Raw genomic sequence first — 115,343 nt, forward strand, 5'->3', positions numbered from 1 at the left:
TTTCCGGATCGCCTGTACACGATCAAGGCACTGCCGTGGGTGAGCCCGACCATTACCTCAGTCAAAGGTGGTTCTGCCAGCGGCCCGGAGATTCCTCACGGCACCTCCACCCACCATACAACGCTTGTGTTGAAAGGCAGGGCGAGCGCCAACAAGAAGATCGATCTGTTCGACAAGGGCGCTTTCAAAGCCACGGTCAACATTGGCCCGACGCAAGAATGGACGCATACACTGACCAGCCTGGCGCAGGGGGATCATGGTTATTCGGTGACACCCAACTCTGCCAATCGGCCGGGATCGACAGCGAGAACGCTTAAGATCTTTGTTCCACTATCGGACGAGGTGACTCGGTTCAAGAACGGCCTGAACGGATGGGAAATCGGACCTGCCGCAAGAGATCCTAAAGATATTGCCCTTGGTACTTACCATGGGCGTACCGGGTTGACTAACAGCACGCATACCAATAATTGCGCTGGAGTGGTTTTACACAAGTCATTTTCAAACCTGATCATCGGCCGGACGTATGAATTCAGCATTCTGGCTGCCAATGGAGAAGGGCCTCACCTGGCTGTGTTTTCACTGCAGACAAATGCGGGGACGACAACCGGGCAATTTACGCCTCCCCGGCACACCTGGTCACCTTACTCAGTCAGGTTCACAGCTCAATCATTGCCGATAACATTGTCAGTGGTCAGTCATGTGGCGACGAGAGACGCAAATGACTATTTCTTGACTGAGCTGCGGATAAAGGCTGCGTGAAGAAGGACCGAGCTTCACCAGATCAATCAAAAGATCGCAGCCTTCGGCAGAGACTGACTGCTCTTCTTAAACCGTGCACTACCTGTCAGATCTGACAGTAGCCAGTCTTCCGAGCCTGATATGTGATACCCGCGTCCCGAGAGGACTCAGGACTTATCACTTTCCAGGAGAGCAGGATGGATATCCAATCCGCCGCGTTGAACGAATTATTTGTGTTGTATCCCGTAATCATCCCCGGTTGGGTGTCCCCGGTAAAACCTGCCGACATCGCTCACGGCGGCATTCCCAAAGCCCTTTACGACGGCCAGGCCCAGGGCCTTGAATGCCTGGTCGATCCCTGGACCGAGCTGCAGCTGCGCTCCTGGATCATGGCGGCCGATGATCGCGTGGATTTGTATGTCAACGGCGATCCCACCCCCGTGACCGGCAAGACTATCGCTTCGGGGGAGGAGCAACTGCGCGTGCGTCTGTACCTGCCGCACGGTTACCTGATGCAGGGCGTCAACCGGCTGCATTACAAAGTCACCCGACCCGGTGGCAACGTCGAACCGTCTCGGGATTTGAATGTGTTGTACCACCTGCGGCCTGCGGACCACCTGGATCTGGTGATCCCGGCCGACGTGCTCAAGGATGGCGTCAGCGCCACACGGGCGGCGCAAGGGGTAGAGTTCGGGTTCACCTATGCCAACCGGCGCAACCATGACCGCATCGAATTTCTGCTGGGCGACACCCAGGTCAGGTTCGACGTTCCCGACGGCACCGCGCCGATCACCCACACACTGTTCACCGACACGTTCCAGAAGGCGGGCGACAACCCGAGTGCTGTGGCCGAGTTCTATGTCGTCGACCAGTTGGGCAACCGGGTCAAATCCACGGAGAAGCGGCTGGACATTCATCTCGACCGACTGGACCTGTCGGCCCCGACCGTCAAGGGCCAGACCGGTACCAACTTCAGCCCGACCCAGCCGGAAGTCCGGGTGCTGGTGCCGCAGGGCTCATTGTTGCCCAGCGACAAGCTGAGCGTGATCTGGAAAGGTGCCACCGATGTACCAGCGGGGTCATACCCCAGCCCGCAACGTTTGGTCAGTGCCGGGCTGGAAATTGCAGTGCCCCGTTCGGTGCTGGCCTACAGCCTGACCAAAACCGTCACCGTCACCTATGTCATCGAACGCAACGGCAAACTCTCCCCTTCACTGCCCCTGAATCTGAACATTCTTGCGCTGCCGGCGACGGCGCTGACCCCGCCGAAGATCGTCGAGGCTGACGCCAACAACTTTCTGGACGTGATGGCGCTGGGCAGCAAAAACGCGACCATTCACGCTCTGCTCCACACGCTGATCGAAGCGGGCCAGCCATGCTGGTTGAGTCTGGAAGGCAAGAAGGCGGACGGCACGGCGCACAACCTGGCGCTGTGGAACGGCCTCCCGGCCCAGGTCAACACCACCTGGATCAACCAGGGATTCTGGCCCGCCGCGCTGGCCAACAGCTACCTCAAGCAACTCGGGCACGGCTCCACGCTGACGATCAAGTTCAAGGTGTCGCTGGACAAGAGCAACAACCCGGCCACGGCCACGGTGTTTCCGGATCGCACCTATACCATCAAGGCCGTGGAGCTGGTGGTGCCGACCCTCGACAACGTATTGGACGCCGGCAACAAGGAAGTGCTGGAGGGCGGGCTCACCGTGAGCACCACGCTGAAGCTGAAGGGCACCGCCGCCAAGGGTCAGCCCGTCGAGATTTTCGACGGCAGCGGCGCGAGCGCGGTATCCAAGGGCACGGTGAGCGCCAACCCGACGACAGGGATCTGGGAACACACGATCACCGTTCCGGTGGGCGGTCGCCGCTTGTATGCCCAGTCGCGGTATCACCCCACCCCCGTTTATTCCAACGTGCGCACCCTGACCGTGACGGCGGTGGTTGCACCGACTATTTCCTCAGTCAAAGGCTCCCCGAGCGGGGTCGAGATCCCCAATGGCGGCACCACCGTCGAAACCAGCGTGACCCTGACCGGCACCGCCAGCAAGGGGCAGTCCGTCGAGATCTTCGACGGCAGCGGCGCGAGCGCGGTGTCCAAGGGTACGGCGACTGCCCATCCGACGACGGGGGACTGGGAGCGCACGATCACCGTGCCGGTGGGTGGTCGCCGCTTGTATGCCAAATCGCTGTATCACAGCACCGCGACCTACTCCAATGTGCACCTGTTGACGGTGGTCGCCGTCGTGTCGCCGACCATCACCTCAGTGAAGGGCGGCTCCGCCAGCGGCCCCGAGATTCCCAATGGCACCTCCACCACCGAGACCACGTTCGTGTTCACTGGTAAGGCGAGCGCCAATCAGAAGATCGAACTGCGTGACAAGGGCGCAGAGAAAGCCACGATCCCCGTTGGCCCGACAGGCAATTACTCGCATACCCTCACCGACCAGGCGCAGGGGGATCACAGCTACACGGTTAAAGCGACTTACGGGGCGTTGCCGGAATCAGCGGCCCGGACGTTGAAGGTAGTGGCAGGACTGTCTGCCGGTAATGATAGAACGCTTGTTCTTTCCGGCTTCATTGTTGCCCAAGATCGCGCACCAAGAAACTTTCCAGCAGCCGCTATCTTTACGCAACAAGCAAGTGGCGGCCTGAGCCCTTACAAGAGTTACACGTCGAACAATCCGAGCGTCGCCAGTGTGACAAACCAAGGTACAGTCACCTGCAAAGCCAATGGAACTGTGACCATTACCGTTACGGATTCCGCCAATGCCACAGCAAGTTACATTGTGCAGGTCAGCGGAATCAAAACCATGCTTAGAAATGACGCTACCTGGCGCACATGGCCAGAAGCCTATAACTACTGCCAAGCCAGGGGCGGCCGCTTAGCCACACTGAGCCAAATGCAGGCGTTCTATAACCTCTATGCCCGAGAAGGAGGGAATGTCGCAGCGTTACTGGGGTGGCCGCTCATACAAAATCACCCCAGTGCGTTGTTTGGCGCTTGGGTGGCGGATGGGGGTGGAGGTTCACATTATTTTTTCAACCTTACCGGAACTCTGGCCCACGGCTATAACGCTCCATATGGTCCCCATGGTGACGGCTATAGACGACCGGCGTTGTGCCTGATTGGTTGAGTATCAGCCAACCACTCTATCGACTGGAAATCTATGTAACAGCCCATAAAAAACCCGCCCTTCCGTTTAATCGGGAGGGCGGGTTTTGTCTTTTCAGCTGTCAGTTCACACGGTATCCACCTTCAACGAATGGTCATTGAGCATGCCATTGATGATGGTCGCCGTGTCGTGGCCACCCGCAACCACGCCACCCGCCCCCGGCGTGACGCCGTAGTGACTGGCCAGGTTCACACCGGCCAGGTCGATGGTCTGGCTCGGCGTGGCGCCGGCCATGGCGCTGACGTCGATGCTGGTGACCAGTGAAGCGCCGCTGCCGGTGACTTTGAAGTGCAGGTAGTCATCCAGCGATGCCGCGGTGCCGTTTTCCCCTTGCAGCAGTTGCGACAAGTCGAGTTTATCCGCGCCTGGGGTGAAGTCGGTGATGACGTCGTGGCCGCTGTTGCCTTTGAGCCACTCGAACGTGTCGGCACCGCTGCCGCCGGTGAGGGTGTTGTTGCCCAGGCCACCGATCAGGACGTCGTCGCCGCCCCCGCCGTTGAGCGCATCGTTACCCAAACCGCCGTTGATGATGTTGCTGTTGTTATCACCCGTAAGGCTGTCGTTGAAGTTCGAACCGGTGAGGTTTTCGATGCCGGTCAGGGTGTCGGTGCCGGCACCAACAGTGTTTTGCGCGGCGAGCTGGCTCAGGTCGACGGTGACCCCGGCGGTGGCATGGGCATAGCTCGCGGTGTCGTTGCCGGTGCCGCCATCGAGCAAGTCGTTGCCCGCGCCACTGAACAGCAAGTCATTGCCGGCGCCACCGTGCATTTCGTTGTTGCCGGAACCTGCGGTGAGCACGTCGTTGCCGTCGCCGGCATTGATGACGTTGTTGCCGGTGCCCGCCACCAGCACGTCATCGCCCGAAGTACCGGTCAGCGTATGGCCGTCCTGGTAGGTGATGTTCACTGCCGCGCTGTCGCTGCCACCGTGGTTGTCGTTGGCGGTGTAGGTGCCGTGGAAGTCCGGGGTGCTGTCGTGGGCTCCGGCATAGTTGACGGTCATGGTCAGCTGGTAGTTTTCCGCTCCCTTCCCGCTGTTGCCCGGCCCGCCGTCGTCGATGTTGGTGATGTGGATCTGGTACGTGCCGTCCGCCGTGGCGGTGATGGTCTGGCCGTCGGCGAGAGCAGTGAAAGCACCGCCGTTGACCGAATACTCCATGGTGACGTGGCCGGCTGCCAGGTTGTGGTCCAGGTTGAGGGTTTCCCCCTGTTTGAGGTCGACGGTGATGCGGTCCTCATCGTTGGTATTGTTGGTGTTGACCGCCCCCAGTGCCCCGCTGACCACCAGCACCGCCGTCATGGCCGCGGTGTTGGCGACGAATGCACTGCGGGCGATGGTCACGGCCTGGACGTTGTTGCCGGTGAAGCTGAAGTTCGCGTTGGTGCCGGTAAAGTCCGCACCCTTGGCCGTCCAGCCGGTGTTGAAGGTGGTCGGCGACGCGGTGAGCGGGTCGCCATTGACGTCGGTGTCGTTGGCCAGCAGCAGCTCGCCCGGCAGCACGATATTGCCCGACAGCACGTTGGTGATGACGTGGTCATCGACTGCCACCGGTGGCGTGTTCGCAATCACGTTGACCGTCAGTGTCGAGCTGGTGAGGTCGCCGTCGTTGTCGCTGGCGGTGAAGCCGATGTTTTCGGTGATCGTCACGGCCGTGGTTTTCTGCGAGGTATAGGTGTACTCGCCAGTGTCGAGGTTCACCAACAACGTGCCGCTGTTATTGGTGGCGATGCTCAGGGTGTTGTCGGCGGTATTGAAGGTGCCATGGTTGGCGCCGCCGCTGAAGTTCAGCGAGCCCTGATTGCTGTTGCCTTTCGGGTCATAGGTGTAGGTGGTGCCGTCGATCGTGAGGGATTTGATGAATCCGCCATCGGCGCCGAACGTACCGCCCTCGCCCAGCAGCGAACCGGTGACCGGCGCGCCTTGCACGGTGCCCGAGAGCACCGAGTTGAGTTGATTGAGGTCGGTCACCACCACGGCGTTGGTGTCGGTGTGCGTGCTGCCGTCATAGGCCACGGGATCGAGGCTGACGTTATTGACGCCGCTGCCCAGGCCGATGGCGTAGTTCTTGATGCCATTGGCGTCGAGGAAGGCTTTGAGCGCGATCTCGTCCGCGCTGCCGATGTCGCCTTCGTTGGGTTTGCCATCGGAGAAGAAGTAGCCAACGTTCTGCGCCCCGGTGAGTTTGCCCGAGGTGTCGAACGCGGTTTGCATGGTTGCCACGGCCGCGTCGTAGTTGGTACCGCCGCCCGCCGTCAGCGTGGCGATGAGCGACTTGGCTGTCGCCACATCGACCCAGATCGACGTCTGGTCGGAGGCGCTGCTGCTGAAGGTGACGATTTGTACCTTCACGTCGCCGAGGTTGTCGTACTTGTCGAGCAATGCGCTGATCGCCTGCTTGGCCAGCTCCAGTCGCGACAGGCCCGATACGCCGGAGGAGTCGTCCATGCTGCCGGACACGTCGATCACCAGCAGCAGGTTGGAGTCGATCTGCACCGCAGACACCGAACGGTCCGAGGCGACGGCTTTGGGCACGTCATCGACAATGCTGACCACAAGGGTGCCGGTGGTGCTGTTGCCCACCGAATCGGTGGCTGCGTAGGTGAAGCTTTCGTTCAGGGTGTTCGCGCCGTCGTTGGCGTTCGGCGAGGTTTTCGGCGCCGAGGTCAGGGTGTAGGTGTAGGAGCCATCGGGGTTGAGCAGGATTTGCCCGTAGGTTCCGGTGGCGTTGCCGACCAGAGTGTAAGTGATCGCGCCAGTGGCACCGGTGACGGAGCCGACCAACGTCCCCGAGCCGGTCTCTCCCGTGTTGCCAGGCTCGCTGCCGATGACCGTGCCCGCCGCCAGATCCTGCCCATCCTTGGTCAAGTCCAGGGCTTTCTCGTAGACGGTTACGTCGGTATCGGTGGTCGCTACGAGGCAGCTGTTGGACACATCGATGGTGAGGGTGGTGGTGCTTTCATCGCCGTCGGCATCGCGTACGGTGTAGGTGAACACATCCGTGGCGCCCGACTCGCCGACCGAGTTCGGATTGCTGTGGTACACGGCGTTGCCGCTCGCATCCAGCGTGAGATAGCCGTAGGTGCCGTTGATTTGCGCGTTCAAGCCACCGATGGCCGAGGTCGAGGTGTCGCTGCCGGCACGCACGCCGACCACTGCACCACCCAAGGCCGGGCCGTCAGCACCGAGCACATCGTTGCCCAGCACATTCCCGCTGACCGTCCCGCCCTCCACCACCGAGACAACATCGACGTGAGCGGTGGGCACGTCATCGACGATGTTGATCTCGATGGTATTGGTGACACTGTTGCCCAACGAATCGGTGGCCTGATAGGTGAAGCTTTCACTCAGGGTGTTCGGCCCATCGTTGGCGTGAGGCGTGGTCGTGGGTGCCGAGGTCAAGGTGTAGGTGTAACTGCCGTCCGGATTGAGCAGGATCTGCCCGTAGGTTCCGGTCGCGCTGCCGACCAGGGTGTAAGTGATCGCGCCGGCGCCGCCGGTGACGGAACCGGCCAGCGTACCGGAGCCGGTTTCGCCGGCGTTACCGGGATCACTGCCGGTGACCGTGCCCGCTGCCAGGTCTTGGCCGTCCCTGGTCAAATCCAGGGCTTTTTCGAGTACCGTCACATCGCTATCCGTGGCTGCTACGAGGCAGCTGTTGGACACGTCGATGGTGAGGGTGGTGGTGCTTTCATCGCCGTCGGCATCGCGAACGGTGTAGGTGAACACATCCGTGGCGCCCGGATCGCCGACCGAGTTCGGGTTGCTGTGGTACACGGCGTTGCCGCTCGCATCCAGCGTGAGATAGCCGTAGGTGCCGTTGATTTGCGCGTTCAGGCCACCGATGGCCGAGGTCGAGGTGTCGCTGCCGGCACGCACGCCGACCACTGCACCACCCAAGGCCGGGCCGTCAGCACCGAGCACATCGTTGCCCAGCACATTCCCGCTGACCGTCCCGCCCTCCACCACCGAGACAACATCAACGTGAGCGGTGGGCACGTCATCGACGATGTTGATCACGATGGTGCTGGTGACACTGTTGCCCAGAGAATCGGTAGCTTGATAGGTGAAGCTTTCGCTCAGGGTGTTCGGCCCGTCGTTGGCATGGGGGGTGGTCGCGGGGGCCGAGGTCAGGGTGTAGGTATAGGAACCGTCCGGGTTGATCAGGATTTGTCCGTAGGTCCCGGTAGCACTGCCGACCAGGGTGTAGGTGATCCCGCCAGTGGCGCCGGTGACGGAGCCGACCAAGGTGCCGCTGGCGGTTTCACCGGTGTTGCCCGGTTCGCTGCCGGTGACAGTGCCCGCTGCCAGGTCCTGGCCGTCCTTGGTCAGATCCAGCGCGTTTTCGTGAACCGTCACGTCGTTATCGGTGGTCGCGACGAGGGTGCAGTTGGACACGTCGATGGTGATGGTGGTGGTGCTTTCATCGCCGTCGGCATCGCGCACGGTGTAGGTGAAAACGTCGGTAGCGCCAGGGTCGTTCACGGCATTTGGATTGCTGTGATAAACCGCGTTGCCGTTGGTTTCCAGGGTCAGGTAGCCGTAGGTGCCGTTGATTTGACTGTTCAAGCCACCGATGGCCGAAGTCGAGGTGTCGCTACCGGCACGCACACCGACCACCGCGCCCCCCAAGGCCGGGCCATCAGCACCGCCGATGTCGTTGCCCAGCACGTTGCCCGAGACCGTCGCGCCCTCGGCCACCGTGGCGTGGTCAGGGTTGGCGGTGGGCAAGTCGTCGACGATGTTGACGTTGATCTGGCCCAACGCCGTGCTGCCGTCGACGTCGGTGGCGACGACGTTAAGGTTCTCGGTGATGCTGTTGGTGCCATCGGCGTTCGGGTGGGTTTCGTTATCCACCAGGGTGTAGCTGTAGCTGACCACGCCGGTCGCACTGTCGTAACCGGTGATGGTCAGCGTACTGCCGAGGGGAGTGACAATCGATTGCGGGAAACCTGCGGCCACACCACCGGAGACCACCGCGATGCCACCCACGGTCAGGGTTTGCAAACCGTCGAGCGCGGTGACGCTGAAGGTGCCGCTCTGGGTCAGGGCCGGTGGGTTGGGGCTGGTGCCGTCGCTGAGGTTTTTTTCGTAAACGGTGAGTTCGCCGCCGTTGACGTTCAGGCCATCGAGGGTCACCGGGTCATCGTTGTTATGGATGTTCAGCACCAGCGTCGCGGTGCTGGTATCGCCATCGGAGTCGGTGAGGGTGTAGACGAAGTTCTCGGTGCCGTTGCCACCGCCATGCAAGGCTTCGAAATCGGCATCGCTGGTGTTCAGGGTGTAGGTGTACGTGCCGTTGGCGTTGAGCACCAAGGTGCCGTAAGTCCCATTGAACGTGCCACCAACGATCGGCCCGCTGTCGGGGCCGGTGGCAATGCGGTCGGCACCCTGGATGTCGTTGGGCAGCACGCTGCCGGTCAGGGTCAGCAGAGTTTCCGACGCGGTATGGGCGTTGCTGTCATCCACGGCCCGAGGCAGGTCATCGAAGATTTTCACATCAAGATTGCCATTGGCGGTGGTGCCGTTGTCGTCCACCACGGTTACCGTAAATTGTTCGGAGAGACTGTTGATGCCGCTGGCATTCGGATGGGTTTCGTTATCCACCAGGGTGTAGCTGTAGCTGACCACGCCGGACGCGCTGTCGTAACCGGTGATGGTCAACGTGTTGCCGAGGGGCGTGACGGTCGATTGCGGGAAGCCCGCCGATACACCGCCGACCACTACGTTGATTCCGCCGACGCTGAGGGTTTGCACGCCGTCCAGCGCAGTCATGCTGAACGTGCCGCTTTGGGTCAGCGCCGATGCATCGGGGTTGCTGCCGTCGCCAAGGTTTTTCTCGTGGACGATCAGCTCGCCACCTTCGGCATTCAGGCCACCGATGATCACCGGGTCGTCGTTGTTGTGAATCTGCAGCACCAGGTTCGCGGTGCTGGTATCGCCATCGGCGTCCGTCAGGGTGTAGGTGAAGGTTTCCGTGGCGCTGCCACCGCCATGCAAGGCCTTGAAGTCGGCATCGCTGGTGTTCAGGGTGTAGGTGTAAGAGCCGTTGGGATTGAGCACCAGAGTGCCATAAGCCCCGTTGAACGTGCCGCCAATGATCGGCCCGCTGTCGGGGCCGGTGGCAATGCGGTCGGCGCCCTGGATGTCGTTGGGCAGCACGCTGCCGGTCAGGGTCAGCAGGGTTTCCGAGGCGGTATTGGCATTGCTGTCATTGATGGCCTTGGGCACATCGTCGGTGATATTGACGTCCAGTGAACCGGTCGCGGTATCGCCGTTGCTGTCGTTCGCGACCACAGTGAACTGTTCACTGAGGCTGTTGGTGCCGTCGCCGGCGGGGTGGGTTTCGTTGCCGACCAAGGTGTAGCTGTAACTCACCACGCCGGTGGCCGGGTTGTAGCCGGTGATTGTCAGGGTGTTGCCCAGTTGAGTGGTGATCGACTGCGCAAAGCCTGCGGCCACCCCGCCACTGATCACGTTGATCCCGCCGATGCTCAGGCTGGTCAGCCCGTCGGGAGCAGACACGGTGAAGGTGCCGTTCTGGGTCAGCGCCCCGGGGTTGCTGGCCGAACCATCTGCCAGGTTGGCTTCATTGAGGGTCAGTTCGCCCCCCGCCACCGACAGGCCGGTGAGGGTGACCAGGTTATTCGGCGCCACGGGAGCAACGCCTGCCCCCCCCGCACCGCCTGCACCGCTGTCGCCGTTGTCCGGGTCCCGGCGCTCGAGGGGAAATTCGGGAATACCGTTGAAACCGGCCGTGGGGAAACCAATCGTGGGATCGACCCTGCCCGCCACTTCCTCCAGCAGCACAAAATTGTGGCCGCCGCCCAGTGCGCCTCCGGGTGCGCCCGTTGCGCCCGGCCCGGCGGCGGTAGCTTCACCGGCCTGGGTCGGGTCGGCCCCTGCGGCAATGGCTTTTTGCAGTTGCTCGACATCGGTCAATTGCGCCTGGCTCGGCGTCACCGCATCGGCGGTCTCCACATGCGGCACCTGATGGGCGAGTAACTGCCCGGTCATTTGCAGGCTGCTGTCCCGCCCCAGGGTCAGCTCCTGGCCGTTTTGCAAATGGACCGCCACCGCGCCTTCGGCCCCGGTGACCAGTTGCTCGCCAGCAAACAGCCGATCACCCTCGACCAGGGTACGACGGGTGCCATCACCCGCCACTGCGAACACCTGACCGATGACCTTACTGACGATACCGATGAGCGTTGCCATGTGCATTTCCTCCGCTGCCAACTGCTGTTGGCGTCCTGTGTGCGCGAAGAAGTGCTCATGGTTCAAGCAGGCTGCCTGGCTGCCGGGACGCGTTTACCTGAAAGTAAACCGCTGCCTCCCAACACCCTCGCCAGACGCGTCGCTCGCAAGGAATTGTCTGAAACAGGATAAAACCCTCCGCAATCAATCGCATCAGGATCCACGTTCAAAACAACCGCCCTGCGGACAATGCGTAACGGTTTTGAATCACCAATATGACAAAAAATTGTCACCCAAAAACCGTCTCGCCTCTCTCCCCTCCAGCACTTCTTTGCTCTGTGTCTAAAAGTAAATAGAACGTTCCTAAAACCCCTGGAAGCTCCGTAGAGCTTATAAAACAAAGGTTTTCTGATTGAACAATGTGCTGGATTTTTCAGAGCGCATAAGTTTTTTTCAGCATAAGCCTTATGAGAAATTCTTCTAAGCTTCCCGTCAGAATGTTCTTAGCTCTGTTGTAACAAACGTGAAACGGTTTCACTTAAAAATAACGCCAAATATTTGGCGACCAGCTAAGTACCATCAGGAATCAGGGAGAGGCATCCATGCGCGTTTTACCCCCCCTCTGCGGCGCGATTTTGCTGGCCATGGCCTGCACTTCTCAAGCTCAGGCGATGTCATTGACCGAGGCGATCCAGAGCACCATCGCGACTCACCCGGAACTGGCATCGCGGGTCGACGCCCGGCTCTCGGCCGACGAGCAGGTTAAGGTCGCCAAAGGAGGCTTTTATCCATCGGTGGATTTGAACGCCGCCTACGGGCGCGGCTACAGCGATAACACCACCACTCGGTCGCAGGGCAATCACCACACCGAAATCCTGACCTACACTCAGTCGGAACTGCGTCTGCGGCAGATGCTGTTCGACGGTTTCAATACCTCCAACGAGGTCGCGCGCACCAAAGGCGTGGTTAACTCGCGAGCCTATTACGCCCAGGGCACCGCCCAGGACCTGGCCCTGCGCACCATCGAGGTTTACCTCGAAGTGCTCAAGCGCCGAGAACTGGTAAGCCTGGCCAAGAACAACCTGCAAGCGCACATGCGGGTCAACGATCAGATCGGCCTGCGGACCCAGCGTGGGGTCGGCAGCAACGCCGACTCCGACCAGTCCACCGCTCGCCGGGCACTGGCGCAAAACAACCTCGACACCGCCGAAGTCGATCTGGCCGATGCCGAGGCGAACTTCTACAGTGTCGTGGGGCGCATGCCCGATGAACTCGAAACCCCACCGTCGACCCGTGGCGAATTGCCCACCACCCTGCCGGAAGCCCAGCAGAGCATGGTGGAAAACAACCCGTACCTGAAATCCGCCCAGGCCGACGTGCAATCGGCCGAGAGCCAGTATGAAGTCGCCAAGTCGCCGTTCTACCCGCGCTTCGACGCCGAAGCAGCGGTGGGCGCCAATAACAATGTGCAGGGCGATGAAGGCCACGACAACGAATGGCGAGTGGGTGTGGTGATGAACTACAACCTGTTCCGCGGCGGCAGCGACAAGGCCCGGCTGGCCTCCGATGCGCACCAGATCAACCAGGCGCTGGACATCCGCAACAACGCCCTGCGCCAGCTCAACGAAAACATCCACCTGGCCTGGAACGCCATGGTCAACGCCAAGAAACAAACCCCGACCGCCCGTGAATACGCCGAAACCACCACCCGTGTGCGGGCCGCGTATCAGGATCAGTTCGGCCTTGGTCAACGGACCTTGCTCGACGTGCTCGACAGTGAAAACGAGCTCTACAACGCCAATCGCCGCTACACCGAAGTGCGCTACACCGAGGAGTTCTCGATGTACCGCGTGCTGGCGAACATGGGCCAGTTGCTAAGCAAACAACGGGTGGTGCTGCCCGCCGATGCGATCGCCTCCACCGAAGTGAAAAACGAAGCGCGCTTGCCTGAACTCAAATGAAGTAACCCGACGTGACCAATTGTGGCGAGGGAGCTTGCTCCCGCTGGGTTGCGCAGCAACCCCGAACACCGATTGAAGATGAAGACAGTGTGAGTGCTGCGCACTCAAGCGGGAGCAAGCTCCCTCGCCACAGGCAGTCAATATGACCAGCATGGAAACCGGCAACACGGGTGTCGATCCGCGGCTGAGCTTCGATGATCCGTTACTCGACGGCCTGTTGATTCTCTGCAAACTCCATGGTGCGGCGGTCAGTCGCGCCAGCCTGAGTGCCGGGCTGCCAATGGCACACCAACGCTTGAGCCTGGACCTGCTGCCGCGCGCAGCGGCCCGGGCCAGCTTGCAGGCGCGTGTGTTGCGCCGTGAGCTGGGGCAAATCTCCGCGCTCAACCTGCCGGTGATGCTGATCCTCAACCATGGCCGCTGCGCGATATTGCGCCGCTTCGGCGATGACGGTCAGGCGCTGATTCTGCCAAGCGAAGCCGACGGCGGTGAACAATGGGTCAGCACGGAAGAGCTGGCCGCCAGCTACAGCGGTCAGGCCTTGTTCGCCCGGCCGCGACATGAACTCGAAGACTTGCGCGCGCCGCTGATACCGCGAGTCGAGGCTTGGTTTCGCGACACCTTGAAGTTGTCGAAGTGGCTGTACAGCGATGCGATTCTGGCGAGTTTTCTGATCAATCTGCTGGGCCTGATGGTGCCGCTGTTCGTGATGCAAACCTACGATCGGGTGGTGCCGAACCAGGCCACTTCGACCTTGTGGGTGCTGTCGATCGGCTTGCTGATCGGCACCGGTTTCGAACTGGTGCTGCGGGTGGTTCGCGCGCATTTGCTGGACACCGCCGGGAAGAAAACCGATGTGATTCTTTCGGCGACCCTGTTCGAACGCATCACCGGCATGGCGATGAAAGCGCGGCCTGCGACCATCGGTGGTTTCGCCCAGAGCATTCATGACTTTCAGGGCCTGCGGGAGTTTCTCACCGCCGTCACGCTGACCAGCCTGATCGACATGCCCTTCGCCGTGCTGATGCTGGTAGTCATCGGCCTGCTCGGCGGCTGGCTGGTGGTGATACCCCTGCTGGCATTCCCCATCACGATCCTCTTTGCCATGGTGATTCAGTCGCGCCTGCGCGACACCGTGCAGAAAAGTCTGAGCCTCGGTGCCGAGCGCCAGGCCCTGCTGATCGAGACCCTCGGTGGCCTGGAAACCCTCAAGGCCTGTAGCGCCGAAAGCGAACGCCAGCACAAATGGGAAAGCACCCACGGCGCCCTCACCCGCCTCGACAGCCATGCGCGCAACCTCTCGGCGCTGGCCACCAACGGCACCCTGTTCATTCAGCAGTTCTCTGGCATGGCGACCATCGTCGCCGGGGTCTATAGCATCATCGCCGGCAACCTCAGCGTCGGTGCGCTGGTGGCGAGCTACATGCTTGGCAGCCGCGTGCTCGCGCCGCTGGGGCAGATCGCCGGGCTGATCACCCGTTACCAGCAAGCGCAACTGACCATGAAAAGCACCGATGCGCTGATGTCGCTGCCACAAGAACGCGACGCCAAACAGCGACCGCTGGAGCGCACACAACTGCAAGGTGCACTGGACGTCAGCGGCGTGACTTTTCACTACAACGGCCAGAACGCTCCGGCCCTGGCCAACGTCAGCTTCAGCATGAAACCGGGCGAGCGGATCGGCATCATCGGCCGCAGCGGTTCGGGCAAAAGCACATTGGCGCGACTGGTGATGGGGTTCTATGCGCCGGAAGAAGGCCAGCTGCTGCTCGATGGCCTGGACCTGCGGCAACTGGACGTTGCCGACCTGCGTCAGCAAATCGGTTACGTCGCCCACGACCTGCCGTTGCTGGCCGGCAGCTTGCGCGACAACCTGACCCTCGGCGCCCGTTACATCAGCGATGCCCGGATGCTTGAAGTTGCCGAACTGACCGGCGTCACCGAGCTGGCTCGCCAACATCCCCAAGGTTTTGATCGGCCAGTGGGCGAACGTGGTCAGTTGCTGTCGGGCGGTCAACGCCAAGCGGTATTGCTGGCGCGGGCCTTGTTGCTCGATCCGCCGATCATGCTGCTCGACGAACCCACAAGCGCCATGGACAACAGCAGCGAAGATGTCCTGCGCCAGAAACTCCACGGCTGGGTCCAGGGCAAAACCGTGCTGCTGGTCACCCACCGCACCTCGATGCTCAGCCTGGTGGATCGCTTGGTGGTGCTGGACAACGGGCGGATCGTCGCCGACGGCCCGAAAGAAGCGGTCATCGATGCATTGCGCAAGGGCCGTGTCGGCTCTGCGACTGTCTAGGGGCGCCCACTCGATGCCAATACATCACCTGTGGCGAGGGGGCGGGAGCAAGCTCCCTCGCCACAGGTTTGTGTTCGCTTAATTTCTCTTAACTGACGGGTATCGCCCCATGTCTGCTCAAACACCGGATTCAGCGGCCCGAAGCTACTTCGGCAGTTTCAGCAAAAGCGCCGAAAGCGAGTTCATGCCGGAAACCGCCGGCGCCTCGTTGCAGGATTCACCGCGCTGGTCGCGGATCACCGTGTGGCTGGCAGCGGCGCTGCTGATCACCGCGCTGGTCTGGGCCAAATTCGCCGTGTTGCAGGAAGTCACCATGGGCGAAGGCAAGGCGATTCCGTCGAGCAAGATTCAGGTGATCCAGAACCTGGAAGGCGGCATCGTCACGGAGATCTTCGTGCGCGAAGGGCAAATGGTGAACAAGGGCGACACCTTGCTGCGCCTGGATGACACGCGATTCCTGTCGAACAAGGGTGAAAGCGAAGCGGACCGGTATGCGTTGATCGCGCAGGTCGAACGGCTGTCGGCCGAAGCGGAAGGCCGGCCGTTCAAGCTGTCCCCGGAAGTGATCGCCAAAGCCCCGCAAGTGGCCGAGGACGAACGCTCACTGTACGAACAACGTCAGCGCCGATTGGCCAGCGAGCAGCGCACGCTGACCGAACAACTTCGGCAGAAAACCCAGGAGCTGGCGGAGTTCCGCTCCAAACAGGGCCAATTCAGTTCCAGCCTGGCGCTGCTGCAACAAGAGATGAACATGTCGGCGCCACTGGTGGGCACCGGGGCGGTGTCACCGGTGGAAATCTTGCGGCTCAAACGCAGCGCGGTGGAAATCCGCGGCTCGCTGAACGCCACGACCCTGGCGATTCCCCGGGCGGAGTCGGCGATCAATGAGATCAAAAGCAAGATCGATGAGTCCGAGCAATCTTTCCGTTCGGACGCGGCGAAAGAGCTGAATGAGAAACGCACCGACCTGTCGAAAATCACCGCCACGAGCATTGCCATCGACGACCGGGTGACGCGCACCACCGTGGTGTCGCCGGTTCACGGCATCATCAAAGTGCTGAAGGTCAACACCATCGGTGGCGTGGTTCAGCCGGGCAGCGACATGGTGGAAATCGTGCCGCTGGAAGACAACCTGCTGATCGAAGCCAAGGTTCGCCCTCAGGACGTGGCGTTCCTGCACCCAGGCCAGAAAGCCATGGTCAAGTTCAGTGCTTATGACTACACGATTTATGGGGGGTTGAGCGCCAGGCTCGAGCTGATCGGGGCAGACACCATCACCGATGACAAGGGCAACAGCTTTTACCTGATTCAGGTCAGGACCGATAAAAATCACTTGGGCGGGGATGTGAAACCGTTGCTGATCATTCCGGGAATGGTGGCGACGGTGGACATTATTACCGGGGAGAAAAGCGTGCTCGATTATTTGCTTAAACCGGTGTTGAAAGCGCGGACTGAGGCGATGCGGGAGCGGTAGCCTGCGGCGGGAATTTTCTGTGATTGCTCCACCGCTATCGCGAGCAGGCTCGCTCCCACAGTTGATCTCCAGCGCACACAAAATTTGTGACCACTGCAGATCCCTGTGGGAGCGAGCCTGCTCGCGAAGAGGCCCTCAAAAACAACGACTATTTCGGCCCATGATTGCGCTGAAAAACCTCCTCCCCCATCGCCGCAATCTGCCCCTCGATCAACGCCTCGAACGGCTTTAGCAACGGCTCGAAAGTGCTCGGCGCTTCGAGGGTCTGCAACGCCTGCACAATCGCCTCCACCGTCGACAACGCCCCCGGCCCCGGCGCCTTGCGCAAGCGATAACGGGACACCCCGCCCTCGGCCAATGTCACTCTGGGCAACGCCGCCAGCAGCGGATTGAGGTGCAGCATCTTGCGCGCCTTGCGCCAGGTGCCGTCCGGGACTACCAGCAGCAGCGGCTCATCACTGGCGGTGTAGGCCTGCATCGGCTGCGCCTCCTCACCGGGAAACAGCAGCCGCGCCTGATAACCCGGTCGATTCAACAACGCCGGCAAATCCTCGAACACCTCGCCCACCATCAACTCGGCATTCTTCAACCCCAACGCCGCCAACCGCGCGGTATTCAGCGCATGGTTCACTTCGCTCGGATGCTGCAGCAGCAACACCCGAGTGCGGCTGTCGAGGCTCGGGATCAACGGGCACAGGCAGTGAGTTTGCGGACGCAGACAGCGCGGGCACTGGATTCTGGACATATTCTTAAGCCTGATTGAGCTGTGCTTTGAGCAAATCACGGAAAGTCTGGATCAACGGTTCGCGGCTACGGCCACGGCGCACGATCATCGAAAACGGGGCCTGATAACCAAACGTTGCCGGCAGCAGTACACGCAAATCCCCCTTGTCGGCCCAGGCCTGGGCGTAGTGCTCCGGCAGGTAACCGATGTAAGCGCCGGACAGCACCAGAATCAGTTGGGCCTCCATACTTTCCACGGTCGCCGCGCTGTGCTTGAAACCGTGCCGCGCCAGTTCGGCCTGGCTCCAATAGCCGCGGCCGACCATACGCTGCTGGGTGATGACCTGCTCGGGAATGCGCCGTTCGGCGAACAACGGGTGGCGACTGCTGCAATACAGCCAGTGTTGCTCGCGGTAGAGCGGCATGTAGACCAGACCGCTCATACGCGTGGAAAAGGCACCGATGGCCAGGTCGAGGCGGTTGTCCTGCACGCCGAGTTGCAGTTCGTAAGGGCTCATGACCGACAGATGCAAATGCACCGCCGGGTGTTCCTGGCTGTAGGCGCCGATGGCTTCGGCGAACGGCAAGGCCTTGTCGCTGACGGTGGAGTCGATCACCCCCAGGTTCAAAGTGCCGCGCAGCTCGCCTTTGAGGGCGGCGGCGTATTGTTCGAAACCTTCAAGTTCGGCCAATAGACGCAGGGTTTCCTGATGAAACAGCTCACCCTTGCTGGTCAGGCTGAAACCACCGCGACCGCGATGGCACAGCACCAGACCGAGGGCCGCTTCGAGCTGGCTCATGTAAGTGCTGATGGCCGAGGTCGACAGGTTGAGCTCGTGCTGGGCGTTGGCGAACCCCTGATGGCGGACCACGCTGACGAAGATGCGCAATAGTTTCAGGTCGGGTAAAGCGTTGGCCATGGGCGACTCCAAGCACCTAGATCGTTCCCACGCTCTGCGTGGGAATGCAGCCCGTGACGCTCTGCGTCACATGCAGGAAACAGCTGGACGCGGAGCGTCCGTGGATGCATTCCCACGCAGAGCGTGGGAACGATCACGCGTAAGAGTCTATCGCTGCCCTCGCCATTAGTTTAGAAAAATCTGAACTAAGTATTTACCCGTAGCGATTCTTCCCGGCCACTGCATTTCGCAGAATCGGCCCACAGCGGTGCCCGTCTCTCCCCGAACGTGCAACCGACATAAATAAAACAACGACGATGAGGCCTTACCCGTGGACAAGATTCTTCACCAACCACTGGGCGGCAACGAAATGCCGCGCTTCGGCGGCATCGCCACCATGCTGCGACTCCCCCACTTGCCATCTGCTGCCGGCCTGGACGCTGCCTTTATCGGCATCCCGCTGGACATCGGCACTTCCCTGCGTCCCGGCACCCGTTTCGGGCCACGTGAAATCCGCGCTGAATCGGTGATGATCCGCCCGTACAACATGGCCACCGGTGCTGCGCCGTTCGACTCGTTGTCGGTTGCCGACATCGGTGACGTGGCGATCAACACCTTCAACCTGCTCGACGCCGTACGGATCATCGAAGAAGCCTACGACAACATCCTCGAACACGATGTGATCCCCCTGACCCTGGGCGGCGACCACACCATCACCCTGCCAATCCTGCGTGCCATCCATAAAAAGCACGGCAAGGTCGGCCTAGTGCACATCGACGCTCACGCCGATGTGAACGATCACATGTTCGGCGAGAAAATCGCCCACGGCACCACCTTCCGTCGCGCAGTGGAAGAAGGCCTTCTGGATTGCGACCGCGTGGTGCAAATTGGCCTGCGCGCTCAGGGTTACACCGCTGATGACTTCAACTGGAGCCGCAATCAAGGCTTCCGTGTGGTTCAGGCCGAAGAATGCTGGCACAAATCCCTGGCGCCGCTGATGGCCGAAGTGCGCGAGAAAGTCGGCGGCGGTCCGGTGTACCTGAGTTTCGACATCGACGGTATCGACCCGGCCTGGGCACCAGGCACCGGCACCCCGGAAATCGGCGGTCTGACGACCATTCAGGCGATTGAAATCGTGCGCGGCTGCCAAGACCTCGACCTGGTCGGCTGCGATTTGGTAGAGGTCTCGCCAGCGTACGACACCACCGGCAACACCTCGCTGCTGGGCGCCAACCTGCTGTACGAAATGCTCTGCGTACTGCCAGGCGTGGTCCATCGCTGAGGATCGGTCATGAACGAACGTGATCAGGTACTCAACGCCGCCGCCGAGCTGGTGTCGGCCTTTGCCCGTAACGATCGCGAAGCTTACTTCGGCGCATTCAGCGTTGATGCCAGCTTCGTGTTCTACACCCTCGAGCAGCCCCTGCTGTCGCGCGATGCCTATCAGGCGCTGTGGGACAGCTGGCGTGCCGAGGACGGCTTCGAGGTGCTGTCGTGCACTTCGAGCAACGCCTTCGTCAGCCTGCAGGGTGACGTGGCGATTTTCATCCATGACGTGGCCACCGAGCTGCGCATGCAAGGGGAGCCACACTTCAGCCAGGAGCGCGAGACGATTGTTTTCAAGAAACAAGCGTCTGGCCAAGAACAACAAGGCCTATGGCTGGCCTGCCACGAACATTTGTCCGCCATGCCGGAAGGGCTGCCATCCCCTTAAAACAGGTGACGCTCACACACGATGAGCGCGCCTTTATGATCGGAGCAGATCATGAATAACAACAACAAAGACCAAAGCCTTACGCAAATTGAAACCTACGGGGTCGAACAGATCCCGGACAACGAACGCACCGCAGGCCCGACGGACTTGTTCCGGATGATCTTCGGCGGTTCCAACACCTTCGCCACCGCCGTGCTCGGCAGTTTCCCGGTACTGTTCGGCCTGTCTTTTCAAGCGGGCGTCTGGGCGATTGTGCTGGGTGTGTTGCTGGGCTCGCTGATCCTCGCACCGATGGGCCTGTTCGGCCCGATCAATGGCACCAACAACGCCGTGTCGTCCGGTGCGCACTTTGGTGTTCACGGGCGGATCGTTGGCTCATTTCTGTCATTGCTGACCGCCATCGCTTTCTTCTCGCTCTCGGTGTGGAGCTCGGGCGATGCATTGATCGGTGGCGCGAAACGCCTGATCGGCCTGCCGGAAACCGACCTGACTTTGGGTCTGGCCTACGGTCTGTTCGCGATCCTGGTGCTGACGGTGTGCATCTACGGCTTCCGCTTCCTGCTGTGGGTCAACAAGATCGCCGTGTGGAGCGCCAGCCTGTTGTTCCTGCTGGGCATCTTCGCCTTCGCCGGTCCCTTCGATGTGAACTACGCCGGCAGCGTCAGCCTCGGTCAACCGGGTTTCTGGGCGGCCTTCATCGGCGCCGCGCTGGTGGCCATGAGCAACCCGATTTCCTTCGGCGCGTTCCTCGGCGACTGGTCGCGCTACATCCCGCGTGACACCTCCAAGCGCCGGATCATGGCCGCCGTGGTGATCTCGCAGATCGCGACGTTCATCCCGTTCCTGTTCGGCCTCGCCACCGCCACCATCGTGGCGATCAAGGCACCGGACTACATCGCCGCCAACAACTACGTGGGCGGCCTGCTGGCGGTATCGCCGAGCTGGTTCTTCCTGCCGGTGTGCCTGATTGCGGTGATCGGCGGCATGTCCACCGGCACCACGTCGCTGTATGGCACCGGGCTGGACATGTCAAGCGTGTTCCCACGGGTGCTGTCGCGGGTCAAGGCAACGCTGTTGATCGGCGTGATGTCGATTGCCTTCATCTTCATCGGGCGCTTTGCGGCGAACCTGGTGCAGAGCGTGTCGACCTTCGCCGTTCTGATCATCACCTGCACCACTCCGTGGATGGTGATCATGATCATCGGCCTGTTGGTACGTCGTGGCTTCTACTGCCCGGATGACCTGCAAGTGTTCACACGTGGCGAAAAAGGTGGCCGTTACTGGTTCACCCACGGCTGGAACTGGCGCGGCCTGGGTGCCTGGATCCCGAGCGCGCTGGTGGGTTTGTGCTTCGTGAACCTGCCGGGGCAGTTTGTCGGGCCGCTCGGGAATCTGGCGGGGGGGATCGACATCAGTCTGCCAGTCACGCTGGGCCTGGCGTCGCTGGTGTACCTGACACTGCTGAGCCTGTTCCCGGAACCGGCCACGGTGTTCGGCCCCAACGATTCACGCAGCAAGGGCGCAAGCACCATGGCAAAACCTGAACTACGTCAGCCCGCCTGACACAGATCCACCTGTGGGAGTGAGCCTGCTCGCGATGACTGCGGCACATCCAACATTGATGTGACTGACAAATCGCAATCGCGAGCAGGCTCGCTCCCACAGAGACCTGGCCAGAACCATCTTTGCTTCACCATAAAAAAGACAATCGGAGACACGCCATCATGGCTTTGGATTTATTCGTCGTACTCATCTACGCCGCCGCGATGCTGATACTCGGCTACTACGGCATGCGCAAGGCCAAGACCAACGAAGACTTTTTGGTCGCCGGTCGTAACCTCGGCCCGAGCCTGTACATGGGCACCATGGCCGCGACCGTTCTGGGTGGCGCGTCCACTGTTGGCACCGTGCGCCTGGGCTACGTTCATGGCATCTCCGGTTTCTGGCTCTGCGCGGCCCTCGGTTGCGGGATCGTGGCGCTGAACCTGTTCCTCGCCAAACCGCTGCTGAAGCTGAAAATCTACACCGTTACCCAGGTGCTGGAAAAACGCTACAACCCGATGGCCCGCTCGGCGAGCGCGGTGATCATGCTGGCGTATGCGCTGATGATCGGCGTGGTCTCGATCCTGGCCATTGGCACCGTGCTGCAAGTGCTGTTCGGCCTGCCGTTCTGGCTGTCGGTACTGCTCGGCGGTGGCGTGGTGGTGATCTATTCGGCGATCGGCGGCATGTGGTCCCTGACCCTGACCGACATCGTCCAGTTCATCATCAAGACCGTCGGCCTGATGTTCATCCTGTTGCCAATCTGCCTGTACCGCGTCGGTGGTTGGGATGAGTTGGTGTTGAAACTGCCGGCATCCGCCTTCAGCTTCACCACCATTGGCTGGGACACCATCGTCACCTACTTCATGATCTACTTCTTCGGGATCCTGATCGGCCAAGACATCTGGCAGCGTGTGTTCACCGTCAGGAGCGCCAAAGTGGCTCAGGTCGCCGGTACATTCGCAGGCTTCTACTGCATCCTTTACGGACTGGCCTGCGCCCTGATCGGCATGGCCGCTCATGTGCTGATCCCGGACCTGGACAACGTCAACAACGCCTTCGCCGCCATCGTCAAACTGTCCCTGCCGGACGGTATCCGTGGCCTGGTGATCGCCGCGGCCCTGGCGGCCATGATGTCCACCGCCAGCGCCGGCCTGCTCGCCGCTGCTACCACCCTGACCGAAGACCTGCTGCCAAAACTGCGCGGCGGTAAACAGTCGAGCCTGGGCATCAACCGCCTGTTCACCCTGCTGACCGGCGTCGCCGTGCTGGGTATCGCGCTGGTGGTCAACGACGTGATCAGCGCCCTGACCCTGGCTTACAACCTGTTGGTGGGCGGCATGCTGATCCCGCTGATCGGTGCAATCTTCTGGAAACGCGCAACCACCGCCGGCGCTATCGCCAGCATGGGCCTGGGCTTTGCCACCGCGCTGCTGTTCATGATCAAGGACGGTATGGATTCCAACACCCCGATCTACTACAGCCTCGGCGTGGGCCTGGTGAGTTTCGTGCTGGTCAGCCTGCTGTCCCGTCGCCCGGCCGTGGTGACGAGCGTCGCCTAAGCTTAAACATGACGACTTGATGCTTTCTTCGACGGGTGTGGCGTCGGTTGCCACACCCGTTTTTTTCGTCTGGAGAAAATCGCTTATGAAGATCGTCAGCCGCGATCAGTGGTTTGAGGTCAAACAGCTCAGCGACGGCATCCGCCTGATTCACGAGCCTTACATTCGGCCCTTTTACCGCTGCAACCTCTGGCACATTCAGGGCCGCGACAAGGACTTGCTGCTGGACAGCGGTTCCGGGCTGGTCAGCCTGCGCGAGCAATTGCCGTGGCTCATCGAACGGCCCTTGGTGGCGGTGGCCAGCCATTGCCATTTCGACCACATCGCCGGCCATCACGAATTCCCCGAACGGCTGGTGCACCCGGCCGAAGCACAGATCCTCGCCGAACCCGACGGCGACAACACCCTGAGCAAGCTTTTCGTCGGTGATGGCATGTTCGAGGCTCACCCCGACTGCCCGTTGTGCTACGCCGAATACCGGGTCAGAGCCGCACCGGCCACGGGTTTTATCGAAGAAGGCGACGTGCTCGATCTCGGTAATCGGGTCCTGCAAGTGCTGCACACGCCGGGCCATTCACCGGGCGGCATCAGCCTGTTTGAGGCGGCGACCGAAACCCTGTTCAGCGGCGACATCATCTACGACGGGCCGCTGATCGAAAACGCCTACCACTCCAACCTCGACGACTACGCCCGCAGCCTGCAACGCTTGCGCACGCTGCCGATCCGCACGGTGCACGGCGGGCATTTCGGGAGTTTTTCCGGGGAGTATTTGCGCACGATGATTGACGAATGGCAGCGCCGGCACGCCTGAAGCCTGCTGTACTCAGCATCAGGGACCTCATAACGCCCTCGAAGAAGGATCTCATGACAAGAGCCGCCGTTCGTGCCGCCGTGCATCACTTCATTCGCCGCCTGCTGGAAAATCAGGATGACTTCGACGACAACACCAACCTGGTGCAGTTGGGGCTGGATAAAGAGGATATTGAAGAGCTGATCTTCCATCTGGAGGATCAGCTGGGATTGACGGCGTTTACCGCCGAAGAAGACCGCATGCTCAAGACTGCCAGGACGGCAAATGATTTGACGCGGTTTTTGATTGAGATCGGGCGGTATTGAAACGGATTGCTAAATACATCCGATGTGCCGAATAAACCTCTGTGGCGATGGAGCTTGCTCCCGCTCGATTGCACAGCAATCGCAAGCTGCACTCGCGCTCAACCTGCCCCACCTGAGTGGCGATGAATGGGGCCGCTGCGAGCCCCAGCGGGAGCAAGCTCCCTCGCCACAGGTGATTTACCAGACTTACCGGCGGCGCTGCTGGCGGCGACGTTGTTCGTCGTCCGTGCGAATAGGCACGGGTTGCAGAGGCGGTTCAATCAAACCGAGTGCGACACCCAGGTCATGCAGCCAGTTTTGGATTTTCTCTTTCATGATGCCCCCCTTCAGGGTCGTGCCGAGCGGCCGAAGTTCCGTAGCCCCTTCGCACTGATAATAGTCCTAAGTCCTACGCAATGCTCGCCCAAGATCGCAATGATCTGTTACTAAATTGATCCAAATCCTAGTACGCCCGTTCAAGCAAATGCCTGGGCCTGAATCGCTGCAGACGGATACACCGCCTGCTGCTGCTCGATCCATGCATTCAGGTTGGCCCCGACCATGCCTTTGCGCCACATCAGCCAGGTAGTGGCGCTGGCGAACGGCTCGACCAACGGGTGCACCGCCACGCTTTCGCGCCCCGGCAGGCTGGCGAGCATCGACTCCGACATCAGCGCCACGCCGGAACCGGCAATCACACAAGCCAGCATTCCCGGATACGACTCGATCTCCATGGCCCGGCCCATGGCCGCATGGTCATGGGCGAACCAGGCTTCCAGACGCATCCGGTAGGAACAGCCCTGGCGAAACGTAAACACCGAACGCCCTTCGACATCCAGCGCACTACGCACCGGCGGATGATCAGCCTCGCTGATCAGCACCAGCCGTTCGTCGCACAACGGCACGCCGTCGAGCCCGGCCAGTTCCAGCGGGCCGTCCACCAGCGCCGCGTCGAGGCGCCCGGTGAGCAGGCCTTCGAGCAATTCGCCGCTGGGCCCCGATTGCACTTGCAGGTTCACCGCCGGGTAGCGGCGGTGATAACGCGCCAACAGCTCTGGCAAGTGAATCGCGGCGGTGCTGTACATGGTGCCAAGAACAAAATCCCCGGCGGGTTGCCCGCCCTGCACCGCCGCGTGGGCTTCGTCGTGCAAGGCGAACAACTTGGCGGTGTAGTCCAACAGGACTTTTCCCGCAGGTGACAACTGCAAACGCTGACGCTCGCGCACGAACAGTTCGACGCCAAGTTGCTCTTCAAGCTGTTTGAGCCGGGTCGACAGGTTGGAGGGCACGCGATGCAGGCGTTCAGCGGCCCGGGTAATGGAGCCCTCTTGCGCCACCGCCTGGAAAATCCGCAATTGGCTGAATTCCATGCCATTCTCCAAATCAGAACAAGTTTCTCACTATTATTCATTTTTAAAGAAAGTCAATCAGTCCTAGCCTGACGGTCATTGATCCTCGAAACGGAACTCAGACCATGTCCCCTCTGATTCGCTTAACCGCCAGTTTCATCGCCCTGATGATGGCCATGGGCATCGGGCGTTTCGCCCTGACGCCGCAACTGCCGCACTTGCTCAGCGAGGGTCAGATCGACCTGACCGCCGCCGGTCTGATTGCCGCCGCCAACTACCTCGGCTACTTCGTCGGCGCAGTGGACGCGATGTTCGCCCGTCGTCCCGATCAGGTTCGTCGGCGCCTGCTCGGTGGTTTGTGGCTCTGTGTGCTGCTGACCCTGGCCTCGTTCTGGGCCAACGGGTTCTGGTCGCATCTGGCGCTGCGTTTCGGCACGGGTGTGGCCAGTGCCTGGGTGTTGGTGATGATTACCGCGTTGAGCCAGCCGCTGGCAGCGGCGGTTGGTCGCCCGCGGCTCGGTGCCCTGGTTTTTGCCGGACCGGGTCTGGGGATTTTTCTGACGGGCTTGCTGGCCTTGGGCTCGAACCTTCTGGGTCAGACGTCTGCAACGTTGTGGCTGGTGTATGCCGGTGTCGGGCTGGTCATGCTGCTGGGGATTCTGCCGCTCCTGCCGCTGTCGGCCGGCCCTTCTACGGCAACACCGCCTGCCACCACGTCGGGTGCGCAAGGTGTCGGACGTTTACCGGTGATCTATGGGTTGTACGGTTTGGGCTACATCATCCCGGCCACTTTCCTCTCGCAGATGGCCAGCGCGCAGTTTCATGGACAATGGCAAGCCGATCTGTTCTGGCCGTGCTTCGGCCTGGCGGCGGCGACCGGGGTCGTGTTGGTGAGCCTGCGTCGACACAACCCGAACACCACCCGTCATTGGCTGATGGCAACGTTGTGGTTGCAGGCGGCCGGAGTCTTCACCTGCCTGTTGGGCAGCGGTGCCGGCCTGGCGCTGGGGGTGATCCTGTGTGGCGGGCCGTTCCTGGCCTGCATGCAATTGGTGATGCAGCGCTCCCGGGAACTCGCGCCCCACGCCACCCAGCGCAACGCCGGGCTACTGACCGCGTGTTTCGCCGTGGGTCAGCTCAGCGGGCCGTTACTGGCGGCGCTGAGCAGCCATTTCAGCGGTGGTTTGCAACCCGCGCTGGTGATCGCCGGCAGCGGCTTGATCATCGCCGGCGGTTTACTGCTGCGCCCGGTCAGGGTTGCCCAAGTGCTTTGCGTAAACGACGGCGAACCCACTGCTCTGCGCTCACAAAAGTGATCCCCAGCAGAACCAGCACCGCGCCAACCACGAAGTTCAGGCTCAGTGCTTCGCCCAGCAGCACCACGCCGAACGTGACGCCGAACAACGGTGTCATGAACGAAAACACCGCCAGGTTCGCCGCCAGATAACGGCGCAGCAGCCAGAACCAGGTCAGGTAACTGAAGAACGACACCACCAGCCCCTGAAACAGCACGCTGGCCACCGCCACCGTGGTCAGGCTGACATGGGTGACCTGACCGCTGAGGATTGCGATCAACAGCAGGCCGACGAAGCCGACGATCAGTTGATAAAACAGCGTCAGGGTCACCGGCGCTTCCGACAGGCGCGAGGCGCGCACCACCACGGTGGTCGCGCCCCACGAAGCGCCGGCCAGCACGCCCAAGGCATCGCCCATCAGCATGCGGTGGTCGAGGTTGTCCCAGGACACGCCACCGGCAAACGCAATGGCAATGCCGATGAAGGCGAGAACAATCCCCAGCCACTGGACCGGTCTTAAACGCTCACTCGGCAGCAGCCAATGCACGCCCAACGCGGTGAAAATCGGCGCAGTGTAGAGAAACACCGACATGTGTGCCGCCGTGGTCAATTGCAGGCCTTCGGCAATGAAGAAGAACTCCAGGCCAAACAACGCGCCGGCCAGCAAACCACCGCGCCAGGTAGCGCCGACCTGATCCCAGCCACCCTTCCAGCAGATCAACAATCCTACGAGCAACGCGGAAATTCCCGACCGCCCCGCCGCCTGCATGACCGGCGCGATGTCAGGTGCGGCCCATTTGATCATCACCTGCTGCACACCCCAGATCAGGCACAACCCGACCATCACTTGCAGGGCAAACCCATCGGCGCTACGCCGGCTGACGCTCACCGGAACACCTCGATAACACAATCCATGGCAGTGACTCGACAGTAAAAGCAAAGCCCCGGCCTTCTTGTTGAACAGAAGGCACCGGGGCGAAAAATGATGCTGTCGATTATTAACCAGATGGCCAGTAAAAGGTGCCTGCAAAAGGCCTTTGAATCGTCGCGTGCGTCATCCCGCGATGATCAGCGCCGCCGATTGCTGTGCCTGCTCGCGCTTGGCCAGTGCGAAGTATAGGACGCCACCGAGGAAACAGCCGGTAAACCAGGCGAAGTTGGCCATCGGTTGGAGCACCGGGGTGAACGTGATCGCAATGCCCGTCAGGGTGGCCGGAATCAGTGCCTTGACCGCCGTCCAGTTGATCCCGCCGCTGTAGTAGTAACGCCCGCTCGGGCCGTCATTGAACAGCGCATCAACGTCGATCTGCTGCTTTTTGATCAGGTAGTAATCCACCAGCAGAATCCCGAACAGCGGGCCGATGAACGCTGCCAGCACGTCGAGGGTGTAGTGAATCACTTCGGGGTTGTTGAACAGGTTCCACGGGGTGATGAAGATCGAAGCCACGGCGGCGATCATGCCGCCGGCACGCCAACTGATCTTGCTCGGAGCGACGTTGGCGAAGTCGAACGCCGGGGACACGAAGTTGGCAACGATATTGATGCCGATGGTCGCGGTAACGAAGGCAAAGGCGCCGAGCAACACCGCCACGCTGTTGTCGATGCGCGCCACGGTGGCGATCGGGTCGTGAAGCATTTCACCGAACACCGGCAAGGTGCCGGAAACGATCACCACGGTCACCAGCGAGAACGCCAGAAAATTCACCGGCAGCCCCCAGAAGTTGCCGCGCCGCACGTCGTTCATGCTGCGGCAGTAGCGACTGAAATCGCCAAAGTTCAGGGTCGGGCCGGAAAAGTACGACACCACCAACGCCGTTGCCACGATCACTTGGCCGAAGGCTTCCCAGCCAGACAGGGACTTTTCCGCCAGGGTGAAGCTGATGTTGCTCCAGCCAGCCTGCCAGACGATCCAGCCGGCGAGCAGGAACATCACGCCGTACACCACGGGGCCGGCCCAGTCGATGAAGCGGCGGATCGACTCCATGCCGGTCCAGAACACCAGCGCCTGGACGAACCACAGGCTCAGAAATCCGAACCAGCCGAGGTAGGACAAACCGGCAAAATGCGGTTCGGCGTAGGCCGCCATTGAAGGAAAAAAGCGCAGCACGACGATGATCAGGGCACTGGACGCCAGGTACGTCTGAATCCCGTACCAGGCCACCGCGATCAGGCCGCGGATAACCGCAGGAATATTCGCCCCGAACACCCCGAATGCCAGTCGGCAGATCACCGGGTACGGCACCGCCGCCTGCTGGCTCGGCTTGGCCACCAGATTGGCGATCAACTGCACGATGCAAATCCCGCCCAGCAAGGCGATCAACACTTGCCAACTGGCTAGCCCAAGCGCAAACAGGCTGGCGGCGAACACATAGCCGCCGACGCTGTGCACGTCGCTCATCCAGAAGGCGAAGATGTTGTACCAATTCCATTTCTGCGGCAGCGGCCCCAGGTCCTGGTTATACAGGCGTGGGCTGTAGCCATTGGGCAATTGCTCGGTCATCGCAGGGCTCCTCGTAAGTACAGGCGCAGCCCCCGGAATTGATGCGGCGACCACACTGCGTACGGGAGCTGGCATGGTTTGTATACGAGTTACTACGCAGAATGCGTGCCATACGTTCGAAAGATGCGACAAATCTGGCTTTCAACCCTGTTCAGGGCACAGCCTCCAAGACGTAGAGGGGGTGATAACGCCCATGAACAGGGCGTCCGCGCCTGCAAACGGTGCAGGGCGTTATGTATACAAAGAGATGGAGGGATTAGCCTGGAGTTTTGCGCCCGGCGCCTATCGTAGGAGCTGCCGCAGGCTGCGTTCTTGATCTTTTACAGTCAAAAGATCGCAGCCTGCGGCAGCTCCTACAGGGGCCGGCGTAAGGTCAGCTCAGTTCAATGCGATCAGCATGAATGACGATCTGGCCGTTCTTGTACAACGCACCGATGGCCTTTTTGAAGTTGCCCTTGCTGACGCCAAACATACTGCTGATCAGCGTCGGGTCGCTCTTGTCGCTGACTGGCAGGGTGCCGTTGTTGTCGCGCAACTTGGCAAGAATCTTCGAGTTCAGACTGGTGGCGGCTTCTTCGCCCACCGGTTGCAGGCTCAGGCTGATCTTGCCATCGGCGCGGACTTCTTTGATAAAGCCCTTCTCTTCTTTACCGGCGCGCATGAACTTGAAGATTTCGTTCTTGTGAATCAGGCCCCAGTGCTTGTTGTTGATGATTGCCTTGAAACCCATATCGGTCGCTTCGGCCACCAGCAAATCAACTTCCTGGCCCGGGGTGTAATTGGCCGGGGTCTTGTCCAGGTAACGGTCCAGACGCGCCGTGGCGGTGATGCGCCGCGTGTGTTTGTCGAGGTAGACATGCACCACGACATACTCGCCGGCGGTCATCTGGCGCTTTTCTTCGGAATACGGCAGCAGCAGATCCTTCGGCAAACCCCAATCCAGAAACACGCCGATGCTGTTGACTTCAACGACTTTCAAACTGGCGAATTCACCGACCTGAACTTTCGGCTTTTCGGTGGTGGCGATAAGTTTGTCGTCACTGTCCAGATAAATAAAAACGTTGAGCCAGTCTTCATCTTCGCTGGGAATATCTTTAGGGATATAACGATTAGGCAGAAGGATTTCACCATCCGCGCCACCGTCCAGATATAAACCGAAGTTAGTGTGTTTAACCACTTGCAAACTGTTGTAGCGCCCGACTAAAGCCATGTCCAATACCCTCATTGCGTGGGCGGCATTCTACCCGGTTTTGCGAGCGGCGTTCGGCGGCCGGCCCGGTGGTGCAAGAAAATCCTCTGCAAGCCTTAATTTTCCTGGGGTTTGCCGGGTGATTCTGGCCGCTCGTCAGGCCGTTCGGGTGGTCCGCCCCTTGGCCAGCCCACCCGAAAAGCGCTATTTCTCCAGCGAGGTTTTTAGTTAAAACAGCAGCTTAGGGGACTATTCAAAATAATAACTTGCGAATATTCGCGCGCCTGCCGCGTGTATTTCGGGAGGATATTTACCAAGCAATTGTCAAGTATTTCCTGTACGATGCCTGGCCAAGTTAATTTTCTACAGGTTAATGGCCGCCATGCGTGTAAAAGCATCCAACAGCAAAGCAAAGCCAGCTCCAGCCGTTGAAACCAGCGAATCGATCAACAACCAGATCGCAGCGTTCCTCAAGTCCGGTGGCGAGATCCAGCAAATTGCCAAAGGCGTCAGCGGCCAGACGTTCGGCCCGTCCAAGCAGATCACGCTGGGCAAAAAGTAATTCCCCCGCTTTAACTGGTCCCTAAGCGCTTTGAGCTTCGAAGCGCTTGGACTGGAACCCTCCCGCACTACCCCATCAAACAAATCAATATTTCAACAATCGACGAACGGCCCTCGATGCCGAACATTCGCCGGTATGCTTGCACGTGTCTGGATCAAGCGTTTCAGCAGATTTTCAGTATCTGCTCCTCGCTGCTCATGGAGTGACGCATGTTCAAGCCCTCTCTTTTCCTGCTCGGCAGCCTGCTGTGGTGTTCGGGTACCGATGCACAAGTCTTCCAGCGCGAATTGGGCGACTTCGATCTCAAACTCGCCACCACCCCCAGCCGCAGCATGGCCCAGGGGCTGGTCAAACCCTCGACAACCGGCTCGTTCCACGGAGGCCTCGACCTGAGCCACGACAGCGGCTTCTACGTGGGTCAATGGTCCCCCAGCATGGGACTGAGCCCTTCGAGCAACCTTGAAGTCGATTCCTATATGGGCTTCAAACAGCCTTTCGATCAATCCCTCGGTTACGAAGTGGGCATGATCCAATACAGCTACCCGAAAGTGGACACCCTCGACAGCCAAGAGCTTTTCGGCGGCCTGACCCTGCTGGGTAGCCGCTTCGGCGCAGCCTTCAGCAACGACCCGGACAAACAGAACAGCACCCTGTTCGCCGACCTCAGCGGCAATCAGCCGTTCGGCATCGGGGTCAGCCTGAAATACACCACCCACCAACTCAACACACCGGTGTCCGTCGACGGTGGGTATGTCGGCAGTTTTACCGACTGGTCAGTGAAATTGTCCCGGCCGTTCATGGGCATCGATCTGGACTTGATCTACAGTGACTCAAGCCTGAGCGGCAGCGATTGCTCCGCCTATTCCGGCCACAATAGCGAGTGCGATGGCCTGGTCACCCTCAAGGCCGCACGCGCCTTCTATTGATCGGCTGAACTGCCGGGCTCATCCAGCGATCACATAAGAGAATCCAGTAAGAAGCCAGATCTTCGCAAGGACTCGCCATGTCGCACTGGTGGAAACAGATCACCGTCATCCTCACCCTCAGCCTCACTGTCGCCGCGTGCAGCCGCGTGGGTCTGGCTTACCGCAACCTGGACGTGATCATTCCCTGGACGCTCAGCGACTACCTGGACATGAACCACGAGCAAAAAGACTGGTTCAACGAGCGCCTCAAGGAACACCTGAACTGGCACTGCACCACGCAATTGCCCGGCTACCTCGACTGGCTGGATCGTTTACAGACCATGGTCGAGACCAACCAGATCACCGACGCCGCGCTGCAAACCCGTACCCAGGAAGCCAAACAGGCCATCGCCGAAACCGCCCGGGAAATCACCCCGTCAGCCATCGAGCTGTTACAGGGGCTGGATGACAAGCAAGTCGCGGAAATGAACGACGCTTTCGCCAAGGACCAGCGCAAACGTCAACAGGACTACCTCAAGCCGTCGCTCGAGCAACAGATCAAAGAGCGGAGCAAGCGCATGGTAAAACGCCTGAATGACTGGCTCGGCCCGCTCACTCCAACCCAACAGCAACGGGTATTGGCGTGGTCGAATGCCTTGGGTGACAAGAACAAGCAATGGGCTGCCAACCGCGCCCATTGGCAACAGCAATTCAGCGCGGCAGTCGCGCAACGGCAGAGTCCGGATTTCCCACAGAAAATCGAGACGCTTCTGGTGAATCGCGAGCGTTTGTGGACACCTGAATATCGTGAGGCCTACACCAACGCCGAAGCCCAGGCTCGGGCGTTGCTGCTGGACTTGATGGCCGAGAGCACACCGGCTCAGCGTGAACAGTTACTGAAGAAGATTGCGGGGATGCGCAAGGATTTCACTGATTTGAAATGCCTGAAAGCGGCGCAGCGAGGTTAGAAGATTAAAAGATCGCAGCCTTCGGCAGCTCCTACAGAATGTGTGTCCGCCCGATATTTCACGGGTGTAGGCGATTCCCATGTAGGAGCTGCCGAAGGCAGCGATCTTTTGCTGTCACCACAACATCAAGCAATCTGCGCCTTCGACGCCACGTCATCAAACGTCAGATCATCCAGTGCATCTTCCTGCTCATCCAGCACCTGCCGCGGATGCTCATTCCCCGGAATGCAGCTGTCGATCAGGCTCAACAAACTCGAGCCCCGAGGCGTCAAAATGTAGTTCGCGCCATTGCCACCCTGATCCGCCGGCCGAGGCTCGATATACCCCCTCCCCAACAGTAACTTTTCGTACTCACCCGCCACCGTTTTCAGGTGATCCAGATTCTCGATCGCCTCGCCCGCGGCGGCTTTTTCCGCAACATACTGCTCGGCGTAGGGCCGTGGAGTGAAACTGTGGCCAGCGCCGTTCTGCACTTCATGCAGCAAGCGTTCAATCAAATCCCAGTTATAAGTCGTCATCCTGATTCATCCTCCAAGCCCGAGAGTGAAATGTCCTTCATAGGTTGTGACCAAGCGGGAGGGCAGCCGTTCAGCCGAGGTATTTCGCCCTACCGACCGGCGGCCTGTCGATTTGAGCGCAGGCCAAACGACTAGGCTGTGTAAGACGGCTTAACCCGCAGCGCGGCTCGGCCTCACCGAAGCCTCGCAGGAGAAATCACCATGAACATTCAGGATCATCCGGTCGTGTCCCGGGAAGAATGGCTCGCCGCCCGTAAACAACACCTGGCCCACGAAAAAGCCTTCACCAAGGAACGAGACAAACTCAGCGCCGAACGCCGTGCTCTGCCTTGGGTGAAAATCGACAAACCCTACCGCTTCCAGGGCCCCAACGGCGAACTGAGCCTGGCCGACCTGTTGGGCGGCCGCAGCCAATTGATCGTCTACCACTTCATGTTCGCCGCTGGCTGGGACGAAGGCTGTCCCGGCTGCTCGTTCCTGTCCGACCACATCGACGGCGCCAACCAGCACCTGGCCCACCACGACGTCGCCGTGGTCGCGGTTTCCCACGCACCGTTTGCCGAATTCCAACCCTTCAAACGGCGCATGGGCTGGAAATTCGACTGGGTCTCGTCCGAAGGCTGCGACTTCAACTACGACTTTGGCGTCTGCGCCCGAGCCGAAGACGTCGCCGCCGGAAAAGCTACCTACAACTACGAAAAATCCGACGGGGCTGAAGAAGAACTCCCAGGGCTCAGCGTGTTTTATCGCAACGAAGCGGGCGAGATTTTCCACACCTATTCAACTTATGCGAGGGGTCTGGACCTGCTGGTCGGCGCCTACAACTACCTCGATCTCACGCCCAAGGGGCGTAATGAAGAGGAGATCATGGATTGGGTGAGGCATCACGACCGGTATGAGGACAAGGCACCGGTTAGTTGCTGTCATGGGGGGTAGACCCTCAAGGATCGAGGCTCAGCCATCGGGGGCATTGGTCCAGGCTGGACACAGTCCCCATGAACACCACAACCCCCCTGTGGGAGCGAGCCTGCTCGCGATGACTGACTAACATTCAACATTGATGTCGACTGATACACCGCTTTCGCGAGCAGGCTCGCTCCCACGAGGTAGCGTGGCGTTCTGTAGGTTGCGTCCGGTTGACTGACTACAACTGCGGCAAATGCCCTACAACAACCTCGGAATCAGGCACCTTGCACCGCTGGAACGATGAAGCTTATAGTCCGCCCGTCGCCCAAATGGCGACCGGGTTTGGCGACCCGACCACAGAGAGTCCTCATCAATGACAAGAGACTCCACCCATGGATAGATACATGCCCCTTACCGGAATCGACCTGATCCCGGCTTCCCTGCTCATCGACACACAAGCCCCACTCGACGTCCTGCAAGCCATGGCCGACTACCGCATCCGCACCGTCACTCAGGTACTGGAAAACATCGCCTTTCGCGCCGAGATCGGTTGCGACATGGTTGTGCTTTCCGACTTTTCAAAACTGCTGGCCATACCGTTGCGTGATGGCTGTGATTTGATGGATGTGATTGGCAGGCGATTGCGGGCGCAGGCTGCGGAGTAAATGTAAAAGGGGCGATCTATGGGTCGCCCGTTTTACATAGGGAATTCAAATAGCTGAGCGTCCTTTACGCAGAAGGTACGCTCGTCACAGGAATGCGTTCCTGAGGCTGAGTTATATCGTAGACACGCTGCTCACAGCGGCTACCAACAAACTGGAACTCCACCAAATAGACCTTGCTTCTTTCTGGTGTGAAAGTGGTTTTGATCGGGCCGCAGCTATAGATACTCCCAACACCCGCGCCATTCGAATAACCCGACACCTGGAATGGCTGATCGACATCCGCCTGCACTTCCAACTGCGGGAAGCGTTTAAGCGTGGCGCTGTTGGCCGCTTCGTTGAGTTTGGCGATCCAGCCGAAGACCTTGCCCTGACCTGAATCCACCACAGTTCCAAGCACCTCCATACGCTTGTCGGGATCCGCTGCGCGAAGGATCGAGAACTCTACCGGGGTAGTGCTACCTGATGCTTTCATGATGACCTTGGCGTGTTGCGCATCGACTGTCACCTTGTTCTGGTGCAGCTGGACACCGTCTTTCAACAGGCTGGGGGAAGAGTCCCGGACGTTGGAATGGCAGCCTGGTAATGCCAGAATCAGGGTCAGTGCTAGTAGTGTGGTTTTTTTCACGTCTGGATGTCCTTAAAGCGTATGTTCGGCTGATGAGAAAATATCTGTCAAAGCGGCGCATCATAAATGCTGAGTTCGCTATAGGGGGTCTGTCAGGCCCAAGCGCGTATAGCGAAAAAACAGGGCTAATTTATTAGCCAAGATAATCTATAAGTAAATTCGTTTATTTACTCCCTTCCTTCATCACTCATAAACTTTCGCCGCACAAAATATTTTCGCAAAAATTTTTCAGCTTGGCGTAACCACTTCCCAAAAAGCGGACTGATTTATTTTCTGGTCACCGCATAAAACCAAACAAATAAATCCGTCCCCTTTTCTCATATCCCTTTCCAAGCAAATACCCTCCACTTCTCTTACACCCCCCACTTCAAAGCCACTAAACTCCGAAGGCCAAACCTCCTACCCAGCCCAACTCGTCGTTTCCGGTTCGGCAACGCAGAAACCCACAGAGTCGAGACAGATTTATTTCTAGTAAACCAACCTATAAAAAATCCGTCACTTTAGCCCTTTTACCCCATCACTCATAAACCTTTGCCGCACAAAGTATTTTCGCAAAAGTTTTCCAACTTGGTGTAAGCACCTCAGCATCACCCATATTTTTTGCATAAGAATCAATAACTCTTACCCATGCTTCCATGGCCTCTAAAAAATCCTCCAAAGTTTTATTCTCCCACTCCTGCGGTGAACGCAACAACTCCGCCTTCAACTCCCCTATAAAATCCGCAAGATGCTCCTTTGTTTGTACCTGATCAATATTTGAAGTCATTTCCAAAACCCTCTATCTACATACGCCTCGAATACAAATTATCGAGCCATTATTAGGAGTAGTCATTTTCCAACCTTCCTTGGCAATTTCCGCAGGAGTCGCTGGAATTATTTTCACTGGAACGCCCGCAGCAGAAGCAGCAAGTAGCCGCCGATTATCTAGACTATAGACCAATCCATCCTTCTCAAAAACACGAATAGGTGGAATATCGTTTGGAGATATGCGCCCAGACTTCAAGCCATCTATGGTCGAATACAGATCCCCTCCATCCGCAAATGCATTTTTAATGCTGTCCTGGGTAAATCGGATATCTTTTGGATTAGCCAGACCACTTAAATTATCTGGTAACTCAGAAGGCATTTTATAGAGACTAGTCCCCACCCCCTTGCTTGGACCACTATATACGGAGCCAGCCAAACCCCAAGCATTTAAAAGAGCCTCTACACCCCATATTACCCGCTCGGGACCTGTTGCAGTCTCCCCTGTTATAGGATTCGCTCCCCCAAAGGCCGTGTAGAGTTGGCACCCGACACCAACGATCCCCGCTCCGCCACAGCCCGCCATGAAAAGCTCGTTGGATACGCCATCAAGACGAGCCTTCAGTTCTGCGTCATGCAGTTTTTTTTCATTTTTCCCTATGATCGACTGCTCATAAGAAGCAGGTTGCAGGATCCACTCCTCGCCTTGATCCGTTGTGATCGACTTATCAGTGGCAACGCAATAACCATTCGCCGACGTAACGCAGGAGACGATATCCCCAGGTTTGGTACTGGAAGCAAAAGCACGCGTGAAATCACTCTCCTCTACGATTCTTTCGTCCTTGAGCACGCTGGACCCCTTGGCGATAAGGTCAGCAATATCGCTGGATAGTCCTTCACAGTAACTTGATGTAACTCCGGTACATGCCGCCTCGTACTCTCTCTGCGCTACACGAAGCGAGTATTGTTCAACCACGCTCAGATGATTGTTTTCTACAGCATTTTTTGATGTCCAGGCACCCAACGCCGCTCCTGCGGAACTCCCGGTAACCATAGCCCCAGCCAACCCACCAGCCAGCGTGGACAGAGCCGAAACCGTCTGTTTCTCCGACTCAGTCAGCTGATCACTGGTCTTGTCCGGATAAAGCTGTTTGGCAATCAGCTCACCAATAGTCGCTCCCGCAGCGCCGGCCAATGCGGAACCACCTTGCGCTTTCGCAAGCACGGCCCCCAGGAGGGCATGCGCCATCAAGTTGGCCGCGTCATCGCCCTCAGTCATTTGCTTCACGGCTTGAGCCAGATAAGGTGCGGACGCACCGGCAAAAGCCCCGAGAATGTTGCCGCTCAGCACTCCTTGCACGATTGCACTGACAGCCTGCGAAGCTTTTTGGAAGCTGCTGCCCATGCCGTAATCTTGCTGAACTTGCTGCGCAATTTGCTCAGGAGTCGGATCGGCAATGCCCTTGTCGTTAAGCTTCTGCCTTGCAGCGTTTGATGCGTCGCTGTTCAGATCCTTGGCTTCATCAATTTTTGCGGCAGCGATTGCATTACCAATGCCCTGCGCCAATTGCATCGCGCTTTTTACAAGCTCGATGCGTTCGTCCATTGCATGCTGGTCTGGCTTGTCGAGCTGTTCATTGGCATTGGCGGTGTCGCGATTAAGGCCAACCAGATCGTTCGCACCTTCGGGGTTGCGGACGATGATGGTGCCTTCACTGACGGCGCTACGGGTTTTGCTTTGGTCCGAGTCATTGAGTGCGATGCCATACAAACCACCGACAGAACCACTCCCGCCCCCGGCACTGCTGAAACTGGCCGAAATGCCTGCGGACTGAGCTTCGATCTCACTGACGTTCTTGATGTCGTTGACAATGAGTCGGTCGGTGATCAGCAGGTTTTGATCCGGCGTCGCGTCACTGGCAATAACCCCACCGGTCAGGGTGGTGTTCTTACCAACATCAATGGTGTACCCGCCCGAGCCGGCAAACAGCCCGGTTTGGTCAGTTACGGCCCTGTACTCGCTGTTCATGTTGCCAGCGGCAAGATTTGCCGAGCCGCTAACTGGTACGCCATAGCAAAATGGAGGAATGCAAATGCTGGCGCCGAAACCACCGCTACCTTGCTTATTCTCCTGGATCTCTACGTCTTGACGGGAAATGATGTTCAGGTTGCCGTCAATCAATGCATTAATGCTGTCGGCGTTGACTTGAGCGCCCGCAAGGGTGGTGTCGCCTCCACTACGCAAGAGGAGCGAACCTGTGTTCAGTGTGCTGTTAACCTGCGTGATGGATCTGCCGGTCCCGGTGCCTTTCGCGCCCGACGCACCGAGATCCAGGGTAAAACCGTTTTGTTGCCCAATGTTGAAACTGGCACCGATGGCAGTTTTGTTGCTGGAATTGTTATTGGCCCATTCAGCAGTGTTTTGCGCGCTCTCCAGAATGATGTCGTTTTTCGCGATCAAGGATGTATCGGCGGCTTTTAAGGTACTCCCGATGACATGTATGTCGCCGGACTCACCCTCCGCGTTCCCCGTGGCGATGATCGAAAGCGTGCCGCCAACATTTACAGAACTCTGCCTCGCAGTCTGACTGTTGTACTCACTGGTGCTTTTGCTGTGAGTATTGGCAAGCTCAGTACCAATTTTAATCAGCGACCCATTGTTGGAAGTACCGCCAGTCTTGTCTTTGAAACCAGTGCTGTTCGCCTCCGCATCACCCGCCATTCCGCCGAGGTTATAAGCCGCCAATGCAGCTTGTGCCAGCTTCACGGCTTTTAGCCGTGGGTCTTCAGCATCGTTCGCTGCCTTGACCGCCGTACGAATGGTGTTAACGGTGTCAATGATCGCCCCGCCAATAACACGCCCTACTGCCAGGCTATTGGATTGATCGGCAGTGCTTTGACTTGAGCTTTCCATGCCCGCCGCAATAGTGACGTTAGTACCGCGCAAGCTCATGTTTTTGGTACTGATCAGATCGCTGGCGATAACGCTCAGATCCCCCCCGGCCACAAGGCTTACATTGCCGTTGCTGGAGCCAATGGTGCTGCCGGTAAGGGTCGTTTGCGACATCGTGCCATTGTGGCGTTGGCCACTGATGGACAGATGTTGGTTGCCAGTGATGTCATCGACGCCAAGGTTGTTGGCCGTGAGTACACCGGTCAGGTCACGGTTCTTTTCCTTATGCGATTCGGTGCGGGTGTAGGTGTTTTCAGCGGCGGTGATGTTCAGGTCGCGGCCGGCGCGAACCGCCAAATCGTCAGTACTGACCAAGGCAGAGCCGGTAATTGCCACGTCTCGCTTTGCGCTCACTGCGATGGTGTTACCCGATATCAGGCTACCCACTGCAGTGGTTTGAGTCTCCGAGATGTTGTCTTGGACTTTGCTCGATTTCAAACCACCCCAGCTGCTTTTGCTTGAGCTGCTTTCAAAGCGTGCGCTGGTTGAATCGGTGACGGCAACGATCTTCACATCATTGCCAGCAGCCAGACCGACGCCACCTTTCTCAGAGATCACATTGCTCCCTTCGATCAGCAAATCGTTGCCGGCGGACAGTACAGTTTTACCTTGAGCAGTCACCGAACTCCCGACATTGGTCGTGCTGGAAATCTCCTGAAGCTGGCTCTTTTTTCCCGACGAGCTTTTCTTGGTCTTGCTGTAGAAGCTGTAGTCTTCGTCTTGTGCTGCTCCTACCAATAGATCACCGTCGGCAACTAGATACGCCTCTTCCCCGGCGCTCACCCGGCTGGCAATCAGGCCCAGATCTTTACCCGCTTTTAGCGAGACGGTACCGCCCGCATTAACAGTCGTAGACACCTGCCTGACATGGTCTTCCTGACTGGTGAACTTTTTGTTTTGGCTAAAGGAGTGCTGTTCATCCGCCGCCGAGGCCAACGTCAGGTCGCCAACGGCGCTCATGCTGACGTCACGCTTGGCATCGATCTGACTGGCGATAACGGTGAGATCCCGACCAGCATTAACCTTCAGGTCCCGCCCCACATCCACGTCTGAACCATATTGGGTGATGGTTTGATCACGATGTGTGCCCACCTCATGGCTGACGATCTGTTCGGCGGAAGCGATGTTGACGTCACGACCGGCGTTGATCGTGGTGTCGGCACCGCTTTTCAGCACGCCACCGGTGTTGTTGACGTCGCGCCCGGCGTTGAGGGTCAGCGCGTTGGCGGCTTCGATGCGGGCGGCGCTGTTGACGAAGTCCGTGCGCTCGTTGGTGTACCCCGTACCACTTTCATGAGTGGTGACGGTGCGTTCGTTGATCACGTCGCCATGGGTGGCGGTCAGCGTGACGTCCCGCCCGGCAATGATCCCCCCCGCCTTGTTGGTCAGGTTATTGGTGGCGAGCACCTTCAACTGGTCCCCCGCCTCCAGCAACCCACTGCTGACCAGATCATTCTTGGCCGTCGCATCCAGGTTCTGGCTGGCGCGCAGGGTGCCGGCGTTGTTCAGGTCTTTACCGGCGATCAGGGTCACGTCGCTGCCCTGGATCAGCGCGCCGTTGGCCGCCAGGCGGTTGTTGGCGTTGGCCAGGTACAGCACCGGCACCAGGACTTTTTCGCCATTCACTTCGTGCTCTTCGAGCCAGACGATGTCGTGGGTCAGGGCCGCGACTTGCTGTGACGTGAGGGTCACGCCGAGGCTCAGGTTGAGTTGGCTTTTGCTGGCGATTGCGTTGTTCATCAGGTACTTGAACAAGCCTTCGTCGGTGGTCTGGCCATCGATGAAGCGTTGGCCGGTACGAGCGACCACGGCTTGCTGGATCAGGCGTTGTTCGTAGAGGCCATCGCCCAAACGCTTGGCGCTTTTATCGGGGTCGTAGCCGAGGCCAGACAGCAGGTAATCCGAACTCATGAATTGCTTGAGGTCGGTGAGTACCGGGTTGGTTTCGATCAGGTATTTGTGCGGTTGGGATTTGCCGGCGTTGCTCGGCAGGCCTTTCACGCGGTTGAGGGTGATCGGCGGCGCATTGGTGGGCGAGGTGACGCTGGCGCCGGTGAGGGTCCAGTTTTGTGGGCCGGTGGCGGTCGGGGTGGTGCTGCCTTCCTGGCTCAGGCGGAACAGGCCGTTCTGGCTGGTGGGCAGGCTGAAGCCGGGAAGCGTGAGCGGGTTGACTTGTTGCTGGGCCAGATCGGGGGCGAGTTGCTGGTTGATCTGGATCGGTGTCGAGTAGCCGCTGCCCGCGCCCGTGTCGGTTTTGGTCCGACCCGCCGCCACATAGGCATAGAACGGGCGAACCACGCTGTTGTTGATGTTCTGGGTGGCATCGAGGGTGACGTTTCCACCCGCCTGGATGATGGCATCCAGAGACTCGCCGTTGATGACGCGGCTGCTGGTCGGCAGTGTTTGGCCCATCCAGGCCAGAAAGTTGCTCATGTCCTGTTCGACGGTGGCCGAAGGGGTCGGGTTGTTTCGTTGGGTGAAGAGGTCAGCCATTGCAATGGCCGAGGCGGTTTCGTTGACCCAGCTCACGAATCGTCGGGTGGTTTCGATGTCCTGCTCTTGCACACCTTTGTTGTTGATCGTCGAAGCATGGACAGCTAAATCGCCAGCAGCTGTCATGCTACTGCTGGTGTTGTTCACTTCTCCCGCATTAATCAACAGGTCCGCGCCACTGTTGATCGAGGCGGCTTCAGAATGAAGCGTGATCTTCAAGCGATCGGTTTCGGCAATTTCCCAAAGGCCGTTGATGCGACCACCGCCACGGCTGTCACATCCATACGAGATCAGCGTGCACGACAACTGAGTGATGGTCGCGACACTTTTCTCATGCTCGGTGTACTGCAACACATCCATGACGTTGTTAACCGTCGTGGCGGCGATCGTCAGGTCGCCGGTGCTCTCAATCCCACCAGATCTGTTGTCCAGCAGATCAGCCTTGGTCCCTTTTTTATCCCTGGCAATGAGCGTGCTGCCCAGGCTGTAGACCTGCCCGTAGTAGTTGGTGAAGCTGGGGCTCAGGAGCTGCATGTCTGCGCCACTGAAAATCAATCCGCGGTCGTTGCGTAATGCGTCTGTGGTCAACGTCAGGTTCTTGCCGGCGCCCACGGTGCCGGTGTTGTTGACGCTACCGGCCGTCAGGGTCAGGTCGGCAGCCGAGGTCAGGCGACCTGCGTTGCTGAGCTGTCCACCCACGGAAATGGTCGTGTTGCCGCCACCGGCGAGGCTCGATGCGGCATTGAGGTTCAGTTGTGCAGCGCTGAGGCCAAACGTTCCCAGGCTGCTGACCCGGCCATTGCCCGAGTACGTGCCACCGAGCGTCAGACTCAGGCTGCCGTCGCTCGCGATCAGGCCATCGTTATTCCAGTTACCGCCGTTACCGGTCAGTGTGCTGGCGGCCAGCAGTTGACCAGCGGCCGTCTGGTTGAGGCTGTTGATGTTGACGGTCAGGCGATCGGCCTGGATCACGCTGCTGTTGGTCCAGCTGGCGGCGGCCAGGGTCAGGCCACCACGGGTGACGAAGTTGCCACCGGCGCTGCCCAGTTGGCCGGTGGCGATGTCGAAGAGGCCGGTGCCGACGTGCAGCACGTTGCCGCCGACGTTCAGCAAACTACCGGCAGTGAGGTTCAGGTTGGTGTTGGCGGATTCCACGGTGCCATTGCGGTTGTCGAACAGGCCGCCGAGGGTGAACGCGGTTTTACCATTGTCGCCCAGTGCGCGAAGTTGGCCGGTCTGGTTGTCGAGGCTGGCGGCGGAGATGGTCAGGGTGCTTTCGCTTTCGATGATGCCCAGGCGGTTGTTCAATGCACCGCGCAGGCTCAGGTCGATTTGTTGCCCGCCGATCTGCCCGTCGTTGTCGCCGCTATTGTCGAAGTCTTTAGCCGTGACGCTGACCAACCCCTTGGCGTAGAGGCCGCCATTGCGGTTGTCGAAGTTGCCGTTGGTGCCGGTGTCGACGATGGCGTCACCGGTTTGCGCAGTGATGCGCCCGCCGTAGTTGTCGATGCCGGCCAGTGCCTTGAGGTTCAGGCTCTGGGCCTGAATGATCCCGCCCCGACGGTTGTTGTTCAGGTCATAGCCGTTGCGCAATACACCCGTGATGTGGCTGCTGAAGGCGCCTTGCAGGCTGGAGAGCACACCGCCACGGCTGTCGAGGCTGGCGGCGGTGATGTCGAGGTTGCCGCTCTTGGCGACGATGCGCCCGCTCTGGTTATCGATGGCGCCGCTGGTTTTTACCGTCAGGTCGCCCTCGCTTTGCAGGGTGCCCTTGGCGTTGTCGAGGCTGGCGGCGTTGAGCGTCAGGCCGGCGTTGTTGCTGAAGACCTGACCGCCCGCGCTGTTCTGCACAAAGCCACTGGCCGTGAGCGTCAGCAGATCGTTGGCCACGACAATGCCGCCATTGCGGTTATCGAGTCCGCCGGTCAACAGGCTCAGCAAACCCAGACTGGCCAGTTGGCCGCCCTGGTTGTTGATCTGCACCGCGCGCTGAATGACCAGCGGGCCGTTGCTCGCCAGTTTGCCGTTGGTATTGGTCAGGGTGCCGAGCAGATCGAGGGTGACCGCGCCAGTGCCGGCCAGGGTACCGGTGCTGTTGTTCAGGTCGGTGCCGGTGAAGCTGATGTCCTGCTGGGCGTTGATGGTTGCGTTGGTGTTGTCGAGCACTTTGGCCCGGATATCCAGAGCGGCGCCACTGTCGATCAAACCACCTTGGGCGTTATTCAGTGTTCCGGCGATGACGAAGGTTTGCGCACCGACACTGGAAAGAATGCCGTTGTCGCTGTTGTCGAGGTTGGCCGCCGTGACCTTCAACGTGCCGTTACTGACCAGAGCGCCGGCGTTGCTGTTACGCACCGCGCCGGCAAGGTCCACCAGCACGTCACCGTCGCGGCTCGACAAGGTGCCTAGATTACGGTTGTCTAGGCTGCCGCCCAAAAGGCTCAGGCTTTGCCAACCGGAAATCAGACCCTTGAGGTTAGTGGTGGCATCGGCGGTGAGATCCAGTTGCTGACGACTGATGAGCTTGCCGCCGCTGTTGTCCAGGTTGCGTGCAGTCAGTGCATAGCTTTGGCTGCTGGAGATTTCACCACTCTGGTTGTTCAAATCCCGCAGGTTGCGGATGCTCAGTTGCCCGGTGGTGGTGATCAGGCCGTTGGCGTTGTTCAGGTCGCCCATGGCGCCGCTGAAGTCGATGGCAATGGCGCTGCCAAGCAACGAGCCGCCGTTCTGGTTGTTCAAATTCGCGGTGTTGATGGTCAGGTTGTCGGTGGCGTTGATCAGGCCTTGGTCCTGATTATCGAGTTGGCCGGTAACCCGAAGGTCGAGGCCGGTGCGACTGGTGAGGGTGCCGCCGTTGTTGTTCAGGCTACCGGCCTGTACATCGACGCTTGCCGCCGCGATCAGGCCTTTGATGTTGGTCAGCGCCTGCTGTATGCGTAGGGTCACTGCCTGATTGCCGAGCAGTTTGCCGTTGCTGTTGTCGAGGCTGTCGGCCGCCAGCGTGAACGCCTGCGCACTGGAAATTTCGCCGTTGCGGTTGTCCACCTGTGCGAGGTTTTTCAGCACCAGCACCGGGGCGTTGATCAAACCGTTCTGGTTGTTCAACTCGCCGTGATTCAGGTCCAGAGTCAGCGACGTGCCACTGGTGAGTTGCCCGCCATCGTGTTGGTCGAGGCCGCTGACACTGGCCGTCAGGGCCTTGTTGCTGGCGATCCGGCCCTTGTTGCTGTTATCGACCGTGCCGGCAGTGAGGCTCAGGCTGTCGAGGCTGGTCAGTTTGCCGCCCTGGTTGTTCACCGCTCCCGTGGCGGTAATGCTCAAGGCCCGACCGGCGTTCACCAGTCCCGCCACGTTATCCAGAGTGGCCATGCGCAGCGTCGCGCTGGCCAGGCTCGAGAGTTCGCCATTGCGATTGTTCAGGTGGCCAAGGGTGACGCCGAGATGACCGGTACTGGTGATCAGACCGTTGCCGTTAAGCACCTGACTGGCCGTGAGATTGAGGTTGCCGCTGCTCAACACCCGGCCCTTGTTCTGGTTGTCCAGGGTCCCGGCGGTGATGTTGGCGGTTTGCGCGGCGCTCAACGTGCCGCCCTGGTTGTTCAGGGTCAGGCTGGTGTTGACTGTCAGGTTGCGGCTGGCCACCACGCTCTTGCCGACGTTGTTGAGGTTCTGCGCGCTCAGGTTCACATCGCCGTTGGCGTTGCGGCTGGTGTCGGCGTTGACTCCGGCTTCGATGATGCCGTTGTTGGTCAGTACACCGCCGGCGCTCAGGGTGATGCTGTCCCGGGCGGCGAGCGTTTGCTGGTTGGTCAGGTTGCCTTGGGTTTGCACGTTGACAGCGGTGCCGGCATAGACCGGGCCGCGCGCATCAAGACTGGCCGCTTTGACGTTGACCGCGCCCGTGGCCGACGTCTGCGCCAGACTGAGATGCCCATTGGCGTCGAGCTGGATGTCACCGCCACTGGCGGCCAGGTTGCCGTCGAGTTTCACCCCGATCCCGGCTTCGGTGCCCACCAGTTTGATCGCCCCGGCGTACATGCCGCCCAGAGCCGAGGAGTCGATGGCCAGCCCCGGTTTACCGCTGCCATCATCGGCGCGGGCGGTGGCGTTGAGGCTGTCGGCGTTGACGTCGTTGCGGCCGGCGACGATGGTCAGGTTTTTCGCCTGAATCTCGGCGTTGATCTTCGCGCTGCGAGTGATGATTTCGAAGCGGTCGACGTTGTCGGCGTTCAGCCCGGCGCCGTCGATGGTGACGCTGCCCTGATCGACCTGGAAGCGATCGAGCCGGCCGTTGTCCAGCACCGGTTTGCCGGTGGTGAGGGTCACACGCGGGGTGTTGATGAAGCCGCAGCCGTTGCAGCTGATACCGTAGGGGTTCGCCACAATGACCCGCGCCGACTGCCCCGCCACTTCGGTATAACCGCGCAGCTGACTCGGGCTGCCGCCGATTACTTCGTTGAGGATGGTTTGTGCGGCGACCCGGTTGGTCAGGTTGGGGTTGCCGACGATGATCCCGCCCAGTTGCGTCGCGCCGGTCTGGTTGGCGACGTTGTTGAGGATCACGCCCTGGGTGCCGACGTTGTAATCGTGAAACTGGTTATGCGACAGCCCTGTGCCGTTGGGCGTGGCGATGTTGACGATCTGCACGCCATTGCCGGCCTGCCCGAGGCTGGTGCCCGGCGAGGCCACCACAATTCCGTCCGCCTGGGCCCACATCGGCTGCCAGAACATGACGTTGGCCAACAGAAACGCCAACCCGCGCTTGGGCATGCCCCAGAAGTACTCACGGTTATTGATGGCAGCAGAAGGCTGACCAGCCAGAAGGGCCAGTTGACGAACGTCCATGATTTGAATCTCGTTAAAGCAGAATTTAGAGGAAGAAATCCACGCGGAAATAGATCGGCGCTTCGCGCTCGGTCAGCACATCAGGGCGTTCCAGGGAGTGAGCAAAGGTCACGCTGGCAGCCACATGCTGACCCCGGGCGAACAGCTCCACGGAGTTGCTGGACATGCGCCCGTGCTGATCGCCGTTGTACCGGTCGCCACGAATCACGCCCTGGTCATAACCGAGGCTGGTGCCGTACTCGGCGAACACCGGGCGCAGCCATTCCAGGGTGATCGGATGGCTCCAGCGCAGGTCGTTGCGCCAGTAGCCGCCGCTGTCGCCGGATAAGGACTGGTCTTTGTAACCCCGGATCGACGACTGCCCGCCAAGGCTGGTGCGCTGCGGGCCGAACAACACGTCTTCGCTGCGCTGGCCGGTCATCAGGCTACTGAACGTGAAGGACTCGCCCCACAGTTTGAACGGCTGCAAGTAACTCGCGGTGGCGGTGTATTTTCGGTAGCGCGCATCCGGCTCGCCGGGGCCTGGATCACCGTTGCCCTGCGCGTCCAGGATGCCGATGCCTTCCTGCATGCCCAGGTCAAGGTTGACGAACGCACTGCCAATCCGCCGACCGTGGTTGATGCCGAACTGCGCTTCGCTGATGCGGTTGCTGCTCAGCCTGAGTTTGCTGTCTTCGATGAAGTTGTTGGTGCGCAGGTACGAGAGACCGGTGCTGAGGGAGGTCTTGCTCAGGGCGTCGCGATGGATCACCCGCTCGGCGCGTAGTTGATGGTTTTCGCTGTCGCCGGTCTGCTTGAAATTAAAACCGTTGGCCTGCGCTTGCGCGCGGTACTCGCTCTGGCTGTAGGTGTAACTGAAGTTCCACCAGCCCCACGGCAGGTTGTAATTGAGCATGGCGTTGTTGGAGGTGTGCTGGTGGTCGGTCATCGCATCGTGACCGCCGCGCAGCATCAACTGATCGGCCACGCCCAGCGGGCTGTCCCAATCAAACGTCGTGCCCCACTGCTGCTCACCGGTGCTGCGCTGGCCGTCATTACTGCGGGACAACCCGGCACGCCAAGGCTTCTGCGGCATGTTCTTGACCAACACTTCGCTGCCACCGACGTTCTTGCCCGGGGACAACTCCATCTGCGCCTGATTCGACGGCAAGCGGTTCAGCTGATCCACCATCTGCTCGATTTCCCGCAGATTGACCAGCTCACCGCTCTTGCCGGGAAACGCCATCCCCAATTCGCGGTCCGACAGCTTGCTGCCCTCCGCCCCCTTCAACCCTTCCAGCCGGCCCTCGACCACCAGCACCTTCAGATGCCCGCCGGACAAATCCTGCTGCGGCAAGTAGGCACGACTGGTGACCAGGCCTTTCTCGATGTAGTGATCGGTGATGACTTTCAGCAGCTCGTTGAGCTGCGTGACACCCAGGCACTGGCCGATATAAGGCTTGAGCAGACGATTTTTCTCGCTGTCCGAGAGACTGTCGGCGCCTTTGAGTTCGATGTCCTTGATCGGGAAACAACGGGCGTCGGCCGGAGCCGTCGGTTGCACGGGTTTGGCTGCCTTGCCGGGTAATTCCTTGAGTTCCTCGAGACGCCGACGCTGCTCTTCGAGCAAGCGATCCTGACGTTCGCGGATCAGATCGGCTTCACCGGGGGTGGGGGCGGCGTGAGCAAGATTCAGCGGAGAAAGGCACAGCAAAGCCAGGCACAACCTCGCCACGAGGGCGGGTGGGTACATGTTCGATCCCTCGAACGGAGAGTGATCGCACAATAGTGGCGCGATATTAGATGGCCATTATTTTGGCGTCAACAAATTGATCCATTCGAGAAGGTTAAGGGACGCCTTGTAATGGCTAAATCGGGCGCTTCCGACGAGAGCGCAGGACATTTCCTGATGTGGTGTAAAAAAAACGCTCACAACGCCAAGGCGCTGCAATCAGCAGAGAAAAAAGCCGAGCGCTAAACGGCTGCGATCTTTTTTTACGTAATAAAAAACCCGGACACTGTCCGGGTTAATGGGTCGCTACGGCGCTTTATTCAGCAGTCGGTGCTTGCGGCGGGAGCACTGCTCCTTCTTCAAGAAAAACGTGGTCGGTCCGTTTACCGCCCGGGTTGGTACAGGGAGATGGAGCCCGGCCTGGATTCACCTCCCCATGAATGCACAACGCGCCGGAGTGCGGCGCGTTGTGGGGGTCAGATCAACACCAGGCGATCAGCGGTTTTGTACGCGCTCGATGGCCGTGTCATATACCGGGTTGGCCTTCTGCGCCTTGGCTAACTGGTAATGACGCAGGGCGTCGGGGAACTGACCGGCCGCTTCATAGATACGGGCAATGTTGTAGTAGGAACCGGCACGCACGGTGGCAGCCGAATTGCCGCTGGCCAAGGCAATGGCCTTGCGGTTGGCCCAGATCGACTCGGCGGTGTTACCGGCCTTCTGATACGCCAGGCCCAGGTTGCCGTAGGCCTGACCGTAGCTGTTATTCAGATCGATCGCCTGACGGAAGAAGTCGATTGCCAGCGGCAGATTACCGGCTTTGTAGGCCGCCTCGCCTTTGGTGTTCAGGCCTTTCGCATCGGCCTGTGCCGAAGCGCTGACCGCCACCGCCGTCAGGGCAACGCTGTCATCCAGCAATGGCGACACTTCGTTCAACACGTTTGCCGCATCGACCCTGGCACCCGTAATGCTGTTGATGTCCTGGAAGTCGCCATTGCCGGTCATGCGGAACACGGTCCACAGGTTGCCGCTGCGGTTCTGCGGCACGTAGTAGGTGCGCACCAGCGACTGGCCCATGTACACGAACACCTTGGCCTGGCTGTTGGAGAGATCGCGCGAACCCGGCTCGCCGCTATTGCTGTAGTCATGCACGGCGTAGACGTAACTTTCGCCGTAGTGCTTCTTCTCCAGGGTGATGGTTTCCGGGCCATAGCTGGTGGTGTCGTCGACATCCAGATTGGCATCGTCACCGCGCTGCTTTTGGAAATAGATGTTGTTACCGGGGAAGATCATGTGGGAGTCGAGGTCCGACGGGGTCGCACCCCAAGTCAGCACCACGCGCAGACCGTCGAGGTTCTGCATCACCGGGCTGATGGCATAGGTCATGCCCTTGCACGGGCACTTGACCACCAGATTGGAGTAGCCAGGCTTCTTGATGATCAGCAGGTTGCCAGCATCATCGGCAAACTCGGTGGTCAGGCTGACCTGGCCCTGAGCATTGGTGCGACCCACCACGTTTTGTGCGCCGTTGCGCTGCAACAGCAGCTCGGCGTCGGCGATCTTCTGGTCCTTGACCACCGCACTCAGCACTTCGATCGGCAGTTGCTCAGCCTGCACCGAAAGCGCCGCCGCCCACAACGACAACACTGAAGCCACGCGAAAAAATCGCATACTTAATTCCTTTAAGTGAGAGTAACGGACATAGCGAAATGTCCTACAGATTTTGGCGCGAACCATACACAGTTTTTGCGTCCGGCGCCCGACAATCGCATAGGAAATTTGTTCACTAAGGGAGTCGCTGAAAAAACCAGGGAAGTGCGTAGGAACAAGGCTTAACAATACGTAAAACCCCTAGTAGAAATGCGGAAAAGCCGAGTGCTAAACAGCAAGATCAAAAGATCGCAGGCTTCGCCAGCTCCTACAGGCGTATACAAAACCCTGTAGGAGCTGGCGAAACCTGCGATCTTTTGACGTAAAAAAAACCCGGACACTGTCCGGGTTTTCATTGGGTCGCTACAGCGCTTTATTCAGCCGCCGGCGCTTCCGGCTTGCGGCGTTTCAAAGGCGCCATGCCGTCTTTGCTGACCAGCGACAGGGCGTCGGTCTTCGGGCGGTTGGCGATCTTGCGCTTGGTCGGGGCCTTGGCGCCGGTTTTCTTCTTGTCGCCCTTGGCGTCGACCTTTTTCTTCTTCACGCCAACGGCCTTGCCCGAGGCCTTGACCTTTTTCGGCCCGCCGTAGGTGCCTTTGACTTCCTTGATGGTGCGGCGCTCGAAGCTCTGCTTGAGGTAGCGCTCGATGCTCGACATCAGGTTCCAGTCGCCGTGGCAGATCAGCGAGATGGCCAGGCCATCGTTGCCAGCGCGACCGGTGCGGCCGATGCGGTGAACGTATTCGTCGCCGCTGCGCGGCATGTCGAAGTTGATCACCAGGTCCAGGCCGTCCACGTCCAGGCCACGGGCGGCGACGTCGGTGGCCACGAGGATTTTCACGCCGCCCTGCTTCAGACGGTCGATAGCCAGTTTGCGGTCTTTCTGATCTTTCTCGCCGTGCAGGACGAACGCTTTGTATTCCTGCGCCACCAGGCGGCCGTAGATACGGTCGGCCATGGCCCGGGTGTTGGTGAAGACGATGGCCTTCTGGTAGGTCTCGTTGGCCAGCAGCCAGTTCACAATCTGTTCTTTGTGCTGGTTGTGGTCAGCAGTAATGATTTGCTGACGGGTGGTTTCATTCAGCTGGCTGACCGCGTTGAGCTGCAAGTGCTCAGGGTTGTTCAGCACCTTGGCGATCATCTCGCGCAGACCCGAACCGCCGGTGGTGGCGGAGAACAGCATGGTCTGCTGGCGGTTGGTGCACTCGTCCACCAGACGCTGAACGTCTTCGGCAAAGCCCATGTCGAGCATGCGATCGGCTTCGTCGAGCACCAGCACTTCGACTTCCTTGAGGTCGAGGTTGCCGGCGTTCAGTTGCTCGATCATCCGGCCCGGCGTACCGATCAGGATGTCCGGCACCTTGCGCAGCATGGCGGCCTGGACCTTGAAGTCTTCACCGCCGGTGATCAGGCCGGACTTGATGAACGTGAACTGCGCGAAGCGCTCGACTTCCTTGATGGTTTGCTGGGCCAGCTCGCGGGTCGGCAGCAGGATCAGGGTCTTGATGCTGACGCGGACTTTGGCCGGCCCGATCAAGCGGTTGAGGATCGGCAAAACGAAGGCCGCGGTTTTGCCGCTGCCGGTTTGCGCTGTCACCCGCAGGTCACGCCCCTGGAGCGCCAGCGGAATAGCCGCTGCTTGCACAGGCGTTGGCTCGACAAATTTAAGCTCGGCCACGGCTTTGAGCAGGCGTTCGTGCAGGGCGAATTGGGAAAACACGGGTGCTACCTCGAAGAAATACAAAAAAACAGCTGCATAGGGTAACGGTTTCGAGCGCGAAGGCCGAGTTTCTTTATACAAACGGCTGCAAACAGTGGTTTTTTTGTAGTCTGATTTGTCCCAAAACGTCATCCGCAACGTCTTAAATGCTCTAATCGCCCCGTCGCGTCCTACAGAAGAACCGTTTTCGCCCATGGATATCAAACAGCTCTGGCTCAACGCCCAAGACCTCTGGGGTGCCCTCGATCAGCACCCGCTCCTGCATTCCACGCTCGCGCTGATGTTGCTGCTGGTGGTGGCGCTGGTGCTCGGACGAGTGGCGCGTTACCTCATTCTTCATGCGACCAAAATGCTCGGTCGCCAGCCGGCGTTGCAGTGGATCACCGATTTTCGCCACAACAAGGTGTTTCATCGCCTGGCGCAGATGACGCCCTCGCTGGTGATCCAGTTCGGCCTGCACCTGGTGCCGGAGTTGGGCAAGACCAGCCTGAACTTCCTCGGCAACGCGGCGCTGGCGTTCACCATTCTGTTCCTGGTGTTGGCCGTCAGCGCGCTACTCAATGCCCTGCTGGATATCTACGCCCGCACCGAACATGCCCGTACCCGCTCGATCAAGGGCTATGTGCAACTGACGAAAATGGTGTTGTTCGTGTTTGGCGCGATCATCATCGTCGCTACGTTGATCGACCGTTCGCCGCTGTTGCTGCTGTCGGGTCTGGGCGCCATGTCGGCGGTGATCCTGTTGGTCTACAAAGACACCTTGCTGTCGTTCGTCGCCAGCGTGCAGCTGACCAGCAACGACATGCTGCGGGTCGGCGACTGGATCGAGATGCCGCAAGTCGGCGCCGACGGTGACGTGGTGGACATCACCTTGCACACGGTCAAGGTGCAGAATTTCGACAAGACGATTGTGTCGATCCCCACCTGGCGCTTGATGTCCGAGTCGTTCAAGAACTGGCGCGGCATGCAGCAGTCCGGTGGGCGCCGGATCAAGCGCAGCCTGTTCATCGACGCCAGCGGCGTACGGTTTATCCGCGATGACGAAGAGCTGAAGCTGTCTCAAGTGCATCTGCTGACCGACTACATGAGCCGCAAGAAAGCCGAGCTCAAGGCCTGGAACGAAGCCCAGGGCAACGTCGCGGCGATGTCGGCCAACCGCCGGCGGATGACCAATATCGGCACCTTCCGCGCCTATGCGCTGGCCTACCTGAAGAGTCACACAGAGATTCAGCCGAACATGACCTGCATGGTTCGCCAGATGCAGACCACCGCTCAGGGCATTCCGCTGGAAATCTACTGCTTCACCCGCACCACCGCGTGGGCCGATTACGAGCGGATTCAGGGGGATATTTTCGATTACCTGTTGGCGGTACTGCCAGAGTTTGGCTTGAGCCTTTATCAACAGCCGAGCGGTGGTGATCTGCGGTCCGGGTTGCTCCCGGCGATGTTGGGCGCGAGCCACATCCCCGAGCCCGAAAAACACATCATGTAGCACTGCCTTAACCTGTGGGAGCGAGCCTGCTCGCGATGGCTGAGTATCAGTCAGCATAAATATTGACTGTCATACCGCTATCGCGAGCAGGCTCGCTCCCACAGGGTTTAGTGTGCGGCCACCGTTTTTTGTACACCCAACCGACTAATCCACACCGCCATCAAAATCACCGACCCACCAAACAACAACCGCCCCAGCTCTTCATGCTGATTCCAGATCAGCAAATTGATCAGCAACCCCACCGGCACATGCAGGTTGTTCATCACCGCCAACGTCCCGCCATTCACCAGGCACGCGCCTTTGTTCCACCAGTACAAACCCAGCGCGGTCGAAACCAGGCCGAGGAACAACAGCACGCCCCATTGCAGCGGTGCTTCAGGCAAGAAGTTCTGTTTGCCGAACAGCAGAAACGCCGGCAATGCCACCGCCAACGCGCCCAGATAGAAGTAGCCGAAACGCCGGTAATGCGGCAGATCACTCGGATGGCGAGCCACCAGATGTTTATAGAGCACTTGCCCGGCGGCGTAGGTGAAGTTGGCCAGTTGCAGCAACAAAAAGCCCATGAAGAAATCCGGGTTGATCCGGTCATAGCGAATCACCGCCGCGCCCGCCACCGCCACCAATGCCGCGATCAAGGCCCACGGATTGAAGCGCCGGTTCAGCGCATCTTCGATCAGGGTCACATGCAGCGGTGTAAGAATGGTGAACAGCAACACCTCCGGCACCGTCAGCACTCGAAAGCTCAGATACAGGCAGACGTAGGTCACGCCGAACTGCAACGCGCCAATCAGCAACATGCCACGCATGAACGCCGGCTCGACCTGACGCCAGCGTGTCAGCGGAATGAACACCAGCCCCGCCAGCAGCACCCGCACCAGCACCGCGAAGTAACTGTCGACATGCCCGGCCAGGTATTCGCCGATCAAGCTGAAGGAAAACGCCTGGATCAGCGTGACAAAAAGTAGATAGCCCATGCTCGCCTCATTTCGAATGTCGGCGACGATAGCGGTTTTTTCCTTTCATCGCGAACAGTCAGGCAATACACAAATCCACTGTGGGAGCGGGCTGCCCGCTCCCACAGGTTTATGTTGCGCTGACAAAATCGCAGGCAAAAAAAAGCCCGATCTCGCTAATGCGTTCAATCGGGCTAGAGCACTCAGGAGCAACAAGTGCAAAGGGAGGTTCGATGCGCGTGCAGTCTTGAAGGGTTGCACCAGGTCACTAGACCATCCAGCGATTAGCTGGCGATTAACGGCTCAGGCGACCTGGGAAAGCTTGGCGTTGGCCTGGTTCAAGCCTTTCTCCTGGAAGTCACCGCCCAGGTTCATGCCTTCGGCGTGAATGAACGTGACGTCGTGGATGCCGATGAAGCCCATGACCTGGCGCAGGTACGGTTCCTGATGATCCGCGGTGCTGCCGGCGTAGATCCCGCCGCGGGCGGTCAGCACATAAGCACGCTTGCCGTTGAGCAAACCTTGCGGGCCCGTTTCGGTGTACTTGAACGTCACGCCGGCACGCAGCACGTGGTCGAGCCAGGCTTTGAGGGTGCTCGGGATGGCGAAGTTGTACATGGGCGCTGCCATCACCAGTACATCGGCGGTCAGCAGTTCGTCGGTCAATTGGTTGGAACGTTCCAGGGAGGCCTGTTCGATCTCGTTGCGTTGTTCGGCAGGTTTCATCCAGCCGCCCAGCAAGTTGATGTCCAGGTGCGGCACCGGGTTGACGGCCAGGTCACGGACGGTGATCTGGTCGGCCGGGTGCGCGGCTTTCCATTGGCTGATGAAGGTCTGGGTCAGTTGGCGGGAAACCGAATCTTGCTGACGGGCGCTGCTTTCGATGATCAGAACGCGGGACATGGGATGTAGCCTCCATCTGAGAATGCTGTAGGTCGATGGAGTGAAGGTTAAACAGAGTCATATCGATGAAAAAGCGCAAATAACTGCTATAAAGCATCGATAAATTCGTTTATAAGCGAGACATGCCCTGTGGGAGCGGGCTTGCTCGCGAAGGCGGTGTGTCAGGCAAAATTGATGTCGGCTGACACTCCCTCTTCGCGAGCAAGCCCGCTCCCACAGGGTTGTAACGTTATTTCGGAGTGCAGGTCAGGTCGATACGCAGCTTGATGATGGTGCGGGTGAACTTGGCCGTGGCATTTTTGTGTTTGCCGGCGGGTACGTCGATCTTGCGGGTGCGTGGCGCTTCCGGGCCGTTATTGAAAACCACCTTGCAAGACACATCGGTGTCGCCGTAGTTATTGACCTGAATGGAGCCGATATCGGCGTCCGTGTCGTAGGCGTTGTAGTCGACCTTCAAACCATTGAGCTGTTTAGTGACATCGATCGGATAGGCAAACGCAGTCAGCGGCAGCATCGCCAACACCGCACAACCCGCCACCACACAACAAAGTTTTTTCATTCGGCAGTCTCCAATAAGGACTGCCAGCTTAGGACAAGAGGAGCTCAACATGAAAGCGCCCCGCGTGACCCTTGATCAATGGCGAACATTGCAGGCCGTGGTCGATCACGGCGGTTTCGCCCAGGCCGCCGAAGCGCTGCACCGCTCGCAATCGTCGGTCAGCTACACCGTAGCGCGCATGCAAGACCAGCTCGGCGTGCCGCTGTTGCGCATCGACGGCCGCAAAGCCGTGCTCACCGAGGCCGGCGGCGTGCTGCTGCGCCGTTCCCGGCAACTGGTGAAACAGGCCAGCCAACTGGAAGATCTGGCGCACCACATGGAACAAGGCTGGGAAGCGGAAGTGCGGCTGGTGGTCGACGCCGCCTACCCCTCCGCCCGCCTCGTCCGCGCACTGACCGCGTTCATGCCGCAAAGTCGCGGCTGCCGGGTACGTCTGCGCGAAGAAGTATTGTCGGGTGTCGAAGAAGTGTTGCTCGAAGGCGTGGCCGATCTGGCCATCACCGGTTTCAGCATTCCCGGGTATCTGGGCGCGGAATTGAGCGACGTCGAATTCGTTGCGGTGGCCCATCCTGAACATGCCCTGCATCGTCTGAACCGCGAACTGAGCTTCCAGGACCTGGAAAGCCAGATGCAAGTGGTGATCCGTGACTCCGGCCGCCAGCAACCGCGCGACGTCGGCTGGCTCGGCGCCGAACAGCGCTGGACCGTCGGCAGTCTCGCCACCGCCGCGACCTTCGTCAGCAGCGGCCTGGGTTTCGCCTGGCTGCCCCGGCACATGATCGAGCGCGAACTCAAGGAAGGCACGCTCAAGCTGCTACCGTTAGACCAGGGCGGCAGCCGCAACCCGAGCTTCTATCTGTATTCGAACAAGGACAAACCCTTGGGCCCGGCGACGCAGATTCTCATCGAACTGCTGCGCACCTTTGATACCGCGCCGCTGGATGCGCCCTTCGCCGCCCCCGAACAAGCCTGACACGGAGTGTACCCATGGCCTATTTCGAACATGAAGGTTGCAACCTGCATTATGAGGAATATGGCCACGGCACTCCATTGCTGCTGGTTCACGGGTTGGGTTCCAGTACCCTGGACTGGGAAATGCAGATCCCGGCGCTCTCGGCCCACCACCGGGTGATCGTCCCGGATGTGCGCGGCCACGGGCGCTCCGACAAGCCCCGCGAGCGCTACAGCATCGCCGGGTTCAGCGCCGACCTGATCGCGCTGATCGAGCACTTGAACCTCGGTCCTACCCATCTTGTGGGACTTTCGATGGGCGGCATGATCGCCTTTCAACTGGCGGTGGACCAGCCGCAACTGCTCAAGAGCCTGTGCATCGTCAACAGCGCGCCCGAGGTCAAAAGGCGCAGCCGCAACGATGACTGGCAGTGGTTCAAACGCTGGAGCCTGATGCGCGTACTGAGCATGGGCACCATCGGCAAGGCCTTGGGTGCCAAGCTGTTCCCCAAACCGGAACAGGCTTCGCTACGACAAAAAATAGCTGCACGCTGGGCAAAAAACGACAAACATGCTTATCTCGCCAGCTTCGATGCCATTGTTGGCTGGGGGGTTCAGGAACGACTTTCCAGGGTTTCCTGTCCAACCCTCATCGTCAGCGCCGACCGTGACTACACCCCCGTGTCGCTGAAAGAAACCTATGTAAAACTGCTGCCCGATGCGCGGCTGGTGGTGATCGCCGATTCACGCCACGCCACGCCGCTGGATCAACCCGAACGCTTCAACCAAACGCTGCTCGAGTTTCTCACCGCAGTCGACACCACCACTCAGGATCACTGACCCATGCTGAAAAAAATCGCCCTCGTCGCCGGCTCCGTTCTGTTTGCCGCCAACCTGATGGCCGCCACGCCCGCCAAGGCGCCGCACGTGCTGCTGGACACCACCAACGGCCAGATCGAAATCGAACTGGACCCGGTCAAGGCGCCGATCAGTACCAAGAACTTCCTTGAGTACGTCGACAGCGGCTTCTACAACAACACGATTTTCCACCGTGTAATTCCTGGGTTCATGGTCCAGGGCGGTGGTTTCACTCAACAAATGCAGCAAAAAGAAACCAAGGCGCCGATCAAGAACGAATCCAAAAACGGTTTGCATAATGTGCGTGGCACGCTGTCCATGGCCCGTACTTCCGTCCCGGATTCGGCCACCAGCCAGTTTTTTGTCAACGTCAAAGACAATGACTTCCTGGACCAGGGCGACGGCTATGCCGTGTTCGGTAAAGTCGTGAAAGGCATGGACGTGGTGGACATCATCGTCAACTCGCCAACCACCACCCGTGGCGGCATGAAAGACGTGCCGGCCGATCCGGTCTTCATCAAGTCGGCCAAGCGCATCGACTGAGAGTAAGCTGGACAGGGAGTTTTGAGCGGCCGCCGGTTCTTCAGGCGCCGCTCATATCGTTTAAAGGAGAGCCCGTGCGCGGGCGGAGAACTGATGCTTTATCGCCGTTTTGAAAAACTGATCGACATTTTCCGCGACGCCCCGACGGCGGCTCCACCGAGCCGGGTTCTCTCCTTCTATACCTACTACCTGAAGCAGGTCTGGCCAATCTTCGCCGTTTTGTTGGTCGTCGGCCTGTTCGGCGCGCTGATCGAAGTGGCGCTGTTCAGCTACCTGAGTCGCATCATCGACCTGACCCAGGGCACGCCCAACGTCGATTTCTTCAAGGTCCACGGTGTGGAACTGGCCTGGATGGCGGCGGTTGCGCTGATCCTGCGGCCACTGTTCCTCGCCCTGCACGACATGCTGGTGCACCAGACCTTGAGCCCCGGCATGACCAGCCTGATCCGCTGGCAGAACCACAGTTACGTGCTCAAACAGAGCCTGAATTTTTTCCAGAACGACTTCGCCGGGCGCATCGCCCAACGCATCATGCAGACCGGCAACTCCCTGCGCGACTCTGCCGTACAAGCGGTGGATGCACTTTGGCATGTGCTGATCTACGCGATCAGCTCGCTGGTGCTGTTCGCCGAAGCCGACTGGCGCCTGATGATCCCGCTGCTGATCTGGATCGCCGCCTACATCGGCGCGCTCTACTACTTCGTGCCGCGGGTGAAGGAGCGTTCGGTGGTGTCCTCCGATGCGCGCTCCAAACTCATGGGGCGGATTGTCGACGGCTACACCAACATCACCACCCTCAAGCTGTTCGCCCACACCAACTTCGAACAGCAGTACGCCCGCGAAGCCATCGCGGAACAGACTGAAAAAGCCCAACTGGCCGGTCGTGTGGTCACCAGCATGGACGTGGTCATCACCAGCATGAACGGCCTGCTGATCGTCGGTACCACCGGGCTGGCCCTGTGGCTGTGGACGCAGTCGCTGATCACCGTGGGCGCGATTGCCTTGGCCACCGGGCTGGTGATCCGCATCGTCAACATGTCCGGCTGGATCATGTGGGTGGTCAACGGCATCTTCGAAAACATCGGCATGGTGCAAGACGGTTTGCAGACCATCGCTCAACCGGTCAGTGTCACCGACCGCGAACAGGCAAAACCCTTGGCGGTGGCCCGTGGCGAGGTGCGTTTCGAGCACGTCGATTTCCACTACGGCAGGAAAAGCGGGATCATCGGCGGCCTCAACCTGACCATCAAACCCGGCGAGAAAATCGGCTTGATCGGCCCGTCCGGTGCTGGCAAATCGACGTTGGTCAATCTGCTGTTGCGCCTGTATGACGTGCAGGGCGGGCGGATCCTCATCGACGGCCAGAACATCGCCGAAGTCGGCCAGGAAAGCCTGCGCGAACGCATCGGCATGATCACCCAGGATACCTCGCTGCTGCACCGCTCGATCCGCGACAATTTGCTGTACGGCAAACCCGACGCCACCGACGCCGAACTCTGGGAGGCGGTGCACAAAGCCCGTGCCGACGAGTTCATCCCGCTGCTGTCGGACTCCGAAGGCCGCACCGGTTTCGATGCACATGTCGGTGAGCGCGGGGTGAAACTCTCCGGTGGCCAGCGTCAGCGGATTGCCATCGCCCGGGTGCTGCTCAAGGACGCGCCGATCCTGATCATGGACGAAGCCACCTCGGCGCTGGACTCGGAAGTCGAAGCGGCGATCCAGGAAAGCCTCGAAACCCTGATGCAGGGTAAAACCGTGATCGCCATCGCCCACCGCCTCTCGACCATTGCCCGGATGGATCGGTTGGTGGTGCTGGAAAACGGCAAGATCGCCGAAACCGGCAGCCACGCCGAATTGCTGGCCCATGGCGGCTTGTATGCGCGGTTGTGGCAGCACCAGACCGGCGGGTTTGTCGGGATCGATTGAGTCTTGCGATCAACACCGACCCTGTGGGAGCGGGCTTGCTCGCGAAGAGGCCGTGTCAGTCGATATCAATGTTGCCTGATACACCGCATTCGCGAGCAAGCCCGCTCCCACATTAGATCTGCGATAACCGCCAGAGCCCGTCAACCACGGACTCTGGCGGTTTTTTATGGCCACTGGAATTCCATAAAAACCCTGCTGTACTCAGCCAAGGTACTGGAGATGGTTCTGTAGTCCATCTACTGGATGCACAACGACAGTGGTATCTCGACAGGGAAATTCGCTATGTCTTTGTTCAAACGTTCAGCTACAGAATTGGTAGGTACGTTCTGGTTGGTGCTGGGAGGGTGCGGCAGTGCGGTGCTGGCGGCAGCATTTCCAAACGTGGGGATCGGTTTGCTGGGGGTGTCCCTGGCATTTGGTTTGACGGTGCTGACGATGGCCTTCGCCATCGGCCACATTTCCGGTTGTCATCTCAACCCCGCAGTCTCGGTCGGGCTGGTCGTCGGCGGACGATTCCCAGCCAAGGAACTGCCCGCCTACATCATCGCCCAAGTGCTTGGCGGGATCATCGCAGCAGCCTTGCTGTACTTCATCGCCAGTGGCAAACCCGGCTTCGAACTGGCCAGCGGCCTTGCATCCAATGGCTACGGCGAACACTCGCCAGGCGGCTACTCGATGGCGGCGGGGTTTGTCAGTGAACTGGTGATGACCGCGATGTTTATCCTGATCATTCTCGGCTCTACCGACAAACGCGCCCCGGCCGGCCTGGCGCCCATTGCCATCGGCCTGGCACTGACCCTGATCCACCTGATCTCGATTCCGGTCACCAACACCTCGGTCAACCCGGCCCGCAGCACGGGCCCGGCGCTGATTGTCGGTGGTTGGGCGATTCAACAACTATGGCTGTTCTGGCTGGCACCGCTATTGGGTGCCGTCATCGGTGGCGTGATGTATCGCTGGCTGGGTAAAGAAGACAGCTGACAAACGACATAGCGCGAAGATCAGCCTTGTCGGTAGGGCAAGGCGGTCTTCGCTTCTTCTGCATACCCCAGGACCCCGACCCGCTCACGCTCAAGGAAATCTTTCACCGCCGACTTCAAGCCCGGATGGCGCAGGTAATGCCAGGAATGGGTGATCACCGGTTCAAAACCGCGAATCAACTTGTGCTCGCCCTGAGCGCCAGCGTCAAAACGTTGGAAGCCATTGGCAATCGCGTAATCCATCCCCTGATAGAAACAGGTCTCGAAGTGCAAGCGATCGAACTCCGCCAGGCAGCCCCAGTAACGGCCATAAAAACTGTCGCCACCGACCAGACTGAAAGCCATGGCCACCGGTCGTGAGCCTTGCTTGGCCAGCACCACGCGAATCGATTCCGGCATGCGCTCGGCCAACAGACTGAAAAATTCCCGGGTCAGATACGGCGCTTGCCGACGTACTGCATAGGTATTGGCGTAGCAGGCATACACAAAGTCCCACTGCACCTGGTCCAGTTGCCGCCCTTGCAGCCATTCGAAGTCGATGCCCTGCCCCGCCACTTGTTCACGTTCCTTGCGCATTTGCTTGCGCTTGCGCGAACTGAGGGCATCGAGGAAGTCCTGAAAGTCCCGGTAACCGCGGTTCTGCCAGTGATACTGACAGCCAATGCGCTGCAACCAGCCTGGCTGTTCGGCCAATGCGGCATCGGTGAACGGATCGGTGAAGTTGATGTGGGCGCTGGAGAGTCCTTCGATCTCCAGATAACCCGGCAGGCTCTGCAGGAGCTCGAAACCGTCCTCGATCGTCGCCGCCAGCAATCGCGGCCCGCTGACCGGGCTGAACGGCACTGCCGTCAACAGCTTGGGGTAGTAGTCGATGCCAGCACGCTCGCAAGCTTCGGCCCAGGCATGATCGAATACGTACTCGCCGTAGGAGTGCCATTTGCGGTAACTGGGCAGCGCGGCGATCAGGCGATCACCTTCAACATGCAGCAGATGCTCAGGCTGCCAGCCGGAATGCGGGCCGAGGCTGCCGCTGTCTTCCAGCGCACCCAGAAAGGCATGGCGCAGAAACGGCTGAGTTTCCGGCACCAGCGCGTCCCAGGTGTGCGGCGCGATTTCGGACAGACGTTCCAGACGTTGCAGCGGCATCAGTATCCCCGACCATCATTCTTTACAGATGGGGCGAGTATCGCTTATCTGATGCTCCAAACCGAGACAAAAAAACCCCGCCGAAGCGGGGTTAAAACGAGAGGAGCTTTAACGGATGAAGAAAGAGCCCGCACAGGATTTACTGCAAATTTAGAACACGTATTGAGCGCGGACGACGAAACCGTCACCGCTGTCATCGCCAGTACGTTGCGCAGGCGTGGTACCGCTGGCCGCTGTGGCGTTGGTCACGTTATCGGTCTTGGCCTTGAGGTAGGCGGCAGAGATTTTCACCGCTTCGTTGGCGTACCAGTTCACACCCAGGGTATGCACCTTGGCTTCGGCATCGCCGACATCGCGGGTCAGGCTGGCGGTGGTGATGTTGTCGTCTTCGACGGTCAGGCTGTCGTAACGATAGAACACCTCCCAGGCACCGATGGACTTGTTGGCCGGTTTGATCGCATCGAACTTGCCGACTTTATAGCCACGGGCTTCGCCAGTGAGGGTGTAGGCACCCTGAACGTAGAAACCGTGACCTTTGATGTCTTCGAGGTTGCTGGCATCGGCCTTGGTTTTGCGGGCGATGTATTCACCCTGAATCGAGGCCGGGCCCATGGCGAAAGCGGCTTCCAGGCCGACAGCGTCGTCACGGTCATAGGAGCCGGCAGGCGAAGTGGCGCTGCCGCCCAGCACCGGACGGTTGCCGTTGGTGCCAGCATCGTTGCCGCCGAGGGTATCAACGCCACGCATGCCCATGCGGGTGCGATAGCGCGAATCGAAGGCGGTGTCGGAGACATCACGGGAAGCCACGTTCACACCGAAGTGCAGCACGTTGCCGGCGTCATGCAACGGGGCGAATACAAAGCGGCCGTTGACCTGTTTGACGCTGTTGCCATCGGTATCGTCGGTGTCTTTGCTGAACACGCCGGCGGAAGCGTAGAACGAATCGGCGAAGGTGCTGGAGGCTTGCAGACCCAGGCCATTCTGGTGGCTGTTTGCCCAATCAACCATGTCGTACGCCATGTTGCGCTCTGGCGCGGTGACCCACTTGGAGCTGGTGGCCTTTTCCAGGCCGAAGTCCGGGTCGAAACGACCGACTTTGATCGAGACCGGTTTGAAGCCGTTGTAGGCCAGCGACGCTTCGTCGAAGTAGCCGTTGTCGGAGTCACCGGTGTTGTGGGAGAAGTCGTAGTTGATGGTGTAAGCCCAATCCGTGTACAGCACACCGGACAGTTCCAGGAACGCACGACGGAAGTAGGCCGCGTCGGCGGTGTCGCCGTTTTTGGTGTAGACACCATCGAACTGGCTGTAATCGGCCTGCAAGCGTCCGCCGAGTTTGAAGCTGAATTCTTTATCGGTGGTGGCGACCTCGAGGCCGCCCTTGGTTTTGACTACGATATCAGCGCCGTCAGAGGTGACGGTGCCAGCGAAAGCCTGGGCGGTTACTGCCATGGCCAGTGCGCTGGCGGCAAAACCGGCGAAGTGCTTACGGATCATCGAAGAGTTCCCCTAATTGGTGGTCTTGGCGTAAGAAACACGCGGGGCTGGCCCGCTGGTGTTGGGAGGGGATCTTGGCGATGGGGTATTTCAGCCGGGTTGCTGGTAGATAAAGATTTTATGACAGGGGAACTTTCTTACTTCGAATTGAAATAACGCGAGGACAGCGGCAAGCGATGAGCCGCAAGCCGCAAACCAGAGCGGATAAAGGGGGGTACTGCCGGGGAGATCAGAATTTGTTCTTCAGATGTTCTTTGGCAAGTCGGTCAGCCAGCGCATCAAGATCAGTCACAGGTGGCTCAGGCATCACCTTCAGGGTGGCCTGCATCAACCGCATCTGCCGAATGAACCGCCGGCAATTGGGGCAAAACATCAAATGATGTCGCATCAGCAGCTTCTCGCGAAAACTCAATTGCCCATCGAGATAATCACTGGAGCGCGCCACTTGTTCCTTACAGGTCAGCATTCGCCGGTTTCCTCAAAATGTTCTACGGTCGCAAAGACCTTCAAGCGTGCCCGATGCAGCAGCACACGAACATTGGAGAGCGAGATTTCCAGAAGATTACAGATCTCCTCCAACTCCAGCCCCTGGCGCTCGCGCAACAACAAAACGCTGCGTTGCAGTTCCGACAGGCTGAGCAACGTATGCTCCAGGCATTCGCGCAGCTCGCTTTCGATCAACAGCGCCTCTGGCGTGTCCTGATGCCAGGCGAACGGCGCCACCAGCCAATGCCCATCGCTCGATGAAAAACGATCGTCATCCACCGTGCCGTGAGGCGACGGCAGGTCATCGAGCAACACCTCCCGGCGGTTCTGCTTGTAGCGGTTCTTGGCCGAGTTGGCGGTGATGGTCAGCAGCCAGGTCTTGAGGCTCGAACGTCCCTCGAACCTGCCCAGGTTACGCACAACCGACAGCCAGGCATCTTGAACCACTTCGTCGGCGTGCCGGTTACCTACGATAGCGTAGGCCACGGCACGCATGGCGCTCTGATAGGTGCTGACCAACTCTTTGAAAGCCTTTTGCTCACCTGCCAGCAAGCGCTCGAGCAGTTGCGCGTCGTCAGCCGCCATTACAAACCCCTTGTCTTGACCTCGAAAATGAAAACAGCAGGACTTCGCTGTAGGCGTCGTCCTGCTGGCATTTCCGAAAATTACAGCGTCCTGACTATTTCGAATGTAGGAACAATCCTCACAAATCGCAGGAAAGAACGACAGAAGTTCCGATCATCAAGAGTTCCGATCATCAAGAGCTCCGATCAACAGGAGTTCCAATCAACGCTTGCGCAGAATCACGCAGCCAATCGAGTAACCGGCGCCGAACGAGCTGAGCACGGCTAGCGAACCACTGATCAGATCGTCCTGATTCTTGTGAAACGAAATCACCGAACCGGCGGAACTGGTATTGGCATAGGTGTCGAGAATCACTGGGGCTTCTGCTTCGGTGGCTTCGCGGCCCAGCAGCTTCTTGACGATCAGGTGGTTCATGCTGAGGTTGGCCTGGTGCAGCCAGAAGCGCTTCACGTCGCTGACGTTGAGCTGGTTTTCTTCCAGGTGCGTGGCGATCAGCTCGGCGACCATCGGGCAGACATCGCGGAACACCTTGCGGCCTTCCTGGACGAACAGCTTGTCGGGGGCACCGATGCCCTCTTCCGCCGCGCGGTTGAGGAAGCCGAAGTTGTTGCGGATGTTGTTGGAGAACTTGGTCAGCAGTTTGGTGCTGACCACGTCGAACTGATACTTGGAGGTCGCCAGATCGGCGCGCTCGATGATCACCGCGGTGGCGGCATCGCCGAAGATGAAGTGGCTGTCACGGTCGCGGAAATTCAGGTGACCGGTGCAGACTTCCGGGTTGACCATCAGGATCGCCCGCGCCTGGCCCAGTTGCACGCTGTTGGCGGCGGCCTGGATGCCGAAGGTCGCCGAAGAGCAGGCAACGTTCATGTCATAACCGAAACCCTGGATGCCCAGCGCTTCCTGAACTTCGATGGCGATAGCCGGGTAGGCGCGTTGCAGGTTGGAACAAGCGACGATCACACCATCGATGTCAGCAGCGGTCTTGCCGGCGCGCTGCAAGGCTTGCTCGGCCGCGCCGATGGCCATCTGGCACAGCACCGACCACTCGTCGTTGGAGCGCTCGGGCAAGCGTGGCGCCATGCGCTGCGGGTCGAGGATGCCTTCCTTGTCCATGACAAAGCGGCTTTTGATGCCGGACGCTTTTTCGATGAACGCTGCGCTGGATTCGGTCAATGCCTGGATTTCGCCACGCTCGATGGCCTCGGCGTTATCGGCGTTGAACTGTGCGACGTAAGCGTTGAAAGACTGCACCAGCTCTTCGTTGGAGATGCTGTTGGCCGGGGTGTAAAGGCCGGTGCCGCTGATGACGACGTTATGCATGGTCGTTTCTCTAATCTATTCAGGCAGAAAGCGCTGGCACCGACGTACCAACACACAAAGGGTCTATTCCAGGTTCCAGACGCAAACCTGGCATCGCTTTATTCCGATCCGCCCGGGCCCGTGGAGGCTCAAAACCGCGGGGCCGGCGTTTATAGGCGCGAAGTTTGCCATAAACGCTGGCTTTTGGCCCCTTTTGCGAGAGCAACAGCCTATCTAATGTGGGAGCGGGCTTGCCCGCGATGAGGCCATCACATTCAACATCCATGTCGAATGATAGACCGCCATCGCGGGCAAGCCCGCTCCCACAGGATCAAGGTTCGACCTGGCTCCATTGCTTATTCAGGCGCTTGTCGGAGATCGGCACCTTGGTCCCCAGTTGCTGTGCGAACAGCGAGACCCGGTACTCCTCCAGCCACCAGCGATAAAGCTCCAGCTGCGGATCGCGTTTGCCTTCCTGGGCGTGTTTGTTGGCGCGGGTCTGGTATTGGCTCCAGAGGCCAGACAATTCTCCGCTCCAGACCCGGTCCTTCTGCACCTGAGCGCCGAGTTTCTCGAAGCGCTGCTCGACGGCCTTGAGGTAACGCGGCAGCTCCTTGAGCCACGGCATCGGCGTTTCACGCACGAACCCTGGATACACCAGATGGCTGAGCTGCTGCTTGATGTCGTTCAAGGCCACGGCTTGCGCCAGGTCGATCTTGCCCTTGAAGCGTTTTTGCAGGCCGTGCCAGTGCTTGAGAATCTCCAGGGTCAGCCTGGCCAGACGCTCGGCGTGCTCGGTCCAGGCGCCACGTTTGCGTTCGGCCAGCGACGCCAGGCCAGCGCCATCACGGGGCAACGGGTCTTCGCCGTCGAGGATGCAGCTGTCGAGACTGGCCAGCAGAATGTCTTCCACCAGGCTGTCGATGCGCCCCAATTCGCGGTACATCAGGCCCAACTCGGTCAGCCCCGGCAACTTGCCACGCAGGAACTTCGCCGGTTCCGCCAGTTGCTGCATCAGCAAGCGCTGCAAGGCCCGGCGATGCTGGAACTCGGCTTCGGCCGGCGTCGAGAAACGCCCTTCCTTGACCGTCCCGGCCTCTTCCACCAACGCCGGATACACCGTCATCGACAGCCCGGCGATCTTCTGTTGGGTTTTCTCGGCGACCGCTGCAAAGACTTTCGCCTCCACCGGCTGCTGACTTTTTGCAGTTTGCGGTACGGCTAATGCCGCTTGGCTGGCCTCGGCAAAGCGTGCGGTCAACTCGGCCAGATCGCGCCCTTCGCCAAGGAACTTGCCCTGGCCGTCGACGATTTCCAGGTTCATCCGCAAATGGCTTTCGACCTGCTGCGACGCTTCGGCCCAGGCCTCATCGCTGACCCGCGCCCCGGTCATGCGCAGCAACTCGCGGCCCAGCGCCTGGGGCAACGAGCCCTCGGCAAACGTGACGCGCTGCAACGCGGCTTTGACGAAGTCCGGCACCGGCACGAAGTTCTTGCGCAGGGCCTTGGGCAGGTTACGGACCAACGCGATGCACTTGGCCTCGATCACCCCCGGCACCAGCCATTCCAGACGCTCCGGCGGCAGCATCGGCAACAACGGTGCCGGCACGCGCAAGGTCACGCCGTCACGCGGATGGTTGGGCTCGAAGTGATAACTCAGCGCCAGTTCCAGATCGCCGATGTGCAGGGTGTCCGGGTAATGCGCGGCGGTGACTTCACTGGCTTCGCGGGCCAGCACGTCTTCTTCGCGCATGATCAGCAGCTGCGGGTCTTTCTGGCTGTTGACCCGGTACCAACTGTCGAAGGTGGCGGTCTGGTGAATCTCTGCCGGCAGTCGCGCATCGTAGAAGGCGAACAGGGTTTCTTCGTCGGCCAGAATGTCGCGACGACGGGCCTTGGCTTCCAGTTCGTCGAGCTGTTCCAGCAACTGTTGGTTGGCCGTCAGGCACTTGGCCTTGGATTGAATCTCGCCACGCACCAAGGCTTCGCGGATAAACAACTCGCGGGACACCACGGGGTCGACCGGCCCGTAATGCACTGGCCGGCGTCCGACCACGATCAGCCCGAACAGGGTGATTTGCTCGAAGACCACGACCTGCCCACGCTTCTTCTCCCAATGGGGTTCGAAGTGGTTTTTCTTGATCAGGTGCCCGGCCAGCGGCTCGATCCAGTCGGCGTCGATCTTGGCGACCATCCGCGCGTAAAGCTTGGTGGTTTCCACCAGTTCGGCGGTCATCAGCCATTGCGGACGCTTTTTACCCAACCCGGATGAAGGGTGAATCCAGAAGCGCCGCTGACGAGCGCCGAGGTAGTCGCCGTCTTCGGTTTTCTGACCGATCTGGCTGAGCAAACCCGACAGCACGGCTTTGTGCAGTTTCGGGTAATCCGCCGGCTCTTTGTTGAGGCCGAGCTGCATGTCGCGGCAGATCAGGCTCAACTGACGATGGGAGTCGCGCCACTCGCGCAGGCGCAGGTAATTGAGGAAATTCTTGCGGCACCAGTTGCGCAGCGGACTGGCCGTCAGGGCCTGGCGCTGCTCTTCGAAACTACGCCACAGATTGACCAGCCCGGCGAAGTCCGAGTCCACGTCTTTCCACTGGGCGTGGGCCTGATCCGCCGCTTGCTGACGCTCTGGCGGACGTTCGCGCGGGTCCTGAATCGACATGGCACTGGCGACAATCAGCACTTCCTGCAAGCTGCCGAGTTTGGCCGCTTCCAGCAGCATGCGACCCATGCGCGGGTCCACCGGCAGCCGCGCCAATTGACGACCGAGCGGGGTCAGCTGACTGTTGCGGTCCACCGCCGACAGTTCTTGCAGCAGGTTGAAACCGTCGCTGATGGCTTTGCCATCCGGCGGTTCGATAAACGGGAAATCAGTGATCTCGCCGAGGCGCAGATGGAGCATCTGCAAAATCACCGCCGCAAGGTTGGTACGCAGGATCTCCGGATCGGTAAATTCCGGCCGACCGATGAAATCTTCTTCGCTGTACAAGCGCACGCAAATACCCGGTTCGACCCGCCCGCAGCGACCTTTACGCTGGTTGGCGCTGGCCTGGGAAATCGCTTCGATGGGCAGGCGCTGGACCTTGGCGCGGTAGCTGTAGCGGCTGATGCGCGCGGTGCCGCTGTCGATCACGTAACGAATGCCCGGCACGGTCAACGAGGTTTCGGCGACGTTGGTGGCCAATACGACGCGGCGCCCTGGGTGCGACTGGAAAATCCGCTGCTGTTCGGCCGGCGACAGTCGTGCGTAGAGCGGCAGAATCTCGGTGTGCTTGAGCTGGGCCTTGCGCAGCATGTCTGCCGCGTCGCGAATCTCGCGCTCGCCGGGCAGGAACACCAGCACGTCGCCGGGGCTCTTGCGCTCACTGCGTTCAAACGCGGCGATTTCATCGAGGGTGGCGAGGATCGCCTGATCCACGGTCAGGTCATCCTCGACGCGGTTGCCCTCCTCGTCCTGCTCCAGGGTCAGCGGGCGATACCAGGTCTCGACCGGGAAAGTACGGCCGGAGACTTCGACAATCGGCGCATCGTCGAAGTGCTTGGAAAACCGCTCCAGGTCGATGGTGGCCGAGGTGATGATGACTTTCAGGTCCGGGCGACGCGGCAGCAGGGTTTTCAGGTAACCGAGCAAAAAGTCGATGTTCAGGCTGCGTTCGTGGGCTTCGTCGACGATGATCGTGTCGTAGCGTTCAAGGTAGCGGTCGTTCTGGGTTTCCGCCAGCAGGATGCCGTCGGTCATCAGTTTGATCAGGGTATTGGAATCGCTCTGGTCCTCGAACCGCACCTGATAGCCGACCAGCGCGCCCAACGGCGTCGCCAATTCTTCAGCGACCCGGCTCGCCACGCTGCGGGCGGCGATTCGACGAGGCTGGGTATGCCCGATCAGACCGTGCTGGCCGCGACCGATTTCCAGGCAGATCTTCGGCAACTGGGTGGTTTTACCCGACCCGGTTTCGCCGGCAATGATCAGCACCTGATGCTTTTGCAGCGCCGCTTTGATTTCATCGCGCTTGGCGGCGATCGGCAGGCTGTCGTCGTAACGAATCACCGGCAGGCTGGCACGCCGCGCCAACACCTGATCACAGGACGCCTGCGTGCGCGTCACCCACTGGGCCAGTTTGGCCTCGTCAGGTTTTTTGCGCAGCTCAAGCAACTGCCGCCGCAGCCGGTGGCGGTCGGCGAGCATGGCGTGATCGAGGTTTTTCAGCAGTTTGTCGATGGAGGGCGATTCGTCGGTCATCGGGTACGCAATTCAGTCGTCTAGTGGCGCAGAGGGCGGATTGTCGCAGATTTTACGACCGCTGCGCGGCCGATCGCGAGCAGGCTCGCTCCCACATTGGATCTATAGCGACCACAAAAACGGGGGCGCCACGATCAAATGTGGGAGCGAGCCTGCTCGCGATCGATTGCGCAGCAATCGCAGAGAACTACTCGTCGTCGAGGCCTTTGCGGCGGTACGGGAACACGTCGATCACTTTGCCGGCCCGAATTGCCTCCTGCAAACCCTTCCAGTAATCAGCGTTGTATAACTCGCCATGCAACTGATCGAACAACTTTCGTTGTCCCGAATCAGCAAACAGAAACGGCGGAAACTCCTCGGGAAACACATCCAGTGGCCCGATCGAGTACCACGGCTCGGAGGCCATTTCGTCTTCCGGCGTACGCGGTTGCGGGATGTGGCGGAAGTTGGCTTCGGTCAGGAAGCAAATTTCGTCGTAGTCATAAAACACCACGCGACCATGACGGGTAACGCCAAAATTCTTCAGCAACATGTCGCCGGGAAAGATATTCGCCGCCGCCAGCTGCTTGATCGCCAGACCGTAATCCTCCAGCGCCTCGCGCACCTGCGCCTCGTTGGCGTGTTCCAGATAAAGGTTCAACGGCGTCATCCGGCGTTCGGTCCAGCAGTGGCGGATCAGCACCGTATCGTCCTCCACCGACACCGTGGATGGCGCCACTTCAAGCAACTCCTCCAGGCATGCCGGCTCGAACTTGCTCAAGGGGAAACGGAAATCGGCGAACTCCTGGGTGTCGGCCATGCGGCCGACCCGGTCGACGCTCTTCACCAGGCGATACTTTTCGATCACCGTGGCACGGTCGACGTTTTTCGACGGTGAGAAGCGGTCCTTGATGATCTTGAACACGGTGTTGAAACCCGGCAGCGTAAACACGCTCATGACCATCCCGCGCACGCCGGGGGCCATGATGAACTGGTCGTCGGTGTTGGCCAGGTGGTTGATCAATGCCCGATAGAACTCGGACTTGCCATGCTTGTAGAAGCCGATCGAGGTGTACAGCTCGGCGATGTGCTTGCCCGGCAGGATGCGCTTGAGAAAGCCGATGAACTCCGCCGGCACCGGTACATCGACCATGAAATACGAACGGGTGAAGGAGAAGATGATCGACACCTCCGCCTCGTCGGTGATCAGCGCATCAATCTGAATGCCCCGGCCTTCGCGGTGCAGCAGCGGAATCACCAGTGGCCATTGCTCGTCCTGGGTATGAATGCGCCCCACCAGGTAGGCGCCCTTGTTGCGGTAAAGCACCGAGGAAAACAGCTCGACACTCAATTGCGGGTCCTTGCAGACCCAGTCCGGCAGGTTCTCGCGCAATTGCGCTTCGAGGCGACGCAGGTCGCCGGGCAAATTGGCGTAGTCCTCACTGAAGCGGTAGTCGGCAAAGATGCTGGTGAGCATGCCCGACAACTGCCCCTGCGGCTTGTAGATGCGGGTTTGCGCGGCCCGGGCCCGGCGCAGGCTCGGCCGCGTGGTGTGGATGAACATGCAGCCGTCGCTGATCAGGTCGTGGCTGAACAGCCCGCAGAAAATCGAGTTGTACCAGGTCTCGGACAGTTCATCGTCGAAACGCAGGTCGATCAGGCTGATGTAAGCGCTTTTGACCAGCGGCCAGTTGCTGACGTCTATCAACACATCGGTGGCGAACGACGCATGCAAGTGCCCGACCGTTTCGCCGACCTTTTCTTCGTAGAGATTGATCCGCGCTGCCGAAGCGACTTGCGTCTCCTGCCACTGGGCCTGCTCGAAGCGGGCTCGGGCGCCATCGGTGATCTGACGGAAATGCTCGCGGTAATCGTCAAAGCCATCGAGGATCATTCGGGCGATGTCGGCGGCTGGCCATTGCTGCGGCATGGTGAAACCTCGGCGGCTGTTCTTATCGTTGGAGCCTGAGCTTAGTGGGCCTGTGTTACGCAACGCAAGCCATTGCCTTGTGCCCTGACAGGGGCGACACTTGCGCGCCAATCAAGGAAGGAAAGTGCTGTGAACCCCGTCGATATCCTGCGTTTGTTGTCACTTGCCGCCATTTGGGGTGCGAGCTTTCTGTTCATGCGCATTATCGCCCCAGTGATTGGCACAATCCCCACTGCCTTTTTCCGTGTGTCGATTGCCGCTGTCGGGCTGCTGGTGATCCTTGGGCTGATGCGTATCAGCTGGGATTTCAAAGGCAAACTCAAGACTGTGATGCTGCTCGGGCTGATCAACTCAGGGATTCCAGCGACCCTCTATTCCGTGGCCGCCCAAGTGCTGCCGGCCGGTTACTCGGCGATTTTCAACGCCACCACGCCGTTGATGGGGGTGTTGATCGGCGGGTTGTTCTTCCATGAAAAGCTCACCGGGGCGAAGGTCTGTGGGGTGTTTCTCGGCCTGTTCGGCGTCGGCGTCCTCACCCGTGCAGGTCCGGTGGCGTTCGACATGGAACTGCTGATGGGCGCACTGGCGTGCCTGATGGCCACCACCTGCTACGGCTTTGCCGGGTTCCTCGCCCGCCGCTGGCTCGATCAGGCCGGCGGCCTCGACAGTCGCCTTTCGGCCCTGGGCAGCATGCTCGGCGCGACCTTGTTTTTGCTGCCGCTGTTTGGCTACAGCGTGATCAGCCAGCCACCGGCGAGCTGGGGCGGCTGGAGCGTCTGGTTGTCGTTGCTGGGGTTGGGTTTGGTATGCACAGCCTTCGCCTACATTATTTACTTCCGTTTGCTCAGCTCGATCGGCCCGGTGAAGTCGATGACCGTGACCTTCATGATCCCGCCGTTCGGCGTGTTGTGGGGGGCGCTGTTGCTGGATGAGCCGCTGTCGATGGCGCACCTCTATGGCGGGGTATTGATTGCCGCGGCGTTGTGGCTGGTGTTGAAGCCGGCGGTGGTGAAACCGGTTGAGGTGGCTGCGCGGTAGAAGGTACGGCAAGCCAAAATAAAACCTCTGATCGTCATGTTTACCGGGTGCGGTATCTAGCTATCGGCGAGGCGCTGTGTAGATAATCCGCCCACAGCGCTGGCACCACTGAACCTTTCGGGGCAGGCACGCAAACTGCGTTTCAGATCACTCCCGAGGTGAAGATGAATTCCTGGATACCCCCATCCATCCGTCACCTCAAAGGCGACCGGTTTTTGATCGGGCTGTCGTTGTGTCTGACGTTGAGCCTGAGCACCATCCTCCTGTTGCTCTGGTTGCCCGATCCAACTTCGATCCACCGTTATGCCGAACTGGCACTGATCGTCGAAACCCTGTTACTCGGCGTTCTCTGCGTTTCTACGCGGATACGTCAGAAACATTCCGGGGCCCGGTTCGAGGAACTGACCGCACAGAAAAACCAGATCAGCTTCTTGAACGCGCGCATCACCAACCTGATCAATGCCGCGACCCAGGTGGCCGTCATCACCACCGATCCGCAAGGGCGGATACAGGTGTTCAGCGAGGGCGCCCAGGCATTGTTCGGCTTCAGCCGCAAAGAAATGCTGGGGCGCAACAACGTCGAGATGCTCCATGTGCAGGAAGAGATCGATGCACGCCGTCTTGCCTGCGCCGACCCGGCGCTCCAGTCACTGACCGATAAACAACTGATCGGCCAGCTCTCCACCGATGACAACGGATCGAGCAAAGCCACGGAGTGGAGTTATCGGCGCAAGGACGGCAGCCGGTTCACCGGCGAGCTGCGCCATGCCCGGTTCACCGACACCCATAGCGGTCAGGTCGAGCACATCAGCGTGATCATCGATGTCAGCGAACGCATCGAGCTGCTCAACCGGATCAAAGAAAGCAAAGCCCTGTTGACGTTACTGACCCAACGCATTCCAAACGTGCTCTACCAGTACCACCTGCAGGGGCCTGGCGACGGTTTCTTTTCGTTTTGCAGCCGCAGCGTCGAAGACGTTTTCGAGCTCAAGGCCGAAGCGGTGGTCGGTGTCAATTTCGCCGGTAATCCACTGTTCCAGCGACTGCATCCCGAGGACCTGCCAATGATCCGGGCAGTCACCGCAAAGTCGATGGAAACCGCCGAAGGCTGGATGTGCGATTTTCGCGTGATACTGCCGGTCAAGGGCGTGCGCTGGCTGCGCGGCGAATCCTACGCCGAGCGCCAGCCGGACCAGAGCTGCGTCTGGTATGGCTCGTTCAGTGACATCACCGAGCTTAAGGACCGCGAGGAAAAACTGCGTACCCAGGCCATTACCGACGAGTTGACCGGTATCTACAACCGTCGTCATTTCATGAGTACTCTGGAGCACCTGGTGGACACCGGCAAACGTTACGCCGCCGGTTTTTCATTGATCATGCTCGACCTCGATCACTTCAAGTCCATCAATGACCGATGTGGCCATGATGTGGGTGACGCGGTGTTGAAGGAAACCTGCGCACGGATCCGCCAACGCTTGCGCGCCAGCGACGTGTTTTGCCGGATCGGTGGAGAAGAACTGGCCATCCTTTGCCCGTTCACTTCAGAGGAGAATGCCGCACAGTTGGCCAACGTGTTGTGCCAGTCCCTGGCCAGCCATGACATAGCCATCGCCGGGCGCGTCACCGCCAGTTTCGGTGTCGCCACCTGGAACACGGATATCGCCGCCGAAGAGCTGCTGCGCCGTGCCGACCAGGCCAGTTATAGCGCCAAACAGGCTGGCCGCAATCGAGTGGTCAGCGCGTGAAGCCGTGGGTATGACCAACGGCTAGCACTCATCACGGGATCAAGCCTGCTTACGGAACACAAACACCAGGCCGACGATGATCAGCCCCATGCCAAGCAGGCTCAACATCGCCAGCCGATTGCCGAAAAACAGGTAATCCATCACCGCCGTCACTGCCGGCACCAGGTAGAACAGGCTGGTGACATTCACCAGATTGCCCCGGGCGATCAGTCGATACAGCAGCAGCGTCGCCAGCACCGACACCACCAACCCCATCCACAACACCGGCACGATGAACCCTGTGCTGTGTTCGATGTGAAACGGCTGGAATGGTACGAAAATCCCGCAGAGCAGCAACCCCGCCAGGTACTGCACCGGTAGTGTGCCCAGGGGATTGTCGGTGATGCGCTTCTGCATGATCGAACCGAACGTCATGCTCGCCAGCGCCAACAGGCCGAAGAGCATTCCGGCCAAGGACATGCCAGCCAATCCGATGCCCTGATAAACCACCATGATCAACCCGGCCAAGCCCAGCGCCAGACCGAACAGCCGGCTCCAGGAACGCTGACGTTCCATCAGCACCACGGTGAGAATCGGTTGAACGCCCATGATGGTTGCCATCATCCCCGGCGTGACCTTCAGGTCGAGGGCCAGCAGATAGAAAATCTGATAAGCCCCCAGCAACACCACGCCCGTGGCCATCGCATACAACATCGGCTTGCCGCCCTTGGGCAGCTTCAGCTTGAGCAACGGCACCAGCAGCACCAACCCGCACAGAGCGATGGCGAAGCGAACCAGCAGAAAGGCAAAGGGTGACGCGTGGGCCAGGCCCCATTTGGAGAAGATCGCCCCGCTGCTCCACAGCAGAACGAACAGGCACGTGGACGCCGCCGCAAGCGCGGACTTTTTCGAAAGGACAAACATGAATACCACCTGTAGTCAGGCAAAAAGCCAACTCAGCCGAAGCTGAAATTCAGTAGTTTTTTCAGGCGGGCAAAGGGGGGAGCAGCGGAAAAAGCTGATCAGCCCGAGAAGCCAACGCCCGGCGGTGATACGACGGCGCACACCGGCGTGCTACTGACAGGTGGGGGGTAATGACTGATCTGCGCAGGCTGCTGATTCCCGCACGGCACGACGCCAGCGTTGACCGCTGAATCGACTACCGCGTTGATGAGGGAAGCAGGCATGGGCTGATCTTTCTTGATGGGTGAAACGGTGGCTCAGGAAACCACCGAGCGCCGACTATAACCAGCGCGTGACATCGATTGCAATGACTAAGCGTCTGGCACGCTCCCACAGGTTCCGCGCCTTGACTGAGCAGCATTACTTCCGGTGGGCTGATTTTGTTCCGGGATCGGCCTCAACCAAACAGCCAATACCCCAACAACGTCAACACCACCACCGCCAGCACCGGACGCAGGACGCGGTAGGCCTTGGGGTTGCGACGTTTCCATTGTTTGACCACGCCGCTGAATTTGTCGCTGAAATTTTTGCTCCAGGCATAGGCCTGGTTGATCCCGCCAACGCGTTCATCATCAAGGTTCTGCGGTGCAGTGGCACGGCCCAGCAAGCCGCTGATCCAGCGGTTGAGGCGGGTCATGAGGCGGTTGCTCAAGGGGCGTTCGATGTCGCAGAACAGGATGACCCGGGTTTGCTCGGTTTCGTTCTTGACCCAGTGCACGTAGGTTTCATCGAACATCACGTCTTCACCATCACGCCAGGCGTAGACCTGACCGTCGACAAAAATGCGGCAATCGTCGGAGTTCGGCGTCGACAGCCCCAAGTGATAACGCAGGGAGCCGGCAAACGGGTCGCGATGCGGGTTGAGGTGACTGCCGCCGGGCAGCAGCGCAAACATGGCGCCTTTGACATTCGGAATACCGCTGACCAACGCCACGGTTTTCGGGCACAAGGTTTCGGCCGACGGCAGCGGTTTGTCGTACCACTTGAGGTAGAAACGCTTCCAGCCCTTTTTGAAGAACGAACCGAAACCGGCGTCGTTGTTCTTTTCGGCGGCGCGAATGTAGCCCTCGTCGAACAGGTGCATGGCTTCGTCGCGGATAACTTCCCAGTTATCCCTGAGCACGTCCAGTTCCGGGAACTTGCTGCGGTCCAGATAGGGTTTGGACGGCACGCCAGAGAACAGGTACATCAAGGCGTTGTAAGGCGCGAACAGGGCCGAGTGGTTGACGAATTGACGCAGGACCGGCAAACGCGCCTTGCCGCGCAAGTGCACATAGAGCGTGCTGCCGAGGAACAGCAGCAACACTGACGCCTTCGCGACAAAGGAAAAGCTCATCTACGACTCCTTGAGAATAGGAAACTCCGCACAACGCCATTTACCCGACGTGGCAGTCGGCCATGATAAACACTCCCGGTCTCGGGAAACACCCGCATAATTCAACATTCAACGTTAAGGATTACGCAATAAACACTTATTAACACAAGGTTCCTGAACGGGGGCTGACCTGCATCAACCCCCTCTCTCTCCAGATCAAAAACAAGATCAAAAGATCGCAGCCTTCGGCAGCTCCTACTGCTGATTTTCCTGGTCGGTAAACAGATCGCTGAACAGCATGCTCGACAGGTAGCGTTCGCCGGAGTCAGGCAGGATCACCACGATGGTCTTGCCTTGCATTTCCGGGGTTTCGGCCAGCCGCACAGCCACCGCCATGGCGGCGCCGCAAGAGATGCCGCTCAAAATCCCTTCTTCCTGCATCAGGCGCAGGGCCATCGCCTTGGATTCGTCATCGCTGACCAACTCGACCCGATCGACCATCGACAAGTCCAGGTTCTTCGGCACAAAACCAGCACCGATGCCCTGGATCTTGTGAGGGCTCGGTTTGATCTCCTCCCCGGCGATCGCCTGGGTGATCACCGGAGACACCCGCGGCTCCACTGCCACCGAGAGAATCGGTTTGCCCTGGGTATTCTTGATATACCGCGAAACGCCGGTGATGGTTCCGCCCGTTCCGACACCCGCCACCAGCACGTCGACTGCGCCGTCGGTGTCGTTCCAGATTTCCGGACCGGTGGTTTTTTCATGGATGGCCGGGTTGGCCGGGTTTTCGAACTGCCCCGGCATGAAGTAGGTGGACGGGTCGCTGGCGAGGATTTCGGCGGCTTTCTCGATCGCGCCTTTCATGCCTTTGGCCGGCTCCGTCAGCACCAGTTCGGCGCCCAGGGCCTTGAGCACCTTGCGTCGTTCAATGCTCATGGATGCAGGCATGGTCAACATCAGCCGGTAACCACGGGCGGCGGCAACGAATGCCAGGCCAATACCGGTATTGCCCGAGGTCGGTTCGATGATGGTCATGCCGGGCTTGAGTTTACCGCTGCTTTCAGCCTCCCAGATCATGTTCGCGCCGATCCGGCACTTGACCGAATAACCGGGGTTACGTCCTTCGATCTTGGCCAGAATGGTGACACCGCGCGGGGCGATACGGTTGATCTGCACCAACGGCGTATTGCCGATGGAGTGGGCGTTGTCAGCATAGATACGGCTCATGGCTGGGTCCTTATACCGCGTTGAATTAGCCCTCCACGGTATGCCTGTTACTCGTGGTCGTCCAGTCAGTCGAACGTCCGCCTACCACCGCAGTCAATCGCTTTACACCGCCAGAGATTTACCGCCATGAAGCGTCGATACAGCTGGCCCCTGGGGACCCTCGCCGGCTTCGTTTTGCTGCTGGTTGCCCTGCACATCGCCCTGCCCTACATAGTGCGCGATTACCTCAACGAGAGACTGGCGAACATGGGCGACTACCGCGGGCAGATTACCGACGTGGACCTGGCCCTGTGGCGCGGCGCCTACAAAATCAACGGACTGAAAATCGTCAAGGTCGACGGCAAGGTCCCGGTGCCTTTCGTCAACGCGCCATTGATCGACCTCTCCGTCAGCTGGCATTCGCTCTGGTACGACCATGCCGTGGTGGCCAAGGCGCAGTTCGACAAACTCGAGGTGAACTTCGTCGATGGTGGCGCCAACAAGAAAAACTCCCAGACTGGCCAGGGCACCGACTGGCGGGCCCAGTTAGAAAAATTGCTGCCGATTACCCTGAACGAAGTGCGGATCAACGATGGCCGGGTCACCTTTCACAACTTCAATTCAAAACCGCCCGTGAACCTGAACGCTACTCAGGTGAATGCCAGCATTTACAACCTGACCAACGTAGTCGACACCAAAGGCAAACGCGATGCCCGTTTCGATGGCAAGGCGCTGTTACCGGGGAATGCACCGCTGGAAACAACGGCAACCTTCGATCCGCTGAGCAATTTCGAAGACTTCGAGTTCCGCCTGCGCGCCAGGGACCTTGAACTCAAACGCCTGAACGACTTCGCTGCGGCCTACGGCAAATTCGACTTCAATGCCGGCCATGGCGACGTGGTCATCGAGGCCAAAGCCGACAAGGGTCAACTCACCGGCTACATCAAGCCACTGTTGCGGGACGTCGAAGTGTTCAACTGGCAACAGGACGTGGAGAACAAAGACAAAGGAATTTTTCGTTCCATCTGGGAAGCACTCGTCGGCGGCACCCAGAATGTGTTGAAGAACCAGGCGAAAAACCAGTTCGCCACTCGCGTCGAACTCAGGGGCAACGTGCATCAGCAAAATATCAGCGCGTTCGAGGCGTTTTTACAGATTTTACGCAACGGCTTCATCCAGGCGTTCAATGCCCAGTACGAACGCTCCAAGCCGGATTCCGGTTAAGATTTGCGTGTGACGGTGTAACGACCGGTTTCTTCCGCCGCCCGCGCCGGGCTCAATTGTTGCTGCAAAAAGTCCCAACCCAGACACGCCAGCGCCAACGACCGCGGCACGGCTTCACGACCGCTGCTATAGCGGCTGATGCTACGAGCACTCACGCCCAACGCTTCGGCCGCCTGATTCAGCGGCAACCCAGTGCGAGCACGCCAATCGATGAAAATACGGGTGTTTTCATCTACCGCATTTTGCGCAAGGGCATCCAGATACAGCGTGTTTGCGCCAATCTGGATATCCAGTTCAGGCCACTCCACGCTCCAGCCATCGTCACCCAAGGCTGCTCCTTCAAAAGCACGGCCCTCCAGCAATAGCTGCAGCCCCGAATATGAACGCAGGTCGCGACTTAAATCGAGGCTCAGCTGCTGCCCATCAATAAAAGTCAGCGCCAGCCTGTATTCCGGCAATGCCAGCACGGCCGACAACCGTGGTCGTTTCATGGGTAACATCGTTTCCAATCCTCCAGCAACTGCACCTGATGGGCCCTGACCCACTCCAGCGCTTCCTTGATAATCAGCGGCGGCGCCTTGCCCATCATCACTTCGACGGTTTCCAGGCTGAGCATAACGTCCAGCCCGCCACCGGTCAGGTGGACATGGGGCGGCGGATGATCCTTCTCGCGCAACTGAATACGGTACGTATCGCGAAATCGATATTTAGTAGACATGCCTCGCAAGCTATCGCCAGAATGGCGATACATCAATACTGGCCAGCAGCCGAGACTGAGTCAAGATGTGACGCCCCATTCAGAGACTGAATACCCCGTCTGCGTTCACAGTCGACCGGGCAGCGCGTTATAGTCGGACATTACAACTATTGCGCCCCGCCCTGCCCCGTTCAGGTCGGCGTTACCGTTCGAGGATTAGCAGATGAAGTTCGAAGGCACCCAGGCCTACGTCGCCACCGATGACCTGAAGCTGGCGGTCAACGCCGCCATCACCCTGGAACGGCCACTGCTGGTCAAGGGCGAGCCAGGCACCGGCAAGACCATGCTCGCCGAGCAACTGGCCGAGTCCTTCGGCGCCAAGTTGATCACCTGGCACATCAAGTCCACCACCAAGGCGCATCAAGGCCTGTACGAGTACGACGCGGTCAGCCGCCTACGGGACTCGCAGCTGGGCGTGGACAAGGTTCACGACGTGCGCAACTACTTGAAAAAGGGCAAGCTCTGGGAGGCTTTCGAGTCCGAAGAGCGGGTGATTCTGCTGATCGACGAAATCGACAAGGCCGACATCGAGTTCCCCAACGACTTGCTGCAAGAACTCGACAAGATGGAGTTCTACGTTTACGAGATCGACGAGACGATCAAGGCCAAAAAACGTCCGATCATCATCATTACCTCCAACAACGAGAAAGAGCTGCCGGACGCCTTCCTGCGCCGCTGCTTCTTCCACTACATCGCCTTCCCGGATCGCATCACGATGCAGAAGATCGTCGACGTGCACTACCCGGACATCAAGAAAGACCTGGTCAGCGAAGCGCTGGATGTGTTCTTCGACGTGCGCAAGGTGCCGGGCCTGAAGAAGAAGCCCTCGACCTCCGAACTGGTGGACTGGTTGAAACTGCTGATGGCCGACAACATCGGCGAAGCAGTGCTGCGCGAACGCGATCCGACCAAGGCCATTCCACCGCTGGCAGGCGCCCTGGTGAAGAACGAACAGGACGTGCAATTGCTCGAGCGCCTGGCGTTCATGAGCCGTCGCGGCACTCGTTGATCCCTCTTTTCACAAAGTCGTAGGCGATCGCCATGCTGCTCAACCTGTTCAATGAAATGCGTGCTGCCAAGGTGCCGGTTTCGGTGCGTGAGCTGCTAGACCTGATCAACGCCCTGAAACAGCGCGTGACCTTCGCCGACATGGACGAGTTCTATTACTTGTCACGGGCGATTCTGGTGAAGGACGAACGGCATTTCGACAAGTTCGACCGGGCGTTCGCTGCCTACTTCAATGGCCTGGAAAAACTCGACGATCACCTTCAGGCGTTGATCCCCGAAGACTGGCTGCGCAAGGAGTTCGAACGCTCCCTGACCGATGAGGAGCGGGCCGCGATCCAGTCCCTCGGCGGCCTGGACAAGCTGATCGAAGAGTTCAAGAAACGCCTGGAAGAACAGAAGGAACGCCATGCCGGCGGCAACAAATGGATCGGCACCGGCGGCACCAGCCCGTTCGGTTCCGGTGGTTTCAACCCGGAAGGCATTCGGGTCGGCGATGCCGGCAAGCGTCAGGGCAAGGCAGTGAAAGTCTGGGATCAGCGCGAGTACAAGAACCTCGACGATTCGGTCGAACTGGGCACGCGCAACATCAAGGTCGCCCTGCGTCGCCTGCGTAAATTCGCCCGTCAGGGTGCGGCGGAAGAACTGGACATCGACGGCACCATCGACCACACCGCTCGCGATGCCGGGTTGCTGAACATCCAGATGCGTCCGGAGCGGCGCAACACCGTCAAGTTGTTGCTGCTGTTCGACATCGGCGGTTCGATGGACGCCCACGTGAAGATCTGCGAAGAACTGTTCTCGGCCTGCAAGACCGAGTTCAAACACCTGGAGTACTTCTACTTCCACAACTTCATTTATGAATCGGTGTGGAAGAACAACATGCGCCGCACCTCCGAGCGCACCGCCACCCAGGACCTGCTGCACAAGTACGGCGCCGACTACAAAGTGATCTTCATCGGTGACGCCGCCATGGCGCCCTATGAAATCACCCAGGCCGGCGGCAGCGTCGAGCACTGGAACGAAGAAGCCGGTTACGTGTGGATGCAGCGCTTCAAGGAAAAGTACAAGAAGCTCATCTGGATCAACCCGTACCCGAAAGACACCTGGGGCTATACCTCGTCGACCAGCATCGTGAGGGATTTGATTGATGACCAGATGTTCCCGCTGACGTTGCGGGGGTTGGAGGAAGGGATGCGGTTTTTGTCCAAATAATCTTCGTCGTCTGTTCGGCCGCTATCGCGAGCAGGCTCGCTCCCACAGTTGATCTCCAGCGAACACAGTATTTGTGTACGACCGAAATCCAATGTGGGAGCGAGCCTGCTCGCGAAGCTTTTAGCGGCGCAAAAACCGGCGCAAATACTCGACCTGTTCCCGATGCGCGACATCCTGCACCACCGGTCGCAACCGCACCTTCGCCCCCGGCAGACACTGCGCCAATCGCGCCAACGCCAACGGTGTCAACGCTCCCAGCCGCGGATACCCGCCAATGGTCTGCCGGTCATTGAGCAACACAATCGGCTGCCCATCCGGTGGTACCTGCACCGCACCCAGCGGGATGCCTTCGGAAATCATCGGTTTGCCCTGGTACTCCAGCGCCGTTCCCAGCAAGCGAATCCCCATGCGATCGGCACGGCTATCGAGGATCCAGGCGCTGTTGAACGCGTCAAACAGACTCTGCCCGCTGAATTCACCGATCTGTGCACCGAGCACCAGGTCCAGCGGTGCCGCGAGACTCAGGTCCGGTCGCAGGTCCCCCGGCAACTCCCGCAGCAGCATCACCGAGTTGCCCGAATAGCTCAACGACTGCCCCTTGGCCAACGGACGGCCCATGCCATCAAGACCGCCGAGTTCCTCGCGCACCACCGTCGCCCGGCTGCCCAGCACCTTGGGCGCATCGAATCCGCCCGGCGCCGCCAGATAGGCCCGCGCCCCGAGTAACGGCTGAGTGAATTGCAGTCGCTGGCCTTTGTGCAGCCTGAAACTGCGCCACGGCGCCAACACCTCGCCATCGATTTGCGCCCCCAGATCCGCCCCGCCCAGTGCCAGCACGCAATCCTCTTCGGCCATCAAGCTGAAACCACCGAGGGTAATCTCGATGACCGATGCATCCAGCCCATTACCCACCAGCCAATTGGCCCACGACATCGATCGCCAATCCAGCGCGCCGCCCTGGGTCACGCCCAGATGCCGCACGCCAAATCGCCCGGCATCCTGCAACAGGCACAACGGCGTACTTGCCTCAATCGTCAGTTGGCTCATGCCAGGGCCTCCATCGGCGTATCGTCACCGCCCAGGTTGATGAACTCGGCATGGCTGACCGCTTCGAAGCGCACGGTGTCGCCCGGTTGCATCAGGCTATAGCCGTCGCGCTCGCGGTCGAACAGTCTGGCCGGGGTGCGGCCGATCAGGTTCCAGCCGCCAGGAGACACCACCGGATAAGCCGCCGTCTGGCGTTCGGCGATGCCGACACTGCCGGCAGCCACTTTTTTACGTGGAGTACTCAGACGCGGTGCAGCCAACACTTCTTCCACCAACCCCATGAAGGCGAACCCCGGCGCGAAACCCAACGCGAACACCTGATACTCGCGTTCGCTGTGGCAACGAATCACCTCTTCCACCGTTAACCCGCTGCGCTGAGATAGCAAAGTCAGTTCCGGGCCGACGCTCAGGTCATACCAGACCGGCAGCACATGGCATTTACCTCTGGCCCGAGCGTTGGGCGACAGATCGATCAAGGCGTTAGTGATCAATTCCCGCGCCTGGCCCGGATTCAGTGCCATCAGATCGTAATGCACCATCAACGTCGTGTAGGACGGCACCAGATCGATCAAATGGCGGGCGAACGCTTCTCGCAGACGCTCGCTGGCCGCGAGCATCCACGGCATATTGGCCTCGCTGATGTCATCGAACAGGCGCACCATCAGGCAATCCAGCGCCACCACTTCTACCCGTGGCTTCATGATGCGCTCTGCTGATTCAAGGCTTCGCGAATGCGTCGCACGGCGGCCACCGAACTGGCGTTGTCGCCGTGTACGCACAAGGTATTGGCTTGCAGGTGCAAGGCACTGCCGTCGCTGGCCGTGAGGTTGTCACCGCGGGCAATGATCAGCGCCTGTTCGATGATTTTCTCTGGATCGTGATGCACGGCTCCCGGCAGTTGCCGCGAGACCAGCATGCCTGCGCTGTCGTAAGCGCGATCGGCGAAAGCTTCAAACCACAACGTCACGCCATATTCATCGCCCAGTTGCTGCGCGGCACTGTTGTCGCGGGTCGCCATCAGCATCAGCGGCAGCGTCCGGTCGTAGGCCGCCACGCCCTGAATCACCGCGCGCAATTGCGCCGGGTTGGCCATCATGTCGTTGTACATCGCGCCGTGGGGTTTGACGTAACTCACCCGCCCGCCCTGAGCCCGGCAAATGCCGTCGAGGGCACCGATCTGGTAATGCAACAGGTCCTGCAATTCCTGGGCGGTGTAAGCCATGGATCGACGACCGAACCCCACCAGATCCTGATAGGCCGGGTGCGCGCCAATCTGCACGCCATGGCTCAGGGCCAAGCTGACGGTCTTGCGCATGATGCTCGGGTCGCCGGCGTGGAAGCCGCAGGCGATGTTGGCGCAGTCGATGAAGGGCATGACCTCGGCGTCCAGACCCATGGTCCAGTTGCCGAAACTCTCGCCGATGTCGCAGTTCAATAGCAGGCGGTTCACGGTGAACGCTCCTGTAGGCTTTTGTCTTTTTAACTGAAGGACTTATGCCCCACAGATTATCAGTTACCGGATATCCGGTTATTGAGCATCAAGTTGTTTGCCGCGGGTTTCCGGCAGACTCAACGCCGCCAGGATCACCACCCCGTAGGACACCGCCGCGAAGGCCCCGATTCCCACGCTCAGTGGCACCTTCTGGCTGAGCAAGCCGATCAGCAACGGAAACAACGCCGCCAGTGCCCGACCGATGTTGTAGCAAAAACCCTGGCCCGAACCGCGAATCCGCGTTGGAAACAGCTCGGTCAAAAACGCGCCCATGCCGCTGAAGATCCCCGAAGCAAAGAAGCCCAAAGGAAAGCCGAGCCAGAGCATCACACCGTTGCTGACCGGTAATTGGGTGTACAGCAGAACAATGGTGAACGAGCCAACGGCAAACAGAATGAAGTTCTTTTTACGACCGAGGATGTCAGTCAAATACGCGCTGATCACGTATCCAATGTAGGACCCGATGATCACCATGGCCAGATAACCGCCCGTGCCGAGTACGCTCAAGCCCCGTTCATTCTTCAGAAAAGTCGGCAACCAGGAGGTGATCGCGTAATAACCGCCGAGGGCACCGGTGGTCAGGATCGACGCGCGAATCGTGGTGAAAAGGATGCCAGGGGCGAAAATCTCATAGAACTTGGCGGGGTTGCCTGGCTCCTGTTTGGCTTTGGCTTCGCGGTAGATTTCCGGGTCCTTGACCAGGCGGCGGACGAAGATCACGAAAATCGCCGGCACGATGCCAAGGATGAACAATGCCCGCCAGGCGTCTTCCGGCGGCAACACCGAGAACAGCAGCGCATACAGAATCGCTGTCAGCCCCCAACCCAACGCCCAACCCGATTGCACCATGCCGACGGCTTTGCCACGGTCCTTGGCGCGAATCACTTCGCCCATCAGCACCGCGCCTGCGGTCCATTCACCGCCGAAACCGAAGCCCATCAACGTGCGGCTGATCAACAGTTGTTCATAGTTCTGGGCGAAGCCGCAGAGGAAAGTGAAGAAGGCGAACCACAGCACCGTCAGTTGCAGGGTACGCACCCGGCCGATGCGGTCGGAGAGAATCCCCGCCACCCAACCACCGATGGCCGAGGCGATCAGGGTGCTGGTATGAATCAGCCCGGCTTGCCCAGTGGTAATGCCCCACATGGCAATCAGGGTCGGCACCACGAAGCTGAGCATCTGGGTGTCCATGCCGTCCAGGCCATAGCCGATCTTGCAGCTCCAGAACGTGCGACGTTCCTGCTTGTTGATGTTGTGGTACCAATCGAAGGGTCCCGGGCGAGTCGTAGCCTTAGGGGTATCGAGGGTGTCGGGCGCACTCATGGCAAAATCTCCGTGCATATTTTATTGGTATTGTTCTGAGCCCCGACGACGCCTATCGTGGGAACCGGATGGCCTGATTTTTGGACGCCTTGCCCTGCTACGTCCAACTAATAAAAACCCGCCCTAGACATAAGAAAACCTTATCCGACGGGCTGAGTCCCACGAGCAGACCCCATGAACCTGAAGTTTCTCGAGACCTTTGTCTGGGTCGCCCGACTCAAGAGTTTTCGCCTGACGGCAGACAAGCTCTTCACCACCCAGGCGTCGATTTCCAGCCGTATCGCCGTGCTCGAAGGCGAGCTGGGGGTGAAGCTGTTTCTGCGCGATTCTCGCGGCGTGAGCCTGACCCCCGAAGGCTTGAAAGTGCTCGAATATGCCGAGCAGATGATGGACACGATGCAGGCGCTCAAGCAGTCGATCGAGACGCGATCGAGCAAGGTCGGGCGGGTCCGGATCGGCGTCATGGACACCGTGATCCACACCTGGCTCAGCCCGTTGGTGGCGCAGATGATGGATCACTACCCGCTGGTGGAAATCGAGCTGGTGGCCGATACCGCGCTCAACCTCTGCGATCAGCTGCAAAAAGGCTTTCTCGATCTGATCCTGCAAACCGACCTGCTGCGTCAGGAAAGCGTGCGCAGCCTGGAGCTGGCCAGTCATCCGATGGGCTGGATCGTGGCTAGCAATTCCATCTACAACCGCGAGTATTCAGGTGTCGCCGACCTGGCGCGGGAGCGGATCATCACCTATTCGAAAAACTCCCGTCCGCACCAGGACATCTTGAGCCTGATGCAGGCCAACGGGGTCATGGCGCCACGCCTCAATTGCGTGAATTCAGTGTCGGCGATTACCCGTTTGCTGCGGGACGGTTTCGGCATTGGCGCGCTGCCACCGGTGCTGGTGGCCGAGGAACTGGCGCGGGGGGAACTGACCTTGCTGGCCATCGATCAGCGGCCACCGAATTTGCAGGTGGTGGTGTCGTGGCGGGTAGGTGTGGAGTGGGTCGAAGAAATCGTGGCGTTGTGTCAGCAAGTCGTGGAGCACTACGCGCAGAAAGTGGGCGAACACTACATCGTCTTGAGCAAACCACAGGCCAGAATTTGAAGGAAGTTTCTCAAAGTGTAAATATGAACCACTATCATTTGCATTAATTTTTCAAGGAGGTATTCTCTGCGCGCTTTCAGCTAATCAATTGTCCAGAAGGAGTCGGACCTGATGCGCGGCTACACACAAAAACAGCAGCAATTGCTCGCTCACTGGAGCGAAGCTCTTGGCACTCAGGCTTTCCAGTCCCACCGCATCACACTCGATCATTTGAGCAATGCGCTGGAGCCCGCCGCCCAGCGCTGTTTCCAACGCCTGATCCAGGCGCTGTTTCGTGAAGATCTGATCAACCCCGACGCCTGCGAATACGACGACACCAACCGTTGCTGGCTGCCACTTGGCGATGGTGTGCATCTTTGCTTCGAGCACTTGTCCGGCGCAAGAATGAACAGCTGGGACGTACGCGGCAGCATCGTCCTGCACACCCCCGACAAACTGCCCCATAAAATCCAGTTACCCAGCGAACTGCTCGCTCACCTCAGCACTCAGCTCAACCCGCCAGCCTCCCCGCAGGTACTGGAACGTCTGGCCCGGGAGCTGGATGACAGCTTCAGCAACGACACCCTGTGCCTGGCGTTTCACCATGGATGGACCGAGCGCCTGAGAGAGCAAATCGACACCGAGTACGACGACAATCTGCTCGCGTGGCTCAAAACCGGCCCCAATCACCAGAACCCGACGTCATTGCTCGAACAATGGGGCACGCTTGGCCATCCGTGGCACCCGAACTACAAGACCAAACTGGGCTTGAGCGCCGCTCAGGTCATCGCTTTCTCGCCAGAATTCGAAGCGAGTTTTCCGATCGTTCTGTGCGCCCTGCACCGCCAGTACGCACACGTCGAAGCGCTGGCCGGCACCACCGATTACTGGGACTGGTGGCGAGGTCACTTCCCACAGGCAGCCGAGCAACTGCAACGCCATCTGCAGCAGCTGGGTCTGGAAGTCACGGACTACCTCCCGCTTCCGTCGCACCCATGGCAAGCCCATGAAGAGCTGCCACATTCGTTCGCCAACGAGATCGCCGACAACCTGCTGATCGTCACTGACATCGTGGCGTTTACCGGCCACCCGACCATGTCCTTCCGCACGGTCCTGCCGGAGGCCAGCCGCACGGCACCGATGGTCAAACTGCCGGTGGCTCTGCGACTGACCAGCGTGCAGCGCACCGTGTCGCCGCGCTCCGCCCGGATGGGTCCGCGCATCAGCCAACTGGTATTGGATATTCTCGATCAGGAACCGCAGATTCAGCGTCTGCTGAACATCGTTCCAGAGCGCATCGGCGTGCACTACGCACCACTGCCGACCGATGACGAGCGCTCCCGGCATGCTGCCGTACTGTATCGCGACAACCCGCTTACCCTCCTGCAAGAAGGCGAGTTGGCGGTGCCGGTCGGCAGCCTGTTCGCCGTCAACGAATTCGACCAACCGTTGCTGCGTGATTGGGTAAGACTGGCTCAGGGCAGTGACGACAGCGAGGCCATGCGGAGGTTCTTCGATGATTACCTGTCGATTGCCGTACCGAGTCTGCTGGGCATTTACTTGATGTATGGCGTGGCGTTCGAAGCGCATCAGCAAAACAGTTTCATGGTGATGGGTGCTGACGGGCAGTTGAATCGGTTGCTATTGCGTGATTTTGGCGACGTTCGTATCGATCGCAAAACCCTGCACGCCAAGGGCCTGGATATCCAGTTGCACGATCCGAAAATGACCCTGTATGACGATTCCGGCTTTGTCCGCGACAAACTCCTGCACACCACCTTCATGTGCCACCTCGGTGAGCTGACGCTGCTCTGTGCCCGCCACTGGAATGTGCCGGACAGTGTCCTTTGGGAGCGATTGGCATCGCACGTTGCACAGTGCTTCGAGACCTTGCGCGAGCGTGTTGAACCGGCACGTTGGGAAAGCGAGCACCAGGCCTTGCTGGAACAGGATTGGCCCGCCAAATCGTTCATGCGCATGCGCTTGCTCGACAGTCATGCCGACATCGTCGGACGCCTGAGCAACCCGCTGCGACCCAACACCCATGCTCGCTGACGGTCGCGCCTTGCGACTGCTGATCGTCATCCAGTTTGTCTCCATGGGCGCAATGGAAATGAGCGGCCCGTTCTGGCCCTTGCAGATCCAGCATCTGCTCGGGCCGGAGGGCGCCAGCTACACCGCGCTGTTATCGGCGATGGTCTATGCCGGTCCGATGCTGGCGGCCATGCTCCTGACGCCCATGTGGGGCCGGTTGGGCGATCGCACCGGACACAAACCGATGATTGTTCGGGCGTTGCTGGCACTCGCGCTGTGCCAAGGGTTGGCGGCAATCACCCTCGACCCGTGGCTGCTGGTGGGTATTCGCGTGATGCAAGGCGCATTGGCCGGTTTTCTCGCTGCCGCGCAAGCCTATGCCTTGGCCTGCTGCGACAGTTCCAGGCGTGGTCACACCCTGGCCCGCCTGCAATCGGCCACTGCCGTCGGCTCGTTGATCGGCCCGGTGCTGGGTGGCTGGCTGATGGACGTCTCGGGGTTTGCCTTGCTGTGTTATGGCGCGACGGTGATCTGCCTGCTGTGCGCACTGGGAAGTTTTTTCCTGCCGGCCGACAAGGCGCGAACCTCGAAGAAAAAACCTGTCGAGCCGGTTGCTCTGCCCAAAGGCTGGCTCGGTGGAATCCTGTTGGTGATCGTGTTGATTCAGGCCGCGAAGATGATGCCGCAGTCGTTCTACGCCCTATACGTCGCGAACATTCTGCATGCCCCAAGCTGGCTGATCGGTGCCACCTACGCGGCGAGCGCCGCGACCCTGGCCATTTCCGCACCACTATGGGGACGCCTGTTCGACCGCTGGCAGCCGGCCTACACCTTGCGCGTCATCGAAGGCGTGGCCTGGCTGTGCGCCCTGACACTGGCGGCCACGGCATTGGCCAACGAATGGCTGGGGTTTCTCGTCAGCCGACTCGTCTGGGGGATCTGGCAAGGCGCCCTGCTGCCCGTCGCCTATGCCCTGATCGCCAACACCATTTCCATCACCCAGCAGGGCTTCGCGCTGGGCCTGGGCAACAGCGCGGCAAAAGCTGGTGCTCTGCTCGGTGTCGTCCTTGGCGGGATCGGCATGGGCCTGGTCGGCCTGGTTCACAGTTTCTGGCTGGTGGCGCTGACCTACGCCCTGGCCGCCATCGGGATCCGCTGGGTGCGGTCGTTCAACACCGCGCCTGACCGTTCGACCTTATCGCCCCACACTTATCACAACTAAAAAAGACCACGTCATGACCCGAACCAAACTCTCCTTGCTGATCCCGCTGCTCGGTACCTTCAGCGCCCAGACCTGGGCCGAGGATACCGAGCAGCAGCCCGGCACCTTGAACATGCAAGCCACCGTCGTCTCCGCCACTCGCAGCGAGGCGAGCATCGCCTCGATTCCGGGCTCGGTCCAGGTCATCGACGAACAGCAGATCCGTGAGCAGAGCGGCGCGGGTCGCCGGGTCTCCGACATCCTCGGGCAATTGGTCCCCGGCATTGCACCGTCCAGCGGCGGGATGAGCAACTTCGGCCAGACCCTGCGCGGGCGCAACATGCTGGTGTTGATCGACGGCGTCTCGCAGAACGCCACGCGCGATAACTACCGCCAGCTCAACAGCATCGCCCCGGCCAGCATCGAACGCATCGAAGTAATCTCCGGCGCCAGCAGCATCTACGGTGCCGGTGCTTCGGGCGGCATCATCAACATCATCACCAAGCGCAATCAGGGCCAGGACATTGCCTACAGCAGCAAACTGGGCCTGACCAGCGGCAACAACCTCAACCGCAAAGGCTTCGCCTACGAAGCCTTTCAGAGTGCGACCGGGCGCAAGGATGCCTTGGACTGGTATGTGTCCGCCGACCTGACCCAGCGTAACGATCAGTACGATGGCAACGGCAACCGCATCCCTCAGGACACCTCCCAGGGCAGCAACATGGATACCGAAACCTATGACCTGCAAGGTCGTTTCGGTTACGAACTGGATGCCGACAAAAAACTCAGCCTGTCGCTGCAGGACTACAAGGACCAGCAGGACACTGGCTACACCAAAGACCCGAAAAACCTGCAGCAAGCCGTGGCAGTCAAAGGGCTGCAACTCGACGACCAACCCTATACCCATAACCAGGCGGCCAACCTCAACTACACCGACAAGGACTTCTACGGTCATGGCCTGCAACTGGAAAGCTACTGGCGCCGCGCCGATGCGCTGTTCTTTCCGGACCTGTCGCGAGGCAGGGCCGGGATCTCCGACAACAACAGCGTGCAGGATGTCTACGGTCTGCGCGCGGCCATCGACACGCCGCTGCCGGCGATCGGGAGTGCCACGGGTAATCTGGTCTGGGGCGCCGACTATGATAATGAGCGCTCCCGCCAACGGGGTGATCAATACACGCTCAATGGCCTGAACTACACCAAGACCGGCACCACTTACGAGCTGGGCCCGGACATCGAAACCACCACCAAGTCGCTGTTCGGGCAGATGTCCTGGGACATCGGTGACTGGACCTTGCGTGGCGGTGTACGCCGTGAATGGATCGAAAGCGACGTCTCCGACAGCATCGCTTATGGGCAGATCGTCCAGACAGGCATACGCGCAACGCTGCCCGGCGACACTCTGAAATACGATGCCACGCTGTACAACCTGGGGGCGGTCTACCACCTGAGTGAAAACCAGGACGTCTTCGCCAATTACAGCCAGGGGTTTTCGCTACCGGATATCCAGCGCTTCATGCGTGACGTCAGCAGCACCTTCGACATCCAGAGTCTCAATGCCCAGGCCATCAAGGTCGACAGTTACGAGCTGGGCTGGCGTGGTAACTGGGATCAGTGGCAGGCCGACGTCACCGTGTACGAAAACACCTCGGACGTGACCCAGTTCTACGATGCCAATGATCGCGTATTGCGCCTGATCAACCAGAAAGAGCGGGTTCGCGGTATCGAAAACAGCCTGACCTACCGCGCGACCGATCGCTGGTCGGTGGGTGGCACTTATGCCTGGGCCAAAGGCGAGACCGAGCAGAACGGCAAATGGATCGATCTGCCGGCTACGCGCATCTCACCGGCCAAGACCACACTGTTCGTCGGCTACACCGAAGACGACTACACCTTGCGCCTGCAAGGCATGCATTTGTCCAGTTACGACGCTGCCGCCAAGGACAACAACGGACGCGAGATCGACGGCTATACACTGGTGGATCTGCTTGGCTCGGTGCAACTGCCGGTCGGTCGTCTTGAGGGCGGCGTGTACAACCTGACCAACCGCACCTACCAGAACCTGTTCACCCAGGCCAACGCCAGAGCGCCATACGCCAACGCCGAAGGTCGTACGTTGAGCATGAGCTACTCGGTCGACTGGTAAAAACAGGAGCCGGCTTGCCAGCGACGCGATCTGCCAGGCATACCGTGTCGCGGCAATCGCCGACAAGCCGGCTGTAGGAGCTGTCGATGGCTGCGATCTTTTGATTTTTTTCTTACAAACCGCGCAAGTCCCGCTCTTCGATCGGCCGGCTCTGGCGCAGACGCTTGCCGCCCAGCACCACCCAGTCGATCAACCGGAACAGGCATTCAATACCGAACGACAGCAGCAACGCGCCGCTCATGCCCCAGATCATCGCTTCCGGCGTCAGCAGGATCTGGTAGCTGTAGCCGTTCCAGGTTTCCTTGCGAATATCCGGGTCGGCGGCCAGAGCTACCTGCAGGATTCGGATATACCACGGGCCTTGCATGGCCTGGAATTGCTTGTCGAGGGCCAGTTGACGGGTGAGCAAGGTGCTCAGGCTGTCGGCATCGCTGCGAAAGATCGGGTCTTCGCTGGCACGGTAATGGGCCACGAGCGCCTGCATATCCCCCTTGAAAAACTGATTGGCAGTGCCCTGAAAACCGCTCAAACCGGTCTGCGCCTCAATCAGATGCGCCTCGACTCGCTTGGCATAGTCACTGATGAACCCAGGCACCTGGACACCAATCAACAGGCCTGCCGCAAACAACACCAGCCGTAGATAACTGAGCAACATGAGGGAGAATCCTTATTCGGTCTTGCCCTGACTGACGCATTCACCGCGCCGCCAGAGGCTCCATTGGCCCGGTTCGTAGCGGGTCCAGGTTTCGTTTTCGGTCAAAGGTTCGGTGGCGATCACCGTGACCACGTCGTTGGGCGTGGTTTCGGCCTGGAAGTCGACGATCACATCGACGTCCTTCAAGCGCGCCGGGCCGAACGGGGCACGGCGAGTGATCTGCGCCAATTTGGTCGAGCAGTAGCAGAACAGCCAGTCGCCGTCGCTGAGCAGGCAATTGAATACGCCCTTGTTGCGGTATTCAGCGCAGGCCGCCACCAGGTCCGGCAACAGTTCTTCAATCTCTACCGGCTCAGGGAACGCAGCGCGTACCCGGTTGAGCAAATCGCAGAAGGCCGCTTCGCTGTCGGTATCGCCAACGGGGCGGTAGAAACTGGTGGTCGGGTTGAAGTCGGCCAGCTGGCCGTTGTGGGCGAAACACCAGTTACGCCCCCACAACTCACGCACGAACGGGTGGGTGTTAGACAGGCAGACCTTGCCGACGTTGGCCTGGCGGATGTGCCCGATCACCACTTCGCTCTTGATCGGATAGCGTTGCACCAGGTTCGCCACTTCCGACTCGCTGCTCGCCGCCGGGTCCTGGAACAGCCGCAGACCACGGCCTTCATAGAAAGCGATGCCCCAGCCGTCACGGTGCGGCCCGGTGCGACCGCCACGTTGCATCAGCCCGGTGAAACTGAACACGATATCGGTCGGGACATTGGCGCTCATGCCCAATAGCTCACACATGCTCGGATTCTCGACTCAATACAGGGGCACGGTTATAGACGCGGTTCGACCCGCAAACGCTGAGGGTTGCTTGGCACCGGTGGCCGGCCGTAACGATCATCGCCAGCACCGCCGAACGGTTGATCGTTTTCAGGTTCGTCGGCACGCGCAGCAACCTTCGCGGCAGCCGCCCGTTCCTTGCGAGCGTTGGAGGCGCGCTCGATGGGAAAACGGATCGCCACGAACACCAGGTAAATGCCGAAGGCAATCATGGCGTACATGAACAGGTCGGAAATCGCCCGCCAGGCGTTGTTGCCGACCTTGAACAGCAGATCGAGGGCGGTGATGGCGATGGCCGGGGCAACCTTTTCCTTCACCGGGTCGATGATGGTCGGGCTGAACAGCAACACCGCCACCAGCAGCCGCAGTGGCTCACGCAGCCAACGCCACATCCAGCGGGTGATGCGCATCCACACCAACAGGCAGCCTAAAGCAGCAAAGGCGTAGAGGCCCCAAGCGATCAGATAGTCGTTCTCGGTCATGGTGTCCATGGCAAGGCAGGCAAAGAGGCGCTTATAGTAACGACTTTTCGCACGTCAGGCTTGTCCCAATACCAGTTGAGCAAGACTCAGAGCCTGTGGGAGCGAGCTTATGTGGCGAGGGGACTTTTGTGGTGAGCGAGCTTTTGTGGCGAGGGAGCTTGCTCCCGTTGGGCTGCGAAGCGGTCCCAAAAAAGGAACTGCTGCGCAGTTCAGCGGGAGCAAGCTCCCTCGCCACAGAATAGCCCCCTCACCATAAGCCCGCCCCCACAGGTTGCGAAGCCCCTATTTCATACATTGTTCGAGAGCCATTCATGCCCTTATCCGCCAACGTCACCTGCGCCCCGATTGCCCACAAGGCCGACGGTTCTGACCCGTATGCCTGGCTGCAGGAGCGCGACACCGACGCGGTGCTCGATTATCTGAAAGCTGAAAACAGCTATCAAGAGGCGCAAACCGCCGATCAGGCCGGGCTGCGTGAAACCCTGTTCGAAGAGATCAAGGGGCGGATTCTCGAAACCGATCTGTCGCTCCCCTCGCCGTGGGGCCCGTATCTGTATTACACCCGCACCACCGCAGGCGATGAATACGCCCGCCACTACCGCTGCCCGCGTCCGACCGACGGCAGCCTGCATATCGACGAAAGCCAGGAGCTACTGCTGCTTGATCCGAATGTGCTGGCCAAGGGCGGTTTCTTTTCCCTGGGCGCGTTCAGCATCAGCCCGGACCACCAGCGTCTGGCCTACAGCATCGATTCCAGTGGCGAGGAGATTTACACGCTGTTCGTGAAGGAATTGTCCAACGGCCGCGTCAGCGAACTGGAATTCCAGGACTGCGACGGCAGCATGACCTGGGCCAACGACAGCCTGACGCTGTTCTTCGGCGAACTCGACGAGACCCATCGCCCGCACAAACTGTTCCGCTATCGGCTGGACGGCACGGCGGCCGAAGAAGTGTTCCATGAGCCCGACGGCCGATTTTTCCTGCACTGCTACCGTTCCAGTTCCGAACGGCAATTGTTGCTGTCGCTGGGCAGCAAGACCACCAGCGAAGTCTGGGCACTCGACGCCTCGCTGCCGCATCAGGCCTTTACCTGCCTGGCGCCGAGGGTCGAAGAACATGAGTACGATGTCGACCACGGCAAACTCGATGGCGAGTGGACGTGGCTGATCCGCACCAACCGTGACGGTATCAACTTCGCCCTGTACCAGGCCGTCGATACCGGTGTCGCGCCGACCGAAGCCGACTGGCAGAACCTGATTCCCCACAGCGACACGGTGATGATCGACGGCATGAGCCTGAACGCCGAGGCCATGACCCTGAGCCTGCGTGAAGGTGGCCTGCCGATCATCGAAGTCCACCCACAGGACTTGGTACCGTATCGCGTGCAATTGCCGGACGCGGCCTACAGCCTGCATGTGCAAAACAGCCTGGAATTTGTCAGCGACAGGATCCGTCTGCGCTACGAAGCCCTGAACCGTCCGGCGCAGATCCGCCAACTGACTCTGACCTCCGGCGAGCAGAAAGTCCTCAAGGAAACCCCGGTACTCGGCCCATTCGACGCCGATGCTTACGTCAGCCAGCGGCTTTGGGCGACGGCACCGGACGGTACGCAAGTGCCGATCAGCCTTGTGGTCAAACGCGAATTCCTCGGTAAGCCGACACCGCTTTATCTGTACGGCTACGGCGCCTATGGCGAAAGCCTCGACCCATGGTTCTCCCATGCCCGCCTGAGTCTGCTGGATCGCGGCATGGCGTTTGCCATCGCTCACGTACGCGGTGGCGGCGAGCTGGGTGAAGCCTGGTATCGCGCCGGCAAGCAGGAACACAAGCACAACACCTTTAGCGACTTCATCGCCTGCGCCGAACACCTGATCACCCACGGTTTCACCACCTCGTCGCAGCTGGTGATCAGCGGTGGCAGCGCCGGTGGTTTGCTGATTGGCGCGGTGCTTAACCAACGGCCAGAGCTGTTTGGCGCGGCGATTGCCGAAGTGCCGTTCGTCGACGTGCTCAACACCATGCTCGACCCGGAGCTGCCGCTGACCGTCACCGAATACGACGAGTGGGGCAACCCGCAAGAGCCGGACATCTATGAGCGGATCAAGGCCTACGCCCCGTACGAAAACGTCACCGCGCAAGCGTATCCGGCGACGCTGGTGATCGCCGGCTATAACGACAGCCGCGTGCAGTACTGGGAAGCGGCCAAGTGGGTGGCAAAATTGCGGGCGACCAAAACCGACACCCATCCCCTGCTGCTCAAGACTGAACTGGGCGCCGGGCATGGCGGGATGAGCGGTCGTTATCAGGGATTACGTGACGTAGCCCTCGAATACGCATTTGTTTTGAAGGTTTTGGGCATTGCCTGAGGAACTTGGCCCGGTGTCCTGGTCTTAACACCAGTACGCCGGACCGGATGCAACACATATCCCCTGTGGGAGCGAGCCTGCTCGCGATGAGAGCATCACATTCAATACCCATGTTGAATGTGCCTCCGCCATCGCGAGCAGGCTCGCTCCCACAAAGGATTGAGGACATCCAAAAAACCGGAACCAGACACAAAAAAAAGACCGTGACGACATGTCAGAACCGACCTTACTGAACAAAGAAATTCGCGACTGGCTGATGGACTGCGGCCTGTTCGATCAACTGCTGCCGGCAGACTTCGTGGCGGCTTCGGGCTACTTCAGCATCAGTACCATCGCCGAAGGCGAAGAAATTTTCCATGAGGGTGATGCCGGCAGTTTCATGTGCATCATCCACACTGGTCAGGTGGCGGTGCAGAAGACCAACAGCGACGGGCAACGGGTCACCATGGCCACCTTGCGCAGCGGTCGGGCGTTCGGCGAAATGGCCGTGCTCGATGGCGAACGGCGTTCGGCCAGTTGCGTGGCCGCGAGCAATTGCCAGTTGCTCAACCTGGGCAAGGACTCCCTGGAGAAGATGCTCAATGACGCGCCGAAAATCGCCGCCAAGATCATCCGCGCCCTCGCCGTCTCCCTCTCCAAACGCTTGCGCATGGCCGACGGGCAATTACTCTTGCAGCAAGTTTAACCGCCCGGCGTTTTGATTTTGGTCGTGCTCGGCTCAAGACCCGGCAAGGTCTGGTCCTTGGGCGGATTGGGCATTTCGATTGGCGGCAACAGCGGTGCCCCGCCACTGCCGGAACCGGCCTTGGGCACGCTGGTCGGGGTGATTTGCGGGTACGGCGTCGGGGTGGCGGTGCCGGGTGAACCGGGCATCGGCGTGGGGCTGGTCGGGATGGTTTGCAGCTCCTGGGCCTGCACTGCAGTTATCGAGAGCGCGGCCAGGGCAATGGCCGTTAGAATGGTGCGCTTCATCAATGGCTCCGTTGGCCTTGTTGTCCTTTTGCAGGCTACTCCCAACTGCGCGTGTTTGCCTTCCTCCGTAGTCAATTTCTCATCAAGAGAGCCCCATGAAACGTTTCGTTCTGCTCGACACCACCCCCATTCCTGAAAACGGCGGTGCCCTGTGCCTGTTCGAATACGGCGAGGACTTCGTCATCAAGATACAGGGCGGCGACGGCGGGCAGTTGATGAACACCCGCATGCACGGCTCTGAAGATGCCCTGGCCGAAATCCCCTGCCGCAAGGTCGCCGGCCGGCCGAATTCGCGGGTATTGATCGGTGGCCTGGGCATGGGCTTCACCCTCGCCTCGGCGCTCAAGCATTTGGGCAAGACCGCTGAAGTGGTGGTCGCCGAACTGGTGCCCGGCGTGGTGGAGTGGAATCGCGGGCCGCTGGGCGAGAAAGCCGGCAACCCGCTGCTCGACCCGCGCACGGTGATCCGCATGGAAGACGTGGCCAAGGTGCTGCAAGCCGAGCCGCAAGGTTTCGATGCGATCATGCTCGACGTCGACAACGGCCCCGAAGGTTTGACCCAGAAGGCCAACAGCTGGCTCTACTCCGCTGGCGGCCTGAGCGCGTGTGCCAAGGCCCTGCGGCCAAAAGGCGTGCTGGCGGTGTGGTCGGCCAGCGCCGACCGGCAGTTTTCCGACAAGCTGAAAAAGGCCGGTTTCAAGGCCGAGGAAGTGCAAGTCTTCGCCCACGGCAACAAGGGCACCCGCCACACCATCTGGATTGCCGAGAAGCTCAAGGGCTGAGCTAAACTTCGCTTATACCGTCATTAGTCTTTTTACAAAGGTGAACCCATGAGTTCGTCCACCCCAACCAACACATCGAAGCTGGACCGCATCCTCGCCGACAACCAGCGCGACAAGGAAATGGGTTACCGCGACAAGGCCCTGAAGATGTACCCGCACGTGTGCGGCCGCTGCGCCCGTGAGTTCTCCGGCAAACGCCTGAGCGAACTGACCGTGCATCACCGCGACCACAACCATGACAACAACCCTCAGGACGGTTCGAACTGGGAACTGTTGTGCCTGTATTGCCATGACAACGAACATTCGCGCTATACCGATCAGCAGTATTTTGGCGAGGGCTCGCTGAGTACGCCGAAGATTGCCAAGGCGACGCATAACCCGTTTGCGGCGTTGGCGGGGCTGATGAAAAAAGAAGACTGAAGATCTTCAGCGCCCCACCTGGCCTCATCGCGAGCAGGCTCGCTCCCACAAGAGATTTTCGGTGAACATACCCGAGATCCAATGTGGGAGCGAGCCTGCTCGCGATAGCCATTGCTCAGACACCACCAATCTCCAAACTAAACACCCCTCCCTCAATCCCCGTATAATCGCGCTTTTTTCCCGAAGGCACCCCGCTCGTGGCAGACAAACGGTACAGCTGCATTGGTTTGTATAACCCCAAATCACCGGAGAACGTCGGTTCGGTGATGCGCGCCGCCGGTTGCTATGGCGTGGCGTCAGTGTTCTACACCGGCAAGCGCTATGAGCGCGCCGCCGATTTCGTCACCGACACCAAGAAAGTCCACTACGACATTCCGCTGATCGGCATCGACGACCTGAAGAAAATCCTGCCGCTGGGCTGTGTACCGGTCGCCGTGGAACTGGTCGACGGCGCCCGCTCGCTGCCGGAATACACTCACCCGGATCGCGCCCTCTACATCTTCGGCCCCGAAGACGGCTCGCTGGATAAAGAGATCCGCGACTGGTGCGAAGACGTGGTCTACATCCCGACCACCGGCTGCATGAACCTGGCGGCCACCGTCAACGTTGTGCTGTACGACCGCATGGCAAAGGGCAACAACACCCGCTCGGGGCCGAAATTCCGTTGAATCGCCGCACATCCGATGGAACGAGCCGCCCGCCTCGGCAGTCAGCTTAATTATCTATTCTTGAAGCCTGGAGACAGATCATGAGCGACCTCAAGCGCGTAGAGCGTATCGAATCCACCCCGTTCCAGACTCATTCCGACCAGAACGTCCAGGGTTGGGAGCGCATCGGTTCTGTGGCCGGCGGCGTGGTGATGGTCGGCAAGGGCCTGCGTCGCGGTGGCGTGTTCGGGTTGATTCAAGTGGCGATCGGCGGCGTGGCCCTGGCCCGAGGTATCACCGGGCACAGTTCGGCGAAAAGTTTTCTGGAAAAAAGCCGTCAGGACATGAATAACGTTCGGGCGAGGATTGAGCGTGCCGGGGATGAGCTGAGCCGCATGAGAGCCAATGCCGAAGCGGCAACCCGCACGGCGACCGTGACGGGTAATGATTCGTTGGACTCGCCGAAGGCCGGGGTCTGATCCGAAGTTGCGGTGAAGCTCCGGGCCTCTTCGCGGGCAAGCCCGCTCCCACAGTGATTGGCGGTGATCACAATTGTTGTGTACAGCGCAAACCCTGTGGGAGCGGGCTTGCCCGCGATGGCGGCGCTACTGAAGCAACTCGGTATCAAGCACCCTGGAAGACTCGCCAATAACGCTTTGCGCGAGCTGAATGAATGCCTTCGTATCCACGCTCTCCAACTGCATCGCCCCGCGCAACACATCATCCAGCGAACGCTTGTTGCGGGTTTTCAGGCGAATCTCGCGATCCAGCTCCTGTAGCAACACCACCGCTTTGGCCACCTGCGCCGTGTTGATCTGTTCACCGCGCAAAGTGCTGACCTTTTGGCTGTCCTTGGTCAACTTGCCCTGCAAACTCTCATAGCGATCATCACTCATGCCGCCTGCGCGGCGCACCAGTTCGATGGCGTAATACTCGGCAAACCCTTCACTGATCCAGTTACTGCGCTGGCTGTCGTTGATCGGTCCGAACACTTGAGCCAACTCATGCACCAAGGCACTGGTACCGCTTTCGCTGATCATTGGCAGATGCGTGTTCAGGTAGATCGATTCATGCGCGGCCAGGCTGCCGCGCCACATCGGGTCGTTGGCACCGACAATCAGCAGCTTGCCGGGATGATTTGGAAACACTGCCTGCACTTGCGGCCAGACAAAAGTCAGCAGCGTCAGCACATCCATACGGTGCATGCCCTGCCCTTGGGGTGAGGCGACGGTGACTTCGGTTTCCCCCAGTCGCGTACGACGGCTGCCCAGATGACCGGCGAGCATCCAGCCAATGGGACGGTCGAACAGGCGCGAGACGTTATCGATCCGGAACTTGTTTTTGCCGATCCTTGGCCAGGCGGTTTCGACGCTTTTCCAACCGGTGGGCAATTCGAATTCAAGGCGTGATACCAGCTCGATACCGTCCTGCTGATCGAGTCTGGCAGCGGGCGCCAGGTCATCGCCACGCATCAGCGCCCACGTTGGCGTCATGCGCGTGTCGAAGCTGCCGTTTTTGCGCCCATGGCTGATGCGCACGCGGTAGGTCAGGCTGGCCTTGTCGGTGGCCGGGCGCCAGACACCACGGGCCTGCTTGCCCGATGTGAGCTGCCATTGGCCGTCGGCCTTGAAATCGCTGTAGTGACTGCCATCGCCCAAGTCGAAATCCAGACTGCGCACCGCCGAGCCCTGGGCCAGGGTCAGACGCACTTCGGCCTGATCGCTTTGCGGCAACAGGCGCACGTGATAATCCAGATCGACTTTCTTGGCCGCCCACACAGGCAAACTCAGGGCCAGCAGCCCGACAGCCAACGCCCGCCGCACTCCCACAGCCATACACACTCCTATTGTGGCGAGCGAGCTTGCTCGCGCTGGGCTGCGTAGCAGCCCCAAATTCTTGTAATCACTGCCGATTATGTGAGTGCTATGCACTCAAGCGCGAGCAAGCTCCCTCGCCACACATTAACCCGCGCGGAAAATCAGATGGTCTTCCCAATCGTCTTCAGCCACGCTGCCTTCGGCGAGCATGCGCCCGGACTGGGAAATACGTTCGTGATGCACCGCATCACGATCACCGCACACCAGGTGATGCCAGAGCGGCAGGTCCTTGCCTTCACTGACCAGTCGATAACCGCAGGTCGGCGGCAGCCATTTGAACTCATCGGCCTTGCCCGGCGTGAGCTGGATGCAATCGGGCACAAAGTCGCGGCGGTTGGGGTAATCGGTGCACTGGCAGGTTTTGAGGTCCAGCAGTTTGCAGGCGATACGCGTGTAGTAGACGGCGTTGTCGTCTTCATCCTCGAGCTTTTGCAGGCAGCACAGGCCACAGCCGTCGCACAGCGATTCCCATTCCTCTTGATCGAGTTGATCGAGGGTTTTGCGTATCCAGAACGGTTCGACTTTGGCGGCCATGGCTCAAGCATCAACATCAGGTGGTGAAAAGGCCGCCAGTCTAGTGCCAAGGCACCGGCGGGCCAAGCATTGGCGACTGCCGGTACGCGGCACTTGTGAGTTTTTGCACCGCCCGGTAGCTTTGCCAGTCGCAAGGAGCCCTACCCAAGTGCCATTAACGCTCAACCGCGTTGCATTCAGGTGAACGGCCCAGGCTCTCGGAAAACCCTATCGCTCAGCTCAACTGCGCCCACCGGTTTTTTCGACGACCCTCACTTTCAACCGTAAAGGAATCTCTTGATGAGTGCTAACCCACGCGTTGCCGACTACGCCATTCACCCTCAGTTCACCGATCGCTGGTCGCCCCGCGCCTTCACTGGCGAAACCATTCCTGAAGAGACCCTGCTGAGCTTCTTCGAAGCCGCACGCTGGGCGCCATCGGCGTACAACTCGCAGCCTTGGCGGTTTCTCTATGCCCGTCGCGATACGCCGAACTGGGAGCGTTACCTGGGCCTGCTGAACGAGTTCAACCGCAGCTGGGCACAGCACGCCTCGGCGCTGGTGATCGTGATCTCGAAAACCACCTTCGTGGCACCCGGCGCCAGCGAAGAAACCCCGGCGCTGTGGCACACCTTCGACACTGGTTCGGCCTGGGGCCACCTGGCGCTGCAAGCGAGCATCAGCGGCTGGCACACCCACGGCATGGCCGGTTTCGATCAGGACCTGACCCGCAAGGAGCTGAACATTCCTGAAGGCTACTCACTGCATGTCGCCGTGGCGATCGGCAAGCTGGGCGACAAGGCGACGCTGGCCGAGTACCTGCAAGCGCGCGAAGAGCCAAGCCCGCGTCTCCCGCTGAGCGAGTTGGCGGCTGAAGGCGATTTCACCCTCTAAGCCACAACATAAAGCCAATGTGGGAGCGACCCTGCCCGCGATACCGGCCTGTCAGTCAATACTTATGGAGACTGATACACCGCTATCGCGAGCAGGCTCGCTCCCACATTTTGTTTGGGGGTGAGTTTAATATCCGCGTGCGAAATCCACTTCCCCACGCAATGCTTCGCCCGCCTGATACGCCCGCAAGTTCTCGATAAACAGCTTCGCCATCATCGGCGGCGAAGTCGGTGCCGAACTGTGGCCAGTCAGCAGCAACCCCCACGCGGTCCAGAACGGATGACGTTGCGGCAGCGGCTCCTGACGGCAGACGTCGATCACGGCCCCGGCCAGGTGCCCTTCTTTCAAGGCTTCCACCAGGTCTGCATCGACCACCGCCACGCCACGCCCAACATTAATGAACAACCCGGTCGCCTTGAACTGCTTGAACAGCGCGGCGTCGTACAGGTCATGCGTATTCGGGGTATTCGGCAGCAGATTGACGACGTAATCCACTTCACCGACCAGACGCGGCAAGTCGCTCAGTGCCCCCACTTCGACAAAAGGCGCCTGCTCCCGGGCAGTGCTGGCGATGCCATATAACTCGACGCCAAACGGCAGCAGAAACTGCGCCACCGCCTGACCGATGTCACCGGTGCCGACAATCAACACCTTGCGTCCTGCAAGGCTTTGACCCTGGCGATTGTCCCATTTGCGCTCGACCTGGCTGACCAGCCGCGCCAGCACTTCGCGCTCGTGGCCGAGCATGTAAGTCAGCACGTATTCAGCCATGACCTGACCGAAAATCCCTACCGCGCGAGTCAGTCGATAGTGCCGTGGCAGGCCGTCGGCCAGCAGCGGCGTGATACCGGCCCAGGTCGACTGCAGCCATGCAGGCATGTGGCCCTGACGCAACAGCGTTGCCAGCAAGTCCGGCTGGCCGAGCCAGACCTGGCAATCGGCGGCCTGACGGGACAGTTCGGCGGAGTCACCGCTGGTCAATACTTCCAGATCAGGCGCTGCCTGACGCAACAGTTGGGCATACACAGGGTGGTCGTGTTCAGCAATCAGAACGCGCATGGTTCAAACCTTTCAAAAACAGTGCAGACGGCCACCGACGGAGTATCACTCCATCGTCGTGGCCATCGCCAAAATCATTCCAGTGTTTCTTTCATAAAGGCCCTGAATAGAGCCTGTCTGCGATCACATCGGGTCGTTGCGGCGCAGCAATTCTTCCGGCAAGTGTTCGATGTACTCGTCTTCGGCCGGCGGCATTTGCAGGTGGTAGCCCTGCTTGTCGAGGTTCTCCAGTACTACAGTAATGTCTTCGCGCGACAGCTTGCGCTCGGGGCTCAGCACCAGATCAAAAGCGTGGATGGCTTTGCCGAAAGCCGCCATCAGGGATTCAGGCACGCGCTCCAGTGCATCGCTCTTGAGCACATAGAGGTACATCTCGTTTTTCTTCGAGCTTCGATAAATGGAGCAAATACGTTTCAAGGCTGTTCTCCGGCGGTGGCCAGGCTGTCGAGCAGCGCCTGGCCCATCAATTCGCGGCGCCAGCCACGCAGCGAATCAGGCAATTGGTAGGGCCCCTTGGGAAAGCCGCTCTTGAGCAGCGCTTCCAGGGTTTTCTTGCGCAGCATCAGCTCCGGCGCGATGTTCAGGCGCTCGGCTTCGGCCTGGCCGATGGCCCGCAGCTGTTTGACCAGCGCGGCGGCTTCCACCGGCAATGGCTCCGGCACTGCCGGCGGCCATTGATCAGGCGACACACTGCCCGAGCGCTTGATCAGATCAAGCAGAAACTCGCCGTCCTGACGTACGGTACGCGGGTGCATGTCTTCGATTTTCGCCAACGCGCCAAGGTTGTCCGGTTGCGTGCGCGCCAGTGGCCACAGGGAATGTTCACGGACAATGCGGTTGCGCGGCAGATCACGGGCGCGGGCTTCGCGCTCACGCCAGGCGCAGAGTTCACGCAGCACGGCGAGTTGGGCGCGGGACAGTTTCCAGGCCAGTTTGGCATCGCGATAGACCTCATACGGGTCGACCTCGCGACGCAGATTGGCCACCAGCTCGGCACCGTCTTCCAGGACCCAGGCGTATTTTTCGTCAGAAAGCTTAGGACGCAGCTGTACGAAAACTTCCGCCAGGTGCAGGGCATCTTCGGCGGCGTAGCTGATTTGAGTGTCGGATAGAGGGCGTTGCAGCCAGTCGGAGCGGGTCTCGCCCTTGGGCAGGTCGATACCGAGCACTTCCTGCACCAGCCGCGAATAGCCCATGGAAAAACCCAGGTTCAGGTAAGCGCCAGCCAGTTGGGTGTCGAACAGCGGTGCCGGCAGGCTGCCGGTCAGGCGCAACAGGACTTCGAGGTCCTCGCTGCACGCATGCACGACCTTGACCACGGCCGGGTTTTCCAGCAACGCGGCCAGGGGCTGCCAGTTGTCGATGGTCAGAGGGTCAATCAGGTAAGCGCGTACGCCATCGCCGATCTGCAGCAGGCCTGCGATCGGATAAAAGGTGTCGACCCGCATGAATTCGGTGTCGAGGGCAACGAATGGCAGCTGCTGCCACTCGGCGCAAAATTGACCGAGGCTATCGTTGTCGCGAATCCAGTGAATATCGATGGCCACACGGCTCTCCCTTGAAGAATGGCGCGCAGTATATATCGCCCCCGGCGATTTCCGCGCATTCACTGAACAAGAGCTTTAGCGAAAATACCTGCCGGACAGCAAGAATCGTCTGATAGATGGTGACTAGGGGGCGCTCTCAATTAGTTTCCCCTCGGCGTGGAAACTAATTGAGAACGCCCCCTAGCTGCCCTTACGCAACACGTAGACCCGCATCCTCGTGCAACCCGGCAGGAAGTCGTGATGACTGAGCAAGCGGAAACCCGCCTGCCTGAACTCGGCCTCAAGCGCGGCTTTGCTGGCTTGCGGCTGGATTTGTGCGCCTTCTGCGCCCAATCGCCGGAGCTTGAAATGCGCTTCAACCCGTACCGCCACAATCACCGTATCGCGGCTGACCCGGTGGAACTCGCCCAGCATGGCCAACCGATGCTCGGGACTGGTGATGTGCTGGAACAGTTGCAGGCAAAGAATGCAGTCAACCGCATTCGCCGACAAGCCGATGGTGAAGGCTGAACTCTGAAAGGTCTTGACCCGATCCAGCAGGTTCTGTGGATGGTGGGTGCGGGCGTGATCGAGCATGTCCTGAGACGGATCGGTCGCGAGGATCACCCGGTTCGCATGCTCGGCCAGTACCGGCCAGAAACGCCCGGCACCGCAGGCCACATCAAGAATCAATCCCGGTTCGCCCGCGACCTGAAGCGCGTTACGCACCAGTTGCTCATCGCGCCAGAACGTCAAACGCCCCGCCAGGCCACGCGGTCGCGGCTGCGAGCAGACGCGGGCGTGTGCCTGATCGTAGCGCCGGGCGAACTCAAGTTCGATGGCGGAAGGGGGTTGCGCGGACATGTGCAATGGCTCTGTTTGGACGTTCCAGGCGCCGCAGGTTAGCGGTCGCCACGTGAAAAAAAGGTCGAGCACTCATTTCTTGGCCAGCACACCGTCGATCACTGCACCACGGCATTCGGAGAACATGTCCAGCCCCGGGTTGTAGACCTTGCTGTTGACCTCCAGCAGACCGAGCATCGAATGGAACAGGTTGTCCTGGCTCAAGGGCTTCTCGCGACTCAGTTGCAGGCAATGGGTGTCCACCGAGAACGACTTTTGATAGCTGTCGGAGAACCACGCCAGCATCGCGACGTGCTTCTGCTGTTCCGGCGCCAGCATGTAAGGCGTGCCATGCAGGAACAGGTTGTATTCGCCCAGCGATTCGCCGTGGTCCGACAGATAAAGCATCGCGGTATCGACTTTGTCCTGATTGCTACGCAACAGGTCGATCAGGCTCGACAGCACGTGGTCGGTATACACCAGCGTATTGTCGTAGCCATTGACGATGCTTTCACGGCTGCAATTGTTCAGCGCATTGCTTTCACACACCGGCGTGAAGTGTTCGTACTCTTTCGGGTAGCGCTTGAAGTATTCCGGACCGTGACTGCCCATTTGGTGCAGCACCAGCACCGTGTCTTTATCCAGCGTGTCGATGAAGTGCTGCAAACCTTGCAGGAGAATTTCATCGCGGCACTCGCTGTTGGCGCACAGCACCGGGTCTTTCAGGTTACTCACGTCATCGACAGTGACCCGATCGCAGGTGCCTTTGCAGCCCGACTGGTTATCGCGCCAGATCACCTCGAGACCGGCGTGTTTGAGCACGTCCAGCAAACCTTCCTGGTTCTTCGCCTTGCTGGCGTTGTAATCCTTGCGGCCCATGTTGGAGAACATGCAGGGCACCGACACAGCCGTTTCCGTACCGCAGGAGTGCACATCGGTGAAAGCAATAAGGCCGGCTTCCTTATTCAGTTTCGGTGTGGTGTCGCGGTTATAACCCAGGATGCCGAAGTTCTCGGCCCGGGCGCTTTCGCCCACCACCAGTACCGTCAGGGATTTACGGCCGTGGGTCTGCCAGACAGGATTTTTCCGGGCATCTTCACCCAGCTTGGCGAAGGGTTGTTGCGCAGACACCACTTGCTCACGCAAATAACCGACCGAGGCACCGATGTAGTTGCTCGGCACCACCATCAGGCGCAATTCATGGTGATTGCGAAACAACGACGACAGGCCTTGATAATTGACCAATGCGACACCGCCAATCACCGCAGCCGAGGCGACACTTACCAGCACTTTACTTAATAACTCACGGTGCCAGCGACGGTAATTAACCGGAATTTTCCACAACAACCACGACGGCAAGACGCCGAGCAGCACGATATAAACAAACAGTTTGAGCGAGAGTAAGTCGCGTACTTCCGTGGCATTGGTTTCTGCGAAGTTACGCAACATGCCGGCGTCAATCAGCACACCGTATTGACTCATGAAGTACGCCACACCGGCACTGATCAGAAAGATCAGCGTCAACAGGGGTTTCATCACGGGCCGGAATGCCAGCAACGTCAGCACAATGTTGAAGGCCGCCAGGATCATCGCCCCGAACGCGACACGCATGACGATGCCTTTACCGTCTGCGGCGGTGATATCGAAGAGGTGTTGCCAGAGAACTAAATTGAACCCTGCCAATAGAAAGGCACTGGAAACCAACGTCACCCACTCGGGGCGCACGGCTTTGAACTTCAACATGTGATCGGCTGTTCCTGAAAAGAAGTGCCCGCAGCAAATGTGAAAATTTCATTGACCGAGGCGACACAAATCTTAAGCAGTCAACCATCAATTTTTCGTGAAAAAGAAGCCAACGAATAGTTGGCTCATGGCATTTGGCCAAAACTTTCAACACTGGAGACCCGTTTCAAGCCTGATGCAGATACCAGCGCCAGTCCTGCTCACCGACTTCGCCCATGAACCGCCGGTATTCGGCACGTTTCACTGCCAGGTACACACCAAGAAACTCACAGCCGAATGCCTCCCGTGCCCAATTCGAACTTTCCAGCGCTCGCAAGGTGGTCAGCCAGTCGGTCGGTAACAGTTGCGTGGCCTGGGCGTAACCGTTGCCTTCTACCGGTACTCCAGGGTCAAGCTGCTCGCGGATGCCGCGATGAATACCGGCCAGGATCGCCGCAGCCGCCAGATACGGATTGGCGTCGGCACCACAGATGCGATGCTCGATATGCCGGGAGAATGCCGGCCCGCCGGGCACTCGCAAACTCACGGTGCGGTTGTCCACGCCCCAGGTGGCCGCCAGCGGTGCGTAGCTATGGGTCTGGAAACGACGGTAAGAGTTGGCGTTTGGACAGAACAGCAGCAACGAATCGAGCAATGTGGCGAGCATCCCGCCGACCGCTTGTTTGAGCAGCGGCGTGCCCTCCGGGGCGTCGCTGGCGAACAGATTATTGCCGTCCTTGTCCGCCAGGCTGACGTGCATGTGCATGCCGGTGCCGGCCAGGTCATCGAAAGGCTTGGCCATGAAACAAGCCGCCATCCCGTGCTTGTGGGCCACGCCCTTGACCAGCCGCTTGTAACGCACTGCTTCGTCCATCGCCTGCAAAGCGTCGGTGCGGTGTTCGAGAGTGATTTCCACCTGCCCCGGTGCGTATTCGGAAATCGCCGTGCGCGCCGGAATGCCCTGGAGCTTGCAGGCGCTGTAGAGGTCGGCCAGAAACGGTTCGATCTGTTCCAGTTCACGCAAGCCGTAGACCTGAATCCCGCGTGGCCGCCCGCCATCGACATCCCGCGCCGGCTGCGGCCGACCGTTGCTGTCGCGCTGCTGATCCAGCAGATAGAACTCCAGCTCCGCCGCCATCACCGGGTAATAACCGTCAGTCTGCAAGCCTTCGATGACCTTGGCCAACAGATGCCGTGGGTCGGCGATGGTCGCGGGCATGCCCTCTTTTGGATGCATGCTGACCTGCACCGCCGCCGTGGGAATCAATCGCCACGGCATACGCTGCAAACTGCCGCTGAGCGGATAAGCGCGACAATCGATATCACCCACGTCCCAGACCAGCCCGGAGTTTTCCACGTCATCGCCATTGATAGTCAGGCCCAGGATGGTACTCGGCAGTGGCCGCCCGCTTTCGTAAACCGCCAGCAGTTCATCGCGATGCAGTAATTTGCCCCGTGGCACACCATTGTTGTCGAGGATGAACAACTCGAACATCTCGATATCCGGGTTCTGTTCAAGAAACGTCAGGGCTTGTTCTTTCGTGGCGAAGGATGTCATGGCACAGCTCATGGGAATTCTCGTCTATCCGCGTCAGGCGAACGCACAGGCGCCGCCGGTTCGATCCCGGCGCACAGCGCGGGACCTGTCAGAACAATCAACGGGACATGCAAGAATCCGGCGGGCGCGCGTGGCGGCAGTGCCACAGCGCCCAGAAGGCCAGTTCACAGGGAAGTGCAGCAGGCCAACCATCCATAGAGAAAACCGCTGGAAACAGATAAGCAGCAGCGTCACACGGGTGCTTAAGTCGTTAAATCGAGATTTGAAGAACCTTGGGTTCGGATTGGCTAAACATTCACCAAGCTCTACCAAACACTACATCCCCCTGTGGGAGCGAGCCTGCTCGCGATGAAGCCATCACATTCAACATATCTGTTGGCTGTCACACCGCTATCGCGAGCAGGCTCGCTCCCACAGGAATTTTGGGGTGCAGTACAGTTATTTAATTTCTAAATACTGCTCCAGACTTTCTGATTTGCCGCCTCCAGGGCTCGCGTGCCTAATCGGCTCCTTGTTCCTGAAGGTCCGATTATGGAAAACGTTCGCGCAACCTCCCGTCCTGCCCTCTGGCTGATGTTCAGCATCATTCTCGTCGCCCTGAACCTGCGTCCGTCCATGGCCGCTGTCGGTCCTTTGCTGTCAGCCATTCGCGGTGACATCCCGTTGAGTTTCAGCCTGGCGTCGCTGCTGACGATGCTGCCGGTCATGGCCATGGGACTGGCGATGTTCTTCGGCATCGGTGTCAGTCAGCGCCTGGGCGAACAGCGCACTGTGGTGCTGTCGCTGCTGATCATCGGCCTGGCCACGGTGTCGCGGTTGTTCCTCGATTCAGCGGCGGAACTGATCCTCAGCGCCGTATTGGCCGGCGTAGGCATTGCGCTGATTCAGGCGCTGATGCCCGCCCTGATCAAGTCCCGTTTCAGCGACAACGTTGCCGTGTGCATGGGCCTCTACGTGACCTCGATCATGGGCGGCGCGGCAATCGCGGCGTCGTTTTCGCCGCTGGTGATGACCCACACCGGCAGTTGGCGAGTGGGGCTGGCGATCTGGGCGGCGCTGGCGCTGGTGGCGTTGCTGTTCTGGTGTGTTCAACGCTCGGGAATGCCGACACCGAGTGCTGAATCATCAAGCAAAGAATCCTTTTTCACCCATTCCCGGGCCTGGTTACTCGCGATCTTCTTCGGCCTGGGCACGGCGTCCTACACCTGTGTGCTGGCCTGGTTGGCGCCGTATTACGTGGAAAAAGGCTGGAGCGAACAACAGGCCGGTTTGTTGCTGGGTTTTTTGACCGCCATGGAAGTGTTGTCGGGGCTGCTGACACCCGCCATCGCCAATCGCAGCCGTGACCGGCGCCTGGTGCTGGTGGTGTTGCTGGCGCTGATCATGGCCGGTTTTTGCGGGCTGATTCTGAGCCCGCAGCACCTGAGCCTGCTGTGGCCGTGCCTGCTGGGACTGGGCATCGGCGGCCTGTTCCCGATGAGCCTGATCGTGTCGCTGGATCATCTGGATAATCCTCAGCGCGCGGGCGGGTTAACCGCCTTCGTGCAAGGCATCGGCTACCTGATCGCCGGCCTCTCGCCGCTGATGGCCGGGATGATTCGCGATCATCTGGGCAGTTTCGAATGGGCCTGGTGGTCACTGACCGGCGTCATGGCACTGATGATCCTGATGGCTTTACGTTTCGATCCACGGCATTACGCCAAGCACATTCACTGACCCGGAACCTCATCATGAAACGCACGGGTTTTGCTGCCGCTCACGTCGGCATGTTGCTCTGGGCGCTGTTGATTGCCGTCTCGTTTTCCGCGGCAGCCCAGGTGAGTCAGGCCATCGACCCGATTCTGCTCACCGGGTTGCGCCTGCTGTTTTGCGCCCTGGTGTTTTTGCCCCTGCTGCTGTTCAAGGGCGATACCGTCATGACCGTCCATGGCCTGTTCGGTCATGCCGCGCTCGGCATGCTGCTGGCGCTGTATTTCGGCTCGTTGTTCGAAGCGCTGCGCTACACCTCGTCGGTCAACACCGGGACGATGTTCACCCTGGTGCCGTTGCTGACGCTGCTGTTCGAAGCCCTCCTGACACCCGACAGCCGCCTGAAACAACGCGTGTTGCCCATGCTGATTGCTGCGGCCGGCGCCGTACTGCTGGTGTTGAAAGGTGCAGGCCCCAGCGAACTGCCGTCGCTGTATGCGGTGTCGGTGTACGGAGTCGGCTGCCTGGCCATGGCGCTCTACTCGCCCCTGAGTCAACGGCTCAAGGCCAACAGCCTCAAAGGTCGCGGCCCGGTGGGCATGACCTTCTGGAACATGCTGTTCGGCGCAGTGTTTCTATTGGCGTTCTGTGGGTTCAGCGGCGGTTGGCGATCGGCGTCGTTGCTGACCGCGAGCGATCTTGGGTGGTTGATCTACCTGGCATTGTTCGCCACGCTGGCGACCTTCTGGCTACTGCATCGAGCCATTGGCGTCATCGCCCCTTCCTCGGTCATTTCCTACATCTACCTGAGCACCCTGTTCATCACGCTTTTCCACTGGTTCTGGCTACGCCAGTCGCCACGAGCCCTGGAAATCATCGGTGCATTACTGGTGGGCATCGGCATGTTGGCGCTGTTAATATCCAGCCACTTTGCGATATCTGTGCAGCCCTCAGCGGCAAAGGCTTCTGGCCAGGTTTCAGGGGATTGAACTCACAGGTCGTGTTCATAACACTTTCTGTCCCACAACTGACCATGAAACGTCCTACAAGGCATTCACTTGGCACCATCGTTCCGTTAGGATCGTTCGCACCCGTTTGCGCACAGTCAGCGCAAGGAGCACAGCGAGACAGAACGGATGCTGAACAGTAACTTGCTTAGAAAGCTCGACATGCAGGACCTCATGGTGTTTGTGGCCGTGTATGAGCAAAGCAGCGTCACCGGTGTGTCGGAGGCGCTCTGCGTCAGCCAGTCCACCGTGAGTTACTGCCTGAAGAAACTGCGCACCAGTTTCGAAGACGAGCTATTCATCAATACCCGCACGGGTATGCGCCCCACCTACAAAGCCAGCACCATGTATACCCATGTGCTGAAGATTCTCGAAAGCATCAACCTGTGCCACGCCGGGACACCGACGTTCGATCCAACCTTGCAACCGGTCACCTTCAATATCTGCGCGCCGGAATACTTCGAGCAGTTGATCCTGCCGCGTCTGTTGAAGAACTTCGATTACGCCGCCCTGCCGGTGATGGTCAACATGCACAAGTTCGAAACCGACATCCCGGCCGAAGAACTGCGCGACGGCAGTCTCGACCTGGTGATCTGTTTCGGCCCGAACTTTCATCGCAGCCACACCGATTTCAACTCCAGGAAGCTGCTGGAAGACGATCTGGTCTGCGTCTTCGACAAACGCGCCACGCCGCTGGAACCGCGCTTGAGCCTGCAAGCGTTCATTGAACGCCGGCATGTGTTCCCGACGCCCTGGACGTCTACCACCAACATGGTTGACGGTTGGCTGGCTCAACAGGCCCACAAACGGCAGATTGTCGCGCGTTCCAACAGCTACAGCGCGGCGCTGAAGATGATCACCGGCACCGACTTCATCCTGACCCTGCCCCGACGCATCCAGCAATTGCTGGCCAACGAGGCGATCTTCATTCACTGCGAAGCGCCCAACGGCTTGCCGGGCTTCACCCTGGACATGCAATGGAGTCAAAGCGTCGACCAGGACAGCGCCAACACCTGGCTGCGCGAGCAAGTGATCAAGGCCTGCTCCGAGCAGGAAATGACCTGAGACTCAGTGGCCGATGGCAGTCTTGGTGTAGGACTCTCGATCGATGTCGAGGACTTCCACACATAGCTGGACCTCAACGCCGACCGGCCACTCACACACATCCTGCACCACCGCCAGCAGGCTTTCAGACAACTGCTTCTTGATCTGCGGCGAGCGACCGCTCAACAGCGCCAGCTTTACATGCACGAACGCCCGCTCACCCGGTGCAGTACCCACCCTGAAAGCCTCGACCTTCACCGCACGGGCCTTGATGTCGAACTCAGCGCTAAACTGCCCGGAAGCGACCAGCGCATTATTGAGTCGCATCAACGCCACATCGGCATTCAGTTCGGACAGGTTAGCGGTGTATTCCATGTGCAGGTGGGGCATAACGGGGTTCCTGAGGATGGGTAGAAAGGTCGTACATATAACACAGAGCCGCCCTGTGCTCACTGTGACAGCGGAAGAGTCGGACGCTCACTCATGAACGCCTCCAGACGCGAGCGCAGCCAGCGTTCGGCTGGGTCGCTGTCGACATGGCTGAGCCAGACCATGGACAGGTCCAGCGTCGGCGTCTTGAACGGAAACGGCTCTTTGAACAGTTGGCCGGACGCGGCCATCGCCTCGGCCGTGTAATCCGGCAGGCTGGCGATCAGGTCGGTGCCGGCGAGCAAGGCCGGCAAAGAACTGTACTGCGGGACGGACAGCACCACGTGGCGAGTACGACCGATCTCCGCCAGCCATTCATCGGCGTAGCCACTGACATTGGCGGTGTGAGACACCAGCACATGCGGCCGCGAGCAATACTCATCAAGCGTCAGGGGCGTCTCGGAGGCATCGGCGCGCAATACGCTGGGCTGGATGTGTCGCAGCAATTTGCGCTTGGCGTTGGCCGGCAAGCCGCGGGTCTGGCTGATACCAACGGTGATATCGCCAGACGCCAGCAGGTCGGGAATGCGCCAATAGTCGACATGCTGGACCACGAACACCACCTTCGGCGCTTCCTGGCGCAAAGCGCGCAGCAACGGCGGCAACAGGCCGAACTCGACATCATCCGACAGCCCGATGCGAAACGTCATGGTGCTGCTGAGCGGATCGAAATCGTGGGTCAGGCTCAAGGCCACCGACAGCGAATCCAGCGCCGGAGACAGGTGCTGAATAATCTCCTCGGCCCGTGCCGTCGGCTCCATGCGATGGCCAACCCGAATGAACAGCGGATCATTGAACATCGTCCGCAAGCGGTTCAGCGCCGCACTGATGGTCGGCTGACCGAGGAACAGCTTCTCCGCCACCCGTGTGACGTTGCGTTCGAGCATCAAAGTCTCGAACACCACCATCAGGTTGATGTCGGCCTTGCGCAGTTCGTTGCGATTCATCCGTTGCA

General features: G+C 59.6%; 91 protein-coding genes (1 of these 91 running past the window's edge). 42 read left to right on the plus strand and 49 right to left on the minus strand.

The features are described from left to right. A protein-coding gene (locus QMK51_RS20850; RefSeq protein WP_320391543.1) for a hypothetical protein crosses the window boundary here: on the plus strand, window positions 1-759 show its 3' end. It extends 1,410 nt beyond the left edge of the window; only the last 759 of its 2,169 coding nucleotides appear in the window; its start codon lies beyond the left edge, outside the window; the stop codon is at window positions 757-759. 176 nt (window positions 760-935) lie between these two features. After that, window positions 936-3,869, plus strand: coding sequence for an Ig-like domain-containing protein (locus QMK51_RS20855; protein ID WP_320391544.1), 2,934 nt, complete (start codon window positions 936-938; stop codon window positions 3,867-3,869). A gap of 105 nt (window positions 3,870-3,974) precedes the next feature. Here QMK51_RS20855 and QMK51_RS20860 read toward each other — a convergent pair whose 3' ends face one another. After that, window positions 3,975-11,120, minus strand: coding sequence for a retention module-containing protein (locus tag QMK51_RS20860; protein ID WP_320391546.1), 7,146 nt, complete (start codon window positions 11,118-11,120; stop codon window positions 3,975-3,977). 581 nt (window positions 11,121-11,701) lie between these two features. Here QMK51_RS20860 and QMK51_RS20865 point away from each other — a divergent pair. The 3 genes from QMK51_RS20865 (at window position 11,702) to QMK51_RS20875 (ending at window position 16,836) form a co-directional block, all read left to right on the plus strand. Then, window positions 11,702-13,060, plus strand: coding sequence for a TolC family outer membrane protein (locus QMK51_RS20865; RefSeq protein WP_320391548.1), 1,359 nt, complete (start codon window positions 11,702-11,704; stop codon window positions 13,058-13,060). Between the two features lie 142 nt (window positions 13,061-13,202). After that, a complete protein-coding gene (locus tag QMK51_RS20870; protein ID WP_320391550.1) occupies window positions 13,203-15,362 on the plus strand; it encodes a type I secretion system permease/ATPase in 2,160 nt (719 codons plus the stop codon). Window positions 15,363-15,471: 109 nt separating this feature from the next. Next, a complete protein-coding gene (locus QMK51_RS20875) occupies window positions 15,472-16,836 on the plus strand; it encodes an HlyD family type I secretion periplasmic adaptor subunit (protein ID WP_258697028.1) in 1,365 nt (454 codons plus the stop codon). 148 nt (window positions 16,837-16,984) lie between these two features. On the opposite strand, the gene QMK51_RS20880 is transcribed toward QMK51_RS20875, so the two are convergent. Further along, window positions 16,985-17,581 (minus strand): tRNA-uridine aminocarboxypropyltransferase, encoded by a 597-nt coding sequence (locus tag QMK51_RS20880; protein WP_320391553.1) that lies wholly within the window; start codon window positions 17,579-17,581, stop codon window positions 16,985-16,987. A gap of 4 nt (window positions 17,582-17,585) precedes the next feature. Beyond that, on the minus strand, window positions 17,586-18,479 hold the full coding sequence (locus QMK51_RS20885) for a LysR family transcriptional regulator (protein ID WP_320391555.1): 894 nt from the start codon (window positions 18,477-18,479) through the stop codon (window positions 17,586-17,588). 310 nt (window positions 18,480-18,789) lie between these two features. Between QMK51_RS20885 and speB the strand changes: the two genes are divergently transcribed. The 6 genes from speB (at window position 18,790) to QMK51_RS20915 (ending at window position 24,392) form a co-directional block, all read left to right on the plus strand. After that, on the plus strand, window positions 18,790-19,740 hold the full coding sequence (gene speB / locus QMK51_RS20890; RefSeq protein ID WP_320391557.1) for an agmatinase: 951 nt from the start codon (window positions 18,790-18,792) through the stop codon (window positions 19,738-19,740). 9 nt (window positions 19,741-19,749) lie between these two features. Continuing rightward, the gene (locus QMK51_RS20895) at window positions 19,750-20,172 is read left to right on the plus strand and encodes a YybH family protein (protein ID WP_320391559.1); all 423 of its coding nucleotides are present in this window, start codon (window positions 19,750-19,752) and stop codon (window positions 20,170-20,172) included. A gap of 51 nt (window positions 20,173-20,223) precedes the next feature. Then, entirely contained in the window at window positions 20,224-21,735 is a 1,512-nt protein-coding gene (locus QMK51_RS20900; protein WP_320391561.1) for a cytosine permease, read from the plus strand. A 161-nt stretch (window positions 21,736-21,896) separates the two neighbouring features. Then, window positions 21,897-23,276, plus strand: a complete 1,380-nt coding sequence (locus QMK51_RS20905; protein WP_320391562.1) for a sodium:solute symporter — start codon at window positions 21,897-21,899, stop codon at window positions 23,274-23,276. Between the two features lie 85 nt (window positions 23,277-23,361). Continuing rightward, a complete protein-coding gene (locus QMK51_RS20910; RefSeq protein ID WP_320391564.1) occupies window positions 23,362-24,087 on the plus strand; it encodes an MBL fold metallo-hydrolase in 726 nt (241 codons plus the stop codon). A gap of 53 nt (window positions 24,088-24,140) precedes the next feature. Next, window positions 24,141-24,392 (plus strand): acyl carrier protein, encoded by a 252-nt coding sequence (locus tag QMK51_RS20915; RefSeq protein ID WP_258700776.1) that lies wholly within the window; start codon window positions 24,141-24,143, stop codon window positions 24,390-24,392. Between the two features lie 186 nt (window positions 24,393-24,578). Here QMK51_RS20915 and QMK51_RS20920 read toward each other — a convergent pair whose 3' ends face one another. Further along, complete coding sequence (locus QMK51_RS20920; RefSeq protein WP_007914492.1) at window positions 24,579-24,707, minus strand: PA1414 family protein; 129 nt, start codon at window positions 24,705-24,707, stop codon at window positions 24,579-24,581. Between the two features lie 140 nt (window positions 24,708-24,847). Continuing rightward, entirely contained in the window at window positions 24,848-25,741 is an 894-nt protein-coding gene (gene ptrR / locus QMK51_RS20925; protein ID WP_258697035.1) for a putrescine utilization regulator PtrR, read from the minus strand. Window positions 25,742-25,845: 104 nt separating this feature from the next. Between ptrR and QMK51_RS20930 the strand changes: the two genes are divergently transcribed. Next, entirely contained in the window at window positions 25,846-27,036 is a 1,191-nt protein-coding gene (locus QMK51_RS20930; protein WP_320391566.1) for an MFS transporter, read from the plus strand. Here the strand turns inward: QMK51_RS20930 and QMK51_RS20935 are convergent. The 3 genes from QMK51_RS20935 to QMK51_RS20945 all read right to left on the minus strand — a co-directional run bounded on the left by QMK51_RS20935 (window position 26,972) and on the right by QMK51_RS20945 (window position 30,725). Further along, entirely contained in the window at window positions 26,972-27,904 is a 933-nt protein-coding gene (locus QMK51_RS20935; RefSeq protein ID WP_258697037.1) for a DMT family transporter, read from the minus strand. The two genes, QMK51_RS20930 and QMK51_RS20935, sit on opposite strands and share 65 nt — an antisense overlap. Window positions 27,905-28,069: 165 nt before the next feature. After that, a complete protein-coding gene (locus tag QMK51_RS20940; RefSeq protein WP_320391567.1) occupies window positions 28,070-29,515 on the minus strand; it encodes an NCS1 family nucleobase:cation symporter-1 in 1,446 nt (481 codons plus the stop codon). Between the two features lie 373 nt (window positions 29,516-29,888). Then, window positions 29,889-30,725 (minus strand): S1 RNA-binding domain-containing protein, encoded by an 837-nt coding sequence (locus QMK51_RS20945; RefSeq protein WP_030131899.1) that lies wholly within the window; start codon window positions 30,723-30,725, stop codon window positions 29,889-29,891. A gap of 352 nt (window positions 30,726-31,077) precedes the next feature. On the opposite strand from QMK51_RS20945, the gene QMK51_RS20950 reads away from it, so the two are divergent. From QMK51_RS20950 to QMK51_RS20960, 3 genes are all read left to right on the plus strand, one after another. Further along, entirely contained in the window at window positions 31,078-31,266 is a 189-nt protein-coding gene (locus QMK51_RS20950; RefSeq protein ID WP_017337097.1) for a hypothetical protein, read from the plus strand. Between the two features lie 209 nt (window positions 31,267-31,475). Continuing rightward, window positions 31,476-32,192, plus strand: coding sequence for a TorF family putative porin (locus tag QMK51_RS20955; RefSeq protein WP_258697040.1), 717 nt, complete (start codon window positions 31,476-31,478; stop codon window positions 32,190-32,192). A 77-nt stretch (window positions 32,193-32,269) separates the two neighbouring features. Then, complete coding sequence (locus tag QMK51_RS20960; protein WP_320391570.1) at window positions 32,270-33,139, plus strand: DUF6279 family lipoprotein; 870 nt, start codon at window positions 32,270-32,272, stop codon at window positions 33,137-33,139. Between the two features lie 125 nt (window positions 33,140-33,264). Here QMK51_RS20960 and QMK51_RS20965 read toward each other — a convergent pair whose 3' ends face one another. Then, window positions 33,265-33,657, minus strand: a complete 393-nt coding sequence (locus tag QMK51_RS20965; RefSeq protein ID WP_320391571.1) for a transcriptional regulator — start codon at window positions 33,655-33,657, stop codon at window positions 33,265-33,267. Between the two features lie 201 nt (window positions 33,658-33,858). Between QMK51_RS20965 and QMK51_RS20970 the strand changes: the two genes are divergently transcribed. Together QMK51_RS20970 and QMK51_RS20975 are read left to right on the plus strand one after the other, a co-directional pair. Then, a complete protein-coding gene (locus QMK51_RS20970) occupies window positions 33,859-34,593 on the plus strand; it encodes a thioredoxin family protein (RefSeq protein ID WP_320391572.1) in 735 nt (244 codons plus the stop codon). Between the two features lie 362 nt (window positions 34,594-34,955). Continuing rightward, window positions 34,956-35,228, plus strand: a complete 273-nt coding sequence (locus QMK51_RS20975; protein WP_258697044.1) for a hypothetical protein — start codon at window positions 34,956-34,958, stop codon at window positions 35,226-35,228. 64 nt (window positions 35,229-35,292) lie between these two features. On the opposite strand, the gene QMK51_RS20980 is transcribed toward QMK51_RS20975, so the two are convergent. The 6 genes from QMK51_RS20980 to QMK51_RS21005 all read right to left on the minus strand — a co-directional run bounded on the left by QMK51_RS20980 (window position 35,293) and on the right by QMK51_RS21005 (window position 51,969). Beyond that, window positions 35,293-35,853 carry a hypothetical protein gene (locus QMK51_RS20980; protein WP_258697045.1) on the minus strand — a complete coding sequence of 187 codons (561 nt, stop codon included), beginning with the start codon at window positions 35,851-35,853 and terminating at the stop codon, window positions 35,293-35,295. Window positions 35,854-36,370: 517 nt separating this feature from the next. Continuing rightward, the gene (locus QMK51_RS20985; RefSeq protein ID WP_258697046.1) at window positions 36,371-36,619 is read right to left on the minus strand and encodes a hypothetical protein; all 249 of its coding nucleotides are present in this window, start codon (window positions 36,617-36,619) and stop codon (window positions 36,371-36,373) included. 12 nt (window positions 36,620-36,631) lie between these two features. Continuing rightward, window positions 36,632-46,888, minus strand: coding sequence for a hemagglutinin repeat-containing protein (locus QMK51_RS20990; protein ID WP_320391574.1), 10,257 nt, complete (start codon window positions 46,886-46,888; stop codon window positions 36,632-36,634). Between the two features lie 25 nt (window positions 46,889-46,913). After that, window positions 46,914-48,620 carry a ShlB/FhaC/HecB family hemolysin secretion/activation protein gene (locus QMK51_RS20995; protein WP_320391576.1) on the minus strand — a complete coding sequence of 569 codons (1,707 nt, stop codon included), beginning with the start codon at window positions 48,618-48,620 and terminating at the stop codon, window positions 46,914-46,916. A 474-nt stretch (window positions 48,621-49,094) separates the two neighbouring features. Beyond that, window positions 49,095-50,270, minus strand: a complete 1,176-nt coding sequence (locus QMK51_RS21000) for a hypothetical protein (protein WP_320391578.1) — start codon at window positions 50,268-50,270, stop codon at window positions 49,095-49,097. A gap of 352 nt (window positions 50,271-50,622) precedes the next feature. Beyond that, entirely contained in the window at window positions 50,623-51,969 is a 1,347-nt protein-coding gene (locus QMK51_RS21005; protein ID WP_019580783.1) for a DEAD/DEAH box helicase, read from the minus strand. 193 nt (window positions 51,970-52,162) lie between these two features. On the opposite strand from QMK51_RS21005, the gene QMK51_RS21010 reads away from it, so the two are divergent. Further along, complete coding sequence (locus QMK51_RS21010) at window positions 52,163-53,461, plus strand: mechanosensitive ion channel family protein (protein ID WP_320391583.1); 1,299 nt, start codon at window positions 52,163-52,165, stop codon at window positions 53,459-53,461. Window positions 53,462-53,568: 107 nt separating this feature from the next. Here the strand turns inward: QMK51_RS21010 and QMK51_RS21015 are convergent, their stop codons facing one another. From QMK51_RS21015 to QMK51_RS21025, 3 genes are all read right to left on the minus strand, one after another. After that, entirely contained in the window at window positions 53,569-54,435 is an 867-nt protein-coding gene (locus QMK51_RS21015; RefSeq protein ID WP_320391584.1) for a carboxylate/amino acid/amine transporter, read from the minus strand. Window positions 54,436-54,717: 282 nt separating this feature from the next. After that, window positions 54,718-55,317 (minus strand): FMN-dependent NADH-azoreductase, encoded by a 600-nt coding sequence (locus QMK51_RS21020; RefSeq protein ID WP_258697052.1) that lies wholly within the window; start codon window positions 55,315-55,317, stop codon window positions 54,718-54,720. A 229-nt stretch (window positions 55,318-55,546) separates the two neighbouring features. Then, the gene (locus tag QMK51_RS21025) at window positions 55,547-55,876 is read right to left on the minus strand and encodes a 3-phosphoglycerate kinase (RefSeq protein ID WP_258697053.1); all 330 of its coding nucleotides are present in this window, start codon (window positions 55,874-55,876) and stop codon (window positions 55,547-55,549) included. A 49-nt stretch (window positions 55,877-55,925) separates the two neighbouring features. On the opposite strand from QMK51_RS21025, the gene QMK51_RS21030 reads away from it, so the two are divergent. From QMK51_RS21030 to aqpZ, 5 genes are all read left to right on the plus strand, one after another. Continuing rightward, window positions 55,926-56,849 (plus strand): LysR family transcriptional regulator, encoded by a 924-nt coding sequence (locus QMK51_RS21030; RefSeq protein ID WP_258697054.1) that lies wholly within the window; start codon window positions 55,926-55,928, stop codon window positions 56,847-56,849. 14 nt (window positions 56,850-56,863) lie between these two features. Further along, complete coding sequence (locus QMK51_RS21035; RefSeq protein ID WP_258697055.1) at window positions 56,864-57,667, plus strand: alpha/beta fold hydrolase; 804 nt, start codon at window positions 56,864-56,866, stop codon at window positions 57,665-57,667. A gap of 3 nt (window positions 57,668-57,670) precedes the next feature. Further along, window positions 57,671-58,228, plus strand: a complete 558-nt coding sequence (locus QMK51_RS21040; protein ID WP_258697056.1) for a peptidylprolyl isomerase — start codon at window positions 57,671-57,673, stop codon at window positions 58,226-58,228. Between the two features lie 93 nt (window positions 58,229-58,321). Beyond that, window positions 58,322-60,154 (plus strand): ABC transporter ATP-binding protein, encoded by a 1,833-nt coding sequence (locus QMK51_RS21045; RefSeq protein ID WP_258697057.1) that lies wholly within the window; start codon window positions 58,322-58,324, stop codon window positions 60,152-60,154. Between the two features lie 282 nt (window positions 60,155-60,436). Then, on the plus strand, window positions 60,437-61,135 hold the full coding sequence (gene aqpZ, locus QMK51_RS21050) for an aquaporin Z (RefSeq protein ID WP_258697058.1): 699 nt from the start codon (window positions 60,437-60,439) through the stop codon (window positions 61,133-61,135). A 20-nt stretch (window positions 61,136-61,155) separates the two neighbouring features. On the opposite strand, the gene QMK51_RS21055 is transcribed toward aqpZ, so the two are convergent. The 7 genes from QMK51_RS21055 to aceK all read right to left on the minus strand — a co-directional run bounded on the left by QMK51_RS21055 (window position 61,156) and on the right by aceK (window position 72,299). Next, a complete protein-coding gene (locus tag QMK51_RS21055; protein WP_320391587.1) occupies window positions 61,156-62,280 on the minus strand; it encodes a GNAT family N-acetyltransferase in 1,125 nt (374 codons plus the stop codon). A gap of 150 nt (window positions 62,281-62,430) precedes the next feature. Continuing rightward, window positions 62,431-63,774, minus strand: coding sequence for an OprO/OprP family phosphate-selective porin (locus QMK51_RS21060; RefSeq protein ID WP_320391589.1), 1,344 nt, complete (start codon window positions 63,772-63,774; stop codon window positions 62,431-62,433). 229 nt (window positions 63,775-64,003) lie between these two features. Next, the gene (locus QMK51_RS21065; protein ID WP_320391591.1) at window positions 64,004-64,240 is read right to left on the minus strand and encodes an anti-sigma factor family protein; all 237 of its coding nucleotides are present in this window, start codon (window positions 64,238-64,240) and stop codon (window positions 64,004-64,006) included. Continuing rightward, entirely contained in the window at window positions 64,234-64,845 is a 612-nt protein-coding gene (locus QMK51_RS21070) for an RNA polymerase sigma factor (RefSeq protein WP_258697062.1), read from the minus strand. Before QMK51_RS21070 ends, QMK51_RS21065 begins: the two co-directional genes overlap by 7 nt. 201 nt (window positions 64,846-65,046) lie before the next feature. After that, complete coding sequence (locus tag QMK51_RS21075; protein WP_258697063.1) at window positions 65,047-66,168, minus strand: beta-ketoacyl-ACP synthase III; 1,122 nt, start codon at window positions 66,166-66,168, stop codon at window positions 65,047-65,049. A gap of 310 nt (window positions 66,169-66,478) precedes the next feature. Further along, window positions 66,479-70,390: an ATP-dependent RNA helicase HrpA gene (hrpA, locus tag QMK51_RS21080; RefSeq protein WP_320391596.1), complete on the minus strand. Its 3,912-nt coding sequence runs from the start codon at window positions 70,388-70,390 to the stop codon at window positions 66,479-66,481. A gap of 187 nt (window positions 70,391-70,577) precedes the next feature. Next, window positions 70,578-72,299, minus strand: coding sequence for a bifunctional isocitrate dehydrogenase kinase/phosphatase (gene aceK / locus QMK51_RS21085; protein ID WP_320391597.1), 1,722 nt, complete (start codon window positions 72,297-72,299; stop codon window positions 70,578-70,580). 129 nt (window positions 72,300-72,428) lie between these two features. Here aceK and QMK51_RS21090 point away from each other — a divergent pair, with 129 nt between their 5' ends. After that, window positions 72,429-73,337 (plus strand): DMT family transporter, encoded by a 909-nt coding sequence (locus QMK51_RS21090; RefSeq protein WP_258697066.1) that lies wholly within the window; start codon window positions 72,429-72,431, stop codon window positions 73,335-73,337. Window positions 73,338-73,501: 164 nt separating this feature from the next. Continuing rightward, window positions 73,502-75,082 carry a diguanylate cyclase gene (locus QMK51_RS21095; protein ID WP_320391598.1) on the plus strand — a complete coding sequence of 527 codons (1,581 nt, stop codon included), beginning with the start codon at window positions 73,502-73,504 and terminating at the stop codon, window positions 75,080-75,082. Window positions 75,083-75,121: 39 nt separating this feature from the next. Here QMK51_RS21095 and QMK51_RS21100 read toward each other — a convergent pair whose 3' ends face one another. The 4 genes from QMK51_RS21100 to cysK form a co-directional block, all read right to left on the minus strand. Continuing rightward, on the minus strand, window positions 75,122-75,985 hold the full coding sequence (locus tag QMK51_RS21100; RefSeq protein WP_320391599.1) for a DMT family transporter: 864 nt from the start codon (window positions 75,983-75,985) through the stop codon (window positions 75,122-75,124). Window positions 75,986-76,083: 98 nt separating this feature from the next. Then, window positions 76,084-76,248 (minus strand): hypothetical protein, encoded by a 165-nt coding sequence (locus QMK51_RS21105; RefSeq protein ID WP_165353262.1) that lies wholly within the window; start codon window positions 76,246-76,248, stop codon window positions 76,084-76,086. 173 nt (window positions 76,249-76,421) lie between these two features. After that, window positions 76,422-77,360, minus strand: a complete 939-nt coding sequence (locus QMK51_RS21110; protein ID WP_320391603.1) for an aspartyl/asparaginyl beta-hydroxylase domain-containing protein — start codon at window positions 77,358-77,360, stop codon at window positions 76,422-76,424. A 234-nt stretch (window positions 77,361-77,594) separates the two neighbouring features. After that, window positions 77,595-78,569 (minus strand): cysteine synthase A, encoded by a 975-nt coding sequence (gene cysK, locus QMK51_RS21115; protein ID WP_258697071.1) that lies wholly within the window; start codon window positions 78,567-78,569, stop codon window positions 77,595-77,597. A gap of 126 nt (window positions 78,570-78,695) precedes the next feature. Here cysK and QMK51_RS21120 point away from each other — a divergent pair, with 126 nt between their 5' ends. Further along, complete coding sequence (locus QMK51_RS21120; protein ID WP_320391606.1) at window positions 78,696-79,772, plus strand: DUF748 domain-containing protein; 1,077 nt, start codon at window positions 78,696-78,698, stop codon at window positions 79,770-79,772. Here QMK51_RS21120 and QMK51_RS21125 read toward each other — a convergent pair. Then, on the minus strand, window positions 79,769-80,272 hold the full coding sequence (locus tag QMK51_RS21125; protein WP_320391607.1) for a DUF2442 domain-containing protein: 504 nt from the start codon (window positions 80,270-80,272) through the stop codon (window positions 79,769-79,771). The genes QMK51_RS21120 and QMK51_RS21125 overlap by 4 nt on opposite strands. After that, the gene (locus QMK51_RS21130; RefSeq protein ID WP_116262268.1) at window positions 80,260-80,490 is read right to left on the minus strand and encodes a DUF4160 domain-containing protein; all 231 of its coding nucleotides are present in this window, start codon (window positions 80,488-80,490) and stop codon (window positions 80,260-80,262) included. The genes QMK51_RS21125 and QMK51_RS21130 overlap by 13 nt, the downstream gene beginning before the upstream one ends. Window positions 80,491-80,692: 202 nt before the next feature. On the opposite strand from QMK51_RS21130, the gene QMK51_RS21135 reads away from it, so the two are divergent. Continuing rightward, entirely contained in the window at window positions 80,693-81,538 is an 846-nt protein-coding gene (locus tag QMK51_RS21135; RefSeq protein ID WP_258697075.1) for an AAA family ATPase, read from the plus strand. A 32-nt stretch (window positions 81,539-81,570) separates the two neighbouring features. Next, window positions 81,571-82,749: a vWA domain-containing protein gene (locus tag QMK51_RS21140; RefSeq protein ID WP_258697076.1), complete on the plus strand. Its 1,179-nt coding sequence runs from the start codon at window positions 81,571-81,573 to the stop codon at window positions 82,747-82,749. A gap of 120 nt (window positions 82,750-82,869) precedes the next feature. Here QMK51_RS21140 and QMK51_RS21145 read toward each other — a convergent pair whose 3' ends face one another. The 4 genes from QMK51_RS21145 to QMK51_RS21160 all read right to left on the minus strand — a co-directional run bounded on the left by QMK51_RS21145 (window position 82,870) and on the right by QMK51_RS21160 (window position 86,611). Beyond that, window positions 82,870-83,796: a biotin-dependent carboxyltransferase family protein gene (locus QMK51_RS21145; protein WP_320391612.1), complete on the minus strand. Its 927-nt coding sequence runs from the start codon at window positions 83,794-83,796 to the stop codon at window positions 82,870-82,872. Further along, window positions 83,793-84,497 carry a 5-oxoprolinase subunit PxpB gene (gene pxpB / locus QMK51_RS21150; protein ID WP_258697078.1) on the minus strand — a complete coding sequence of 235 codons (705 nt, stop codon included), beginning with the start codon at window positions 84,495-84,497 and terminating at the stop codon, window positions 83,793-83,795. The genes QMK51_RS21145 and pxpB overlap by 4 nt, the downstream gene beginning before the upstream one ends. Continuing rightward, on the minus strand, window positions 84,494-85,246 hold the full coding sequence (locus tag QMK51_RS21155; protein WP_320391615.1) for a 5-oxoprolinase subunit PxpA: 753 nt from the start codon (window positions 85,244-85,246) through the stop codon (window positions 84,494-84,496). The genes pxpB and QMK51_RS21155 overlap by 4 nt, the downstream gene beginning before the upstream one ends. Window positions 85,247-85,324: 78 nt before the next feature. Further along, window positions 85,325-86,611, minus strand: coding sequence for an MFS transporter (locus tag QMK51_RS21160; RefSeq protein WP_320391617.1), 1,287 nt, complete (start codon window positions 86,609-86,611; stop codon window positions 85,325-85,327). Between the two features lie 174 nt (window positions 86,612-86,785). Between QMK51_RS21160 and QMK51_RS21165 the strand changes: the two genes are divergently transcribed. The 4 genes from QMK51_RS21165 to QMK51_RS21180 all read left to right on the plus strand — a co-directional run bounded on the left by QMK51_RS21165 (window position 86,786) and on the right by QMK51_RS21180 (window position 93,075). Continuing rightward, window positions 86,786-87,715: a LysR family transcriptional regulator gene (locus QMK51_RS21165; protein WP_258697081.1), complete on the plus strand. Its 930-nt coding sequence runs from the start codon at window positions 86,786-86,788 to the stop codon at window positions 87,713-87,715. Between the two features lie 111 nt (window positions 87,716-87,826). Beyond that, on the plus strand, window positions 87,827-89,749 hold the full coding sequence (locus QMK51_RS21170; RefSeq protein WP_320391619.1) for an IucA/IucC family protein: 1,923 nt from the start codon (window positions 87,827-87,829) through the stop codon (window positions 89,747-89,749). Continuing rightward, window positions 89,739-90,950, plus strand: coding sequence for an MFS transporter (locus tag QMK51_RS21175; protein WP_320391621.1), 1,212 nt, complete (start codon window positions 89,739-89,741; stop codon window positions 90,948-90,950). The genes QMK51_RS21170 and QMK51_RS21175 overlap by 11 nt, the downstream gene beginning before the upstream one ends. A 13-nt stretch (window positions 90,951-90,963) precedes the next feature. Beyond that, window positions 90,964-93,075 (plus strand): TonB-dependent receptor, encoded by a 2,112-nt coding sequence (locus tag QMK51_RS21180; protein ID WP_320391623.1) that lies wholly within the window; start codon window positions 90,964-90,966, stop codon window positions 93,073-93,075. A 112-nt stretch (window positions 93,076-93,187) separates the two neighbouring features. On the opposite strand, the gene QMK51_RS21185 is transcribed toward QMK51_RS21180, so the two are convergent. The 3 genes from QMK51_RS21185 to QMK51_RS21195 are packed head-to-tail and all read right to left on the minus strand — an operon-like array spanning window position 93,188 to window position 95,049. Then, a complete protein-coding gene (locus QMK51_RS21185; RefSeq protein ID WP_258697085.1) occupies window positions 93,188-93,730 on the minus strand; it encodes a DUF2937 family protein in 543 nt (180 codons plus the stop codon). Between the two features lie 12 nt (window positions 93,731-93,742). Beyond that, a complete protein-coding gene (locus tag QMK51_RS21190) occupies window positions 93,743-94,519 on the minus strand; it encodes a class II glutamine amidotransferase (RefSeq protein ID WP_320391625.1) in 777 nt (258 codons plus the stop codon). Window positions 94,520-94,551: 32 nt separating this feature from the next. Further along, window positions 94,552-95,049 carry an MFS transporter gene (locus QMK51_RS21195; protein WP_258697087.1) on the minus strand — a complete coding sequence of 166 codons (498 nt, stop codon included), beginning with the start codon at window positions 95,047-95,049 and terminating at the stop codon, window positions 94,552-94,554. 302 nt (window positions 95,050-95,351) lie between these two features. On the opposite strand from QMK51_RS21195, the gene QMK51_RS21200 reads away from it, so the two are divergent. Together QMK51_RS21200 and QMK51_RS21205 are read left to right on the plus strand one after the other, a co-directional pair. Then, window positions 95,352-97,406 carry a S9 family peptidase gene (locus QMK51_RS21200; protein ID WP_320391627.1) on the plus strand — a complete coding sequence of 685 codons (2,055 nt, stop codon included), beginning with the start codon at window positions 95,352-95,354 and terminating at the stop codon, window positions 97,404-97,406. A gap of 211 nt (window positions 97,407-97,617) precedes the next feature. Further along, window positions 97,618-98,091 (plus strand): cyclic nucleotide-binding domain-containing protein, encoded by a 474-nt coding sequence (locus tag QMK51_RS21205; protein WP_258697089.1) that lies wholly within the window; start codon window positions 97,618-97,620, stop codon window positions 98,089-98,091. On the opposite strand, the gene QMK51_RS21210 is transcribed toward QMK51_RS21205, so the two are convergent. Further along, window positions 98,088-98,378: a hypothetical protein gene (locus tag QMK51_RS21210; RefSeq protein WP_258697090.1), complete on the minus strand. Its 291-nt coding sequence runs from the start codon at window positions 98,376-98,378 to the stop codon at window positions 98,088-98,090. The two genes, QMK51_RS21205 and QMK51_RS21210, sit on opposite strands and share 4 nt — an antisense overlap. Before the next feature lie 95 nt (window positions 98,379-98,473). Here QMK51_RS21210 and QMK51_RS21215 point away from each other — a divergent pair, with 95 nt between their 5' ends. The 4 genes from QMK51_RS21215 (at window position 98,474) to QMK51_RS21230 (ending at window position 100,706) form a co-directional block, all read left to right on the plus strand. Then, window positions 98,474-99,160 carry a spermidine synthase gene (locus QMK51_RS21215; RefSeq protein ID WP_007898703.1) on the plus strand — a complete coding sequence of 229 codons (687 nt, stop codon included), beginning with the start codon at window positions 98,474-98,476 and terminating at the stop codon, window positions 99,158-99,160. Between the two features lie 48 nt (window positions 99,161-99,208). Further along, window positions 99,209-99,580 (plus strand): YajD family HNH nuclease, encoded by a 372-nt coding sequence (locus QMK51_RS21220; protein WP_007944009.1) that lies wholly within the window; start codon window positions 99,209-99,211, stop codon window positions 99,578-99,580. Window positions 99,581-99,777: 197 nt separating this feature from the next. Continuing rightward, a complete protein-coding gene (locus QMK51_RS21225; RefSeq protein ID WP_007942196.1) occupies window positions 99,778-100,248 on the plus strand; it encodes an RNA methyltransferase in 471 nt (156 codons plus the stop codon). Between the two features lie 80 nt (window positions 100,249-100,328). Next, window positions 100,329-100,706, plus strand: a complete 378-nt coding sequence (locus QMK51_RS21230; protein ID WP_258697091.1) for a DUF2892 domain-containing protein — start codon at window positions 100,329-100,331, stop codon at window positions 100,704-100,706. A gap of 126 nt (window positions 100,707-100,832) precedes the next feature. Here the strand turns inward: QMK51_RS21230 and QMK51_RS21235 are convergent, their stop codons facing one another. Further along, window positions 100,833-102,062 carry a hypothetical protein gene (locus QMK51_RS21235; protein ID WP_320391631.1) on the minus strand — a complete coding sequence of 410 codons (1,230 nt, stop codon included), beginning with the start codon at window positions 102,060-102,062 and terminating at the stop codon, window positions 100,833-100,835. A 126-nt stretch (window positions 102,063-102,188) separates the two neighbouring features. Then, window positions 102,189-102,638: a YcgN family cysteine cluster protein gene (locus QMK51_RS21240; protein WP_007942199.1), complete on the minus strand. Its 450-nt coding sequence runs from the start codon at window positions 102,636-102,638 to the stop codon at window positions 102,189-102,191. A gap of 279 nt (window positions 102,639-102,917) precedes the next feature. Here QMK51_RS21240 and QMK51_RS21245 point away from each other — a divergent pair, with 279 nt between their 5' ends. Continuing rightward, entirely contained in the window at window positions 102,918-103,511 is a 594-nt protein-coding gene (locus QMK51_RS21245) for a nitroreductase family protein (protein ID WP_320391634.1), read from the plus strand. Between the two features lie 126 nt (window positions 103,512-103,637). Here QMK51_RS21245 and QMK51_RS21250 read toward each other — a convergent pair whose 3' ends face one another. The 6 genes from QMK51_RS21250 to QMK51_RS21275 form a co-directional block, all read right to left on the minus strand. After that, on the minus strand, window positions 103,638-104,570 hold the full coding sequence (locus tag QMK51_RS21250) for a D-2-hydroxyacid dehydrogenase (protein ID WP_320391636.1): 933 nt from the start codon (window positions 104,568-104,570) through the stop codon (window positions 103,638-103,640). A gap of 123 nt (window positions 104,571-104,693) precedes the next feature. After that, window positions 104,694-104,987 carry a YcgL domain-containing protein gene (locus tag QMK51_RS21255; protein WP_253419765.1) on the minus strand — a complete coding sequence of 98 codons (294 nt, stop codon included), beginning with the start codon at window positions 104,985-104,987 and terminating at the stop codon, window positions 104,694-104,696. Beyond that, complete coding sequence (gene rnd / locus QMK51_RS21260; RefSeq protein WP_320391639.1) at window positions 104,984-106,117, minus strand: ribonuclease D; 1,134 nt, start codon at window positions 106,115-106,117, stop codon at window positions 104,984-104,986. Before rnd ends, QMK51_RS21255 begins: the two co-directional genes overlap by 4 nt. Window positions 106,118-106,297: 180 nt before the next feature. Next, entirely contained in the window at window positions 106,298-106,960 is a 663-nt protein-coding gene (locus QMK51_RS21265; protein ID WP_258697096.1) for a class I SAM-dependent methyltransferase, read from the minus strand. Window positions 106,961-107,032: 72 nt separating this feature from the next. Next, on the minus strand, window positions 107,033-108,682 hold the full coding sequence (locus tag QMK51_RS21270) for a phosphoethanolamine--lipid A transferase (protein ID WP_320391642.1): 1,650 nt from the start codon (window positions 108,680-108,682) through the stop codon (window positions 107,033-107,035). Window positions 108,683-108,848: 166 nt separating this feature from the next. Further along, window positions 108,849-110,231 (minus strand): glutamine synthetase family protein, encoded by a 1,383-nt coding sequence (locus QMK51_RS21275; RefSeq protein WP_320391643.1) that lies wholly within the window; start codon window positions 110,229-110,231, stop codon window positions 108,849-108,851. Window positions 110,232-110,750: 519 nt separating this feature from the next. Between QMK51_RS21275 and QMK51_RS21280 the strand changes: the two genes are divergently transcribed. The 3 genes from QMK51_RS21280 (at window position 110,751) to QMK51_RS21290 (ending at window position 113,980) form a co-directional block, all read left to right on the plus strand. Beyond that, window positions 110,751-111,935, plus strand: coding sequence for a cyanate transporter (locus tag QMK51_RS21280; protein ID WP_258697099.1), 1,185 nt, complete (start codon window positions 110,751-110,753; stop codon window positions 111,933-111,935). 14 nt (window positions 111,936-111,949) lie between these two features. After that, window positions 111,950-112,897, plus strand: coding sequence for a DMT family transporter (locus QMK51_RS21285; protein ID WP_320391644.1), 948 nt, complete (start codon window positions 111,950-111,952; stop codon window positions 112,895-112,897). Window positions 112,898-113,044: 147 nt separating this feature from the next. Next, the gene (locus QMK51_RS21290) at window positions 113,045-113,980 is read left to right on the plus strand and encodes a LysR family transcriptional regulator (protein WP_320391646.1); all 936 of its coding nucleotides are present in this window, start codon (window positions 113,045-113,047) and stop codon (window positions 113,978-113,980) included. Between the two features lie 3 nt (window positions 113,981-113,983). Here the strand turns inward: QMK51_RS21290 and QMK51_RS21295 are convergent, their stop codons facing one another. Together QMK51_RS21295 and QMK51_RS21300 are read right to left on the minus strand one after the other, a co-directional pair. After that, complete coding sequence (locus QMK51_RS21295) at window positions 113,984-114,349, minus strand: 5-carboxymethyl-2-hydroxymuconate Delta-isomerase (protein ID WP_320391648.1); 366 nt, start codon at window positions 114,347-114,349, stop codon at window positions 113,984-113,986. Window positions 114,350-114,408: 59 nt separating this feature from the next. Continuing rightward, window positions 114,409-115,335 (minus strand): LysR substrate-binding domain-containing protein, encoded by a 927-nt coding sequence (locus tag QMK51_RS21300; RefSeq protein WP_320391650.1) that lies wholly within the window; start codon window positions 115,333-115,335, stop codon window positions 114,409-114,411. Window positions 115,336-115,343: the final 8 nt, after the last annotated feature.

The organism is Pseudomonas sp. P9_31 (assembly GCF_034008235.1).
GTDB lineage: Bacteria > Pseudomonadota > Gammaproteobacteria > Pseudomonadales > Pseudomonadaceae > Aquipseudomonas.

Bases quoted from the DNA above. Each gene is read 5' to 3' on its own strand.
- QMK51_RS20855 (WP_320391544.1), top strand. From the start codon at position 936: ATGGATATCCAATCCGCCGCGTTGAACGAATTATTTGTGTTGTATCCC.
- QMK51_RS20860 (WP_320391546.1), bottom strand. From the start codon at position 11,120: ATGGCAACGCTCATCGGTATCGTCAGTAAGGTCATCGGTCAGGTGTTC.
- QMK51_RS20865 (WP_320391548.1), top strand. From the start codon at position 11,702: ATGCGCGTTTTACCCCCCCTCTGCGGCGCGATTTTGCTGGCCATGGCC.
- QMK51_RS20870 (WP_320391550.1), top strand. From the start codon at position 13,203: ATGACCAGCATGGAAACCGGCAACACGGGTGTCGATCCGCGGCTGAGC.
- QMK51_RS20875 (WP_258697028.1), top strand. From the start codon at position 15,472: ATGTCTGCTCAAACACCGGATTCAGCGGCCCGAAGCTACTTCGGCAGT.
- QMK51_RS20880 (WP_320391553.1), bottom strand. From the start codon at position 17,581: ATGTCCAGAATCCAGTGCCCGCGCTGTCTGCGTCCGCAAACTCACTGC.
- QMK51_RS20885 (WP_320391555.1), bottom strand. From the start codon at position 18,479: ATGGCCAACGCTTTACCCGACCTGAAACTATTGCGCATCTTCGTCAGC.
- QMK51_RS20895 (WP_320391559.1), top strand. From the start codon at position 19,750: ATGAACGAACGTGATCAGGTACTCAACGCCGCCGCCGAGCTGGTGTCG.
- QMK51_RS20900 (WP_320391561.1), top strand. From the start codon at position 20,224: ATGAATAACAACAACAAAGACCAAAGCCTTACGCAAATTGAAACCTAC.
- QMK51_RS20905 (WP_320391562.1), top strand. From the start codon at position 21,897: ATGGCTTTGGATTTATTCGTCGTACTCATCTACGCCGCCGCGATGCTG.
- QMK51_RS20910 (WP_320391564.1), top strand. From the start codon at position 23,362: ATGAAGATCGTCAGCCGCGATCAGTGGTTTGAGGTCAAACAGCTCAGC.
- QMK51_RS20915 (WP_258700776.1), top strand. From the start codon at position 24,141: ATGACAAGAGCCGCCGTTCGTGCCGCCGTGCATCACTTCATTCGCCGC.
- QMK51_RS20920 (WP_007914492.1), bottom strand. From the start codon at position 24,707: ATGAAAGAGAAAATCCAAAACTGGCTGCATGACCTGGGTGTCGCACTC.
- ptrR (WP_258697035.1), bottom strand. From the start codon at position 25,741: ATGGAATTCAGCCAATTGCGGATTTTCCAGGCGGTGGCGCAAGAGGGC.
- QMK51_RS20930 (WP_320391566.1), top strand. From the start codon at position 25,846: ATGTCCCCTCTGATTCGCTTAACCGCCAGTTTCATCGCCCTGATGATG.
- QMK51_RS20940 (WP_320391567.1), bottom strand. From the start codon at position 29,515: ATGACCGAGCAATTGCCCAATGGCTACAGCCCACGCCTGTATAACCAG.
- QMK51_RS20945 (WP_030131899.1), bottom strand. From the start codon at position 30,725: ATGGCTTTAGTCGGGCGCTACAACAGTTTGCAAGTGGTTAAACACACT.
- QMK51_RS20950 (WP_017337097.1), top strand. From the start codon at position 31,078: ATGGCCGCCATGCGTGTAAAAGCATCCAACAGCAAAGCAAAGCCAGCT.
- QMK51_RS20955 (WP_258697040.1), top strand. From the start codon at position 31,476: ATGTTCAAGCCCTCTCTTTTCCTGCTCGGCAGCCTGCTGTGGTGTTCG.
- QMK51_RS20960 (WP_320391570.1), top strand. From the start codon at position 32,270: ATGTCGCACTGGTGGAAACAGATCACCGTCATCCTCACCCTCAGCCTC.
- QMK51_RS20965 (WP_320391571.1), bottom strand. From the start codon at position 33,657: ATGACGACTTATAACTGGGATTTGATTGAACGCTTGCTGCATGAAGTG.
- QMK51_RS20970 (WP_320391572.1), top strand. From the start codon at position 33,859: ATGAACATTCAGGATCATCCGGTCGTGTCCCGGGAAGAATGGCTCGCC.
- QMK51_RS20975 (WP_258697044.1), top strand. From the start codon at position 34,956: ATGGATAGATACATGCCCCTTACCGGAATCGACCTGATCCCGGCTTCC.
- QMK51_RS20985 (WP_258697046.1), bottom strand. From the start codon at position 36,619: ATGACTTCAAATATTGATCAGGTACAAACAAAGGAGCATCTTGCGGAT.
- QMK51_RS20990 (WP_320391574.1), bottom strand. From the start codon at position 46,888: ATGGACGTTCGTCAACTGGCCCTTCTGGCTGGTCAGCCTTCTGCTGCC.
- QMK51_RS20995 (WP_320391576.1), bottom strand. From the start codon at position 48,620: ATGTACCCACCCGCCCTCGTGGCGAGGTTGTGCCTGGCTTTGCTGTGC.
- QMK51_RS21000 (WP_320391578.1), bottom strand. From the start codon at position 50,270: ATGCGATTTTTTCGCGTGGCTTCAGTGTTGTCGTTGTGGGCGGCGGCG.
- QMK51_RS21010 (WP_320391583.1), top strand. From the start codon at position 52,163: ATGGATATCAAACAGCTCTGGCTCAACGCCCAAGACCTCTGGGGTGCC.
- QMK51_RS21015 (WP_320391584.1), bottom strand. From the start codon at position 54,435: ATGGGCTATCTACTTTTTGTCACGCTGATCCAGGCGTTTTCCTTCAGC.
- QMK51_RS21020 (WP_258697052.1), bottom strand. From the start codon at position 55,317: ATGTCCCGCGTTCTGATCATCGAAAGCAGCGCCCGTCAGCAAGATTCG.
- QMK51_RS21025 (WP_258697053.1), bottom strand. From the start codon at position 55,876: ATGAAAAAACTTTGTTGTGTGGTGGCGGGTTGTGCGGTGTTGGCGATG.
- QMK51_RS21030 (WP_258697054.1), top strand. From the start codon at position 55,926: ATGAAAGCGCCCCGCGTGACCCTTGATCAATGGCGAACATTGCAGGCC.
- QMK51_RS21035 (WP_258697055.1), top strand. From the start codon at position 56,864: ATGGCCTATTTCGAACATGAAGGTTGCAACCTGCATTATGAGGAATAT.
- QMK51_RS21040 (WP_258697056.1), top strand. From the start codon at position 57,671: ATGCTGAAAAAAATCGCCCTCGTCGCCGGCTCCGTTCTGTTTGCCGCC.
- QMK51_RS21045 (WP_258697057.1), top strand. From the start codon at position 58,322: ATGCTTTATCGCCGTTTTGAAAAACTGATCGACATTTTCCGCGACGCC.
- aqpZ (WP_258697058.1), top strand. From the start codon at position 60,437: ATGTCTTTGTTCAAACGTTCAGCTACAGAATTGGTAGGTACGTTCTGG.
- QMK51_RS21055 (WP_320391587.1), bottom strand. From the start codon at position 62,280: ATGCCGCTGCAACGTCTGGAACGTCTGTCCGAAATCGCGCCGCACACC.
- QMK51_RS21060 (WP_320391589.1), bottom strand. From the start codon at position 63,774: ATGATCCGTAAGCACTTCGCCGGTTTTGCCGCCAGCGCACTGGCCATG.
- QMK51_RS21065 (WP_320391591.1), bottom strand. From the start codon at position 64,240: ATGCTGACCTGTAAGGAACAAGTGGCGCGCTCCAGTGATTATCTCGAT.
- QMK51_RS21070 (WP_258697062.1), bottom strand. From the start codon at position 64,845: ATGGCGGCTGACGACGCGCAACTGCTCGAGCGCTTGCTGGCAGGTGAG.
- QMK51_RS21075 (WP_258697063.1), bottom strand. From the start codon at position 66,168: ATGCATAACGTCGTCATCAGCGGCACCGGCCTTTACACCCCGGCCAAC.
- hrpA (WP_320391596.1), bottom strand. From the start codon at position 70,390: ATGACCGACGAATCGCCCTCCATCGACAAACTGCTGAAAAACCTCGAT.
- aceK (WP_320391597.1), bottom strand. From the start codon at position 72,299: ATGCCGCAGCAATGGCCAGCCGCCGACATCGCCCGAATGATCCTCGAT.
- QMK51_RS21095 (WP_320391598.1), top strand. From the start codon at position 73,502: ATGAATTCCTGGATACCCCCATCCATCCGTCACCTCAAAGGCGACCGG.
- QMK51_RS21100 (WP_320391599.1), bottom strand. From the start codon at position 75,985: ATGTTTGTCCTTTCGAAAAAGTCCGCGCTTGCGGCGGCGTCCACGTGC.
- QMK51_RS21105 (WP_165353262.1), bottom strand. From the start codon at position 76,248: ATGCCTGCTTCCCTCATCAACGCGGTAGTCGATTCAGCGGTCAACGCT.
- QMK51_RS21110 (WP_320391603.1), bottom strand. From the start codon at position 77,360: ATGAGCTTTTCCTTTGTCGCGAAGGCGTCAGTGTTGCTGCTGTTCCTC.
- cysK (WP_258697071.1), bottom strand. From the start codon at position 78,569: ATGAGCCGTATCTATGCTGACAACGCCCACTCCATCGGCAATACGCCG.
- QMK51_RS21120 (WP_320391606.1), top strand. From the start codon at position 78,696: ATGAAGCGTCGATACAGCTGGCCCCTGGGGACCCTCGCCGGCTTCGTT.
- QMK51_RS21125 (WP_320391607.1), bottom strand. From the start codon at position 80,272: ATGTTACCCATGAAACGACCACGGTTGTCGGCCGTGCTGGCATTGCCG.
- QMK51_RS21130 (WP_116262268.1), bottom strand. From the start codon at position 80,490: ATGTCTACTAAATATCGATTTCGCGATACGTACCGTATTCAGTTGCGC.
- QMK51_RS21135 (WP_258697075.1), top strand. From the start codon at position 80,693: ATGAAGTTCGAAGGCACCCAGGCCTACGTCGCCACCGATGACCTGAAG.
- QMK51_RS21140 (WP_258697076.1), top strand. From the start codon at position 81,571: ATGCTGCTCAACCTGTTCAATGAAATGCGTGCTGCCAAGGTGCCGGTT.
- QMK51_RS21145 (WP_320391612.1), bottom strand. From the start codon at position 83,796: ATGAGCCAACTGACGATTGAGGCAAGTACGCCGTTGTGCCTGTTGCAG.
- pxpB (WP_258697078.1), bottom strand. From the start codon at position 84,497: ATGAAGCCACGGGTAGAAGTGGTGGCGCTGGATTGCCTGATGGTGCGC.
- QMK51_RS21160 (WP_320391617.1), bottom strand. From the start codon at position 86,611: ATGAGTGCGCCCGACACCCTCGATACCCCTAAGGCTACGACTCGCCCG.
- QMK51_RS21165 (WP_258697081.1), top strand. From the start codon at position 86,786: ATGAACCTGAAGTTTCTCGAGACCTTTGTCTGGGTCGCCCGACTCAAG.
- QMK51_RS21170 (WP_320391619.1), top strand. From the start codon at position 87,827: ATGCGCGGCTACACACAAAAACAGCAGCAATTGCTCGCTCACTGGAGC.
- QMK51_RS21175 (WP_320391621.1), top strand. From the start codon at position 89,739: ATGCTCGCTGACGGTCGCGCCTTGCGACTGCTGATCGTCATCCAGTTT.
- QMK51_RS21180 (WP_320391623.1), top strand. From the start codon at position 90,964: ATGACCCGAACCAAACTCTCCTTGCTGATCCCGCTGCTCGGTACCTTC.
- QMK51_RS21185 (WP_258697085.1), bottom strand. From the start codon at position 93,730: ATGTTGCTCAGTTATCTACGGCTGGTGTTGTTTGCGGCAGGCCTGTTG.
- QMK51_RS21190 (WP_320391625.1), bottom strand. From the start codon at position 94,519: ATGTGTGAGCTATTGGGCATGAGCGCCAATGTCCCGACCGATATCGTG.
- QMK51_RS21195 (WP_258697087.1), bottom strand. From the start codon at position 95,049: ATGGACACCATGACCGAGAACGACTATCTGATCGCTTGGGGCCTCTAC.
- QMK51_RS21200 (WP_320391627.1), top strand. From the start codon at position 95,352: ATGCCCTTATCCGCCAACGTCACCTGCGCCCCGATTGCCCACAAGGCC.
- QMK51_RS21205 (WP_258697089.1), top strand. From the start codon at position 97,618: ATGTCAGAACCGACCTTACTGAACAAAGAAATTCGCGACTGGCTGATG.
- QMK51_RS21210 (WP_258697090.1), bottom strand. From the start codon at position 98,378: ATGAAGCGCACCATTCTAACGGCCATTGCCCTGGCCGCGCTCTCGATA.
- QMK51_RS21215 (WP_007898703.1), top strand. From the start codon at position 98,474: ATGAAACGTTTCGTTCTGCTCGACACCACCCCCATTCCTGAAAACGGC.
- QMK51_RS21220 (WP_007944009.1), top strand. From the start codon at position 99,209: ATGAGTTCGTCCACCCCAACCAACACATCGAAGCTGGACCGCATCCTC.
- QMK51_RS21230 (WP_258697091.1), top strand. From the start codon at position 100,329: ATGAGCGACCTCAAGCGCGTAGAGCGTATCGAATCCACCCCGTTCCAG.
- QMK51_RS21235 (WP_320391631.1), bottom strand. From the start codon at position 102,062: ATGGCTGTGGGAGTGCGGCGGGCGTTGGCTGTCGGGCTGCTGGCCCTG.
- QMK51_RS21240 (WP_007942199.1), bottom strand. From the start codon at position 102,638: ATGGCCGCCAAAGTCGAACCGTTCTGGATACGCAAAACCCTCGATCAA.
- QMK51_RS21245 (WP_320391634.1), top strand. From the start codon at position 102,918: ATGAGTGCTAACCCACGCGTTGCCGACTACGCCATTCACCCTCAGTTC.
- QMK51_RS21250 (WP_320391636.1), bottom strand. From the start codon at position 104,570: ATGCGCGTTCTGATTGCTGAACACGACCACCCTGTGTATGCCCAACTG.
- QMK51_RS21265 (WP_258697096.1), bottom strand. From the start codon at position 106,960: ATGTCCGCGCAACCCCCTTCCGCCATCGAACTTGAGTTCGCCCGGCGC.
- QMK51_RS21270 (WP_320391642.1), bottom strand. From the start codon at position 108,682: ATGTTGAAGTTCAAAGCCGTGCGCCCCGAGTGGGTGACGTTGGTTTCC.
- QMK51_RS21275 (WP_320391643.1), bottom strand. From the start codon at position 110,231: ATGAGCTGTGCCATGACATCCTTCGCCACGAAAGAACAAGCCCTGACG.
- QMK51_RS21280 (WP_258697099.1), top strand. From the start codon at position 110,751: ATGGAAAACGTTCGCGCAACCTCCCGTCCTGCCCTCTGGCTGATGTTC.
- QMK51_RS21285 (WP_320391644.1), top strand. From the start codon at position 111,950: ATGAAACGCACGGGTTTTGCTGCCGCTCACGTCGGCATGTTGCTCTGG.
- QMK51_RS21290 (WP_320391646.1), top strand. From the start codon at position 113,045: ATGCTGAACAGTAACTTGCTTAGAAAGCTCGACATGCAGGACCTCATG.
- QMK51_RS21295 (WP_320391648.1), bottom strand. From the start codon at position 114,349: ATGCCCCACCTGCACATGGAATACACCGCTAACCTGTCCGAACTGAAT.
- QMK51_RS21300 (WP_320391650.1), bottom strand. From the start codon at position 115,335: ATGAATCGCAACGAACTGCGCAAGGCCGACATCAACCTGATGGTGGTG.